113 protein-coding genes, 3 tRNA genes, 2 pseudogenes and 1 other annotated feature (1 of these 119 running past the window's edge) are annotated in these 115343 nt (G+C 57.2%); of the genes and pseudogenes, 49 read left to right on the forward strand and 69 right to left on the reverse strand.

The annotated features are described in order from the left end of the window. The 3 genes from CWM57_RS22385 to CWM57_RS22395 all read left to right on the forward strand — a co-directional run. Positions 1-365, forward strand: a 365-nt coding sequence (locus CWM57_RS22385) for a sodium ion-translocating decarboxylase subunit beta (protein ID WP_072269019.1), incomplete at its 5' end; no start/stop codon positions are given. 171 nt (positions 366-536) lie between these two features. Continuing rightward, the gene (locus CWM57_RS22390; RefSeq protein ID WP_100676446.1) at positions 537-2165 is read left to right on the forward strand and encodes a sensor histidine kinase; all 1629 of its coding nucleotides are present in this window, start codon (positions 537-539) and stop codon (positions 2163-2165) included. Then, on the forward strand, positions 2158-2862 hold the full coding sequence (locus CWM57_RS22395) for a response regulator (protein ID WP_100676405.1): 705 nt from the start codon (positions 2158-2160) through the stop codon (positions 2860-2862). Before CWM57_RS22390 ends, CWM57_RS22395 begins: the two co-directional genes overlap by 8 nt. Before the next feature lie 5 nt (positions 2863-2867). On the opposite strand, the gene CWM57_RS22400 is transcribed toward CWM57_RS22395, so the two are convergent. Continuing rightward, positions 2868-3497, reverse strand: coding sequence for a hypothetical protein (locus tag CWM57_RS22400; protein ID WP_100676406.1), 630 nt, complete (start codon positions 3495-3497; stop codon positions 2868-2870). Between the two features lie 92 nt (positions 3498-3589). Between CWM57_RS22400 and CWM57_RS22405 the strand changes: the two genes are divergently transcribed. Beyond that, positions 3590-4519, forward strand: a complete 930-nt coding sequence (locus tag CWM57_RS22405) for a LysR family transcriptional regulator (protein WP_074387102.1) — start codon at positions 3590-3592, stop codon at positions 4517-4519. Here CWM57_RS22405 and CWM57_RS22410 read toward each other — a convergent pair. From CWM57_RS22410 to ribF, 7 genes are all read right to left on the reverse strand, one after another. After that, the gene (locus tag CWM57_RS22410) at positions 4467-4832 is read right to left on the reverse strand and encodes a DUF805 domain-containing protein (RefSeq protein WP_100676407.1); all 366 of its coding nucleotides are present in this window, start codon (positions 4830-4832) and stop codon (positions 4467-4469) included. The two genes, CWM57_RS22405 and CWM57_RS22410, sit on opposite strands and share 53 nt — an antisense overlap. 30 nt (positions 4833-4862) lie before the next feature. Further along, positions 4863-5777, reverse strand: coding sequence for a ribonucleoside hydrolase RihC (rihC, locus tag CWM57_RS22415; protein ID WP_100676408.1), 915 nt, complete (start codon positions 5775-5777; stop codon positions 4863-4865). Positions 5778-5844: 67 nt separating this feature from the next. Then, on the reverse strand, positions 5845-6795 hold the full coding sequence (gene ispH / locus CWM57_RS22420; protein ID WP_074387103.1) for a 4-hydroxy-3-methylbut-2-enyl diphosphate reductase: 951 nt from the start codon (positions 6793-6795) through the stop codon (positions 5845-5847). Between the two features lies 1 nt (position 6796). After that, complete coding sequence (gene fkpB, locus CWM57_RS22425; protein ID WP_100676409.1) at positions 6797-7246, reverse strand: FKBP-type peptidyl-prolyl cis-trans isomerase; 450 nt, start codon at positions 7244-7246, stop codon at positions 6797-6799. Positions 7247-7363: 117 nt separating this feature from the next. Next, complete coding sequence (gene lspA / locus CWM57_RS22430; RefSeq protein ID WP_061155820.1) at positions 7364-7864, reverse strand: signal peptidase II; 501 nt, start codon at positions 7862-7864, stop codon at positions 7364-7366. Beyond that, entirely contained in the window at positions 7864-10680 is a 2817-nt protein-coding gene (gene ileS / locus CWM57_RS22435; RefSeq protein ID WP_100676447.1) for an isoleucine--tRNA ligase, read from the reverse strand. Before ileS ends, lspA begins: the two co-directional genes overlap by 1 nt. A 43-nt stretch (positions 10681-10723) precedes the next feature. Beyond that, a complete protein-coding gene (gene ribF / locus CWM57_RS22440) occupies positions 10724-11662 on the reverse strand; it encodes a bifunctional riboflavin kinase/FAD synthetase (protein WP_100676410.1) in 939 nt (312 codons plus the stop codon). Positions 11663-11991: 329 nt separating this feature from the next. Here ribF and rpsT point away from each other — a divergent pair, with 329 nt between their 5' ends. After that, complete coding sequence (gene rpsT, locus CWM57_RS22455) at positions 11992-12255, forward strand: 30S ribosomal protein S20 (RefSeq protein ID WP_003018940.1); 264 nt, start codon at positions 11992-11994, stop codon at positions 12253-12255. Positions 12256-12373: 118 nt separating this feature from the next. Here the strand turns inward: rpsT and nhaR are convergent, their stop codons facing one another. The 4 genes from nhaR to dnaK all read right to left on the reverse strand — a co-directional run bounded on the left by nhaR (position 12374) and on the right by dnaK (position 17813). Continuing rightward, on the reverse strand, positions 12374-13270 hold the full coding sequence (nhaR, locus tag CWM57_RS22460; RefSeq protein WP_061155822.1) for a transcriptional activator NhaR: 897 nt from the start codon (positions 13268-13270) through the stop codon (positions 12374-12376). Positions 13271-13324: 54 nt separating this feature from the next. After that, complete coding sequence (gene nhaA, locus CWM57_RS22465) at positions 13325-14500, reverse strand: Na+/H+ antiporter NhaA (RefSeq protein ID WP_074387124.1); 1176 nt, start codon at positions 14498-14500, stop codon at positions 13325-13327. A gap of 175 nt (positions 14501-14675) precedes the next feature. Then, positions 14676-15809 (reverse strand): molecular chaperone DnaJ, encoded by a 1134-nt coding sequence (dnaJ, locus tag CWM57_RS22470; RefSeq protein ID WP_008807497.1) that lies wholly within the window; start codon positions 15807-15809, stop codon positions 14676-14678. 87 nt (positions 15810-15896) lie between these two features. After that, a complete protein-coding gene (dnaK, locus tag CWM57_RS22475; protein ID WP_100631972.1) occupies positions 15897-17813 on the reverse strand; it encodes a molecular chaperone DnaK in 1917 nt (638 codons plus the stop codon). 386 nt (positions 17814-18199) lie between these two features. Between dnaK and CWM57_RS22480 the strand changes: the two genes are divergently transcribed. The 3 genes from CWM57_RS22480 (at position 18200) to satP (ending at position 20036) form a co-directional block, all read left to right on the forward strand. Then, entirely contained in the window at positions 18200-18604 is a 405-nt protein-coding gene (locus tag CWM57_RS22480; protein WP_008807499.1) for a DUF2541 family protein, read from the forward strand. A 27-nt stretch (positions 18605-18631) separates the two neighbouring features. Further along, positions 18632-19381, forward strand: a complete 750-nt coding sequence (gene msyB / locus CWM57_RS22485; protein ID WP_008807500.1) for an acidic protein MsyB — start codon at positions 18632-18634, stop codon at positions 19379-19381. Positions 19382-19469: 88 nt separating this feature from the next. After that, positions 19470-20036, forward strand: a complete 567-nt coding sequence (gene satP / locus CWM57_RS22490) for an acetate uptake transporter (RefSeq protein WP_012542907.1) — start codon at positions 19470-19472, stop codon at positions 20034-20036. A gap of 56 nt (positions 20037-20092) precedes the next feature. On the opposite strand, the gene CWM57_RS22495 is transcribed toward satP, so the two are convergent. The 3 genes from CWM57_RS22495 to tal all read right to left on the reverse strand — a co-directional run bounded on the left by CWM57_RS22495 (position 20093) and on the right by tal (position 23157). Next, positions 20093-21397: an MFS transporter gene (locus CWM57_RS22495; protein ID WP_061155826.1), complete on the reverse strand. Its 1305-nt coding sequence runs from the start codon at positions 21395-21397 to the stop codon at positions 20093-20095. 119 nt (positions 21398-21516) lie between these two features. Further along, on the reverse strand, positions 21517-22104 hold the full coding sequence (gene mog / locus CWM57_RS22500) for a molybdopterin adenylyltransferase (RefSeq protein WP_008807503.1): 588 nt from the start codon (positions 22102-22104) through the stop codon (positions 21517-21519). Positions 22105-22203: 99 nt separating this feature from the next. Continuing rightward, a complete protein-coding gene (tal, locus tag CWM57_RS22505) occupies positions 22204-23157 on the reverse strand; it encodes a transaldolase (RefSeq protein ID WP_061155827.1) in 954 nt (317 codons plus the stop codon). Between the two features lie 202 nt (positions 23158-23359). Between tal and CWM57_RS22510 the strand changes: the two genes are divergently transcribed. Together CWM57_RS22510 and yaaA are read left to right on the forward strand one after the other, a co-directional pair. Beyond that, on the forward strand, positions 23360-24790 hold the full coding sequence (locus CWM57_RS22510; RefSeq protein ID WP_074387105.1) for an alanine/glycine:cation symporter family protein: 1431 nt from the start codon (positions 23360-23362) through the stop codon (positions 24788-24790). Between the two features lie 77 nt (positions 24791-24867). Next, the gene (yaaA, locus tag CWM57_RS22515) at positions 24868-25641 is read left to right on the forward strand and encodes a peroxide stress protein YaaA (protein WP_074387106.1); all 774 of its coding nucleotides are present in this window, start codon (positions 24868-24870) and stop codon (positions 25639-25641) included. A 39-nt stretch (positions 25642-25680) separates the two neighbouring features. On the opposite strand, the gene CWM57_RS22520 is transcribed toward yaaA, so the two are convergent. The 7 genes from CWM57_RS22520 to yjjY form a co-directional block, all read right to left on the reverse strand. Next, the gene (locus tag CWM57_RS22520) at positions 25681-25980 is read right to left on the reverse strand and encodes a DUF2502 domain-containing protein (protein WP_074387107.1); all 300 of its coding nucleotides are present in this window, start codon (positions 25978-25980) and stop codon (positions 25681-25683) included. 195 nt (positions 25981-26175) lie between these two features. Continuing rightward, on the reverse strand, positions 26176-27456 hold the full coding sequence (thrC, locus tag CWM57_RS22525; RefSeq protein ID WP_074387108.1) for a threonine synthase: 1281 nt from the start codon (positions 27454-27456) through the stop codon (positions 26176-26178). Between the two features lie 3 nt (positions 27457-27459). Beyond that, positions 27460-28389, reverse strand: coding sequence for a homoserine kinase (gene thrB, locus CWM57_RS22530; RefSeq protein WP_008807508.1), 930 nt, complete (start codon positions 28387-28389; stop codon positions 27460-27462). A 1-nt stretch (position 28390) separates the two neighbouring features. Beyond that, positions 28391-30853 (reverse strand): bifunctional aspartate kinase/homoserine dehydrogenase I, encoded by a 2463-nt coding sequence (gene thrA / locus CWM57_RS22535; protein WP_061155832.1) that lies wholly within the window; start codon positions 30851-30853, stop codon positions 28391-28393. A gap of 25 nt (positions 30854-30878) precedes the next feature. Beyond that, positions 30879-30996: a sequence feature (Thr leader region), on the reverse strand. After that, positions 30935-31003: a thr operon leader peptide gene (gene thrL / locus CWM57_RS22540; RefSeq protein ID WP_004222578.1), complete on the reverse strand. Its 69-nt coding sequence runs from the start codon at positions 31001-31003 to the stop codon at positions 30935-30937. (Overlaps the previous feature by 62 nt.) A 211-nt stretch (positions 31004-31214) precedes the next feature. Continuing rightward, positions 31215-31901: a tRNA/rRNA methyltransferase gene (locus CWM57_RS22545; RefSeq protein ID WP_061155833.1), complete on the reverse strand. Its 687-nt coding sequence runs from the start codon at positions 31899-31901 to the stop codon at positions 31215-31217. Between the two features lie 396 nt (positions 31902-32297). After that, positions 32298-32438, reverse strand: coding sequence for a protein YjjY (yjjY, locus tag CWM57_RS22555; protein ID WP_001541509.1), 141 nt, complete (start codon positions 32436-32438; stop codon positions 32298-32300). A 95-nt stretch (positions 32439-32533) separates the two neighbouring features. Between yjjY and arcA the strand changes: the two genes are divergently transcribed. After that, on the forward strand, positions 32534-33250 hold the full coding sequence (gene arcA, locus CWM57_RS22560; protein WP_002887843.1) for a two-component system response regulator ArcA: 717 nt from the start codon (positions 32534-32536) through the stop codon (positions 33248-33250). 62 nt (positions 33251-33312) lie between these two features. On the opposite strand, the gene creD is transcribed toward arcA, so the two are convergent. Genes creD through creA form a run of 4 tightly spaced genes read right to left on the reverse strand, consistent with a single transcriptional unit; the run spans position 33313 to position 37331 of the window. Continuing rightward, on the reverse strand, positions 33313-34671 hold the full coding sequence (gene creD / locus CWM57_RS22565; protein ID WP_165784244.1) for a cell envelope integrity protein CreD: 1359 nt from the start codon (positions 34669-34671) through the stop codon (positions 33313-33315). A 60-nt stretch (positions 34672-34731) separates the two neighbouring features. Next, entirely contained in the window at positions 34732-36156 is a 1425-nt protein-coding gene (creC, locus tag CWM57_RS22570) for a two-component system sensor histidine kinase CreC (RefSeq protein WP_100676411.1), read from the reverse strand. Continuing rightward, complete coding sequence (creB, locus tag CWM57_RS22575) at positions 36156-36845, reverse strand: two-component system response regulator CreB (protein ID WP_012542916.1); 690 nt, start codon at positions 36843-36845, stop codon at positions 36156-36158. Before creB ends, creC begins: the two co-directional genes overlap by 1 nt. Before the next feature lie 12 nt (positions 36846-36857). Further along, complete coding sequence (gene creA / locus CWM57_RS22580) at positions 36858-37331, reverse strand: protein CreA (protein ID WP_012542917.1); 474 nt, start codon at positions 37329-37331, stop codon at positions 36858-36860. Between the two features lie 209 nt (positions 37332-37540). Between creA and robA the strand changes: the two genes are divergently transcribed. Beyond that, positions 37541-38410, forward strand: a complete 870-nt coding sequence (gene robA, locus CWM57_RS22585) for an MDR efflux pump AcrAB transcriptional activator RobA (protein ID WP_008807515.1) — start codon at positions 37541-37543, stop codon at positions 38408-38410. On the opposite strand, the gene gpmB is transcribed toward robA, so the two are convergent. Next, the gene (gene gpmB, locus CWM57_RS22590; RefSeq protein WP_074387112.1) at positions 38407-39054 is read right to left on the reverse strand and encodes a 2,3-diphosphoglycerate-dependent phosphoglycerate mutase GpmB; all 648 of its coding nucleotides are present in this window, start codon (positions 39052-39054) and stop codon (positions 38407-38409) included. The two genes, robA and gpmB, sit on opposite strands and share 4 nt — an antisense overlap. Before the next feature lie 113 nt (positions 39055-39167). On the opposite strand from gpmB, the gene yjjX reads away from it, so the two are divergent. Continuing rightward, the gene (gene yjjX / locus CWM57_RS22595; protein WP_100631977.1) at positions 39168-39683 is read left to right on the forward strand and encodes an inosine/xanthosine triphosphatase; all 516 of its coding nucleotides are present in this window, start codon (positions 39168-39170) and stop codon (positions 39681-39683) included. Here yjjX and trpR read toward each other — a convergent pair. Together trpR and sltY are read right to left on the reverse strand one after the other, a co-directional pair. After that, a complete protein-coding gene (trpR, locus tag CWM57_RS22600) occupies positions 39670-39999 on the reverse strand; it encodes a trp operon repressor (protein ID WP_100676412.1) in 330 nt (109 codons plus the stop codon). The genes yjjX and trpR overlap by 14 nt on opposite strands. A gap of 88 nt (positions 40000-40087) precedes the next feature. Beyond that, the gene (sltY, locus tag CWM57_RS22605; protein WP_100676449.1) at positions 40088-42025 is read right to left on the reverse strand and encodes a murein transglycosylase; all 1938 of its coding nucleotides are present in this window, start codon (positions 42023-42025) and stop codon (positions 40088-40090) included. 228 nt (positions 42026-42253) lie between these two features. Here sltY and ettA point away from each other — a divergent pair, with 228 nt between their 5' ends. Then, the gene (gene ettA, locus CWM57_RS22615; protein ID WP_061155838.1) at positions 42254-43921 is read left to right on the forward strand and encodes an energy-dependent translational throttle protein EttA; all 1668 of its coding nucleotides are present in this window, start codon (positions 42254-42256) and stop codon (positions 43919-43921) included. A 175-nt stretch (positions 43922-44096) separates the two neighbouring features. Here ettA and nadR read toward each other — a convergent pair whose 3' ends face one another. The 3 genes from nadR to serB are packed head-to-tail and all read right to left on the reverse strand — an operon-like array spanning position 44097 to position 47714. Further along, a complete protein-coding gene (nadR, locus tag CWM57_RS22620; RefSeq protein ID WP_002887802.1) occupies positions 44097-45329 on the reverse strand; it encodes a multifunctional transcriptional regulator/nicotinamide-nucleotide adenylyltransferase/ribosylnicotinamide kinase NadR in 1233 nt (410 codons plus the stop codon). Between the two features lie 21 nt (positions 45330-45350). After that, positions 45351-46733: a DNA repair protein RadA gene (gene radA, locus CWM57_RS22625; RefSeq protein ID WP_002887800.1), complete on the reverse strand. Its 1383-nt coding sequence runs from the start codon at positions 46731-46733 to the stop codon at positions 45351-45353. A 9-nt stretch (positions 46734-46742) separates the two neighbouring features. After that, a complete protein-coding gene (serB, locus tag CWM57_RS22630; RefSeq protein ID WP_016160266.1) occupies positions 46743-47714 on the reverse strand; it encodes a phosphoserine phosphatase in 972 nt (323 codons plus the stop codon). A 104-nt stretch (positions 47715-47818) separates the two neighbouring features. On the opposite strand from serB, the gene CWM57_RS22640 reads away from it, so the two are divergent. Continuing rightward, positions 47819-48466, forward strand: a complete 648-nt coding sequence (locus tag CWM57_RS22640; protein ID WP_012542920.1) for a YtjB family periplasmic protein — start codon at positions 47819-47821, stop codon at positions 48464-48466. Then, entirely contained in the window at positions 48466-49482 is a 1017-nt protein-coding gene (gene lplA, locus CWM57_RS22645) for a lipoate--protein ligase LplA (protein WP_061155840.1), read from the forward strand. The genes CWM57_RS22640 and lplA overlap by 1 nt, the downstream gene beginning before the upstream one ends. Before the next feature lie 78 nt (positions 49483-49560). Here lplA and deoD read toward each other — a convergent pair whose 3' ends face one another. The 12 genes from deoD to CWM57_RS22705 form a co-directional block, all read right to left on the reverse strand. Beyond that, positions 49561-50280, reverse strand: a complete 720-nt coding sequence (gene deoD / locus CWM57_RS22650) for a purine-nucleoside phosphorylase (protein WP_002887789.1) — start codon at positions 50278-50280, stop codon at positions 49561-49563. 102 nt (positions 50281-50382) lie between these two features. After that, a complete protein-coding gene (deoB, locus tag CWM57_RS22655; RefSeq protein ID WP_012542922.1) occupies positions 50383-51606 on the reverse strand; it encodes a phosphopentomutase in 1224 nt (407 codons plus the stop codon). A gap of 52 nt (positions 51607-51658) precedes the next feature. Beyond that, a complete protein-coding gene (gene deoA / locus CWM57_RS22660; protein WP_074387116.1) occupies positions 51659-52981 on the reverse strand; it encodes a thymidine phosphorylase in 1323 nt (440 codons plus the stop codon). Between the two features lie 113 nt (positions 52982-53094). Further along, positions 53095-53874, reverse strand: coding sequence for a deoxyribose-phosphate aldolase (gene deoC, locus CWM57_RS22665; protein ID WP_015368381.1), 780 nt, complete (start codon positions 53872-53874; stop codon positions 53095-53097). A 415-nt stretch (positions 53875-54289) separates the two neighbouring features. Further along, complete coding sequence (locus tag CWM57_RS22670; protein WP_074387117.1) at positions 54290-55075, reverse strand: TatD family hydrolase; 786 nt, start codon at positions 55073-55075, stop codon at positions 54290-54292. Beyond that, positions 55072-56145 (reverse strand): patatin family protein, encoded by a 1074-nt coding sequence (locus CWM57_RS22675; protein ID WP_074387118.1) that lies wholly within the window; start codon positions 56143-56145, stop codon positions 55072-55074. The genes CWM57_RS22670 and CWM57_RS22675 overlap by 4 nt, the downstream gene beginning before the upstream one ends. Before the next feature lie 153 nt (positions 56146-56298). Then, the gene (locus tag CWM57_RS22680; RefSeq protein ID WP_002887716.1) at positions 56299-56460 is read right to left on the reverse strand and encodes a DUF1328 domain-containing protein; all 162 of its coding nucleotides are present in this window, start codon (positions 56458-56460) and stop codon (positions 56299-56301) included. Between the two features lie 129 nt (positions 56461-56589). Continuing rightward, positions 56590-57210 (reverse strand): molecular chaperone OsmY, encoded by a 621-nt coding sequence (gene osmY / locus CWM57_RS22685; protein ID WP_048267429.1) that lies wholly within the window; start codon positions 57208-57210, stop codon positions 56590-56592. Between the two features lie 219 nt (positions 57211-57429). Continuing rightward, positions 57430-59019, reverse strand: a complete 1590-nt coding sequence (gene prfC, locus CWM57_RS22690) for a peptide chain release factor 3 (protein ID WP_074387119.1) — start codon at positions 59017-59019, stop codon at positions 57430-57432. Between the two features lie 90 nt (positions 59020-59109). Further along, entirely contained in the window at positions 59110-59787 is a 678-nt protein-coding gene (gene yjjG, locus CWM57_RS22695) for a pyrimidine 5'-nucleotidase (RefSeq protein WP_061155848.1), read from the reverse strand. A 14-nt stretch (positions 59788-59801) separates the two neighbouring features. Continuing rightward, a complete protein-coding gene (gene rimI, locus CWM57_RS22700; RefSeq protein WP_100676413.1) occupies positions 59802-60248 on the reverse strand; it encodes a ribosomal protein S18-alanine N-acetyltransferase in 447 nt (148 codons plus the stop codon). Then, on the reverse strand, positions 60217-60630 hold the full coding sequence (locus CWM57_RS22705) for a DNA polymerase III subunit psi (protein ID WP_074387121.1): 414 nt from the start codon (positions 60628-60630) through the stop codon (positions 60217-60219). Before CWM57_RS22705 ends, rimI begins: the two co-directional genes overlap by 32 nt. Before the next feature lie 102 nt (positions 60631-60732). On the opposite strand from CWM57_RS22705, the gene rsmC reads away from it, so the two are divergent. The 4 genes from rsmC to CWM57_RS22725 all read left to right on the forward strand — a co-directional run bounded on the left by rsmC (position 60733) and on the right by CWM57_RS22725 (position 62251). Beyond that, positions 60733-61761 carry a 16S rRNA (guanine(1207)-N(2))-methyltransferase RsmC gene (gene rsmC, locus CWM57_RS22710; RefSeq protein WP_074387122.1) on the forward strand — a complete coding sequence of 343 codons (1029 nt, stop codon included), beginning with the start codon at positions 60733-60735 and terminating at the stop codon, positions 61759-61761. 170 nt (positions 61762-61931) lie between these two features. Beyond that, positions 61932-62018: transfer RNA gene (locus tag CWM57_RS22715), tRNA-Leu, on the forward strand. Between the two features lie 28 nt (positions 62019-62046). Then, a tRNA-Leu gene (locus tag CWM57_RS22720) sits at positions 62047-62133 on the forward strand. A 31-nt stretch (positions 62134-62164) separates the two neighbouring features. Next, positions 62165-62251 (forward strand) — tRNA-Leu (locus CWM57_RS22725). 21 nt (positions 62252-62272) lie between these two features. On the opposite strand, the gene CWM57_RS22730 is transcribed toward CWM57_RS22725, so the two are convergent. Further along, positions 62273-62512: a DUF1435 domain-containing protein gene (locus CWM57_RS22730; RefSeq protein ID WP_077268433.1), complete on the reverse strand. Its 240-nt coding sequence runs from the start codon at positions 62510-62512 to the stop codon at positions 62273-62275. A 102-nt stretch (positions 62513-62614) separates the two neighbouring features. On the opposite strand from CWM57_RS22730, the gene CWM57_RS27920 reads away from it, so the two are divergent. The 3 genes from CWM57_RS27920 (at position 62615) to fhuF (ending at position 64722) form a co-directional block, all read left to right on the forward strand. Continuing rightward, complete coding sequence (locus CWM57_RS27920) at positions 62615-62752, forward strand: hypothetical protein (protein WP_226682212.1); 138 nt, start codon at positions 62615-62617, stop codon at positions 62750-62752. A 23-nt stretch (positions 62753-62775) separates the two neighbouring features. Further along, a complete protein-coding gene (locus CWM57_RS22740) occupies positions 62776-63822 on the forward strand; it encodes a GGDEF domain-containing protein (RefSeq protein ID WP_061155851.1) in 1047 nt (348 codons plus the stop codon). A gap of 111 nt (positions 63823-63933) precedes the next feature. Further along, on the forward strand, positions 63934-64722 hold the full coding sequence (gene fhuF / locus CWM57_RS22745) for a siderophore-iron reductase FhuF (protein WP_100676414.1): 789 nt from the start codon (positions 63934-63936) through the stop codon (positions 64720-64722). A gap of 47 nt (positions 64723-64769) precedes the next feature. Here the strand turns inward: fhuF and CWM57_RS22750 are convergent, their stop codons facing one another. Then, positions 64770-66113: a PTS sugar transporter subunit IIC gene (locus CWM57_RS22750; RefSeq protein ID WP_074387129.1), complete on the reverse strand. Its 1344-nt coding sequence runs from the start codon at positions 66111-66113 to the stop codon at positions 64770-64772. A gap of 332 nt (positions 66114-66445) precedes the next feature. Between CWM57_RS22750 and CWM57_RS22755 the strand changes: the two genes are divergently transcribed. Further along, complete coding sequence (locus CWM57_RS22755; RefSeq protein ID WP_004151383.1) at positions 66446-66904, forward strand: YbaK/EbsC family protein; 459 nt, start codon at positions 66446-66448, stop codon at positions 66902-66904. A gap of 5 nt (positions 66905-66909) precedes the next feature. On the opposite strand, the gene bglJ is transcribed toward CWM57_RS22755, so the two are convergent. The 4 genes from bglJ to pobA form a co-directional block, all read right to left on the reverse strand. Then, entirely contained in the window at positions 66910-67584 is a 675-nt protein-coding gene (bglJ, locus tag CWM57_RS22760) for a DNA-binding transcriptional activator BglJ (protein WP_077268428.1), read from the reverse strand. Further along, on the reverse strand, positions 67545-68267 hold the full coding sequence (locus CWM57_RS22765) for a helix-turn-helix transcriptional regulator (protein ID WP_008807539.1): 723 nt from the start codon (positions 68265-68267) through the stop codon (positions 67545-67547). The genes bglJ and CWM57_RS22765 overlap by 40 nt, the downstream gene beginning before the upstream one ends. A gap of 264 nt (positions 68268-68531) precedes the next feature. Next, positions 68532-69413 (reverse strand): helix-turn-helix domain-containing protein, encoded by an 882-nt coding sequence (locus tag CWM57_RS22770; protein ID WP_100676415.1) that lies wholly within the window; start codon positions 69411-69413, stop codon positions 68532-68534. A 16-nt stretch (positions 69414-69429) separates the two neighbouring features. Further along, the gene (pobA, locus tag CWM57_RS22775) at positions 69430-70614 is read right to left on the reverse strand and encodes a 4-hydroxybenzoate 3-monooxygenase (RefSeq protein ID WP_061155856.1); all 1185 of its coding nucleotides are present in this window, start codon (positions 70612-70614) and stop codon (positions 69430-69432) included. Between the two features lie 281 nt (positions 70615-70895). On the opposite strand from pobA, the gene CWM57_RS22780 reads away from it, so the two are divergent. The 6 genes from CWM57_RS22780 (at position 70896) to opgB (ending at position 76626) form a co-directional block, all read left to right on the forward strand. Continuing rightward, positions 70896-71672 carry a threonine/serine ThrE exporter family protein gene (locus CWM57_RS22780; protein ID WP_008807542.1) on the forward strand — a complete coding sequence of 259 codons (777 nt, stop codon included), beginning with the start codon at positions 70896-70898 and terminating at the stop codon, positions 71670-71672. Further along, on the forward strand, positions 71663-72136 hold the full coding sequence (locus CWM57_RS22785) for a threonine/serine exporter (protein WP_074387133.1): 474 nt from the start codon (positions 71663-71665) through the stop codon (positions 72134-72136). Before CWM57_RS22780 ends, CWM57_RS22785 begins: the two co-directional genes overlap by 10 nt. A gap of 102 nt (positions 72137-72238) precedes the next feature. Continuing rightward, the gene (gene dnaT / locus CWM57_RS22790) at positions 72239-72778 is read left to right on the forward strand and encodes a primosomal protein DnaT (RefSeq protein ID WP_074387134.1); all 540 of its coding nucleotides are present in this window, start codon (positions 72239-72241) and stop codon (positions 72776-72778) included. Positions 72779-72780: 2 nt separating this feature from the next. Continuing rightward, positions 72781-73518, forward strand: a complete 738-nt coding sequence (gene dnaC, locus CWM57_RS22795) for a DNA replication protein DnaC (RefSeq protein WP_008807545.1) — start codon at positions 72781-72783, stop codon at positions 73516-73518. Positions 73519-73583: 65 nt separating this feature from the next. Further along, positions 73584-74078, forward strand: coding sequence for a DUF2501 domain-containing protein (locus CWM57_RS22800; protein ID WP_074387135.1), 495 nt, complete (start codon positions 73584-73586; stop codon positions 74076-74078). A 256-nt stretch (positions 74079-74334) separates the two neighbouring features. After that, the gene (gene opgB, locus CWM57_RS22805; protein ID WP_074387136.1) at positions 74335-76626 is read left to right on the forward strand and encodes a phosphatidylglycerol--membrane-oligosaccharide glycerophosphotransferase; all 2292 of its coding nucleotides are present in this window, start codon (positions 74335-74337) and stop codon (positions 76624-76626) included. 60 nt (positions 76627-76686) lie between these two features. Here the strand turns inward: opgB and CWM57_RS22810 are convergent, their stop codons facing one another. The 10 genes from CWM57_RS22810 to CWM57_RS22855 all read right to left on the reverse strand — a co-directional run bounded on the left by CWM57_RS22810 (position 76687) and on the right by CWM57_RS22855 (position 87884). After that, a complete protein-coding gene (locus CWM57_RS22810; RefSeq protein ID WP_165784245.1) occupies positions 76687-77637 on the reverse strand; it encodes an Rpn family recombination-promoting nuclease/putative transposase in 951 nt (316 codons plus the stop codon). Between the two features lie 133 nt (positions 77638-77770). Next, positions 77771-78781, reverse strand: coding sequence for an SIS domain-containing protein (locus tag CWM57_RS22815; RefSeq protein ID WP_074387137.1), 1011 nt, complete (start codon positions 78779-78781; stop codon positions 77771-77773). A gap of 17 nt (positions 78782-78798) precedes the next feature. Further along, entirely contained in the window at positions 78799-79860 is a 1062-nt protein-coding gene (locus CWM57_RS22820; RefSeq protein WP_100676416.1) for an SIS domain-containing protein, read from the reverse strand. Between the two features lie 12 nt (positions 79861-79872). Continuing rightward, complete coding sequence (locus tag CWM57_RS22825) at positions 79873-80724, reverse strand: PTS system mannose/fructose/sorbose family transporter subunit IID (protein ID WP_074387139.1); 852 nt, start codon at positions 80722-80724, stop codon at positions 79873-79875. Continuing rightward, positions 80702-81481: a PTS mannose/fructose/sorbose/N-acetylgalactosamine transporter subunit IIC gene (locus tag CWM57_RS22830; RefSeq protein ID WP_074387140.1), complete on the reverse strand. Its 780-nt coding sequence runs from the start codon at positions 81479-81481 to the stop codon at positions 80702-80704. The genes CWM57_RS22825 and CWM57_RS22830 overlap by 23 nt, the downstream gene beginning before the upstream one ends. 16 nt (positions 81482-81497) lie before the next feature. Next, positions 81498-81968 (reverse strand): PTS sugar transporter subunit IIB, encoded by a 471-nt coding sequence (locus CWM57_RS22835; protein ID WP_074387141.1) that lies wholly within the window; start codon positions 81966-81968, stop codon positions 81498-81500. A 14-nt stretch (positions 81969-81982) separates the two neighbouring features. Beyond that, a complete protein-coding gene (locus tag CWM57_RS22840; RefSeq protein ID WP_074387142.1) occupies positions 81983-82405 on the reverse strand; it encodes a PTS sugar transporter subunit IIA in 423 nt (140 codons plus the stop codon). A 99-nt stretch (positions 82406-82504) separates the two neighbouring features. Next, entirely contained in the window at positions 82505-85270 is a 2766-nt protein-coding gene (locus CWM57_RS22845; RefSeq protein WP_100631984.1) for a sigma 54-interacting transcriptional regulator, read from the reverse strand. 134 nt (positions 85271-85404) lie between these two features. After that, complete coding sequence (locus CWM57_RS22850; protein WP_074387144.1) at positions 85405-86850, reverse strand: tagaturonate reductase; 1446 nt, start codon at positions 86848-86850, stop codon at positions 85405-85407. A gap of 11 nt (positions 86851-86861) precedes the next feature. Then, complete coding sequence (locus tag CWM57_RS22855; protein WP_100631985.1) at positions 86862-87884, reverse strand: zinc-binding alcohol dehydrogenase family protein; 1023 nt, start codon at positions 87882-87884, stop codon at positions 86862-86864. Between the two features lie 136 nt (positions 87885-88020). Between CWM57_RS22855 and CWM57_RS22860 the strand changes: the two genes are divergently transcribed. Both CWM57_RS22860 and CWM57_RS22865 read left to right on the forward strand, forming a co-directional pair. After that, on the forward strand, positions 88021-88935 hold the full coding sequence (locus CWM57_RS22860; RefSeq protein ID WP_008807558.1) for a GntR family transcriptional regulator: 915 nt from the start codon (positions 88021-88023) through the stop codon (positions 88933-88935). Between the two features lie 179 nt (positions 88936-89114). Continuing rightward, positions 89115-90476: an MFS transporter gene (locus tag CWM57_RS22865; RefSeq protein WP_061155863.1), complete on the forward strand. Its 1362-nt coding sequence runs from the start codon at positions 89115-89117 to the stop codon at positions 90474-90476. A gap of 3 nt (positions 90477-90479) precedes the next feature. Here CWM57_RS22865 and CWM57_RS22870 read toward each other — a convergent pair whose 3' ends face one another. Then, the gene (locus CWM57_RS22870) at positions 90480-91316 is read right to left on the reverse strand and encodes a GNAT family N-acetyltransferase (RefSeq protein ID WP_100676417.1); all 837 of its coding nucleotides are present in this window, start codon (positions 91314-91316) and stop codon (positions 90480-90482) included. 32 nt (positions 91317-91348) lie between these two features. Between CWM57_RS22870 and CWM57_RS22875 the strand changes: the two genes are divergently transcribed. Then, positions 91349-91882, forward strand: a complete 534-nt coding sequence (locus tag CWM57_RS22875) for a GNAT family N-acetyltransferase (RefSeq protein WP_074387147.1) — start codon at positions 91349-91351, stop codon at positions 91880-91882. 28 nt (positions 91883-91910) lie between these two features. Here the strand turns inward: CWM57_RS22875 and CWM57_RS22880 are convergent, their stop codons facing one another. The 5 genes from CWM57_RS22880 to CWM57_RS22900 form a co-directional block, all read right to left on the reverse strand. Then, the gene (locus tag CWM57_RS22880; protein ID WP_100676418.1) at positions 91911-92921 is read right to left on the reverse strand and encodes an Ldh family oxidoreductase; all 1011 of its coding nucleotides are present in this window, start codon (positions 92919-92921) and stop codon (positions 91911-91913) included. Between the two features lie 10 nt (positions 92922-92931). After that, positions 92932-94533 (reverse strand): APC family permease, encoded by a 1602-nt coding sequence (locus CWM57_RS22885; RefSeq protein WP_100676419.1) that lies wholly within the window; start codon positions 94531-94533, stop codon positions 92932-92934. 15 nt (positions 94534-94548) lie between these two features. Next, entirely contained in the window at positions 94549-96153 is a 1605-nt protein-coding gene (locus CWM57_RS22890; RefSeq protein WP_100676420.1) for an aldehyde dehydrogenase (NADP(+)), read from the reverse strand. 14 nt (positions 96154-96167) lie between these two features. Then, positions 96168-97088: a dihydrodipicolinate synthase family protein gene (locus CWM57_RS22895; RefSeq protein WP_074387151.1), complete on the reverse strand. Its 921-nt coding sequence runs from the start codon at positions 97086-97088 to the stop codon at positions 96168-96170. 151 nt (positions 97089-97239) lie between these two features. Beyond that, entirely contained in the window at positions 97240-98064 is an 825-nt protein-coding gene (locus CWM57_RS22900; RefSeq protein ID WP_074387152.1) for an AraC family transcriptional regulator, read from the reverse strand. A 309-nt stretch (positions 98065-98373) separates the two neighbouring features. Here CWM57_RS22900 and CWM57_RS22905 point away from each other — a divergent pair, with 309 nt between their 5' ends. From CWM57_RS22905 to CWM57_RS22920, 4 genes are read left to right on the forward strand one after another with little or no spacing between them, the layout of a single operon-like run. Beyond that, entirely contained in the window at positions 98374-99321 is a 948-nt protein-coding gene (locus CWM57_RS22905) for a 4-hydroxyproline epimerase (protein ID WP_100631989.1), read from the forward strand. After that, a complete protein-coding gene (locus tag CWM57_RS22910) occupies positions 99318-100427 on the forward strand; it encodes an NAD(P)/FAD-dependent oxidoreductase (RefSeq protein WP_100676421.1) in 1110 nt (369 codons plus the stop codon). The genes CWM57_RS22905 and CWM57_RS22910 overlap by 4 nt, the downstream gene beginning before the upstream one ends. Further along, entirely contained in the window at positions 100424-100687 is a 264-nt protein-coding gene (locus CWM57_RS22915; protein WP_100676422.1) for a (2Fe-2S)-binding protein, read from the forward strand. The genes CWM57_RS22910 and CWM57_RS22915 overlap by 4 nt, the downstream gene beginning before the upstream one ends. Continuing rightward, the gene (locus CWM57_RS22920; protein ID WP_100676423.1) at positions 100668-101930 is read left to right on the forward strand and encodes an FAD-dependent oxidoreductase; all 1263 of its coding nucleotides are present in this window, start codon (positions 100668-100670) and stop codon (positions 101928-101930) included. Before CWM57_RS22915 ends, CWM57_RS22920 begins: the two co-directional genes overlap by 20 nt. A 3-nt stretch (positions 101931-101933) precedes the next feature. On the opposite strand, the gene hpaR is transcribed toward CWM57_RS22920, so the two are convergent. Then, entirely contained in the window at positions 101934-102374 is a 441-nt protein-coding gene (hpaR, locus tag CWM57_RS22925; protein WP_074387156.1) for a homoprotocatechuate degradation operon regulator HpaR, read from the reverse strand. A gap of 64 nt (positions 102375-102438) precedes the next feature. On the opposite strand from hpaR, the pseudogene CWM57_RS27925 reads away from it, so the two are divergent. The 12 genes and pseudogenes from CWM57_RS27925 (at position 102439) to CWM57_RS22980 (ending at position 113250) form a co-directional block, all read left to right on the forward strand. Further along, a pseudogene (locus tag CWM57_RS27925) lies at positions 102439-102603 on the forward strand (hypothetical protein). A gap of 58 nt (positions 102604-102661) precedes the next feature. Further along, a complete protein-coding gene (locus CWM57_RS22930) occupies positions 102662-103294 on the forward strand; it encodes a fumarylacetoacetate hydrolase family protein (protein ID WP_100676424.1) in 633 nt (210 codons plus the stop codon). Next, positions 103291-104055, forward strand: coding sequence for a fumarylacetoacetate hydrolase family protein (locus CWM57_RS22935; protein WP_074387157.1), 765 nt, complete (start codon positions 103291-103293; stop codon positions 104053-104055). Before CWM57_RS22930 ends, CWM57_RS22935 begins: the two co-directional genes overlap by 4 nt. Further along, the gene (hpaE, locus tag CWM57_RS22940) at positions 104052-105518 is read left to right on the forward strand and encodes a 5-carboxymethyl-2-hydroxymuconate semialdehyde dehydrogenase (RefSeq protein WP_061155877.1); all 1467 of its coding nucleotides are present in this window, start codon (positions 104052-104054) and stop codon (positions 105516-105518) included. The genes CWM57_RS22935 and hpaE overlap by 4 nt, the downstream gene beginning before the upstream one ends. A gap of 1 nt (position 105519) precedes the next feature. Then, entirely contained in the window at positions 105520-106377 is an 858-nt protein-coding gene (gene hpaD, locus CWM57_RS22945; protein WP_061155878.1) for a 3,4-dihydroxyphenylacetate 2,3-dioxygenase, read from the forward strand. A gap of 9 nt (positions 106378-106386) precedes the next feature. Further along, a complete protein-coding gene (locus CWM57_RS22950; protein ID WP_100631993.1) occupies positions 106387-106767 on the forward strand; it encodes a 5-carboxymethyl-2-hydroxymuconate Delta-isomerase in 381 nt (126 codons plus the stop codon). A 162-nt stretch (positions 106768-106929) separates the two neighbouring features. Further along, complete coding sequence (gene hpaH / locus CWM57_RS22955; RefSeq protein ID WP_002887487.1) at positions 106930-107733, forward strand: 2-oxo-hept-4-ene-1,7-dioate hydratase; 804 nt, start codon at positions 106930-106932, stop codon at positions 107731-107733. A 10-nt stretch (positions 107734-107743) separates the two neighbouring features. Then, a complete protein-coding gene (gene hpaI, locus CWM57_RS22960; RefSeq protein WP_074387158.1) occupies positions 107744-108535 on the forward strand; it encodes a 4-hydroxy-2-oxoheptanedioate aldolase in 792 nt (263 codons plus the stop codon). Between the two features lie 118 nt (positions 108536-108653). Then, positions 108654-110030: a 4-hydroxyphenylacetate permease gene (hpaX, locus tag CWM57_RS22965; RefSeq protein ID WP_012542960.1), complete on the forward strand. Its 1377-nt coding sequence runs from the start codon at positions 108654-108656 to the stop codon at positions 110028-110030. Between the two features lie 9 nt (positions 110031-110039). After that, complete coding sequence (gene hpaA / locus CWM57_RS22970; RefSeq protein ID WP_012542961.1) at positions 110040-110930, forward strand: 4-hydroxyphenylacetate catabolism regulatory protein HpaA; 891 nt, start codon at positions 110040-110042, stop codon at positions 110928-110930. Positions 110931-111155: 225 nt separating this feature from the next. Further along, a complete protein-coding gene (gene hpaB, locus CWM57_RS22975) occupies positions 111156-112718 on the forward strand; it encodes a 4-hydroxyphenylacetate 3-monooxygenase, oxygenase component (RefSeq protein ID WP_002887473.1) in 1563 nt (520 codons plus the stop codon). 19 nt (positions 112719-112737) lie between these two features. Next, positions 112738-113250, forward strand: a complete 513-nt coding sequence (locus tag CWM57_RS22980) for a 4-hydroxyphenylacetate 3-monooxygenase reductase subunit (protein ID WP_012542962.1) — start codon at positions 112738-112740, stop codon at positions 113248-113250. A 431-nt stretch (positions 113251-113681) separates the two neighbouring features. Here the strand turns inward: CWM57_RS22980 and CWM57_RS22990 are convergent, their stop codons facing one another. Together CWM57_RS22990 and CWM57_RS23000 are read right to left on the reverse strand one after the other, a co-directional pair. After that, positions 113682-114314 carry an adhesin gene (locus tag CWM57_RS22990; protein ID WP_077268429.1) on the reverse strand — a complete coding sequence of 211 codons (633 nt, stop codon included), beginning with the start codon at positions 114312-114314 and terminating at the stop codon, positions 113682-113684. Positions 114315-114587: 273 nt separating this feature from the next. Further along, positions 114588-115343 (reverse strand): annotated as a pseudogene (locus CWM57_RS23000) (VENN motif pre-toxin domain-containing protein) (its annotated part continues 663 nt past the right edge of the window); the annotation flags it as partial.

The raw sequence follows: 115343 nt of genomic DNA on the forward strand, positions 1-115343 counted from the left end.
TGATCAACATCGTGACCATCTTCCTCGGGCTGTCGGTGGGGGCCAAGCTGGTGGCGGACAAGTTCCTGCAGCCGCAGACGCTGGGCATTCTGCTGCTGGGGGTGATCGCCTTCTGCGTGGGGACCGCCGCCGGGGTGCTGATGGCGAAGCTGCTGAACAGGTTCAGTAAGAACCCGATCAACCCGCTGATCGGCTCGGCGGGGGTGTCGGCAGTGCCGATGGCGGCGCGGGTGTCGAACAAGGTGGGTCTGGAGGCAGACGGGCAGAACTTCCTGCTGATGCACGCCATGGGCCCGAACGTGGCCGGGGTGATCGGCTCGGCGATCGCCGCCGGGGTGATGCTCAAGTACGTGCTGGCGATGTAGGCCGGCATCCTTCCCGGAGGTGTGGCTGTCGCCCCGCCTCCGGGCTGATTTGATACCCACACCTGGCATGACGGGGCCGGGCACATGTCTGAAATTTTCTGTTCTGTGCTCCACCTGTCGGCGCCGGGGGCGCAAAACGGGGAGAATAACAATTTAATGTCTATCTACCCAATGTACACCCGAAAAATCACCCACTGGTTTGCCAGGCGATCGTTTCAGAATCGCATCTTCCTGCTGATCTTATTCACCTCGACGATCGTCATGCTGGCGATGTCATGGTATCTGACAGACATTACCGAGGAGCGTCTGCATTATCAGGTCGGGCAACGGGCGCTGATTCAGGCGATGCAGATTTCGGCGATGCCGGAGCTGGTGGAGGCGGTACAGAAACGCGATCTCGCCAGAATCAAAGCCCTTATCGACCCCATGCGTTCGTTCTCCGACGCCACCTACATCACCGTCGGTGATGCCAGCGGCCAGCGCCTCTATCACGTCAATCCTGATGAAATCGGCAAATCGATGGAAGGCGGCGATAGCGATGAGGCGTTGATAAACGCCAAAAGCTACGTGTCAGTGCGCAAAGGCTCGCTGGGATCCTCGTTGCGCGGTAAATCGCCGATTCAGGACGAGACCGGCAAGGTGATCGGCATTGTGTCGGTAGGCTATACCATCGAGCAACTGGAGAACTGGCTCAGCCTGCAGATAAGCTCGCTGCTGATCCCGATGGCCATCATGTTACTGCTCCTGCTCTATTGCGCCCGCCGCTTCTCACTGCATATCAAAAAGCAGATGCTCAATATGGAACCCCAACAGCTGTCACAGCTGTTGATCCAGCAAAGCGTGTTGTTTGAATCGGTATTCGAAGGGCTTATCGCCATCGACTCCGGTTATAAAATCACTGCAATTAATCAGACTGCCCGCCGCCTGCTCAATTTGAGCCAACCGGAAACCACGCTTATCGGCAAAGGGATCAACAGCGTTATCTCGCAGGAGGTCTTTTTCTACGATGCGCCACAGGCCAATAAAAAAGACGAAATCGTCACCTTCAATCAGATCAAAGTGATCGCCAGCCGGATGGCGGTGATCTTAAACAATGAGCCACAGGGTTGGGTGATCAGCTTTCGCAGCAAAGACGATATCAACACCCTTAGCCTGCAGCTCAGCCAGGTGCAACAGTACGCCGATAACCTGCGCGCCGTGCAGCATGAGCATCGCAATCTGATCTCCACTATCGCTGGCCTGCTGTTTCTTAAACGCTACGATCATGCGCTGGACCTGATCCAACAGCAGTCGGAAAGTCACCAGAAGGTGATCGATTTTATCGCGCGGAATTTCCAGGATAACCATCTGGCCGGACTGTTGATCGGCAAGTATTACCGGGCCAAAGAGCTCGGTCTGGAGCTGGTTTTCGATCCGGCCTGCTTCGTTGACAGATTACCCACCGCCCTTTCTCACAATGAATGGATCTCGATCGTGGGGAATCTGCTTGATAACGCCTACAATGCCAGCCTGCGTCAGCCGCAGGGGTCAAGGCAGATAGAATGCCTGATCAACAGCGACGGTCACGAAGTGATCATTGAGATCGCCGACCAGGGATGCGGCATTGACGAGGCGCTGCGCGACAGGATCTTCGAGCGCGGCGTTACCAGCAGTACCAGCAAAGACCATGGTATCGGACTCTGGCTGGTACGCAGCTATGTGGAACAGGCAGGCGGCAGCATTGTCGTCGAAAATAATATTCCTTTTGGCTCCATCTTTACGCTTTATATCCCCCTGACCCGAGATGAACATCATGGATAGCATCACTACTCTTATCGTTGAAGACGAACCTATGCTGGCGGAGATCCTGGTGGATAACATTAAACAGTTTCCCCAGTTCGACGTCATTGGCATTGCGGATAAGCTTGAGAGCGCCAGGAAACAGCTCAGGCTGTATCAACCGCAGCTGATCCTGCTGGATAATTTTTTACCCGACGGCAAAGGTATCGATCTGATCCGCCATGCTGTCAGTACGCATTACAAGGGACGGATTATCTTTATTACCGCAGATAATCACATGGATACCATCAGCGAAGCGCTGCGTCTTGGGGTGTTCGATTACCTGATTAAGCCGGTGCACTATCAGCGCCTGCAGCACACGCTGGAGCGCTTTGCCCGCTATCGTAGCTCGCTCCGCTCCAGCGAACAGGCCAGCCAGATCCATGTCGACGCGCTGTTTAATATTCAGGCCCGGGAACAAACGGAACCCGCCAGCGTACCGCTGCGCGGGATCGATGAAAGCACCTTTCAGCGCGTGCTCCAGCTGTTTGCCGATCCGTCGGTGGTACATACCGCCGACTCGCTGGCCCGTATCCTCGGCAGCAGCAAAACCACCGCCCGCCGTTATCTGGAGCAAGGCGTAAAGAACGACTTTCTGGAAGCGGAAATCAGCTACGGCAAGGTTGGCCGACCTGAGCGCATCTATCACGGTAAGCAGACCCATCCTGAGCAGAGATAAAACGCTTACGCCAGGGTATAGCTGACCACCAGTTGCCCCTTCTTCATTTTAATCTGGCTGACGACGACGTCGCCCAGCTCCGCCAGACGGGCGACGTGGGTGCCACCGCAGGGATAAGCGGGCATTTCGCCAAATCCCACCTGGCGTAGGCCATCAGCGAACGTCACCTGACGCGGTAAGTCCTGCGCCTGCCAGGCCTTCACCGGCGTCAACAGCGCGCTGGCGTCCGGCAGCGCGGCATTGTTCCTGCTGGTGAAGGTTATCCGCCCTTCGCCGGGCCAGTGGTGCGCTTTCACCGGTTGCCAGCCAAGCTGTTCGCCCGCCAGGCCAAGCAGGTGGCCGGCAGAATGCAGACGGGCATGCAGCTGTCTCGCGGAGGCATCAATTTTCATCTCCACGTCACCGAGGGGAAGCGGTTGCGACAGGATATGCAGCACGCTGTCGCCGCGCACAATAACCGTCTCAACCACCTGCCCGGCGATCCAGCCGCGGTCTGCCGGTTGACCGCCTCCTTGCGGGTGAAACAACGTCCGATCCAGTTCGATGGCGTAACGGCCATCCGCTTCTGCAGTGCAGGCGATGATCTGGGCGCGCCCGTCGGTAGCATCGCTGGTGTAATAAACTCGTTCAGTCATGGTGATTCTCCTCTCTGTCCGACCAGTATATTGATAATATCGACAGCGATAATCCCACCACCCGCCAATGCACTTTTGCTCCAGGAGCACAAATGAATCTGAACCTCCTGCCGGACCTCGCCCTCTTCGTCCAGATAGTCGACCAGGGCAGCTTTTCCGCCGTCGCCCGCCAGAGCGGCCTGACGCCCTCCGCCGTGAGCCGCAGCGTGTCGCGACTGGAGCGGGAGATGGGCAGCAAGCTGCTGCATCGAACCACCCGCAAACTGCGACTGAGCAATGCCGGGGAAACGGTGTATCAGCATGCCCAGCAGATGCTGGAAGCGGCGCGGCAGGCGATAGATTCCGCCAGCAGTCGCCAAACGGTCGCTCAGGGAAAGCTGACGCTCAGCGTACCGAAAGCCGTCGGCCGCTTTGTGATCCACCCGCTGATGATGGCGTTTTTCCACCGCTACCCGCAGGTTGACGTCTGCCTGCGGCTGGAAGATCGCCCTCTGGATTTTATCGATGACGGTATTGATTTGGCGCTGCGCATCACCGATACCCCTTCCCCTGGTCTGCATGGCAAACCGCTGATGCCAATCAGGCACGTTATCTGCGCCACTGAGGCGTATTTACAACGGCACGGTATGCCGCACACGCCGCAGGATCTGCGCGCGCATAGCTGCATCAGCCTTGGCGAAACGCCCGCCGATGCGCGCTGGAAGTTCCGCCGGGAAGGGAAAAGCGAAACAGTGCAAACCTACGGGCGGTACGCCGCCAACCATACCGCCGTACGCCTCGACGCGGTTAAGCAGCATCTGGGCATTGGCAGTCTGCCGCTGTTCACCGCCCGTGAGGCGCTGGCAAAGGGCGATATCGTGCAGGTGCTGCCCGAGTGGGAATTCATCAGCAGCTACTCCGGCGACCTGTGGCTGCTGTGGGCGGGAGATAAACATATGCCCGCCAGGATGCGGGCGATGATTGATTATCTCAGCGAGACGGTGCCGGCGCTGAACGCAGGCAGCACAGAGCCAGCGAAATAATTGCAAACCACGGAATGATAACCCCCAGCACAAACCAGATCCCGGAGCGGCCGATATCATGCATCCGCCGGCAGCCAACAGCCAGCAGGGGGATCGCCATCAACAGCAGCCAGAGCGCGGCAAAGGGAATGACAACAAAGCTGAGGATACCGTAGTGAGGGTCAACAAGGGTGGCCAGACTCCAGGCGGCCACTGGCGCGGTGGCGATCAGTACATTGATGAGAAAAAACGTCCAGAACTGCTGCCGGCTGGCGCGGCCGCTAAAATTAAAGGTCTCTTTCCAGCCGCTCAAATACGCCTGTCCACAGGTCATTGCTTCTTTCCTTGAAAATCGAGTGATTTATCACGGCGCCAGGGCAATCACCTCCGCTGCCCAGCGCTGAAACCCTTCCACGTCGATATCGAGCGCCACCTGGGCGTTCGCCGGCTGACCCAGTCGTCCTTCGATATCCACCACCGTGGTGCCCGCGGTCCAGGTCCCCTGCGTCTCCACCGCCACAAAGCACGGCTGGAGAGTGAACAGTTCCGGGCGGACCAGCCACGCAATAGCGCAGAGATCGTGCATTCGCAAACCACTGCTCATGCTGCCGCTGCGATAGTGGCTAAACAGAGCATGAAGCATTTTACCGGTCTGGTTCAGCGTCGGTAGCGTCGCCAGGTAATCTGCCGCCAGCAGCGCCCGGTTGGTGACGTCCAGCCCGCACATCACAATCTCCAGCCCGCTGTGGAATACTTTCGCAGCGGCTTCCGGGTCGATAGCGATATTGAATTCCGCATTCGGCGTGAAATTGCCCCGCCCCGCGGAACCGCCCATGATCACCAGTCGGCGAATATTGAACACACATTCCGGATACTGGGTCAGCAGCAGCGCAATATTAGTCAGCGGACCAATCGCCACCAGGGTGATCGGCTCGGCAGCGTGCATCAGCGCATCGCGGATCGCCTGGAAGGCCGGCTTCGCCAGCGGTTGACGTTGATGCTCAACAAAGTCATACCCCTCCATGCCGGATTCGCCGTGCACCGAGGCGGCGTCGCGTAACGGACGTACCAGCGGCATCGACGCTCCCTGCGCCAGCGGCACATCGGCATTCCAGAAGTGCAGCAGCTGCAGCGCGTTACGAGTCGTCTTCTCCACCGAGACATTGCCCGCCACGGTGGTCATCAGTTGCAGGTCCAGCTCGGGCGCGAACAGCGCCGCGGCAATGGCGGCAGCATCGTCGATGCCCGGGTCAGTATCAAGAATGATCGGTAAGCGCATGGTTTCTCCCTAAAAAAAATGCCAGACGTTAAGTCTGGCATCTTCTCATACTGCTGGAGGAAAGAACTTACTCTACTTCACGGACATCCACACGCAGCTCTTTCGGCACTTCAAAGACGATATTCTCTTCCCGGCCTTCCAGTGGCACGGCTTCGCCGCCGCCCAGCTCCTGCAGGCGGGTAATGACGTTCTGCACCAGAATATCCGGCGCCGATGCGCCCGCTGTCACGCCGACGCAGGCCGCATCCTTGACCCACGCTTCCTGAATATCAGAGGCGTCGTCAATCAGGTAAGCCGCTTTGCCCATTCGCTGCGCCAGCTCGGCGAGGCGGTTAGAGTTTGAGGAGTTTTTCGACCCGACCACCAGCACCACGTCAGCCTGCTCCGCCAGCGCGCGCACGGCTTCCTGGCGATTGGTGGTGGCATAGCAAATGTCATCTTTGCGCGGACCGACGATTTTCGGAAAACGCGCGCGCAGGGCGTCAATAACGTCAGACGTATCGTCGACGGAGAGCGTGGTCTGGGTCATAAACGACAGCCGGGCGTCATTTTTGACTTCCAGCGTCAACACGTCTTCCGGCGACTCGACCAGGTACATGCCCCCTTCCGGGTTATTATACTGCCCCATAGTGCCTTCGACTTCCGGGTGGCCGGCGTGGCCAATCAGAATCGACTCTTCGCCGCGGCGGCTGGCGCGGGCGACTTCCATATGGACTTTCGTCACCAGCGGACAGGTGGCATCGAACACCGTCAGGTCGCGGCTCTTCGCTTCGTTGCGTACCGCCTGCGAAACGCCATGGGCGGAGAAAATCAGGATCGCGCCGTCCGGCACTTCGCTGATCTGTTCGATAAAAATGGCGCCGCGCTTGCGCAGGCTATCCACGACATAGCGGTTGTGCACCACTTCATGGCGAACATAAATCGGTGCGCCATACAGCGTCAGCGCGTTTTCTACAATGCTGATAGCGCGGTCAACGCCAGCGCAAAAACCGCGCGGGTTAGCCAACAGGATCTGCATGTTACTCCTCCAGCGCCGGATCGATCTCCAGCACTTCAATATCAAAATGAACGGTGCGCCCGGCCAGCGGATGGTTGAAGTCGACGGTGATGGAATCGCCGTTGACTTCGCGGATCACGCCAGGCATTTCGCTGCCATCCATTGCGGTAAAGAGCATAATCGCGCCGATTTCCGGCTCGCCAGCGTCGATAAACTCACGGCGAGAGAAATACTGAATCAGGTCCGGGCTCGTTACGCCGAAGGCGGCGTCAGGCTCCAGCGAAAAGGCTTTTTTATCCCCCTCTTTCAGACCGAGAAGCTGTTGCTCCAGCCCTTCAGACAGAGAGGTGTCGCCGAGGCGAAACAACGCCGGTTTGCCGTTGCTGCGCGTGGACTCGGCGGTGGAGCCGTCGTCCAGTTTCAGTGTGAAGTGCACCAGTACCGCGCTGTTGCTCTGTACGGATTTAGACATGCAAATTGCTCGCTTGTTTTAGGTCACCGGTTGCCCGGTGGCGCTATGCTAACCGGGCCGACGGGCGGCCACAAATTCTGTAGGCCGGGTAAGCTTAGCGCCACCCGGCATTGACATTTACGCCTGCTCTTTCGCGGCCGGTTTCGGCAAGAAACCTTCCAGCACAATCAGCGCTGCGCCGATGCAGATCGCACTATCGGCGAGGTTGAAGGTGGCGAAATGCCAGTCGCCGACGTAGAAGTCGATCATATCGACCACGAAGCCGTGCCACAGGCGATCGAACAAGTTACCCAGCGCACCACCGATAATCAGGGCATAGGCAATATTGTTCAGCTTTTGCGTCGCCTTCGAACGGTACATCAGTACCGTCAGTACCACACAAATGCCGAGCGCGATCCCGGAAAAGAACCAGCGCTGCCAGCCGCCGCTGTCGGCGAGGAAACTAAACGCCGCGCCATAGTTGCGGGCATAATGCAGATTAAGCGACGGGAACAGCGGAACCGTCTCCCCCAGAGCGAAGTTCTGGAGGATCAGGAATTTGCTACCCAGATCGATAATCAGCACGGCTACGACGACCCACAGCCAGCGTAGCCCCGTTGAACAGATCGATTTACTCATCAGGCGAATTTACGTTGCTCGCCGTCACCGGCGACGTTACTGACACAGCGACCGCAGATTTCTGCGTGTTCCGCTACCTTGCCGACGTCGCTGGTGTAATGCCAGCAGCGTGGACACTTCTCGCCCTCGGCTTTGCTCAGGACCACTTTCAGCCCTTTCAGCAGATCGCTCTGCCAGGCATCAGCCGGCGCCTGGGCATAATCGGCAACGTTGGCGCCGGAGGTCAACAGGACAAATCGTAATTCATCGCCCAGCGCGTTGAGCTTGGCCGCCAGGTCGGCATCGGCATACAGCGTGACCGCTGCTTCCAGAGAGCCGCCGACTTTCTTATCCGCACGCGCCTGCTCGATCACCTTGTTGACTTCGCCGCGCACCTTCAGCAGCTCATCCCAGAAACCGTCGTTCATCGCTTCGTCGTCGGCCAGGCCGAACAGACCTTCATACCACTCGCCGGTGAAGACATATTTCTCACGATCGCCCGGCAGGTAGCCCCAGATTTCGTCCGCGGTGAAGGACATGATCGGCGCCATCCAGCGCACCAGCGCTTCCACGATGTGGAACAACGCGGTCTGGCAGCTGCGACGCGCCACGCTGTCCGCTTTCGCGGTGTACTGGCGGTCTTTGATGATGTCGAGGTAGAACGAGCCCATCTCGATGGAGCAGAAGCGCATCAGGCGCTGTACCACTTCATGGAAGTCGTAGGATTCGTAGGCTTTCAGGATATCTTCCTGTGCCGCCTGCGCGCAGCCGACCGCCCAGCGGTCCAGCACCACCATCTCTTCCGGTTTAACCATGTCTTTCGCTGGATCGAAACCGTTCAGGTTCGCCAGCAGGAAGCGGGCGGTGTTACGGATACGACGATAGCTGTCCGCGGCGCGTTTGAGGATCTCATCGGAGACCGCCATTTCGCCGGTGTAGTCGGTGGAGGCCACCCACAGACGCAGGATATCGGCGCCCAGCTTGTTCATCACGTCCTGCGGGCTAACGGTGTTACCGATAGACTTGGACATTTTGCGGCCCTGACCATCGACGGTGAAGCCGTGGGTCAGTACCTGGCGGTATGGCGCTTTGCCTTTCATCGCCGTGGAAATCATCAGCGAGGACATAAACCAGCCGCGATGCTGGTCGGAGCCTTCCAGATACATATCGGCGGCGTGACCAGCGAATTCCGGACGCACGTCAACCACGGAAGAGTGGGTCGACCCGGAGTCAAACCAGACGTCGAGGGTATCCGGCACTTTCTCGTAGCTGTCGGCGTCATCGCCAAGGATGTCGCGGGAATCGAGATCCCACCACGCCTGGATGCCGTCAACCTCAACGCGTTTTGCCACTTCTTCCATCAGTTCGAGGGTACGCGGGTGCAGTTCGTGGGTTTCTTTGTGCACGAACAGCGACATCGGCACGCCCCAGGTACGCTGACGGGAGATACACCAGTCAGGGCGGTTGGCCACCATCGATTCGATACGCGCCTGGCCCCAGTCCGGGATCCACTGCACGCCTTTGATCTCTTTCAGTGACTGCGCGCGCAGGCCTTTCTGATCCATGCTGACGAACCACTGCGGGGTGGCGCGGAAGATGATCGGCGATTTGTGTCGCCAGCAGCACGGATAGCTGTGCTGCATTTTCTCCACGTGCAGCAGCGCGCCGCTGTCACGCAGCATCTCAACGATGATGTCGTTGGCTTTGAAGACGTTGATGCCATCCAGAGACGGATAGGTACCAGGCAGGTAAGCACCGTCCGGGCCAACCGGGTTGGCGATTTCCAGACCGTATTTCTGGCTGATGGTGTAGTCGTCCGGACCGTGGCCGCCGGCGGTATGCACCGCACCGGTACCCGCGTCCAGCGTCACGTGGTCGCCAAGGATCGCCGGCACGTCGAAATCGAGGAACGGATGCTTAAAGCGCATCAGTTCAAGCTCGGCCCCTTGTACCGCCGCCAGGATGGTGTAATCCGCCACGCCAAGGCGCTTCATCACGCTCTCAACCAGGTCTTTCGCCAGGATCAGCGCCTGACCGTCAACCTGCACCAGCGCGTAGTCGAATTCCGGCGACAGAGAGATGGCGCGGTTAGCCGGCAGGGTCCACGGCGTGGTGGTCCAGATAACCAGGGAAACCGGGCCGTTGACGTCGGCTACGCCGAATTTCGCCAGTACCGCGGCTTTGTCTACCGCGTGGAACGCCACGTCGATAGACGGAGAGGTTTTGTCGTAATACTCCACTTCCGCTTCCGCCAGCGCGGAACGGCAGTCAACGCACCAGTGCACCGGCTTAGCGCCTTTATGCAGATGACCGTTGCCGATGATTTTACCCAGCGCACGGATGATGTTGGCTTCGGTTTTGAAGTCCATGGTCAGGTACGGACGCGACCAGTCGCCCAGCACGCCCAGGCGGATAAAGTCTTTACGCTGACCGTCGATCTGCTCAGCGGCGTATTCACGGCACTTGGCGCGGAATTCAGCGGCGGTGAATTTCTCACCCGGCTTACCGTATTGCTGCTCGACTTTCAGTTCGATCGGCAGACCGTGACAGTCCCAGCCCGGAACGTACGGCGAGTCATAGCCCGTCAGTCCTTTGGACTTAACGATAATGTCTTTCAGAATCTTGTTAACCGAGTGACCAATATGAATGCTGCCATTCGCATAAGGAGGGCCATCATGCAGAATGAAGGTTTTTTTGCCTTTTTTGGCTGCACGAATGATGCCGTACAGGTCATCATCGGTCCAACGCGCCAGCATTCCCGGTTCGCGTTTGGCGAGGTCGCCACGCATAGGGAACCCTGTTTCCGGCAAATTCAGGGTCGATTTATAGTCACTCATCAGATTCTCGGTTCCGTATTTCGGTTTGATAAACACCAGTGGCTCAGGCCAGCCTGGTGAGCCCAAATAATTCGCGGGCCGTTAACTCATCACGTGCGATTTGCGCCTTCAGCTCGTCCAGCGACGCAAACCGCTGCTCATTACGTATTTTTTTACGCAGTACTACATTGATATGGCGACCGTAGAGGTCCATTACAACGTCCAACAAATGTACTTCAAGCTGCTGACGCACCCCCGATACCGTTGGACGGGTGCCAATATTGGCGACGCCCACTATCGGTTTGTCGCCCAGCCCTGTTACTTCTACCGCATAGACCCCTTTAACCGGGGAAACCTGACGACGCAGCGGTAAGTTCGCCGTCGGAAAACCTATGGTACGGCCCAGTTCATCACCATGAACGACGCGTCCGGAGATGCTAAACGGATGGCCCAGCAGCGTCTCCGCCAGCAGGAGATCGTCATCGGCCAGCGCCTGGCGCACCGCCGTACTGCTGATACGCACCCCACCCTCGCAGAAGGTCTGGGTGCTGGTCACATCGAAGCCGTATTCCGCTCCGGCCTTTTGCAATAACAAGAAATCCCCCTGGCGACCAGCGCCAAAGCGGAAATCATCACCGACGGCAAGGAACTGCACACCCAGGCGGCGCACCAGCAGTTCACTGATAAAATCCTGCGCAGTCAGCGCGGCGAAACGGCGGTCAAACCGCACGCACAGCACATAGTCGACCCCGCTTTCTGCCAGATAGCTCAGCTTCTCACGCAGTCGGGTCAAGCGCGCCGGGGCTTTATCGGCGGCAAATAGCTCCAGCGGCTGGGGTTCGAAAATCATCACCACCACCGGTAGACCGCGCTGGCGGCCCTCTTCGCGCAACCGCTGCAACAGCGCCTGATGCCCACGATGCACGCCGTCAAAATTGCCAATGGTCAGCACGCACCCGTGCGGCGCCTGACTGAGATTATGTATGCCGCGTATCAGCTTCATGTCTGGCTCAAAACAGTGAAAATCGTCCGAGTATACCTTGTACAACTGTCAACGTTAACCAACGATTGCGCCTCGGCAAAGAAAGTTCTCAGGAATTCATTCACTCAGCGAGAGAAAGCCGGAAAACTGCCCCTGCCCGGCGATTTTTATGGTGGAAAAGCTGTATTCGCCTGCAACAAGCTGGTAGAATCTTGCGCCATCACTACGTAATGAAGCGCTGTGGTGTTAAACGGCGCTTATTTGCACAAATCCATTGACAAAAGAAGGCTAAACGGGCATATTCCTCGGCCTTTGAATTGTCCATATAGAACACATTTGGGAGTTGGACCTTGGCTAATATCAAATCAGCTAAGAAGCGCGCCGTTCAGTCTGAAAAGGCTCGCAAGCACAACGCAAGCCGTCGCTCTATGATGCGTACTTTCATCAAGAAAGTATACGCAGCGATCGAAGCTGGCGACAAAGCTACTGCACTGAAAGCATTTAACGAAATGCAACCAATCGTGGACCGTCAGGCTGCTAAAGGTCTGATCCACAAAAACAAAGCTGCGCGTCATAAAGCAAACCTGACTGCACAGATCAACAAACTGGCTTAATCGCCTGCTTGCTGAACTTTGTTAAAGAAACCCGCGAAAGCGGGTTTTTTTATGCCTGTCATCTTCCCCGGTAGCGCGCACTGGCGCGACCCGAGCCACGCCAGCCCACGCCTGCAGGCTATCGGGGTTCGGTAAACAGTGACGAATAATCGCGATTACAAATGCGCTGTACCGCCGGATGCTGAATCATTCGTTCGGCAAAGATGGCGTGATACTCCTCCATCACGCTATCCATGCGGCCAATCTCGATAATCGATTCATCGTGGTAGAAATCATGCGCGTAGAGCGTCGGCGCGACAAATATCGCATTATGTGCGGCACCGAAGGCTTTCATGAGCGCCGCATCGTCAAACTCACCGAGGATCTCCACCTTCAGGCCCTGTACGTTAATCCAGTTCAGCAGTTTACGTCCCAGCATCGAACGCCGACCAGGGATCAGCAGCCGTCGCTCTTCCAGACAGGCCGGAAACGGCTTCGTCGGCGCCGGATTCATGCACCAGAAGCTGACGCTGCACTCGCCAATCTTCACCGAAAATAGCCCTTCCTGCTGCGTCGAGTCGATCGGACAGTCAGAGATAATCATATCGAGCTTATGCTGGCTCAGTTGCTCCAGCAGCAGTTCATGGGTGGATTCAAAACAGCGCAGATGGATCTGCTCACTCTCGACGACGGCGGCATCCAGCACGCCGCTGACCAGCCGCTTGGATAAGGCATCAGCGACGCCAACATCAAACAGCAAATTCGACTCTTTGCGGTAGTTGACGATGTCGAGCATCTCCTGGCTGAGGGTAAACATGCGGTCGGCATAGCGGAAGACCAGTTCGCCCAGTTCGCTCGGCTCCAGTCCCCTTCCTTTTCGCTTAAACAACTTACCCTGCAGGCGCTCCTCCAGGGCTTTGATCTGCCCGGTAATCGTCTGCGGCGTCAGAAACAGCGCCTCCGCCGCGCCAACGACGGATCCTTCTTTATACACGTGCCAGAAGTAGTACAGATGGTTGTAGTTGATATGTGACATGCTTCTCTCCCTGATAATGTCCAGGAGAGCCACGCAGGCTCTCCTGCAGAAAGGTTATACCGCGAGGCGAGTATCCGTCACGCGCTGACGCAGTATGAGGTATCCGACGACCGCTGATAGCACTGAGCCGATCAGGATGCCAAGCTTGGCCCAGTTGATCAACGCGGGGTCGACGCTGCCAAAGGCCAGGGTGGCAATGAAAATCGACATCGTAAAGCCAATCCCACACAGAATACCCACCGCCATGATCTGCTTGCAGGTGGTCCCCTCCGGCAGCGATGCCCACTTCAGCTTCAGCGCCAGCCAGCAGAACAGGCTGATCCCCAGCGGCTTGCCGATAAACAGCCCAGCCATGATGCCCAGCGGCAGAAGTGACGTCAGTCCGGCAAGGGTGACCCCCTGCAGCGAAACCCCAGCGTTAGCGAAGGCGAACAGCGGCAGGATCATAAACGCGACCCACGGGTGCAGAACATGCTCAAGCGCTTTGGCTGGTGACTTGCCATGCTTTTCCTCGAGCGGGATCATAAAGCCGACGATCACCCCGGCAAGGGTCGCATGAACGCCAGACTTCAGCACCGCCGTCCACAGCACCGCGCCAACCAGAATATAGATCCCGGTACGCCGCACGCCACTGAGGTTCAGGGCCACCAGCACCGCGATCGCCGCCGCCGCCACGCCCAGCGAGAGCATGGACAGGTCGTGGGTATAAAACAGCGCGATAATCACGATAGCCCCGAGGTCATCAATAATCGCCAGCGCCATCAGGAAAATCTTCAGCGCCGTCGGTACCCGGCTCCCTAACAGCGCCAGCACACCGAGGGCAAAGGCAATATCCGTCGCCGCCGGGATCGCCCACCCCTCTCTGGCGACAGGATCCTGAGCGTTAAAAGCCAGATAGACCAGCGCTGGCACAACCATCCCGCCGAGGGCGGCAATCACCGGAAACACCGCCTGACGGCGGCTTGCCAGCGAGCCCTGAATCAGCTCACGTTTGACCTCCAGGCCAATCAGTAAAAAGAACACCGCCATCAGGGCATCATTGATCCATAACAGCATGTTCTTATTGATCTCCAGCGCCCCTACACGCAGCTGGACTGGCGTATCAAGGAAGGAGTGATACAGACCGCTGGTCACGCTGGTATTGGCCATCACCATCGCCAGCACGGCGGCAATGATTAAGACAATGCCGCCGGAAGCATCGCTACTAAAGAATCGTTGCAGATGTTTCACTTTTACTTTCATCCTGTTGGTGAATAACTCGATAAAAGCATAATACACACACTGATAATTCGAAAAAATCAGATTTAAATTGCTTTAACATTCGTTTTTTACGAATAAAAGAGGAGGCATAAGGCAAAAAAAACCCGGGCAGCAAGGCCCGGGCCGGATATCAGTAAAAGCGCAATTAGCGGGTCAGGTCGTCGAAGAATTTCTTCACACCGTCAAAGAAGCTTTTCGAACGCGGGCTGTTGTTTTCCCCGGTCGGACCGCCGAAGCTCTCCTGCAGCTCTTTCAGCAGCTGCTTCTGCTTCTCGTTCAGCCCTACCGGCGTCTCCACCACCACGCGGCACAGCAGATCGCCCTGGGCGCCGCCGCGAACGGATTTTACGCCTTTGCCACGCATGCGGAACAGCTTGCCGGTCTGGGTTTCACCCGGCACTTTCAGGCTAACGCGGCCATCGAGCGTCGGCACTTCAATCTCACCACCCAGCGCCGCCATCGTGAAGTTGATCGGGACTTCGCAGTACAGGTTATTGCCTTCACGCTCAAAGATAGCGTGCTGCTTCACCTGGACCTGAACGTACAGATCCCCTGCCGGGGCGCCATGCTCACCGGCTTCGCCTTCGCCCGCCAGACGGATCCGATCGCCGGTATCCACACCTGCCGGAATTTTAACCGACAGGGTTTTCGTTTTCTCTACGCGCCCGTGGCCATGGCATTTGTTGCATGGATCTTTAATCAGCGTACCGCGTCCCTGACAGTGCGGGCAGGTCTGCTGTACCGCAAAGAAGCCCTGACGCATCTGCACCTGGCCTGCGCCATGACAGGTCGGACAGGTCTGCGGCTTGCTGCCGGCCTTGGCGCCGCTGCCGTGACAGACGTCGCACTCTTCCAGCGTTGGAATACGGATCTCTTTGGTGACGCCACGCACCGCTTCTTCCAGCGTCAGCTCCATGTTGTAACGGAGATCGGCGCCGCGCGCCGCGCGCTGACGGCCACGTCCGCCGCCAAAGATATCGCCGAAGACATCACCAAAGATATCGCTGAAATCCGCACCGCCGCCAAAACCGCCGCCGCCGCCCATGCCGCCCTGCTCAAAGGCCGCATGGCCATACTGATCGTAGGCCGCACGCTTCTGGGCATCAGTCAGGATTTCATACGCTTCTTTGATTTCTTTAAACTTTGCTTCGGCCTCTTTATCACCCTGATTGCGGTCCGGGTGATACTTCATGGCCAGGCGCTTGTAAGCCTTTTTGATTTCACGCTCTTCCGCTGTTTTGGAGACGCCTAAAATCTCGTAGTAATCTTGCTTTGCCATCGGTGTTTTTCAGCCCCTTAACATGCGTGCACGGGCGGAGAGGAAACCTCTTCGCCCGTGCCAGTGTTTTACCCGTTCAAAGGGCGATTATTTTTTATCTTTCACTTCTTCGAACTCAGCGTCGACAACATCGTCGTCTTTCGCGTTGCTCGCCTGAGCGTCAGCGGAACCCGCCTGCTGCTGAGCGTGCTGCTGCTGAGCAATTTCCATCAGCTTCTGAGAAGCCTGCGCCAGCGCCTGCATTTTCGCTTCGATGTCCGCTTTGTCTTCGCCTTTCAGGGAAGTTTCCAGCGCAGTCAGCGCAGACTCGATAGCCGTTTTGTCATCAGCCGGCAGTTTGTCGCCTGCTTCTTCAACCTGCTTGCGAGTGCTGTGCAGCAGATGGTCGCCCTGGTTACGGGTCTGTACCAGCTCTTCGAACTTACGGTCAGATTCGGCGTTAGCTTCTGCTTCGCGAACCATTTTCTGAATTTCTTCTTCATTCAGACCGGAAGACGCCTTGATGGTGATCTTCTGCTCTTTACCGCTGTTTTTGTCTTTCGCGGAAACGTGCAGGATACCGTCAGCATCGATGTCGAAGGTGACTTCGATCTGCGGCATACCGCGCGGCGCCGGGTTAATACCATCCAGGTTGAACTGACCCAGTGATTTGTTATCAGACGCGCGTTTACGCTCACCCTGCAGCACATGGATGGTTACCGCAGACTGGTTGTCTTCTGCGGTAGAGAACACCTGGCTGTGCTTGGTCGGGATAGTGGTGTTTTTGTTGATAAGCGCTGTCATCACGCCGCCCATGGTTTCGATACCCAGCGACAGCGGGGTAACGTCCAGCAGCAGAACGTCTTTAACTTCACCCGTCAGTACACCACCCTGAACCGCTGCGCCGATCGCCACAGCTTCATCCGGGTTAACGTCTTTACGCGGCTCTTTACCGAAGAACTCAGCCACTTTCTTCTGCACCATCGGCATACGAGTCTGACCACCAACGAGGATAACGTCGTTGATATCGGAAACGGACAGACCGGCATCCTGCAGGGCCACTTTCAGCGGTTCGATGGAACGGTTAACCAGATCTTCTACCAGGCTTTCCAGTTTCGCGCGAGTCACTTTGATGTTCATGTGTTTCGGACCGGTCGCATCTGCAGTGATATACGGCAGGTTAACGTCGGTCTGCTGAGCAGAAGACAGTTCGATCTTCGCTTTCTCAGCGGCTTCTTTCAGGCGCTGCATGGCCAGCGGGTCGTTACGCAGGTCAATGCCCTGATCTTTCTTGAACTCATCAACGAGGTAGTTGATCAGACGCGTATCGAAGTCTTCACCGCCCAGGTGGGTATCACCATTGGTCGCCAGTACTTCGAAGGTTTTTTCGCCGTCAACTTCGTCGATTTCGATAATAGAGATATCGAAAGTACCACCGCCGAGGTCGTATACCGCGATAGTGCGGTTACCGACTTCTTTATCCAGACCGTAAGCCAGCGCAGCCGCGGTCGGTTCGTTGATGATACGTTTGACTTCCAGACCGGCGATACGGCCGGCATCTTTGGTTGCCTGACGCTGCGCATCGTTGAAGTAAGCCGGTACGGTGATAACCGCTTCAGTTACCGGTTCACCCAGGTAATCTTCAGCCGTTTTCTTCATTTTTTTCAGCACTTCAGCAGAGATCTGCGGCGGTGCAGTTTTGGTGCCTTTCACATCCAGCCATGCGTCGCCATTGTCTGCGGCAACAATTTTGTATGGCATGATAGAAACGTCACGCTGAACTTCTTCGTCCTGGAAGCGGCGGCCAATCAGGCGTTTAATCGCAAACAGGGTGTTTTGCGGGTTTGTCACTGCCTGACGTTTAGCCGGCTGACCAACCAGAGTTTCACCATCCTGGGTATAGGCAATGATAGAAGGCGTGGTGCGATCGCCTTCGGCGTTCTCCAGCACGCGTGCAGTAGTGCCATCCATAATCGCTACACAAGAGTTGGTAGTACCCAGGTCGATACCAATAATTTTACCCATCTAAACGTCTCCACTAAAAATTCGATCAACATGTGGTTGTGAACCTGTAATAAGGGCGAAACGTGCGGTTTCAACTGCCCAGACATCATTTTTTTTCAGGTTCTTCACTGCGGTTGACTACAAGATGGGGTCGCCCACCCCGGCATCAAGGGGCAAGCCTAAAAATTTTTTGCACCGGGCCCCGACTTGAGTCGTGAAAAGCGTCCCGATCGACATTGTCAGGCGCCAAAAGAGGCAGCGAAATGCATATATAAATGATGAATGTAAAAACAAAATATATTCATAATATCATTGACATAACCCGCAATACTTGCGCGCTAATGGCCCCACGCCCCTGGTGATAATATCCCTCGCCGTCGCACTTTACTTATTCAGGGGACATATTGATGAAACCACTATTCCGGATTTCCGCGGGGCTTATCCTCGGCTTATCGTTTATCACCTCGGCGGCCGCCAACGACCATAAAATCCTCGGTGTGGTAGCCATGCCGCGCAATGAAACCAACGACCTGACGCTGAAACTCCCGGTCTGTCGGGTCGTCAAACGCATTCAGCTCAGCGCCGAACGCGGCGATGTACAGCTCTCCGGGGCGACGGTCTACTTTAAGGCCAGCCGCGGCGCCAGCCATACGCTGAACGTCCCCGCCGGGATAAAAGAGGGCAGCACCTCCGGCTGGATCAACATCAATAGCGATAACGACAGCAAACGCTGTGTGAAGAAAATCGCCTTCTCCGGCCACACGGTCCACTCCTCAGATATGGCCTCATTAAAAATTATCGGCGACGACTAACCTCGTTATCCTGAGGAGGGATGATTTATGCATATTAACTATCTGGCAGATGACGATCTGGCCTTTCTTCCTGAGTGCAGCGAGGCGCATCTGGAAGCTTTTACCCGTATTCTGACCCACGGCGAAAACGGCAAACCCCGCCTCTCCAGCACGCTGCTGCGCAACGAGACCTTTTTAGCAATGGAGGGCCACCCTGAACGCTATCGCCGCAACTGGCAGCTGATTGCCGGAGAGCTACAGCATTTTGGCGGCGACAGCATCGCCAACACCCTACGCCGCCACGGCAAATTTTATCGCGCGATCCTGCTGGATGTGTGTAAACGGCTGAAGGCGAAGGTCGACAAACAGATGACGACGCCGCAGATCGAACAGCAGTTACTGGAACATTTCCTGCAGCACAGCTGGAATAAGCTGGATGCGGAGCAAAAGGCACAATTTCTTGCCGCGGTGGATTGCCGGAGCCATGAGCTGGAAAATCTGTTGCCCCATCTGCTGAGGCACCGCAAGCTAAGCGAAGGGGTCGCCCTGTTGCTGGACGAGCGCTTAACCGCCATTCTGCGCACCCATGCCGCCGTAAGCGTTATTGGTCATGGTCTGGTGCGCGGCGCCGGGCTGGGCGGGCCGCTCGGCGCCGCGCTGAACAGCGTCAAAGCGGTGAGCGGCAGCGCTTACCGGGTCACCATCCCTGCGGTCCTGCATATTGCCTGTTTACGGCAAATGATCCAGCCGCCGTCGGGCGCAACAGAAATTGGTGAAAAATACCCCGCCAGATCATAGACAGCCCTTCAGCGCCTCATTATTATGCCGCGCCCCGCCGCCAAGTCGCGGGGTAATGCTTCCCTTTTAATGATAATTTTGAGGAATTATGGGCAACACTAAGTTGGCTAATCCGGCACCGCTGGGCCTTATGGGCTTCGGCATGACCACTATTCTGCTTAACCTGGCGAATAGCGGCCTGTTCGCATTCGATGTAGCTATCCTGGCGATGGGCATTTTTTACGGCGGCATTGCGCAAATTTTTGCCGGCCTGCTTGAATACAAGAAAGGCAACACCTTTGGCTTAACCGCTTTTACCTCCTACGGCAGCTTCTGGCTGACGCTGGTGGCTATCCTCCTGATGCCGAAAATGGGTCTTGCGGAAGCGCCGAACGCGCACTTCCTCGGCATGTACCTCGGCCTGTGGGGGGTCTTTACCCTGTTTATGTTCTTTGGCACCCTGAAAGCAGCCCGCATGCTGCAGTTTGTCTTCCTGAGCCTGACCGTGTTGTTCGCGCTGCTGGCGATTGGTCATCTGGTGGATAACGAAGGCATTGTGAAAGTCGCTGGCTGGGTCGGCCTGGTTTGTGGCGCCAGCGCTATTTACCTGGCGATGGGTGAAGTGCTGAACGAGCAGTTCGGCCGCACCGTGCTGCCGATCGGCGAACCACGTTAATCGTCCGCCGCCGTCCTGTCACAGGGCGGCGGCAGGTCATCATCGGTAGACCAGACTCAACGCTGCAGTTCCCCTTCCGGCAATCCCGCCGACGCCGTCAGCCCCTGACGCAGCCAGATACCTAATCCTAACCCCATCAGCGAGAGGGCCAGCACATACCAGGCTGGCGCCATCGGCGACACGCCCATCAGCATGGTGACCGCAATCGGCGTCAGGCCGCCAAAGATCGCGTACGACAGGTTGTAGGAAAATGAGATGCCGGTGAAGCGCACTTCAGCCGGGAAGGCCCGCACCATGACATAAGGCACCGCCCCTACCACGCCGACGCAGAGCCCCACCGTGCCGTAGAGCAGAAACAGCCGCTGCGGGCTGGCGCCGGAAAGGTGGTAAAATGCCCAGCTGGCAACCGCCAGCAGCAGGCTGCCGACGATGAAAGTCCGGCTGGCGCCAAAGCGGTCCGCCGCCAGCCCGGCGAGCAGACAGCCGATGCACAACATAATCGTGGCGATGCTATTAGCCTGCAGGGTAATCGCCGGCGCAAAGCCATAGTGTTTCTGCAACCAGACCGGCGACATCAGGATCACCACCACCACGCCCGCCGACAGCAGCCAGGTCAGCAGCATAGAGACCACCACCGCCTTCTGGTGCTTGAGCGCCACCGCTTTTACCGGCAGCTCCTGCGCCAGCGCTTTACGCTGCTGCATCTCAAGAAAAATCGGCGTCTCCTGCAGCCAGCGACGCAGATACATCGCAATCAGACCAAATACACCGCCCAGCAGAAAGGGGATCCGCCAGCCGCCGTCGTGGATCCCCTGCGGCGTCAGGCTGGTGTTGATAAGCGTCGCCACCACCGACCCCAACAGAATGCCAACCGTCAGGCCGGCCGTCAGCGTACCGCAGGCGATACCAATGCGTTTTTCCGGGACATGCTCAGCGACAAACACCCAGGCGCCAGGAACCTCGCCGCCGATTGCCGCCCCCTGCAGAATACGCATCAGCAGCAACAGCAACGGCGCAGCAATGCCCACCGAGCTATAGGTCGGCAGCAGGCCAATCGCCAGGGTCGGCAACGCCATCAGCAGGATGCTGAGGGTGAACATTTTCTTGCGTCCCACCAGATCGCCAAAGTGGGCCATGATGATCCCTCCCAGCGGGCGCGCCAGATAACCAGCGGCGAAAATGCCAAAGGTCTGCACCTGGCGCAGCCATTCCGGAATATCAGCGGGGAAGAAGAGTTCGCCGACGACGGCGGCGAAGAAAACGAAGATGATAAAGTCATAAAACTCCAGCGCGCCGCCAAGGGCGGCCAGCGTCAGCGTTTTATAATCCTGGCGGTTGAGCGGTCGGTTTGCATATGACATAACGCGATTTCATCCTGAGGTGTGCAGCGTGTTTTATAGCGTGTAAAGTAAACAGCACTATATCGTAAATAAAACGGCACACCATCAGCGATGCAGGTTATGTCACAAATGCATCAAATTCAGGATAAAGTTTCGCGCCTGGCGCTCTTAGGACGAAATGCTTCTACCACACGGCCATCAGTTTCGACATAAGGGCCCTCGAGCAACTGTACACAATAAGGTACACTTGCAAAAATACCGTGCACCAGAACCTTGCCGTCAGCATCTTTTACCCCTTCGAGGGTTTCCTGAATCGCTTTCGGTTGTCCGGGAAGGTTAAGGATCAGCGCCTGCTTGCGGATCACCCCGACCTGCCGGGAAAGGATAGCCGTCGGCACAAAGTGTAGGCTAACCTGGCGCATTTGCTCGCCGAAGCCCGGCATCTCGCGATCGGCAATCGCCAGCGTTGCGTCAGGCGTCACATCGCGACGCGCAGGGCCGGTTCCGCCGGTGGTCAGCACCAGATGGCACCCCATCTCGTCAACCAGTTCGCACAGCGTTTGCTCAATGATCACCTGCTCATCCGGAATCAGGCGGGTTTGCAGTTCGAAAGGGGTGGTGAGGGCACGCGCCAGCCACTCTTCCAGTGCCGGGATGCCTTTATCCTGATAGACGCCGCTGGAGGCGCGATCGGAGATGGAAACTAAGCCGATTCGTAAGGTATTCATGGTTATTCCGTTCAAACTGTGGCGTTAAACGAAATGATACACTGCCGGAGACGGGACAGACAGTGTAATGTGGCCGACGGGCGTCGGCCACCTGCGGGATTACAGCAGTTCGCCGATCATTTTTTCCAGTTTTTCCTGGTCGATCGCAAACTTACGGATACCTTCCGCCAGTTTGTCTACCGCCATCGGATCCTGGTTATGCTGCCACAGGAATTCAGATTCGGTAATACGTTCCGGACGCGCTTTCACTTCACCGGTATAAACCAGTTTACGCTCAATCGCGCCTTCGCTTTCAGACAGCTCTTTCAGCAGCGCCGGAGCGATGGTCAGGCGGTCACAGCCGGCCAGTTCCAGGATTTCGCCAACGTTACGGAAGCTGGCGCCCATCACTACGGTTTCATAGCCGTGCTGCTTGTAGTATTCGTAGATTTCGCTAACGGAAACCACGCCCGGATCTTCTGCCGGCGCGTACTCTTTCTTGTCGGTGTTCGCTTTGTACCAGTCGAGGATACGGCCCACAAACGGCGAAATCAGGAAGACGCCCGCTTCGGCGCAAGCGCGAGCCTGAGCGAAGGAGAACAGCAGCGTCAGGTTACAGTTGATGCCTTCTTTTTCCAGCTGTTCAGCAGCGCGAATGCCCTGCCAGGTGGAAGCCAGCTTGATAAGAATACGATCGTTGCTGATGCCCGCGTCGTTATACAGCTTGATGATGCGCTTGGCTTTCGCGATAGACGCTTCAGTGTCATAGGAGAGGCGTGCATCCACTTCGGTAGAAATGCGGCCCGGGATCAGCTTCAGGATTTCGAGACCGATGTTCACCGCCAGCTTGTCGGAAGCATCGAGGATCTGCTGCGCGCGATCGCTGCTCTGGCTACGTGCCCAGGCCACAGCGTCGTCAATCAGCTTACGGTACTCAGGGATCTGAGCCGCGCCGAGAATCAGGGAAGGGTTAGTGGTGGCATCCTGAGGCTGATACAGCTTCATTGCCGCAATATCTCCGGTGTCAGCGACGACAGTGGTGTACTGACGCAGAGAAGTTAATTTATCCGTCATGATATATTTCTCTTAAACAGCAGTTAAGGGGATGTAACCGGTCTGCCCAGATGATAACACGCTGCCGGGTCAGCGCAACCGCCGACGAGAGAAGAGCGCAGAGTGTGATAAACTGCGCCGCTTAATTTGCTGAAAGCGAAAGGATTGTCACTTAATTGGTAACGCTTACACAAGCGTACCGGCATGGACAAGAGGATGTTTAATGCCTGATTTTCTCTCATTTATCAATGAAATACTCTGGGGCTCAGTGATGATTTATCTGTTACTGGGCGCGGGTATCTGGTTTAGCTGGCAAACCCGGGGTATTCAGTTCCGCTACGTGCGCAAATTCGGCCGCAGTCTGAAAAAAAGCCTGCACCCGCAGCCGGGTGGTTTAACGTCCTTCCAGGCGCTCTGTACCAGTCTTGCCGCCCGGGTCGGCAGCGGCAACCTTGCCGGGGTGACGCTGGCGATCGCCGCCGGCGGGCCTGGAGCCGTATTCTGGATGTGGGTTTCCGCCCTGCTCGGCATGGCCAGCAGCTTCGCTGAGTGTTCCCTTGCCCAGCTATACAAAGAGCGCGACAGCCAGGGGCAGTTTCGCGGTGGCCCGGCGTGGTATATGGCGCGCGGCCTCGGCATGCGCTGGATGGGCGTTCTGTTTTCGATCCTCCTGCTGCTGGCCTATGGATTTATCTTCAACACCGTGCAGGCTAACTCGGTGGCCCATGCCCTGCACTATGCGTTCGATCTGCCGGCGGCAGTCAGCGGCGGCGTGCTGGCCATTTTCGTTTTCCTGGCCATTCTCCGTGGCCTGCGCGGCGTGGCGCGCCTGATGCAGTGGCTGGTGCCCGTCATGGCGCTGCTGTGGATCGCCACCAGCTTGCTCATCGGCCTGTGGCACATCACCGCCCTGCCGACCATTTTTGCCACCATCTTTCGCTGCGCCTTCGGCTGGCAGGAAGCTGCCGCCGGCGCGGTGGGCTACTCCATCAGCCAGGCGCTGACCAGCGGCTTCCAGCGCGGCATGTTCTCCAATGAAGCAGGGATGGGTTCTTCGCCTAACGCCGCCGCGGCCGCCGCCTCCTGGCCGCCGCATCCGGCAGCGCAGGGGATCGTACAGATGATTGGCGTGTTTATCGATACCATCGTGATCTGTACTGCCAGCGCGATTATCGTCATGCTGGCGCCGCGCCCCGACAATGAATATACGCTCAATGGTATTCAGGACTTGCAACACGCAATGAGCGTGCTGATCGGCGGCTGGGGAGCGGATTTTATCGCCCTCATCGTGCTGCTGTTCGCCTTTAGCTCTATCGTGGCCAACTACGTGTATGCAGAAAATAATCTGGTCTTTCTGCGTCTGGACAAGCCGCGCTATATCTGGGCGCTGCGTATACTCACCGTCCTGATGGTGCTGCTGGGAACCCTGGTTAGCCTGCCCGTCGTCTGGCAGAGTGCGGATATCATCATGGCGATGATGGCGATGACCAACCTGACAGCCATCCTGCTGCTCTCCCCGACGGTGCGGATTATCGCCAGCGATTATCTGCGCCAGCGGCGGCTGGGCATCCAGCCCACTTTCGATGCGGCCCGCTACCCGGATATTCACCAGCAGCTGGCCCCGGGCGCCTGGAATGAACTGCCGCGCGAATAGCGCGGCAATCGCAGCTATCGATCCCACCATGCACTTTTTTTGTTAAAATTCGTCGAAATTACCTGCAAGGACTGGATATGCTGATTCTGATTTCACCTGCTAAAACGCTCGATTATCAAAGCCCGCTGGCAACGACTCGCTATACCCAGCCCGAACTCCTCGAGTATTCTCAACAGCTTATCGGCATCGCCCGTCATCTGACCGCGCCACAAATCGGTAAGCTGATGAGTATAAGCGACAAGCTAGCGGATCTTAACGCCACCCGCTTCCACGACTGGCATCCTGACTTTACGCCGCAAAATGCCCGTCAGGCGATCCTCGCGTTCAAGGGCGATGTCTACACCGGCCTACAGGCAGAAACGCTCACCGAGGACGACTTTGACTTCGCCCAGCGACACCTGCGCATGCTCTCCGGCCTGTATGGCGTGCTGCGCCCGCTGGACCTGATGCAGCCCTACCGCCTGGAGATGGGGATCCGTCTGGAAAACCCGCGCGGCAAAGATCTGTACCAGTTCTGGGGCGATACCATTACCGAGAAGCTGAATCAGGCACTGCAGGCCCAGGGTGACGATATCGTCATCAACCTGGCTTCCGATGAGTATTTTAAATCGGTGAAAACGCAAAAACTGCAGGGCCAGCTGATCAAGCCGGTGTTCCTCGATGAGAAAAACGGTAAATTCAAAGTGATCAGCTTCTATGCAAAAAAAGCGCGCGGTCTGATGAGTCGCTACATTATCGAAAATCGCTTAACCCAGCCGGAGCAGCTCAAGGCATTTAGTAGCGAAGGCTATTTCTTTGATGCGGACGCGTCGGAGAAAGGTGAAATGGTGTTTAAACGCCACGAGCAGTAAGCCTGAATGCCCCCAGCCTCGGGCCGGGGGCAAGAATAATCAGTCGTCGTGGTGATGCCGCTCGTGCCCATGGCCATGATGACCTTGATCGTCATCGTCGTCACGATCGTGGTGGCGATAATCATCATGCGGACGCCAGCGATCATCGCGCCAGTCGTAATGTTGAGCCCACCAGTCACGATCGCGCCAATGATCGCCATCCCAGTAATGCCCATAATCATCGCGATCGCCGATTTGCAGTTTCACCGCCGGGATCAGGGTGATTTCGTCAGCATGAACCAACGCAGGAGCGACCAGCAGCATAGAAAGTGCCAGCAAAACAGGTTTCAGCGTTGTCATAAGTTACCTCTTCTCTCCGTCCCCATTATGGGTCGATAACAAAATATTAACGCTACAAAACTATTCTGTTTATTCTCTGCAATCTGAATCTAGAGTCCGCCGCATTTATTGCTCGTCTGTACACAATATCTCCATTTTCGAGCGAAAAAAAAACCGGGCACGAGGCCCGGTTTAGCAGAGAGCTGAACGACAATACTAGCCCATCATCAGCTTACGCAGCGCGGCGAAATCCGCCGGCAGATTGTGGGACAGCAGCGGCAGATCGGCGCGGTCGGCCAGCTCTTTCGGCAGCGGCAGGGTCTCCTGCAGGATCTCTTCCACGCTCTCTTTGAATTTCGCCGGATGCGCGGTGCCGAGGAACAGGCCGTACTCTCCCGGCTGCAGCTGATCGCGCAGCGCGCGCCAGGCAATCGCCGCGTGCGGCTCAGAGATGTAGCCGATGGCCTTCAGCTCACGCATCGCTGCTTTGGTGGTCTCATCATCGACCGCAGCATACCCCAGCTCGCTCAGTTGCCAGATTTTACGGCGGAACAGCTCTTCGACGCGTGGCCAGTTGTTCGGCTGGCTGACATCCATGGCGTTGGACAGCGTCGCCTGGGTGGCTTTTGGCGCCCACTCACCGCCCTGCAGATAACGGGGAACGGTGTCGTTCGCGTTGGTAGCGGCAATAAAGCGCTTAATCGGCAGCCCCAGCGACTTGGCCAGCAGACCGGCGGTTAGATCGCCGAAGTTACCGCTTGGTACGGAAATTACCAGTTGATTGCGGGCTTCCTGCGGCAGCTGCGCCGCCGCTTCGAAGTAGTAGCAGATCTGCGCCAGCAGGCGGCTGATATTGATGGAGTTAGCCGAGTTGAGCCCCAGCGCGACCTTCAGCTCTTCATCGTCAAACGCCTGCTTCACCAGCGCCTGGCAGGCATCGAAGTCGCCGTCAATCGCCACGGTTTCAATGTTGCCGCCGAGAGTACAGAACAGTTTCTCCTGCAGCGGACTGATCTTACCGCGCGGATAGAGGATCACGACCTTAACGTTCGGCAGACCGTAGAAGGCATGCGCCACCGCCGCCCCGGTGTCGCCAGAGGTTGCAGTCAGTATGGTGACCGGCTTATCACCGGCTATATGGGTCAGCATTTGCGCCATAAAGCGGCCGCCGAAATCCTTGAACGCCAGCGTGGGGCCATGGAACAGCTCCAGACAGCCGACATCATCCTGAACCTTGCTTACCGGTGCCGGAAACGCAAACGCCGCGCCGACCCGTTGCTGCAGAACATCTTGTGGGATCTCATCGCCGATAAAGGCCGATAAAATTTTGGCGCTGCGGGTGACAAAATCCTGCGCCAGCATGTCGTCGATTTCTGTCAGGCTGAATTCCGGCAGATCGTGCGGAAAGAACAGGCCCTGATGTTTGCCAAGTCCCTGGGTGACGGCCTGCGCAAAGCTGACCTGCTCGTTATGATCTTTTAAGTTATACAGTTTCATTGGTTATCCCACTACGCGTGCGCCCGCCGTGTCCAGCCGGCAAATATGAACAAAGCCTTCCTGATTCTGCAGATAGTGCGCGCCAAGCCAGTCGGCGACGCGCTGTGCGGTGTCCGGTTTATCACACAACGCAAACAGCGTCGGGCCAGAGCCGGAGATGCCGCAAGCCTGCGCACCGATCTCCATTGTCGCCTGGCGCGCTTCGCTAAAGCCCGGCAACAGTTTGGTACGGTACGGTTCGGCAATGACATCTTTCATCAATTTTGCCGCCAGCTGCGGCTGGCGGGTGTAGCAGGCATGAATAAAGCCCGCGAGGTGGCGACCATGGGCGATACAATCCTGGCGGCGGTATTGTGCCGGCAGAATCGCCCGCGCTTCGGCGGTGGATACTTTAATCCCCGGATAGGCCAACACCCACAGCCACTCATCAAACCCCGGCACCTGCTGGCTGATAATCCCGTTCTCTTCGATCATCAACTGCATGCCGCCAAGATAGCACGGCGCCACGTTATCGTAGTGAATGCTGCCGGAGATACGCCCTTCCATCTCCCCCATCAGCGCCAGCATCCGCGTCTCGTTGAGCGGCTTACCGCAGAACTCGTTCATGGCCACCAGCGCGGCGACCACCGAGCAGGCGCTGGAGCCGAGCCCGGAGCCGATCGGCATGTTTTTTTCCAGGGTCATCGTCACCGGTACCGTCTTACCGATCTCCCGGCAAAAGCTTTCCCAGCACTGATAAACAATGTTTTCCTGCGGCGCCGTCGGCAGCTTACTGGCGAAGCGTCCCAGATTGTGCAGACTGAATTGCTCCGCCGCTTCAACTGTGACGTTATCGCCCAGCAGCGTGCCATCCACCGGCGTGACCGCCGCGCCCAACACATCAAACCCGACGCTCATATTGGCACTGGAAGCCGGGGCATATACTTTGACCATCTTAAACTCCTAACTTCCAGGACAAGGTGCGCAGCAGGTCGGCAAATACGCCGGCCGCCGTGACGTCGTTCCCGGCACCATAGCCGCGCAGCACCAGCGGCAGTGGCTGATAATAGTGGCTGTAAAAGGCCAGCGCGTTCTCACCATTTTTGACTTTGAATAACGGATCGTTGCCGTCAACGGCGGCAATTTTCACGCGGCAGGTACCATCCTCTTCGATGTTACCGACGTAGCGCAAGACTTTACCTTCATCACGTGCCTTAGCAACCCGCGAGGCAAACCCATCGTCCAGCGAGGGCAGACGGGCCATAAAGGTGTCGACGTCGCCGCTGGCGTCGAAGTCCGCCGGCAGCGCCGACTCCACGATAATGTCCGACAGCTCCAGTTCACGCCCGGTCTCACGGGCCAGAATCAACAGCTTACGCGCGACATCCACCCCGGATAAATCGTCGCGCGGATCCGGCTCGGTATACCCCATCTCACGGGCCAGCGCCGTCGCGGCTGAGAAACTCACCCCCTCGTCCAGCTTGCCGAAGATAAAGGACAGAGAGCCGGAAAGGATCCCGGAGAAGTGGCGCAGCTCATCGCCGGCGTTGAGCAGGTTCTGCAGGTTCTCAATCACCGGCAGGCCAGCGCCAACGTTAGTGTCATAGAGGAACTTGCGGCGCGAGCTGCTGGCCGCATGGCGCAACTGGTGATAGTAATCCAGCGAAGAGGTATTGGCCTTTTTGTTCGGCGTCACCACATGGAAACCTTCGCGCAGGAAGTCGGCGTACTGATCGGCGACCGCCTGGCTGGAGGTACAGTCGACGATCACCGGATTGAGCAGGTGGTACTCTTTCACCAGACGGATCAGGCGGCCAAGATTAAACGGCTCTTTCGCCTCCGCCAGCGCTTCACTCCAGTTCTCCAGATTCAGGCCATGAACGCTGGTCAGCAGCGCCTGAGAATTGGCTACACCGCAAACGCGCAGATCGATATGTTTGTTCTTCAGCCACCCCTGCTGGCGCTTGATCTGCTCCAGCAGCGCGCCGCCGACGCCGCCGACGCCGATGACGAATACTTCAATCACCTGGTCGGTGTTGAACAGCATCTGATGGGTCACGCGCACGCCGGTGGTGGCGTCGTCATTGCTGACTACCACCGAAATAGAGCGCTCGGAAGAGCCCTGGGCAATCGCCACGATATTGATATTGGCGCGGGCCAGCGCTGCAAAAAATTTCGCCGAGATACCGCGCAAGGTACGCATCCCGTCGCCCACCACGGAGATGATGGCCAGACGCTCCATAATGGCCAGCGGCTCCAGCAGCCCCTCTTTCAGCTCGAGATAAAACTCATCTTCCATCGCCCGTTTGGCACGAGCGCAATCGCTCTGCGGCACGCAGAAACTGATGCTGTACTCCGAAGAGGATTGGGTGATCAATACCACCGAGATGCCAGCGCGGGACATGGTGGCGAAGACGCGGGCCGCCATACCGACCATCCCTTTCATCCCCGGACCGGAGACGTTGAACATCGCCATATTGTTGAGGTTAGAGATGCCTTTCACCGGCAGATCGTCTTCATCGCGACTGGCGCCAATGAGCGTTCCCGGCGCCTGCGGGTTGCCGGTATTTTTGATCAGGCATGGGATCTGAAACTGAGCGATAGGGGCAATGGTGCGCGGATGCAGCACTTTCGCGCCAAAGTAGGAGAGCTCCATCGCCTCCTGATAAGACATTGATTTCAGCAGACGCGCATCTGGCACCTGGCGCGGATCGCAGGTATACACCCCGTCGACATCGGTCCAGATTTCGCAACAGTCCGCGCGCAGGCAGGCGGCCAGTACCGCAGCCGAATAGTCGGAGCCGTTACGCCCCAGCACCACCAGTTCGCCCTTCTCATTGCCAGCGGTAAATCCGGCCATCAGGATCATATGGTCTGCCGGGATCTGGCTGGCGGCAATGCGGCGGGTGGATTCGGCGATATCGACCGTGGATTCCAGATAGTGGCCCACCGCGAGCAGTTTTTCGACCGGGTTAATCACACTGACTTTATGACCACGGGCTTCCAGCAGACCCGCCATGATGGCGATGGAGAGCTTTTCGCCACGGCAGATCAGCGCGGCGTTCACTCCGTCCGGGCACTGGCCCAGCAGGCTGATGCCGTGCAGGACATGCTTAATCTGAGCAAATTCCTGCTCAACGAAGGCTTTCAGCTGGGCAAGCGGGAAAGCGGGCTGGGCATCGGCAAGGCCCTGAAGAAGTTCGGCAAAAATGCGTTCAGCGTCGGTAATATTCGGGAGGGCATCCTGGCCACCGATCGTTTTTTCAATCATCGCCACCAGATGGTTGGTGATCTTCGCCGGGGCAGACAGTACGGTCGCTACCTGCCCCTGCCTGGCATTACTCTCCAGAATATCGGCAACCCGCAGAAAACGTTCCGCATTTGCCACTGATGTACCGCCGAACTTCAACACTCGCATGGTTCTTACCCCTTGATCTCTTGTCAAAAAAAAAGCCCGCACTGTTCAGGTGCGGGCTTTTTTCTGTGTTTCCTGTACGCGTCAGCCCGCACCGTTACCTGTGGTAATGGTGGTGGTGATAATGGTGGTAATCATGCCGATGCGATTCATGGATGTTGTGTACTCTGTATTTTTATCTGTCTGTGTGTCCTGCCTATATTGGTTAAAGTATCTGCCTTCTTAAGTCAATGAATTTCTCAATTAACCCTATTTCAGCCAGCTTGCGTATTGCGCCGTCACGGCAAGAAAAAACATCCAGATCGGCGGAACCCGACCCTCAAAAACAGCACAGATAACCATAATTAAAAAATATTACAGAGCTTTATTCTGGGAGGTTTTTTTCAATATCATGCAGCAATCGATGCAACATTGCCGTGTCACGCTGCTGCAGCAGCCCCATTCGTTGCGCCAGCCAGTCGACCAGTTTGGCATCCTCCTCCACGCCTAAACGCGAAAGTAATGCCTCGGTGCGGACGCGTAACGCCTGCAGCTGATGATGGTCTGCGGCGGCGGCGGTGGGCGCCGTTTGTTGCATAAGCGATGCTAATTGATAACAGTAGACCATCACCGACTGTCCGAGATTCAGCGACGGATAATCCGCCACCATCGGCACGCCGGTGAGCACATCGGCCAGGGCCAGCTCCTCGTTGCTCAACCCGGAGTCTTCACGGCCAAATACCAGCGCCGCATGCGTCATCCACTGCGCCTTCTCCTCCAGCAGAGGTAACAGCTGCTGCGGCGTGGCGTAATAGTGAAACCGCGCGCGACTACGGGCGGTGGTGGCGACGGTAAAATCGACGTCGTGCAGCGCTTCGGCAAGGGTTGGATAGGTGGTGATGCCATCGAGGATGTCGCCTGAGCCATGCGCCACCCAGCGTGCCGCCGGCGCCAGGTGGGCTTCACTGTCCACGATCCGTAGATCGCGAAATCCCATGGTTTTCATCGCTCTGGCGGCGGCGCCGACGTTTTCTGCCCGGGCTGGGGCCACTAAAATGATCGTTAAACGCATTGCAGTTTCTTTCTCTCTCTCAGGCGTTGGCGAAGCGCTGGCCGCACCATTTTACGCGGTGAAAATTTACAAATTTGCAACAAAAATCACTAAAATTGCGTTTGCTTACCCATAAAAAAATCTAAACTGTTCTCAGGAGGCCATGACAAGAAGTATGTTAACAGAACCCATTTATCCATATGATGGGCAATGAAATTTCATCTGAGGCATCGTTCCACGCATTGGATTCACTGTATTTATTAATTTATCCACGCAACTAGTTGAGCTGTGTAAGGATTGTGACTATAAAGAGCATGACGATGCAATGATTTCACAAGACTGTTAACGTGCTACAATTGAACTTGATATATGTCAACGAAGCGTAGTTTTATTGGGTGTTCGGCCTCTCTTAGCCTGTTATGTTGCTGTTAAAATGGTTAGGATGACAGCCGTTTTTGACACCGTCGGGTCCAGAGGGAAAGTACCCACGACCAAGCTAATGATGTTGTTGACGTTGATGGAAAGTGCATCAAGAACGCAATTACGTACTTTAGTCATGTTACGCCGCGCATGTTAATTTGCGACATGCAGCAGGCAGGTCAGGGACTTTGGTACTTCCTGTTTCGATTTAGTTGGCAATTTAGGTAGCAAACATGCAGACCCCGCACATTCTTATCGTTGAAGACGAGTTGGTAACACGCAACACGTTAAAAAGTATTTTCGAAGCAGAAGGTTACGATGTATTCGAAGCGACCGATGGCGCGGAAATGCATCAGATCCTGTCTGAAAATGATATCAACCTGGTGATCATGGATATCAACCTGCCGGGTAAAAATGGTCTTCTGCTGGCGCGCGAGTTGCGTGAGCAGGCTGACGTCGCGCTGATGTTTTTAACCGGCCGCGACAACGAAGTGGATAAGATCCTTGGCCTCGAAATCGGCGCTGACGACTATATCACTAAACCGTTTAACCCGCGTGAACTGACTATACGCGCGCGCAACCTGCTCTCCCGTACCATGAATCTCGGTACCGTGAGCGAAGAGCGCCGCAGCGTGGAGAGCTACAAGTTCAATGGTTGGGAACTCGATATCAACAGCCGCTCACTGGTGAGCCCGAACGGCGAGCAGTACAAGCTGCCGCGCAGTGAATTCCGCGCGATGCTGCACTTCTGCGAAAACCCGGGCAAAATTCAGTCTCGCGCCGAGCTGCTGAAGAAAATGACCGGTCGTGAGCTGAAGCCGCATGACCGTACCGTTGATGTGACCATTCGTCGGATTCGTAAACACTTCGAGTCTACTCCGGATACCCCGGAAATCATCGCCACTATTCACGGTGAAGGCTACCGTTTCTGTGGCGATCTGCAGGAATAATGCGTTTTATTCCGCAGCCATGATGTGAAAACGGCGCCCCAAGGGCGCCGTTTTTTATGCCGTCACTCTTTCCAGAGGCGCAGCTTGTCATCATCGGCAGTCGGCGGCGGAGGCGCACTGCCTTTCGGTAACGATAACGCATACCAGTCCACCCGGCGGGTCAAAAACATCAGGACGCTCAGCGCCAGCGCCAGTACCCCGGTACCCAGCAGCAGCGCGCTGTCCTCGGAATGCAGCAGCAACCACATCACCCCATCCAGCAGTAGCAGCGCGGCGACAAACAGCAGGCTGTTACGCCATCCCCTGAGCACTGCCTGTAAATAGACCCCGTTCATCACCGCGCCGGACAGGCTGGCCGCCAGCCAGGCGGCGGTAAACCCAACGTGCTCCGAGAGCGCCAGCAGCACCAGGTAAAACAGCACCAGCGACAGGCCCACCAGCAGATACTGCATTGGATGCAGGGGACGATGAGTCAGGCTCTCGAACACGAAAAAGGCCATAAAGGTCAGCCCGATTAACAGGATGGCGTATTTTGTTGCCCGGTCGGTTAGCTGGTACTGGTCGGCAAGCGTCATCACATCGGCACTGAACGCTGGCAGCCGCGACCACGGGATCTCCATATCATCCTTAAAATAGCTCCCCATATCGTTAGCGAACCAGCTGCTTTGCCAGTGGGCGCGATAGCCGGCAGCACTCACTTCCCGTTGCGTTGGCAGGAAGCTGCCGAGAAAGCCGGGATGCGGCCAGTTACTGGTCAACTGCAGCTCGCTGTTACGCCCGATCGGCACCAGTGAAAATTCTCCCGTCCCGTTCAGATCGAGAGAAAAGGCTATCTCAAGCGGCTTGTTGTCCTCCGCCAGCGCAGGCATCGGCATATGAATACCTGCGCCATCGCCACTTATCCCCAGCCCCGGCTCCACGCTTAATACGTTACCATTGACCTCCGGGGCATGGATAGCGCCAATGCCGCGGGCATCGCCGACGCTCACCACCAGCCGCGGCTGGCCCAGGACAATATTCGATTTTCTCAACGCCGCCAGACGCAGTGGATCAAATGAGGCCTTAATCTGCAGGGCGTTATGCCAGACCTGGCCGCTGTAGATGCCTACTCTCCGCGACTCCACGGTCTGTTTGCCGTTGACCGCCAGCGACTCCGGTAGCCAGTAGTACTCCCAGCGCCGCTGATATTCGACCTCTTTTTGGTTCTCCATGCGGGTCAGGGTCTCGGTCACCGGAATGGCGATCAGCGGCCCGGCGAGTTTTTGCGAGCCACTGGTGCTCTGCTCAATGGCGTCCACCACCTCGCTGCGATAATCCGCCCGCTCATTAATAAGCTCCCTGACCATCATTAGCGGCAAAGATAACAGCACAACACAACCGATTAACGTGGTGATTTTCCAGAATAACGGTGATTTCAACATAGCCTTTCTCCCTATCGTGATGGCCTCACTGTAGGGCGGCTATGTGGGGGGAATTTGAAGCTATGTGAAGGGACGGTGAAGTCGCAGCGTGGCGACCGCACCGCCTTCGGGACGATTGTGCAGACGAATATCGCCCTGATGCAGGCGCGCTACTTCACGAACGAACGCCAGCCCAAGACCGCTGCTCTTATGGCCATCTTCGCGCGGCAGCGAGTAGAAGCGTTCAAAAATACGCGTCTGCGCATAGTCCGGAATACCACACCCGTTATCGATGACGCTCAGTTGCACCTCTTCATTCCGCTTCTCCACGGCCAGGACGATCTCGCCGCCCTGGGGGGTAAAATCAATCGCGTTGTCGAGCAGGTTACCCAGCGCCTGGGCCAGCAGTTCGCCATCACCATTGACCGTTATCCCGCACGTCTGCCAGCGCAGAGTGATGGCTTTCGTCGCCAGGGCGATGTCGCGCTCCTCCGTAAGGCGTTGGAATAGCGCGTCAACCGATACCGGCTGCCGCCTTATCTCCAGCTGGTTTTCCAGTCGCGCCTGCTGGAGCAATCGCTCTACCAACAGCTGCATCCGGGTGTTCTGCGCGAGGATATTGGCGGTAAACCGCGCCGCTACCTCAGGCGGAGGCCCTTCACGCAGGATCTCCGCCGCACCGCGGATGGCCGCCAGCGGGCTCTTCAGCTCGTGAGTCAGGTCATAGACATAGTTTTCGATGGCATTTTTGCCCTCGAGCTTCACCCGCATGCTCTCCAGGGCCTGCGCCAGCTTGCGCAGTTCGCTGCTGCCCACCTCAGGCAGCGGCAGCGGACGCTCCGCGGTCACCGAATCCGCATAGCGCACCAGCTTGCCGATAGAAAAATTGATCCACCAGACGACGCCGCAGCCAATCAACAGCGCAATGCCCAGCAGGGCGCCACCGGCCCAGAGGATCCGCCGCTCGCTGCGCTTAATGACCGGCGTCATCGCCAGGTTGGGTTTACCGACGCTCAGCACGCCGATAATCCGCCCCTCATCCATCACTGGCGCGGCGATATACATGACTGAGCTGGTTTCATCATGCGGATCGCTGCGTGTACTGCGCGCGCCGTACTGGCCGCGCAGGGTGAGCCAGACGTCATTCCAGCGCGAATAGTCCTGCCCTGTCGCCTGCCCGCTGGAGTCAAACACTACCTTGCCCCTGGCATCGGTCAGATAGACACGGTACTCATTACGCACCTTTTTAATTCCGCCAATATGGGCGTTGATCGGCTGCTGGTTGAGCTGTTGAAAGGCCTGAGCCAGCCTGCCCTGCTGCGGGTTTGCCGCCAGCAGGTCCTCACGCGCCAGCGCCGCCAGCAGGGTGGCGGTATCGTTGAGTGTCCCCTCCGTCGCCCGGCGCACGCCCGGCTTCACTTCCTGGACAAAGATCGACAGCACAAACCACGCGGCGATAGCGACGATAAGAAAATAGCCCAGCAGCAGGCGCATGCCAATGCGCATCAGCCACGCCCCAGGCTGTAGCCCATGCCGCGATGGGTATTGATCGGCGTAACCTCAGGATTCACTGCCCGCAGCTTGGCGCGCAGGGTTTTGATATGGGTATCGACGGTACGGTCGAGGCTTTCCCAGGCATCGCTCCACACCAACTCCATCAGTTGCTGACGGGAGAAGACGCGACCGGGCGCATGCAGCAGGGTTTTCAACAGCAGGAATTCGTAGCGCGTCAGGTTCAGCGGCTGGCCGAACCAGCTTATCGACGCCGCCTGCTCATCGAGCACAAACTCGCCGACGCGTACCACCGGTGAAGGCGCGGCAAATTTCTGCAGTCGCCGCAGTACGGTTCGCACCCGCGCGCAGACTTCGCGCGGCGAAAACGGCTTGGCGATATAATCGTCTGCGCCGATTTCCAGCCCAAGCAGCTTATCGACCTCGTCGCTCCGCGCCGTCAGAAACAACACCGGCAGCGCCGGATAACGCGTCAGCAGGCGCCGACAGAGCTCAAAGCCGCTGATATCCGGCAAGCCGACGTCGAGGATGGCGACATCGGGGGCCTGATGCGCCGCCGCCTCCAGCGCGGGCAATCCGCGGCCAAAGACGGTGACCTGGAAGCCCTCCTGCTGCAGCATATAAACCAGGGTATCAGCGATACTCTGTTCATCCTCAACTAACCAAATCCGTGGCTGCTGCATGCGCGCTCCCGTTTATTTATTCCATGGCATGATCGGCACGGCGCTGATGGCGTTCTTCGGCGAGCCATCAACCACTTTATCCGAGTAGGTCAGATAGACCAGCGCATTGCGCTTGGCATCATAGAAGCGAACGACCTGCAGTTTTTTAAACACCAGCGAGGTGCGCTTCTGGAACACCACGTCGCCCTGGCTTTTGCCGTTTTTGATTTTGTCCGTCAGCTCAATCGGCCCAACCTGCTGGCAGGAGATGGCCGCGTCGGAGGTATCTTCCGCCAGCCCCAACCCGCCCTTGATCCCGCCGGTTTTCGCCCGGCTGATATAGCAGGTCACGTTCTGCACATCCGGATCGTCAAAGGCTTCGACGACAATTTTGTGATCCGGCCCTAACCATTTGAAGACCGTATCCACGGAACCAATCTGCTCCGCCTGAGCCATCTGGCAGCCGGCCAGCAGCAGCAGGCCCATCGCAAACTTCTTGTATTTCATATTGTTACCATTATTAAAAAATATAGCTGAGTGATTATCACGCACTTAGCAGAAAAGGTTTATAGATCAAAGCTTTACAAAATTATCGTTCAGCTCCACTGACCTTCCGCATTTAAAAGCAAAAAAAACACTGAATGCTAAAACATCAAAAAATGCTATTATCCGCTACTTTAATATCAGGCACCTGTGTTTAAGGATGGGGACATTTTATGGATCAAGCAGGGATTATTCGCGATCTCCTTAGCTGGCTGGAAGGTCACCTGGATCAGCCGCTTTCTCTGGACAATGTGGCGGCGAAGGCAGGTTATTCCAAGTGGCATTTACAGCGAATGTTTAAGGATGTCACCGGCCATGCCATCGGTGCCTATATTCGCGCGCGCCGGTTATCGAAATCTGCTGTCGCATTACGTCTTACCGCCCGTCCAATCCTTGATATTGCGCTTCAGTACCGTTTCGACTCACAGCAGACCTTCACCCGGGCATTTAAAAAGCAGTTCTCGCTGACGCCGGCGCTCTACCGCCGCTCACCGGACTGGAGCTCGTTCGGTATGCGTCCGCCGCTGCGTCTTGGCGAATTCACGCTGCCAAAACATGAATTTGTCGCCCTGCCTACCACTCAGTTGCTCGGCGTCACCCAGAGCTATACCTGTAAGCTCGAGGAAATCTCCGATTTCCGCAATCAGATGCGCGTCCAGTTCTGGCGGGACTTCCTCGGTAATTCGCCGTCGATCCCTCCGGTGCTCTACGGGCTGCATGAGCCGCGTCCGAGCCTGGAGAAAGACGATGAGCAGGAAGTGTTCTATACCACCGCGCTGACGCCGGAGATGGCTAATGGCCATCTGCAGAACGCCCACCCGGTCACCCTGGAGGGCGGCGAGTATGTCATGTTTACGTATGAAGGGCTGGGCACCGGCCTGCAGGAATTCATCCTGACGGTCTACGGCACCTGCATGCCGATGCTAAACCTGACCCGTCGCAAGGGGCTGGATATTGAACGCTTCTACCCTGAGGATGAAAACCGGGATCAGGCTACGCCGATTCAGTTACGCTGCGAGTATCTGATCCCGATTCGTCGTTAACGCTGCAGCTCGTCCATCGCGGGGGCGTCAAGATGCGAGACGTCGCCCGCCGTTTCCACCACCCAGCCGGAAGCCAGCCACGGGCTTTGCTGATAGTCAACGCGCGAGATAGAGCAGTTGCGCAGTCGCAGACGACGCTCAGCGTATGCCGGCAGCCCTAAAATCGTGCTCACCAGGCAGCCCAGCGCCATACCATGACTCACCAGCAGCGGTCGGCTACCGGCCGGTAACTCCAGACAGGATGCCAGCGCCGCATGCATTCGCTCGCTGAGCTCCTGCATCGATTCGCCCTGCGGAATACGACCATCCGGCGTGCCGTTGACCAGCTGGCGACGCCAGCCCTCTTCCTCTTCGCTGAGCGAGTCGATATGGCGCTTCTCCAGCACCCCCATATCCAGCTCGCGCAGACGCGCATCGGCGATCACGCTGCAACCACAGGCTTCGGCGATAATCTCTGCTGTACGGCGGGTTCGCCCCAGATCGCTGGTAATGATATGGGTGATCCCCAGCGTTCTGGCGCGCTCGCCAACCTGCCAGGCCTGGCGCTCACCGTGTGCGGTCAGCGGGCTATCGGACTGACCCTGAATACGTCGCTCGGCGTTCCACTGCGTTTCACCGTGGCGAACAAGGTATACCTGTAACATGCTTTTATTCCGTTCTGAACTCGTCATCAACCAGCTTAGGGCATTACCGCCTGCCCTGAGGGTGATTTAGAGTATACTGCGATGACGTTAGTTTATTCTGAGTTGTTTTGATTATGCACCATGTTGTCTCAGCGACCACTAATCCCGCCAAAATTCAGGCAATTCTGCAGGCTTTTAACGAGATTTTCGGCGAAGGATCCTGCCATATTGAGTCCGTCTCCGTCGAGAGCGGCGTGCCGGAACAGCCCTTCGGCAGCGAGGAAACGCGCGCTGGCGCACGAAATCGTGTCGCCAATGCGCGCCTCGCCCAGCCCGATGCCGATTTCTGGGTGGCCATTGAGGCCGGTATCGACGATGGCAGCACCTTTAGCTGGGTGGTCATTGAAAGCGCTGATCGGCGCGGAGAAGCGCGCTCAGCCACGCTGCCGTTACCTGAGGTTATTCTTGAGCAGGTTCGCGCTGGTGAAGCCCTGGGACCGGTCATGTCGCAGTATACCGGCATCGACCAGATCGGTCGTAAAGAGGGAGCGATTGGGGTTTTCACCGGTGGCAAATTAACCCGCAGCAGCGTTTACCATCAGGCGGTCGTGCTGGCGTTGAGCCCGTTCCATAACGCTATTTATCGCTAGCCAGCAGCGTCTGCTCCAGCCACTGACGCAGTTCGGCCGGCGCTGATTTCAGGCTGTTCGACCCGCGGGTAATGGTCGCAATCCCGGCGCCGAGCTCATTTTTCAGCTCGCGCTGGCTCATCTCACCACGCAGCAGCTCTTCAATAATGCGCACCCGGGTGCCCAGCGCTTCGCGCTCGTCGGGTGTCAGCATCAGCTGCAGCAATGGCAGATGCAGATCCTCCGTATAGGCCTGCTGCAGCAGCGCCACGAAGCGCAGCCACTCCTGATGACGTTGTTCGGCAACGGCCGCGGAATAAGGAGATTGTTGGGTCATATCGCGCCACCATATTGAGACGGGCAGCTTACGCTGCCCGTCGAATGTACTCTTCAACGAGTACAAAGCATAACATACTTCCCGGCGATCAGTAACGCTGCCGCCACTCCGCATCGCTGAACAGCTTATCCTGCTGGCCCATAAAGTAGCGATAGTAGGCGTCATAGGAGAGGACATTCTTCACGTAGCCGCGGGTTTCCGAGAACGGAATACTCTCGATAAACGCCACCGCATCGATCCGTCCGGCGCTGTTCCCCTGCCAGGTACGAACCCGGCCCGGCCCGGCGTTATAGGCCGCCGAGGCATAGATACGATTATTGCCGAACTGCTGGTAGACATACTGCAGATAGCTGGTGCCGATATTGATATTGGTTTCCGGATCCAACAGCTGCGACGGGCCGCTGTAGCCGGGAATGCTGAACATGCTGACGGTATGCGTCGCGGTGCCCGGCATAATCTGCATCAGTCCACTGGCGCCAACCGGCGAGCGCACTTTCGGGTTCCAGGCACTCTCCTGGCGGGCAATCGCCATCGCATAGCTCTGCGGGATATCTTTGCCACTGATGTAACGCGCGAACAGATCGTTATACGCCAGCGGGAAGCGCTCCTCCAGCTGATCCCACAGTTTGCCGGCTATCGTCGCCTGCACGCTCAGATCCCACCAGTGCTGATCAAAAGCGTAACGCGCCAGCTGCGCCTGCTGGGATTTGGTACGGCTGGTGACCAGATTCGCCCATTCGGTGCGCGCGGTGTTATCCATATTCCAGTACATCAGTTCGCGTACCCGAGCCATCTCCGGACCGGAAGCCAGCGCTGGATCGATCGTTCCCGAGGCTTTATCGATGCGGAAGGTATACTCCTCGCCAAGTCGCTGCGCAGCGACCATCGGGTAGAAGCCTCGTTGTTGCATCAACGAGCGAAGGATCGCCTGCGCCTCCTCGTCCCTGCCGCGCTCCAGCAGCAGATCCGCTTGCCAGTAGCGCCATTCGTCTTTCTCTTTCGCCTCCATTGGCAGGCGCGCCAGCCAGGTGTTCAGGCCATGGCGATCGCCCGTTCCCAGCGCCATCCGCACGCGCCGCTCCACCAGCGGCGTGGACTGTGAGCGCATGATCGCGTCATCGCGCCAGATAGCCTGCTCTTCGGTCACATCGGTACCCATCAGGCGCCAGGCGACAATATCACGTAACTCCTGAGTCTGATCCTCATTGAGCTGCTGAGCCTGCACCAGCGAAGGGATCATCAGGCGGGCATTTTCCACATCCTGACGGGCGACGCTGGCGAAGGCAACGGCGGCCATCTGGCGGGTAAAGTCGGTCGCTCCGGTGGTGCGGGCGAAGGTCAGGACGCTGTTTGGATCGTTAGCCAGCGCGACGACGGCGGAAGCGATGCTCTGATAGTTGGCGGGCATCTGCTGAGCCAGCGATCTGACCAGCCCGATATTGCCGGCCTTCATCGCCAGGCGGATCCGTTCGAGATAGGCCAGCGGATCCTGCTGTCCGGAGTCGCGCCAGGCGCTGAACAGCGGCTCACAGGCGCCAGGCTGGTTCTTGCCCGTCAGCCACAGCTCTTTCGCCCCGCTCCAGGCTTCCTGCGACTGCCCTACGCTCAGCTTGGCGTAGTAATAGTTGCACTGCGCCTCGGTGCTGGTCGGCTTATCGGGACTAAACGCCAGTAGGCCGCGCCAGTCGCTGCGCCGGGCCAGTTCATTCACAAAGCGCGAACGTAATGAACGCGCCGGGGGCAGCGTCGGATTGGCGTCAATAAAGTTTTTCACTACCAGCGCCGGCTGGTTCATCAGATCGTCGGTGATCTGCCGGTACTGCAAATAGGGATACAGGGGATAAGTGCTTAACGTGGGCATCAGCTGATCGACCACATCCATCTGCCGGCTATCCCACGCCTGCTTAATTTGTGCGTAGCGACTGCGTTGTTCATCCAGTGAATCCGCATGCGCCAGCTGACTCAACGTCAACAGACCAACGCTGGCAGCCAAAAGATGCCACGCTATTTTTTTGGCTTTTTCCACAAGCTCTTCCTCTTTCCGGTGCATTTTCGCAGCATCGTGCCGCTTAAAAGCCCCTGCCGGTTCGGCAGGCAGCTTTACTTATGCTAATCAGACAACGCTAAACGCGCCATGTCCTGGACATTTTTTTACGCTTCTGTGAATCCTGTCGCCTCGCTGGGATTAGCGCGCGAAAAAGGCTACACTTCGGCTTTGAACTATCTATCAAAATAGAAAGAGGCGAAGTCCAACGTGGCTCAATTCGTTTATACCATGCATCGTGTCGGCAAAGTGGTTCCGCCGAAACGTCATATTTTGAAAAATATCTCCCTCAGCTTCTTCCCTGGCGCGAAAATCGGTGTGCTCGGTCTGAACGGCGCCGGTAAGTCTACCCTGCTGCGCATCATGGCCGGTATCGACACCGAGATCGAAGGTGAAGCGCGTCCGCAACCTGGCCTCAAAATCGGCTACCTGCCGCAGGAGCCGCAGCTCAACCCGGAGCACACTGTGCGCGAGTCCGTTGAAGAAGCGGTCGCCGAAGTGGTTAACGCGCTGAAGGGTCTGGACGAAGTCTATGCCAAATACGCCGAGCCGGATGCGGATTTCGATAAGCTTGCCGCTCAGCAAGGCAAGTTCGAAGAGATTATCCAGGCGCACGACGGTCACAACCTGAACGTGCAGCTTGAGCGCGCGGCCGATGCCCTGCGCCTGCCGGACTGGGATGCGAAAATCGCTAATCTTTCCGGTGGTGAACGCCGCCGCGTCGCGCTGTGCCGCCTGCTGCTGGAAAAACCAGACATGCTGCTGCTCGACGAGCCGACTAACCACCTGGATGCCGAGTCCGTCGCCTGGCTGGAACGCTTCCTGCACGACTTTGAAGGTACCGTCGTAGCGATTACCCACGACCGTTACTTCCTCGACAACGTCGCCGGCTGGATCCTCGAGCTTGACCGCGGCGAAGGTATTCCGTGGGAAGGTAACTACTCCTCCTGGCTGGAGCAGAAAGATCAGCGCCTGGCACAGGAAGCGTCTCAGGAAGCGGCGCGTCGCAAATCTATCGAGAAAGAACTCGAGTGGGTTCGCCAGGGTGCCAAAGGCCGTCAGTCCAAGGGCAAAGCCCGTCTGGCACGCTTTGAAGAGCTTAACAACGTCGAATACCAGAAACGTAACGAAACCAACGAACTGTTCATTCCGCCAGGCGCGCGTCTGGGCGATAAAGTTCTGGAAGTCAGCAACCTGCGTAAATCCTACGGCGACCGTCTGCTGATCGACGATCTGAGCTTCTCGGTACCGAAAGGCGCTATCGTCGGTATCATCGGTCCGAACGGCGCGGGTAAATCCACCCTGTTCCGCATGATGTCCGGCCAGGAACAACCAGATTCCGGCACCATCACCCTGGGTGAAACCGTTAAGCTGGCCTCCGTCGATCAGTTCCGCGACGCGATGGATAACAGCAAGACCGTGTGGGAAGAAGTGTCCGGCGGCCTGGATATCATGAAGATCGGCAACACCGAGATGCCGAGCCGCGCCTACGTGGGCCGCTTTAACTTCAAAGGCGTCGACCAGGGTAAACGCGTTGGCGAACTGTCCGGCGGTGAACGCGGTCGTCTGCACCTGGCGAAGCTGCTGCAGGTGGGCGGTAACGTCCTGCTGCTCGATGAACCAACCAACGACCTGGATATCGAAACCCTGCGCGCGCTGGAAAACGCCCTGCTGGAGTTCCCGGGCTGCGCGATGGTTATCTCGCACGACCGCTGGTTCCTTGACCGTATCGCCACCCACATTCTGGATTACCAGGATGAAGGTAAAGTTGAGTTCTTCGAAGGTAACTTTACTGAATACGAAGAGTACAAGAAACGCACCCTCGGCGCCGACGCGCTGGAGCCGAAGCGAATCAAGTACAAGCGTATCGCGAAATAAAACGCAAAAAGGCAACTTCGGTTGCCTTTTTTAATGTTTGCTCCCTCTCCCACCGGGAGAGGGTTGGGGTGAGGGCAAGGTAAATGCAAAAAGGCAACGCAAGTTGCCTTTTTTAGGGTTTGCTCCCTCTCCCACCGGGAGAGGGTTGGGGTGAGGGCAACAGCCCGCAGAGGACCTACCCCTGCTCCCCCATCAGCTGCTTCACCAGCTCGACGCAGCGCAGGAAGCGCGCATCGTAGTCCGACTCCTTAACATGGACAAACTCGATCTCGTTCTCTTTCAGCAGCGACACCAGCAGCGACTGAAACTCCTTGCGATCCACTGAGCTCCCAAGACTGCGCAGTCCATCGGCCACCCACGGGGTATTGTTCTCCAGCAGGATCACCAGGTCGAAACGGTATTCATCAATCAGCGCCTGCACGAACGGGTGCTCACGCCCTTCGTACTTCAGGCAGAAGGCCTGAGTGCTGACGAAATCGGTATCGATAAATGCCACTTTGTTGGCGTATTTCACTGCAAAATCAATATACTGCGCATGTCCGAGGGCAATTTTATCGTAATCCGAATACTGGAGGGCCATCTCATCGCCGCCGAGATGCGAAAAGACATAATCCCGGCCATACTCCCAGGCGCTGGTGGTATTGAAGATATTGGCGAGCTTATTGACCAGCGTCGATTTACCGCTCGACTCGCCGCCGAGGATCGCCACCGTCCGCACAAAGAACGGTTTCACTTCCGTCGGAATATATTCCCAGTAGCGGAACGGGTTCTCACGGATCTGCCCGCCGCTAATATTCATAAAGGTCCGCTTAGGATCGATAAGCACCGTCTCGATCCCCAGATGCTCAAGGTACTGCGGCGCATCGGCCTCTTCCGAGGTATAGATCCGGTTCGGCTCGATCCCTTTTTCGCTCATAAAAGCGCGGATCCCATGACTCCAGACGTCCCAGCCGTGCGGATAGGGCTCCATTCCCTCTTCATTGAAGGCGTGGATGCGAATATTCTTCTGATATTTAAAGGTCTGCAGCAGCCAGCGCAGGCGGTCAGGCACCGTCGGCTGTTGCGACATGGCGCTCTCTTCAAACAGCTCGCGGTCGCGGGTGTCATCATAGCCCATGATGATATGCAGCTCATCGACCTGACTACAGGCGCGCTGTATCAGGTAAATATGCCCGGTATGCAGCGGGTAAAACTTACCAAACACCACACCGACGCTTTTCTGTCGGCGGGGAAACTCCAGCCCGAGAAAACGATGCAGTGCTTCAAGCTTCTGCGCGCTCGGGCTTTTGATTTTGGCGTTCAACAGCTGGCTGAGATACCCTTTGGTCATTCCGCTGGCTTCCGCCACCTGCTGCAGCGTACAGCCTTTCTGCTTAATGGCGCTTTTTAAATAGTCAAATGACGACATCGCTAATCTCCTTTTAACTTATTATAAGTCGTCAAAAACGCTTAGCGCGTCTGAAAGCTTTTTCACACCAAAGATTTGCATGCCTTCCGGCACTTTTTTCGGCACATTGGCCGCCGGGACGATGGCGCGGCGGAAACCATGCTTCGCCGCTTCGGAGATACGCTCCTGACCGCTCGGCACCGGGCGGATCTCGCCGGCTAGCCCGACTTCGCCAAAGACGACCAGATCCTGCGGCAGCGGGCGGTCACGCAGGCTGGAAACCATCGCCAGCAGCAGCGCCAGGTCGGCGCTGGTTTCTGTGACTTTGACCCCGCCAACCACGTTGACGAAGACGTCCTGATCGGCCATCTGCAGGCCGCCGTGGCGGTGCAGCACCGCCAGCAGGATCGCCAGACGGTTCTGTTCCAGCCCCACCGCCACGCGGCGCGGGTTGGACATCATCGAGTGATCCACCAGCGCCTGGATCTCCACCAGCAGCGGACGAGTCCCTTCCCAGACCACCATCACCGAACTGCCGGAGGTGATTTCATCTCCCCGGCTGAGGAAGATAGCGGATGGGTTGCTGACTTCGCGCAGGCCCTGCTCGGTCATGGCGAAAACGCCGAGTTCATTGACCGCGCCAAAACGGTTTTTGTGGCTGCGCAGGGTGCGGAAACGAGAATCGGCATCGCCGTCCAGCAGTACCGAGCAGTCGATACAGTGTTCCAGCACCTTCGGACCGGCCAGCGAGCCGTCTTTGGTAACGTGGCCGACCATCACAATCGCCACGCCGCGAGTTTTGGCAAAGCGCGTCAAATAGGCCGCGGTTTCACGTACCTGGGCGACACTGCCCGGCGACGACTGCACGTCAGCCATATGCATCACCTGAATGGAGTCGATCACCATCAGTTGCGGCTTTTCTTCATCGGCAATCTGACAGATCTGCTCAATGCTGGTTTCCGAGAGCATGTTCAGGTTCGCCGTTGGCAATCCGAGACGATGCGCGCGCATCGCCACCTGCTGTAGGGACTCCTCCCCGGTGACGTACAGGGTTTTCATCCCCTCCGCCAGTTTGCAGAGGGTTTGCAGCAGCAGCGTCGATTTCCCAGCTCCTGGGTTGCCGCCAATCAGGATAGCGCTTCCCGGCACTACGCCGCCGCCCAGCACGCGGTCAAATTCTTTAAAGCCGGTGGAGAAACGCGGCAGCGCTTCCAGGCTGATGTCCGACAGCTTCTGTACCTTCGACACGCCGGCGTTACCGGCATAGCCTGACAGACGCTCGTTTCTCGCCACCTGCGGCGACGCGGCGATGCGCATCTCGGTGATGGTATTCCAGGCATGGCAGGCGCTGCACTGCCCCTGCCAGCGCGGATAATCCGCACCACATTCATTACAGACAAATGCGCGTTTTGGAGCTTTCGCCACGTTTACCTCTTACTTTTGGTTCATGCTGCCCGAGAGAATACAGAATACCCCCATCAGGTCAGCGTGGCGGATAGTCACTTCCGCCTGTTCATTCACTTTAGGCTTCGCGTGATAGGCGATGCCGAGGCCTGCCGCCTTAATCATCGGCAGGTCGTTGGCGCCATCACCGATAGCCACAGTTTGCGCCGTTGGGATCTCATACTTTTCCGCCAGCTTGCGCAGCGTATTGGCTTTATATTTCGCATCGACGATATCGCCAAGCACGTTGCCGGTGAGCTTGCCGTCGCGGATCTCCAGTTCATTGGCGAACACCGCGTCGAGATGTAGCTTGTCGCGCAGGTACTCCGCAAAGAAGGTGAAGCCGCCGGAGGCGATCGCCACTTTCCAGCCCAGCGTTTCCAGCTTGAGCACCAGCTGTGCCAGGCCCGGCATCAGCGGCAGCGCGTCGCGAACCTGCAGCAAAATACTGGCATCCGCATCTTTCAGCGTCGCCACGCGCTGGCGCAGGCTGGCGGTGAAGTCCAGTTCCCCGCGCATCGCCCGCTCGGTCACTTCCGAGACCAGCTCGCCGGTACCGGCCAGTTTCGCAATCTCATCAATGCATTCGATCTGGATCGCCGTGGAGTCCATATCCATCACCAGTAGCCCAGGGGTGCGCAGATGGGGGATTTTACCCAATGGCGCGACGTCCAGCCCCGCCTCATGCGCCAGTCGCGTCGCACGGGGAGTCAGCGAACCGGCCAGGCGGATCACCTGGTAATCCTCGACCACCCAGGAGGCAACGATCACTAACGCGGCGCCCAGCTCGCGCTGCCAGTCCGTCAGACGGCGCTTATTCAGCCCACGCCCGTACAGCAGCCAGCCGCTGCGCCCGGCGTGATAATCCAGCGGCATGACCTCATCGCCGCTCAGGGAAAGCGGCAACCCAGGCCACAGGGAAACGTCTTCAGGCAGGTCGCACCAGGTCAAACTGTTAGGCATTACGGCTCCACATCTCTTCATTCAGGCGAGGAAAATAACGCATGAGGCTACCTTGTAACCAGCGCTTCTGGCAACATTAAGCTGCAAATTTTCAAAGGTGGAATATGGTTCGCGCAAAACTGAAATTCCGGCTGCATCGTGCGGTCATTGTCCTTATCTGTCTCGCCCTGCTCGTCGCATTGATGCAGGGCGCTTCGTGGTTCAGTCAGAACAGTCAGAAACAACGCAATCCGCAGCTGGAAGAGCTGGCCCGCACGCTGGCGCAGCAGGTGGTACTGAATCTCGTACCGCTGATGCGCAGCGAAACACCGGACGAGAAGCGCATTAATCAACTGTTGACGCAGCTGACCCATAACAGCCGCGTACTGGACGCCGGCGTGTATGACGAACAGGGCGACCTGGTGGCACGCTCTGGCGAAAGCGTCGAGGTTCGCGACCGGCTGGCGCTGGATGGCAAAAAAGCCGGCGGCTACTTCAACCAGCAGATTGTCGAGCCGGTTCCGGGAAAAAACGGTCCGCTGGGCTACCTGCGTCTGACCCTCGATACCCATACCCTGGCAACCGAGGCGAAGCAGGTGGATAATACCACCAATATATTACGCCTGATGCTGTTGCTGTCATTGGCTATCGGCGTGGTGCTGACCCGCACGCTGCTACAGGGCAAACGCACCCGCTGGCAGCAATCGCCCTTCCTGCTCACCGCCAACAAGCCGGTTGAGGATGAAGACGATGAAAAGAAAGGAAATCTATAATGTCCACATTGCGCCTCCTGCTCTCTGACTCTTACGACCCGTGGTTCAACCTGGCGGTCGAGGAGTGTATTTTCCGCCAGATGCCCGCCACCCAGCGGGTGCTGTTCCTGTGGCGCAATGCCGATACCGTGGTCATCGGCCGCGCCCAGAACCCGTGGAAGGAGTGTAATACCCGACGCATGGAAGAGGACCACGTGCGGCTGGCCCGTCGCAGCAGCGGCGGCGGCGCGGTGTTCCACGACCTCGGCAATACCTGCTTTACCTTTATGGCAGGCAAACCGGAGTACGACAAAACCGTCTCCACCGCTATCGTGCTGGCGGCGCTGAATTCGCTCGGCGTAACCGCCGAAGCCTCCGGGCGCAACGATCTGGTTGTCAAAACTGACAACGGCGACCGCAAAGTCTCGGGCTCCGCCTATCGCGAAACCATGGACCGCGGTTTTCATCACGGTACCCTGCTGCTGAATGCCGATTTAAGTCGCCTCGCTAACTACCTTAACCCGGACCAGAAAAAGTTACAGGCTAAAGGCATTACCTCGGTGCGCGGTCGCGTGGCGAACCTGGTTGATCTGCTGCCGGGCATTACCCATCAGCAAGTTTGCGAGGCGATTCAGGAGGCGTTCTTCAGCCATTACGGCGAAAGGGTGGACGCCGAGGTGATCTCCCCGGACAACACGCCGGACCTGCCGAATTTTGCCGAGACCTTCGCCCGCCAGAGCAGCTGGGAGTGGAACTTCGGTCAGGCGCCGGCCTTCTCTCATCTGTTGGACGAGCGCTTTCGCTGGGGCGGCGTTGAGCTGCATTTTGATGTCGAGAAAGGTCATATCACCCGCGCGCAAGCCTTTACCGATAGCCTGAACCCGGCACCGCTGGAGGCCCTGGCGGCACGCTTAGTCGGCTGTCAGTATCGGGCGGAAGTCTTGCAGCAACAGTGTGAGGCGCTGGTCGGCGATTTCCCGGAGCAGGAAGCGGAACTGAAAGAACTGTCGGCGTGGATAGCCGGCGCGGTGCGCTAATAAAAAGCCCGCTGCGCTTAGCGGGCCTGGAAAACCGTAGGCCGGGTCAGGCGAAGCTGCCACCCGGCACAACAGGTCTTACTCTTTATCGCCCAGCAGTACCGATTCCAGCGCGATTTTGATCATATCGTTGAAGGTCGTCTGACGCTCAGCGGCAGTGGTCTGCTCGTGGGTACGGATGTGGTCGGAAACGGTGCAGATGGTCAGCGCTTTCGCGCCGAATTCTGCCGCCACGCCGTAGATCCCGGCCGCTTCCATTTCCACGCCCAGGATGCCGTATTTTTCCATCACGTCGAACATGGACGGGTCTGGCGTGTAGAACAGGTCAGCGGAGAAGATGTTGCCCACGCGCGCGTCAACGCCCAGCGCTTTCGCCGCGTCTACCGCGTTACGCACCATACCGAAATCGGCAATCGCCGCGAAATCATGGTCTTTGAAACGCAGACGGTTCACTTTAGAGTCGGTGCACGCGCCCATGCCGATCACCACGTCACGCAGTTTGACATCTTCACGCACCGCGCCGCAGGAGCCCACGCGGATGATTTTCTTCACGCCGAAATCGGTGATCAGCTCTTTGGTGTAGATTGAGCAGGACGGGATACCCATCCCGTGGCCCATCACGGAGATTTTGCGGCCTTTATAAGTACCGGTGAAGCCCAGCATGCCGCGCACGTTGTTCACTTCACGAACGTCTTCAAGGAAGGTTTCTGCAATGTGCTTCGCGCGCAGCGGGTCGCCCGGCATCAAAACGACGTCAGCGAAATCGCCCATTTCTGCGTTAATGTGAGGAGTTGCCATCTTCAGTTCCTTTTACATTGTTGTTTTTGCCGGGTGGCGGCTACGCCTTACCCGGCCTACAAATCGTAGGCCCGGATCGCTGTGCGCCACCGGGCAATGACCTCAGAACATGGCTTTGCCATATTCCATGTCAGACGTACCAAAGTATTTCGCAATAGTCTGGCCGATGTCCGCGAAGGTTTCACGGTGACCGAGCGAACCCGGTTTCACTTTCGGGCCGTACACCAGCACCGGAATATGCTCGCGGGTATGGTCGGTACCGGTCCAGGTCGGGTCGCAGCCGTGGTCGGCGGTGAGGATCAGAATGTCGTCCTCGCCAACCAGCTCCATCAGCTCCGGCAGACGGCGGTCGAACAGCTCCAGACCCGCTGCGTAGCCGGCGACATCGCGACGGTGGCCCCAGGAGGAGTCAAAGTCGACGAAGTTAGTGAAGACGATGGTCTCGTCGCCGGCTTCCTTCATCTCTTTGATGGTCGCGTCGAACAGCGCGTCCAGCCCGGTGGCTTTCACTTTCTTAGTGATGCCGCAGTTGGCGTAGATGTCGGCGATTTTACCGACGGACACCACGTGGCCGTTTTTCTCGTCAACCAGCTTCTGCAGCACGGTCGGCGCCGGCGGCTCGACCGCCAGGTCGTGACGGTTGCCGGTACGCTGGAAGTTACCGGCTTTATCGCCGATAAACGGACGGGCGATGACGCGGCCAATGTTGTAGCCGCCTTCGGTCAGCTCTTCGCGGGCGATTTCGCACAGCTCATACAGCTTGTCGAGGCCAAAGGTCTCTTCGTGACAGGCGATCTGGAACACCGAGTCAGCAGAGGTATAGAAAATCGGTTTCCCGGTTTTCATGTGCTCTTCGCCCAGTTGATCGAGGATCACCGTCCCGGAAGAGTGGCAGTTGCCGAGGTAGCCCGGCAGGTTCGCACGCTTCACCAGCTTATCCAGCAGCTCCTGCGGGAAGCTGTTTTCATGATCGCTGAAGTAGCCCCAGTCAAACAGCACCGGCACACCGGCGATTTCCCAGTGACCGGACGGCGTATCTTTACCAGAAGAGAGTTCATGCGCCCAGGCATAGGCACCAATCACTTCGGCATTGCCATCCATTCCGGCGGCAATTTTACCGGTAGAACCTTCATGCGCTTTCACCAGACCCAGACGGGTCAGATTCGGTAAATTCAGCGGGCCTTTGCGGCCATTGTCAGCCTCGCCTTTGGCGCAGGCTTCCGCAATGTGGCCCATCGTATCGGCGCCGACGTCGCCAAAGCGGTCAGCGTCTTCCGTTGCACCAATCCCAAAGGAGTCCAGCACCATGATAAATGCACGTTTCATCTTGTTCTCCATACATCTTGCGCTGCAAAAAAGCGATCAGATCAGTATATCGCTATTCAGTGATGCGGCGATAGACTGTCGGTGTAATTTCCGGGGCTTTATCGTCCAGTTTAATGGCCGCGTTGACCGCTTTCGCGGCCTCCTGCCAGCTGTTCTCGTCTTTGGCATGGATCACCGCCAGCGGACGCTGTCCGTCGACGCGGTCACCCAGACGCGCCATATCGGTAAAGCCAACGCTATAGTCAATGGTGTCTGATGCCTGGCGGCGGCCGCCACCCATAGAAACCACTGCCATTCCCAGCGCGCGAGTATCCATCGCGCTAATAAAACCTTCGGTATCAGCATAGACCGCTTTGCTCAGCATCGCCGTCGGTAGATAATGATCATAATTCTCGACAAAGTCGGTCGGCCCTTTCTGCGCCGCGACCATGCGGCCAAAGACTTCCGCCGCTTTACCGTTATCCAGCACCGCCTGCAGCTTCGCGCGCGCCTCGGCGTCATCCGCCGCCAGCTTGCCGGAGATCAGCATTTCCACACACAGCGCCATCGTCACGTCGAACAGGCGTGGGTTGCGATATTCGCCGGTCAGGAACTGCACCGCTTCGCGAACTTCAACGGCGTTGCCGGCGCTGGATGCCAGCACCTGATTCATATCGGTCAGCAGCGCTGTGGTACGCACGCCAGCGCCGTTGGCAACACCCACGATCGCTTCGGCCAGCGCGGCAGAGAGTTCATAAGTCGGCATAAAGGCACCACTGCCGACTTTGACGTCCATCACCAGCGCGTCCAGCCCTTCCGCCAGTTTCTTGGCCAGAATCGAGGCGGTAATCAACGGGATGGAGTCCACCGTCGCGGTAATATCGCGGGTGGCGTAGAAACGTTTGTCGGCCGGAGCAAGCGAGCTGGTCTGCCCGATAATCGCCACGCCGACATCTTTAATAATCTCGCGGAAGCGGTTGTCGTCCGGGAAGATATCGAAGCCCGGGATCGCTTCCAGTTTATCCAGCGTACCGCCGGTATGGCCGAGACCACGCCCGGAGATCATCGGTACATAACCGCCGCAGGCGGCCACCATTGGTCCCAGCATCAGCGAGGTCACGTCACCCACGCCGCCGGTGGAATGTTTATCGACGATCGGGCCGTTGAGGTTAAGGCTTTTCCAGTTGAGAACGGTGCCGGAATCCCGCATCGCCATGGTCAGCGAAACACGCTCCGGCATAGACATATCGTGGAAGAAAATGGTCATCGCCAGCGCGGCGATCTGTCCTTCTGAGATAGTATTGTCGCGGATGCCGTTGATGAAAAAGCGGATCTCTTCATCGCTTAATGCATGACCATCACGTTTTTTACGAATAATTTCTTGTGCGAGAAACACGGTAACCTCCCAAAGAGAATAAATTGCCGGATGATGGCTCGAACGCCTTATCCGGCCTACAGGCATCCATTCGTAGGCCGGATAAGCGCAGCGCCATCCGGCAAATCAAGGGATTAGTAGCTGCTGGCGCTCTTGCCGTCGCCGTGGCCGAGCGCTTTCAGCAGGCTAGCCAGCAGGCTGGATGCGCCAAAACGATAGTGACGAGAATCGGCCCAGTCGGCACCGAACAGTTCATCTGCGATCGCCAGGAACTGCTGCGCATCTTCCGCGCTGCGTACGCCGCCGGCAGGCTTGAAGCCAACGGTTTTCTCAACGCCCATATCGCGGATCACTTCCATCATGATGCGCGCACTTTCCGGCGTCGCATTCACCGGCACTTTACCGGTCGAAGTTTTGATAAAGTCAGCGCCTGCCTTGATAGAGATTTCAGACGCTTTGCGGATCAGCGCTTCTTCTTTCAGCTCACCGGTTTCGATGATCACTTTCAGCAGCACGTTGGCCGCCGCACAAGCCTCTTTACAGGCTTTCACCAGGTCGAAACCAACCTGCTCGTTGCCGGCGATCAGCGCGCGGTACGGGAAGACCACGTCCACTTCATCGGCACCGTAAGCGATCGCTGCGCGGGTTTCCGCCAGCGCAATGTCGATATCGTCATTACCGTGTGGGAAGTTGGTGACCGTAGCGATGCGAATATCCGGCGTCCCTTGCTCATTCAGCGTTTTACGGGCAATCGGGATGAAGCGCGGGTAGATGCACACCGCCGCAGTGTTACCCACCGGGGTTTTCGCCTGATGACACAGGGCAATGACTTTCTCATTGGTGTCGTCGTCATTCAGAGTGGTCAGATCCATCAGTTTTAACGCGCGCAGGCTGCTTGCTTTTAAATCAGTCATTTCATACTCCGCCGGCGTCAGGCCGGATCAATAGTTTGTTCACCTTGCGAGTCTGTTACTATTGTAACATCCACTCGCCACCACACTTCGACATTCATCACAGTTAATGAAAACCACTTACTAATTTGCATTACTGTAATGTGATATAAGTCACAATTAATCATCAGTTATCGCGACGCTTACCTTTACGTCCTGTTTAAGCATAACCGGCAAAGCGCAGTGAGTGATGATGTTATTATTCTAACATATTCCACTGAAGTTTCTCGACGCCACGGCGCACAATTTGTGCATGCCGTCGCCATAAACAACACTTTATTGTTGAGATATAAAGAATTTTAGATGGATAAAAAATGATGGAATTATCACAACAGGCGCAACCCGAAGCCTGCTTCGCCTCGGACGGAAAAGGAGGAACTTAGGCCGTCAGCGCGGAAAAGAGGCTTTTTGTATTCGCCATCATCGCGGCTTCAATCGTCGGTGCGGGTTCCGCGCGCAGTTCACATAGCGCGTCAAATACGCGCGCCACCTGTTCAGGGCGGTTCGGCTGGCCCTGAAAACCATTCAGCGGCATATCCGGCGCATCGGTCTCCAGCAGCAGCGCGGAAAGTGGCAGACGCGCCATCACTTCACGGGTTTTGCTGGCGCGCGGATAGGTAATGGTGCCGCCAACGCCAATCTTATAGCCGAGCTGAACGAAGCGCTCGGCCTGCTGCAGGCTGCCGGCGAAGCCATGTACCACGCCGGTGCGCGGCAGGGCATGTTTTTTCAGCAGCATCGCCAGCTTATCGTGGGTGCGTCGGGAGTGGAGGATAACCGGCAGATCGTAACGCTTCGCCAGCCTCAGTTGCTCCTCCAGCAGCGCTTGCTGACGGTCAAACTGCGGATCGTCGCGATAGAGATCGAGGCCAATCTCCCCCACCGCCACCAGTTTTGGCGGGCGCAGGGACAGACACTTCTCCAGCTGCGCCAGCCCCTCATCGGCATGCTGCTCAATGACGATCGGATGCATGCCCAGCGCGGCGTACAGCGCCTCATGCTGCGCCGCCAGCGCCAGCACCCGGTTAAAACGCGCAGCGGAGATAGCCGGGACAATGATCTGCCCGACACCAGCCTGCGCCGCTCGCGCCAGGCTGGCGGTTTCATCCTCGGCGAAGGGAGGAAAATCAAAGTGGCAGTGGGTATCGATAAAACGGTGGCTCATGCCAGATCCTCATGATCAAAGCTGGCGTCATTCGCCTGCGGTGCAGGAATGATGGTCGCCTGAGGCGCTTCATTGGCCACCGGTACGGGCGGCACCACCACCGGCGCAGGCCGGGCAATACGCGGCGCATGGCGCAGCAGCGGCGGCCGATCAGCCAGCAGTTTACCTACCGTCGCCAGGAAATAGCGGCCACACTGACGGCCGGTTTTGTAGTCCTCCAGCAGCGCCGGCAGCCGACTGCCAAGTGCCATACTGCGCAATGGCCGCTGCGGGTAGATTTCGAAGATCCGCAGCTTACCGGGCGGCTTCTCGATGAACTGCTGGATAGCGCGGTAAGTGTTTTCGTGGTGGTGCACCAGATTGACCAGCGGCTGTAGGCTGCTCTCCCCCAGCCAGCGCTCCATCCGCTTAAACCACTGCGGGGTATAAAACATCTGCGAGGGGACGGTACGGATCACCACGATGGTCTGCGCACCACGGCGGGCCGCCTCCTGCACCGGGACGGCATCGCTAATACCGCCGTCAAGGTAGCTGACGCCGTCAAGCAACACGCCGCTGCGATAAAAGCCGGGGATGGCGCTGGAGGCGCGGATCAGGTCCAGCCATGTTTGCGGCGTCGGCGAAAAATAGCTGGCAGAGTAATCGTCACCGCGGCAGGCACACATCCACAGCTCTTTCCCCAACGCGAACTGCGCTTCGGCGTAGTTCATGGCCAGCGGCATTTGCTGTGAGGTGGCCTCCACCAGCCAGTCGAGGTCGATAAGGTTGCCGCCGCGGACAAAGCGCATCGGATCGAAAAACTGGCGTGAGGTGGTGTAGCGGGTAATGACTTTACGGGCATACCCTTGTTGATTACACATATAGGCAGAGAGATTTTGCGCGCCGGCGGAGGTGCCCAGCATTATGTCGAAGGGGTTAAATCCGGCGCGCATGAATTCGTCCAGCACCCCGGCGGTGAAAATCCCTCGTTGACCACCCCCTTCGCACACCAGCGCCAGCTTGCCCGGTCGAAAGGGTTTAACCGCCAGCGGGGCGATATTGCCCAGCGTGACGGGAATGCGTTGCCCCACCCTGCTTTCCTGTTCGATTGGTCTTCTCCTGACAAAGTAACGCAATTTGTCTGTCGCTTAAACCGCGAAAGCCAGTCCGGAGGACTGGCTTTGTGTAAGATGACGTGTCAGTAAAAACGCTCAGGCTTCAGCATCGCCCGGATTGTGGGCCGCCTAAGGACGTCTGCGTCCTGTAAACAGGCTCACCAGGAACAGGATAATCCCGACGACAAAGACGATTTTCGCGGCGCCAGCGGCAGTACCCGCCAGACCACCAAAGCCCAGGGCCGCAGCAATTAATGCAATGACCAGAAAAATAATTCCCCATCGAAACATACTTTTCTCCTTACCATAATGGACGGTGAACAGCGGTTTTCGCACCCTTTCTGTATAGCTCATCGCTCAGTGGATGCTGCTATTCGTTCGGCAACCTTGGCCAGACAACACTTTTGTTAATAACTCGATTTACTTAACGCTAAGATCGTTGCGGACACTTTTCACGCCGGAGACCGCTTTCGCAATCTCTGCCGCACGCTCCGCCTGCGCCGCGGAAGCCACCGTACCGGTCAGATGCACCGCGCCGGCGTTGGTTTCAACTTTCACATTGCGTGAAGGAACAATATCATCCGCCAGCAGCTTGGCTTTCACTTCACTGGTAATGGCGGTATCCCCGGCATACCCTTTCAGCGTCGCTGTCTCACTCGATGAGGTGTGATGGACCTTCAGCTTATCGTCGACGCGAGAGACGCCTTCGACCCCTTTCGCTACGCTCAGTGCCTGGCTTTTCTGCTCAGCGCTGTTGACGTTGCCACTGAGGGTGACCACTTTGTTTTCCGTTTTCACCGAGATATCGCCGGAGTTAATATCTTTATGGTCGATCAGCGCCGCTTTTACCCGCGCGGTAATGGTGCTGTCATCCATAAAATCGCCGACTTTGTTAATCGAATTGTCTACCGCCTCTCCCGCATTGCTGGCAGCCGACTTCGCACTGTCTACCGTTGTTTTTTCCGTCTCTGCCGAGGCGTTCAACGCGGCTAAGCCTAAGAAGAGCGCCAGCAACATATTGGCATTCTTTAGTCTGGTCATCGTGATGTCCTCGTTTTTTCACCAGCGCTGGCGTTTGAAAGCAGTGAATTACGCCAGCATTTTTAAAATCACGAATTAAATATAGTAGACAGACGAAGGGGTTGCGGATGATATGGACAAAAAACAGACGAATTAGCGGTGTTTTAAGAACTTTCCAGAAGGAGGGAAACGCGGGCCTGGGAAGAAAAAAGCGCGGGCTATGCCGCGCTTCATCAGGGATTAGTGTTCGCGCGTTTTGCGGAACACCACGTCAGGATAACGCTCCTGCGTCAGGTTCAGGTTGACCATCGTCGGGGCGATATAGGTCAGGTTATCGCCGCCATCCAGCGCCAGCTGAACTTCGTTTTTACGTTTAAACTCTTCGAATTTCTTCACATCCGTGGATTCAACCCAGCGCGCGGTGGCCACGTTGACCGATTCGTAAATCGCTTCCACGTTGTATTCGCTTTTCAGACGCGCTACCACCACGTCAAACTGCAGCACACCAACGGCGCCGACGATCAGATCGTTATTGGCGATCGGACGGAAGACCTGTACCGCACCCTCTTCAGAGAGCTGAACCAGCCCTTTCAGCAGCTGTTTCTGCTTCAGCGGATCCTTCAGGCGAATACGACGGAACAGTTCCGGTGCGAAGTTCGGAATACCGGTGAACTTCATCATCTCGCCCTGGGTGAAGGTATCGCCAATCTGAATGGTGCCGTGGTTATGCAGGCCGATGATATCGCCCGGATACGCTTCTTCAACGTGAGAACGGTCGCCAGCCATAAAGGTCAGTGCGTCGGAAATCACCACATCCTTGCCAATACGCACCTGACGCAGCTTCATGCCTTTCTCATATTTGCCGGACACCACACGCATAAAGGCCACGCGGTCGCGGTGTTTCGGGTCCATGTTGGCCTGAATTTTAAACACGAAACCGGTGAATTTCTCTTCTGCGGCCGTCACTTCACGCGTATCGGTGTTACGCGGCATCGGCGCCGGCGCCCACTCCACCAGGCCATCCAGCATATGGTCAACGCCGAAGTTACCTAACGCGGTCCCGAAGAACACCGGGGTGATTTCGCCCGCCAGGAACAGATCTTTATCGAACTCGTTTGACGCGCCCTGCACCAGTTCCAGCTCGTCGCGCAACTGCTGCGCCAGGTCTTCCCCCACCGCCGCGTCGAGTTCCGGGTTGTTGAGCCCTTTCACGATGCGCACTTCCTGAATGGTGTGGCCTTTACCGGTCTGATACAGGTAGGTTTCGTCTTTGTAGAGATGATAAACGCCTTTGAACAGCTTGCCGCAGCCGATAGGCCAGGTAATCGGCGCGCAGCCGATTTTCAGCTCATTCTCAACTTCATCCAGCAACTCCATCGGATCGCGGATATCACGGTCGAGTTTGTTCATAAAGGTGAGGATCGGCGTGTCGCGCAGACGGGTAACTTCCATCAGCTTACGGGTCCGGTCTTCAACGCCTTTCGCCGCGTCGATCACCATCAGACAGCAGTCAACCGCCGTCAGAGTACGGTAGGTATCTTCGGAGAAGTCTTCGTGCCCCGGCGTATCCAGCAGGTTCACCAGGCAGTCGTGATACGGGAACTGCATCACCGAGGTGGTGATTGAGATCCCACGCTGCTTTTCCATCTCCATCCAGTCGGACTTTGCATGCTGGCTGGAGCCACGGCCTTTTACGGTACCGGCGGTCTGAATCGCCTGTCCGAACAGCAGCACCTTTTCGGTGATGGTGGTCTTACCGGCATCCGGGTGAGAAATAATGGCAAAAGTGCGGCGTTTGGCCACCTCTTGCAGATAAGGAGACAACGTCATAATTAATCTTCTAAGTAAACGCAGCAACGGGCTGCGCATGTGGAATACGAAAAATTGCGGCTATTTTACCCATCAATGGGGGGGAGGCAATCAGTGTTTACACAGGAGCTGCTCCAGTTCGCTTAACGAGGTCACCGTCCAGTCGGGCCGCAGGTCTGCCGGCAGCGTTTGCTGATGCGCATTCAACCAGCAGGTGGCCAGTCCGGCATTGACGCCGCCGCGGATATCCGACTCGGCGGTATCGCCGACCATCAATACCCTGTCGCGCGACGGGTTACCCGCCTGCGCCAGCGCGTAATCGAAGATGCGCGCATCCGGCTTGGCGACGCCGACTTCTTCAGAAATAATCAGTAAATCAAAGTGATCGCGTAAACCTGTGCGTTCCAGACGAGTCTGCTGCAGCGAGGTAAAACCGTTGGTGATGATGCCCATCCTGACCTTGCCCTGCAGCGCGTTGAGCAGCGAGACCGCCCCCGGCAGCGGGGCACAGATTTCCGCCATCGCATTCATAAACGCGTCGTTGAGCTCACCCGGCTTAACGTTCAAACGTTCCGCCCAGCTGTCAAAGCGCTGGTGCTGCAGCTGCAGCGAGGTGATGACGCCGTTTTGATAATCCACCCACAGCGGCTTATTCACGGCCTGATAGTCCTGAAAATCTTCGGCGGTAAATGTCACGCTGTAGTCGAGAAACATCCGCTGTAAGCCGCTGAAAGAATCAAACGAAAACAACGTTTCATCGGCATCAAAGAAAATCCAGTCCCATTTCATCGTATCACCTTGTCTTACATACTGATTGGCAGAGCCATAATAATGGCGTCTTCGCGCCCGTCGACCGTCGGATAGTAGTTGCGGCGGATGGTCGCTTCGTTAAAGCCCACGCTTTCATAGAGCGCAATGGCGGCAGCGTTGGAAGCGCGCACCTCCAGCCACAGCGTGACGACGCCGCGTTTTTCAACTTCATCAATAACATGTTCCAGCAGTTCCCGTCCCAGGCCACGGCGCTGGTATGGCGGGTCGACCGCGATGTTAAACAGCGTCGCTTCATCGAGGACTATCTGAGTAATGGCGAACGCCGCCATTTCCCCATCCACTGCCAGTTGGTAATTCAGATAACGTTCACCCTGATTGCTGGCAAAGGTCTGTTCGCTCCACGGGAAAGCGTGGGCGCGTTTTTCGATTTGCCAGGCGTGGGATAAATCAGCCGTGCTGAGGGTAGAAATCGTGTTCATGTGCGCAGATTTGTTGCCAGAGCGCCCTGCGAGCGGGCGCGCTGGTCTGAAGTTCATCAAAAGCGGGGGTGGACACCTGGGCGCCCGCCAGCGGCAGCGACGCCTCTGTGCCCAACCGCCAGCTGTTGCAACGGCTGTCTTGCGGCAGCATCGCCACCCGCTCGGGGGTAAGCTGCAGGACCTGATCTGGCGTCACGGCCAGCGCGCGTAATATGTCGCCAATCAGCGGCTCTGTCAGCGACGGCGGGGTTTCTGCCACCATCACCAGACGAATATGTTCAGGAAGCGAGATAGCGATTTCGCCCTGCAACGCCCCCGGTCGGCGCAGCGCCCACTGGGTAATGCCCAGCTGCTGTAATTGCCAGTCTCGTCGGGATGTCATAGCGAAACACTCCTGGTAAACAAGCGCGCAATATAGCAAATCCGTCGTATCTGCGCCAACAAACTACTATAATCGGCGCCAGTCTTAATGAAGGAGTGTTTCATGTCCGCTTTTACCCCGGCAAGTGAAGTCTTGCTGCGCCACAGTGATGATTTCGAGTCCGCCCGCGTTCTGTTTGCCGGTGACCTGCAGGATGACCTGCCTGCGCGTCTGGATACCGCGGCCAGCCGCGCTCATACCCAACAGTTCCACCACTGGCAGGTCCTGAACCGTCAGATGGGTGACAACGTCCGTTTTAGCTTAGTGGCCGAGGCCACCGACGTCGCCGATTGCGACACCCTGATCTACTACTGGCCGAAGAACAAACCCGAGGCGCAGTTCCAGCTGATGAACCTGCTCTCTCTGCTGCCAGTGGGAATCGATATTTTCGTCGTTGGGGAAAACCGTAGCGGCGTTCGCAGCGCAGAGCAAATGCTGGCCGAGTATGCCCCGCTGAATAAAATCGACAGCGCCCGTCGCTGTGGTCTCTATCATGGCCGTCTGGAAAAGCAGCCAACCTTCGACGCCGAAGCATTCTGGGGCGAGTATGCGCTGGATAATCTGACAATTAAAACGCTGCCTGGCGTGTTTAGTCGCGACGGTCTGGACGTCGGCAGTCAGCTGCTGCTGTCCACTCTCGAGCCGCATACCAAAGGGAAAGTGCTGGACGTCGGCTGCGGCGCTGGCGTACTGGCCGCGGTGTTGGCCAGCCATTCGCCGAAGGTGCGTCTGACCCTGTGCGACGTCAGCGCCCCGGCAGTTGAAGCCAGCCGCGCGACACTTGCCGCTAATGGTTTTGCAGGCGATGTGTTTGCCAGCAACGTCTTCTCCGAGGTCAATGGCCGGTTCGATATGATTATCTCCAACCCGCCATTCCATGACGGACTGCAGACCAGCCTCGAAGCGGCCCAGGCGCTGATCCGCGGCGCAGTTCGCCATCTGAACAGCGGCGGCGAACTGCGCATTGTCGCTAACGCCTTCCTGCCATATCCCCAGGTGCTGGATGAGATGTTCGGCTTCCATGAGGTGATCGCCCAGACAGGACGCTTTAAGGTCTATCGCACCATCATGACCCGCCAGGCGAAAAAATAATCGCCTTCTCGCGCCAGCGACCCATTCGGGTACCGCTGGCGCTTCCTCCAGGCAAACCCGCCCATTTTTGCAGCAATCGATACAACCTGCATAATTAACTATTGACGTGCCGCCGAAAACCACTAGAATGCGCCTCCGTGGTAACGATACTTTCATAGTGTCGATGGTATGCGAAGGTGGCGGAATTGGTAGACGCGCTAGCTTCAGGTGTTAGTGTCCTTACGGACGTGGGGGTTCAAGTCCCCCCCCTCGCACCATAATCCACGAAGATATTGCTCGCACTGGGCGAAGGTGGCGGAATTGGTAGACGCGCTAGCTTCAGGTGTTAGTGTCCTTACGGACGTGGGGGTTCAAGTCCCCCCCCTCGCACCAACGAGGCAATATCCTAAAGAAAGAATACTGTGCGAAGGTGGCGGAATTGGTAGACGCGCTAGCTTCAGGTGTTAGTGTCCTTACGGACGTGGGGGTTCAAGTCCCCCCCCTCGCACCAATATTCTTCTCTCTTCTGGCATTATCCCCTCAGTTTGACATCCAGAATCATCAGCATTATTCCACCAATCAATGCAACGCAAGATGGCAACAGGATAAAATGGCGCAGTTGGCGATGCCATATCATCGCCGCGGACATCAGCATGCCCACCGCGACCAGCGCTCGCCACACATCGGCCGATACCCCGGCATACCCGAGAGCGGCAATCAGCCCGCCGGGAACCACCACCCCCCAACCACTCCCTAATGCTCGCTGCAACATGGCTTCACCTCTCATATCGATAATGATAACCAATATCATATGATAATTTTTATCATTTGTCATTTACCCTGCGCCCGCAGCTTATTCTTTACGTTCGCGGTAATGACATACATTCATGAAGGTGATAAATTAAGCGGATTACCGATATATATTAAATATTTTGCTTATTTTGCAAATAACCTTTTTTTGCACATTGTTATCAGACTCTTCATTTTTGGCTTTCATCATTTTGAAATTTAACGACTAATAATGATTCTTCCGATATGACTGCACAAACCTGGCGAGCACACTACGCACAAAAATATCAATATTCTTTACGGCTTTTTTTACTGCTTAATTTCATTTCCTCCACTCTGTCGCTGGTCAGCCCACTATTTACGGTAGTTCGTTTTACGCTGCCCTGTGCCCTGATCGTGGCCTGCAGCGGGCTGTTGCTGCTCTGGCACTGGAAATGGCCGCAAGCGAAAATAAATATTCCGGCTATCTCATTGTTATTTGGTATGCTCTGGGCATGGCACGTGGTGGCAAAAGCGATGCTATTGACACCGCCACATTTTAACTATCTGGTGATCGCCCTATTAAGCATTCTGTTTATCGGCACCATCGCTTTTTCCAATAATATCACTGCCTTTACCCTTCACTCTTTACCGACTTTCCTTGTCTGCCTGATAATGTCAGAGGGGGAACAATGGTTGCGCATGACCTACTGTTTTGTGCTGCCTATTGCCGGTATTACCCTGCAAAATATTATCCAGAAGCGCAACGATGCCTTCACACAAGGATTAATGGATAAACTGATGCAGGAACGCAACACGCTCAACGATCTCAGTATGCTGGACCCCCTGACCGGTTTATATAATCGCCGCGGGCTGCAGAACCGCCTCGACACCCTGCTGGCGCTGGACGGCGACAACCACTTTGTGCTGCTCCTCGATATCGATCACTTTAAAGCTTATAACGACCACTATGGCCATATGATGGGCGACCAGGCGCTGATTCGCGTCTCTGCCGCGATCCGCAACGCCGTGCGCTCGCGCGATATTGTCGCTCGCTTTGGTGGGGAAGAGTTTATGGTGCTGCTGACCAACAGCAGCGAGGAAACCGCCTGGCAGGCTGCCGAACGCATTCGTCAGCGGGTCTATGATCTGAAGATCCCGCATATGTTTAATGAAAGTGTCGCCACCAACGTCACCATCAGCATTGGTCTGACGCCGTTAATTGATGACAACATTGAGCAAGCGCTGGAACGAGCTGACGGCGCACTGTATGAGGCCAAAAATAAAGGACGCAATATTATTCTTGCCAGTTAGCTTTACCTTCGCGCGCCGCGGTATCGCGGCGCCGACAAACTCCTTGCCATGCCGCCTGCAAACAACTAATATCGGGAATCATTATCATTTAGATTTGTATCTGGAAATCAAATGGCCTGGCGCTCCCTTTCTCTTAGCGATGAACTTATCTGGCGGGCTCCCTTCCCGACGGCTGAGCATGCGCTGGCGGAGAGTATTCGGGAAAAAATCACTGCCCTGCGCCCTCATCTGCTGGATTTCCTGCGTCTGGATGAACCTGCCCCGCCGCATGCGTTAACGCTCGCCGAGTGGTCGCAACCCACCGCGTTACGCTCCCTGCTGGCCACCTGGTCCGATCACATCTACCGTCATCAACCCACGCAGCCGCGTGAACAGAAGCCCCTGCTCTCACTCTGGGCCCAGTGGTATATTGGTCTGCTGGTGCCGCCGCTGATGCTGGCGCTGCTTAATGAACCGCAGGGACTCAGCCTGGCGCCAGAACATTTCCATGTCGAATTTCACGAGAGCGGCCGGGCTGCCTGCTTCTGGATTGACGTGCATAGCGATGCCAGGATAGCAGCGCTTTCATCGCCGGCGCGGATGGAAGCCCTTGTGATTCGTACCCTGCAGCCGGTGGTTGAGACGCTGGAAGCGACGGGCGAGATCAATGGCAAACTTATCTGGAGTAATACCGGCTATCTGATCAACTGGTATTTAGGTGAAATGCGCACGCTGCTAGGCGATGAGCAGGTCGCCGCTCTGCGTCAGCACTGCTTCTTTGAAAAACAGCTCGCCGATGGTCAGGATAACCCGCTGTGGCGAACGGTGGTGCTGCGTGAAGGGCAGTTAGTCCGACGCACCTGCTGCCAGCGCTATCGCCTGCCGGATGTCCAACAGTGCGGCGACTGCACGCTGAAATAACCCCCTGCCCGTCATAAAACGGGCGGCCGCCGCCGCCCGCTCACGAGTTATGCGATTTGCTGACTCTCCTGCTCCGCCCGTTCGGCCTCTTCCGCTTCCTGAGCAAGCAGTTGTTTCTCATACACCTTAAAGAACGGGAAGTAGATAATCGCCGACACGCAGGCCAGAACAATCACCAGAACCGCCGCCCGGAAATCCCAGCCCAGCGCCCAGGCGCCGCCAATCGGTGCTGGCGCCGTCCACGGTACCACCGAGATAACGCGGCCAATCAGATCCAGCTTCATTGCTGCCCAGGCCAGCACCGCGTTCACCATTGGCGCCAGCAGGAACGGAATAAAGAACACCGGATTCATGACGATAGGCGTCCCAAAGATAACCGGCTCGTTAATGTTAAACAGGCTTGGCACCACGCTCAGACGGCCAATGGAGCGCAAATGTGCTGAGCGGCTACGCAGATAACAGAACACCAGCCCCATGGTCGCCCCGGACCCACCAACCACAATGAAGAATGTCCAGAACGCCTCCATGAAGATATGCGGCAGAGGCGCCCCCTGGGCCAGCGCCTGCTGGTTCATACCAAGGTTGGTCAGCCAGAACATCTGCAGCATCCCGGAGACAATCGCGGCGCCGTGGATCCCGGCAAACCACAGCAGGTGGCCAATAAGCACCGCCAGCAGAATTGCCGGTAGAGAGTCGGCTGCCGAAACCAGCGGTTTGAAGATGGCCATAATGGCCTGCGGGATCAGCATGTCAAAATGGTGCTGGATAAACAGACTCAGCGGATAGAGCGTCAGCACGACCACCAGCACCGGGATCAACAGATCAAACGAGTTTTTGATCATCGGCGGAACCTGATCCGGCAAGCGAATGCCGATATTATGCGCCTTAAGAAAACGCATCATCTCCACGCAGTAGATCGCCACCAGAATGGCGGTAAAGATCCCCGTCCCGCCGAGGCTATCCACTGGTAGCGTACCCTGCGTCTTCGGCGCGGCAACCAACAAAAAGGCCATGATCGACAACATTGCGCACATAAAGGGATCAAGCTGATTGGATTTCTCGTAGTGTTTACCGAGGTTATAAGAGATCGCCGCGCAGATGTAGATCGACATGATCCCCATCGTCATGTCAAAGGGGGTCAGAATTCGTCCCTCAAACTCTTTTGCCAGATCCAGCCAGGCGCGGGCAAAACCCCAGGTGGTATCCGGTGAGAAAGGTGGATAAGCAAACACCAGCAGGAACGATCCGACGATCATAAATGGCATCGCTGAGATAAAACCGTCACGGATAGCCATGACGTGACGCTGCGATGAGATCCGCCCTGCTATGGGGCTTATGTAATTTTCTACAAAGCGAAATATCAAATTAAACGCAGCATGGTTAGCAGACATAGTAGCCCTCCTGACAGGCTATTGATACTGGCCCAACAACGATTACCCTGCCGTTACGATGACCGTTTTTGATGCAGCAGGCCGTTGATGGATTACCGGCTATACTGCTCATGACGCAACGATTCATACACGGCTCTTATGTTATAAATAAAGTGAGAAGTGACTGTTCCAGTATTCATCTCTACGCGCCCAACCGCAACCGGTTACAGTAACCGGTTACGGTGAATGTGAAGGAGATCGACAAAATAGAAAGAATCTGGATTGTCCGCGCTGTTATTTACACTCCGCCAGGCTTGTGACAGATTTAACCAGGCTTAAATCAGGAGAATCCAATGAGTCTGCAGTCTGTACGGCAGTTTTTTGCCGAACACGCCCCCGATATCGAAATTATTGAGTTAAATCAGAGTACCGCTACCGTCGCGCTCGCCGCTGCCGCGCACAATGTTGAGCCGGGACAAATCGCCAAAACGCTGTCGCTCAAGATCAAGGATAAGATTGTACTGATCGTCGCCAGGGGCGATGCGCGGCTCGATAACAAAAAGCTGAAAGAGACCTTTGGTGCGAAAGCCAGAATGTTAAGCAGCGATGAGGTAGTGACCTGGACCGGTCATCCGGTAGGCGGCGTGTGCCCTTTTGGTCTGGAAAACCCGCTGGCCGTCTATTGCGACGTCTCGCTCAGGCACTATCAGGAGGTGCTACCCGCAGCGGGAGCCATTCACAGCGCCGTTCGTATTGAACCAGAACGAATGGCGCAGCTCACCGATGCGACATGGGTAGATGTGTGTTTATAGCCGCGTTACGCCACCTGTTTAACGGCGTTGTTCGCGCCGTTCACCGGTAAATGCAGCAAGATATCCGCCGCGTTTAATAAACCAATGTCTGAGCGAACGCCGAGCTTGGTCATGGCGTTAAATTTATGCGCGCGGATAGTTTTAATGTTCCGGTTCAGCTGTATCGCAATTTCAGAAAGTGAATATCCCCAGGACATATAGCGAAGAATGGCGTGCTCCGTTGGGCTTAACGGATCGTTGCACGCCTCTCTGTCGCAAAATTGCTCGCTGCCGCTGAGATGATGATTGTCCAGCAGTTGTAACAAACTCTCCTGTAATCCGCGTCGCGGTGCGGATTTATTCAATATGCCATGCAGACAGGCCGGCATAAGATGGCCGATCAGGTGCATTTCACTTTCATTATTAGCGAGAATAATCGTTTGTACTTCCGGTCGGCCTCGCGCCATTTCATGAACAAAAAGCAGGCTCTCAGCTCGTGAAGACCGGCTTCCCGAAAGGGAAAAGATAATTGCTGACCAGGGAAATGATGTTTCCACTGCCCTGAGCGTACTGACATTTTTAAAAAAATGAATATGGTATCGGCTATTATCTTCACGACTAAAGATATAGCGCCAGGCCATTTCCGTCATCACACATTTTTCTACGATGGCGACATGGCGGGTTGTGCTATTTTTTTCCATTCCATTTGCTCCCCGTAAGCTGAATTGATATTCAGCTCTTGCATTCCCTGCACGCTGTTGATCCAGGCATACATTTCAGCATTACTTCGCAGTGATAAGCGTCGCATTGCGCTATTTTTCTGCGCACTGATGGTTTTATTACTCTTTTTCAACAGCGCGGCGATCTGATTAATTCCCCATCCCTTTGCCAGAAGACGCAAGACCTTGCGTTCCGAAAGGGTCAGCATCGCCGCAGAGTGGTAGCTTGCGAAATCACTATCCTCGTCTCCGGTGAACAACGTCCGGCTAATTTGCTCGGCAGCACGACTGCCGGCGCAAATCACCTCAATCAGCCGGTTAACCGGCTCGCTCTCGGAGATCAGCGAGCTTTCAGGACGAATTAATAGCTCAACGGCCAATGGATAGAGGCTGTCGCTGACCATAAAAACCCAGTGAATATCGCGATACTGAGTCATCAGGGAGTAATAACGCTCGCAAACGGCCCGGGGATGCGCAATCTCGCCGGAGATATCCGCGACGACCAGCACCGCCCGCCGCAGTTGCAAAAGGGTGAGCTCATCATGAGAACGACAAAAGCTGAGTTCGTAGTCAGGGAGATTCTCATTGAAGATAACCTTTAACCCTGACTGCATGACGGGAATTTTACTAATAACGACACCAAACTTACCTTGTCCTGGTAACATAACACCTCCGCTTCCTGTCGAAGTTCCTTCGCCTGCCGAAAAACAATTGACGCTTAACATCACCGCCATATCATTCTTTGAATGAATATAAAAACTATATTCATGGCCTGCGTACACGGTATACGTAACGACCGAACCGTGGTCATACCGTGTAAATATTATTACTGTGTATACTTGCGATTAATATTAGCACAGACGCTCCTGTGCTAATAAATTAGAAAAGATAAAACTATCATTTAGCAAAAGTAATTTCAGGCACCAACGTTATAAAGCATTATCTTTGATTGTTTCCCTAAATGCTTTAGGCGACATGCCGCTATAGCGGCGGAAAAAGCGAGAAAAATAGGCGGCATCACTAAAACCCAAGTAATCAGAGAGTTGCGTTACCGTCATGCGGGTGTACTGCAGATTACGTCGCGCTTCAAGCATCAGGCGTTGATGCAATACCCCCAGAGCGCTACAGCCATAAAACTCGCGGCATAAATAATTTAAATGCGTGACCGACAACCCAATCAGCTTCGCATACTCCGCCAGCGGGAGATGCTGTCGGTAGTGACTCTCAATAAGCCGGGAAAAGTGACGCATCATACTGCGCTTCCGCTCCGCTTTATCTTCCGCGGGCGGTGCGGGGTGGCACTGCCGGTTCAGCCAGACCAGCAGCGTCCCCAGCAGCGAGTACAGCATCATCTCCCGCGCATCATGCTCTTCGCAATACTCCTCGCGAAGCGCGGAAAATAGTGTATGCATACGCCCCCGGGAACGGCCTACCGGCACGCACTGCGGTACGCTAAGCACATCCAGCGGCCGACCGAACTGATTTTCAAACCGGCTCAGCAGGGGCAGCGCCAGAGAGAGCACATGCCCCTGCGTCCCGGGCGAAAAATGAAACCCATGAATACAGAGGGCGGGAACCACCTGGATACAGGACGCCGTCATCACCGCGGTGGCGCCTTCAATTTCGATCTCCGCCCGGCCCTGATGCAGGTAGAGGAGCTGGACCATTTCCGCATGCTGATGAACGCGAATATGCCACTCGTACAGACTGCTACGCTGCAAAATCGACTCGCAGTGCAGCAGGTCCGGCGTTGGCCAGCCGCGCTCTTCGCCATACAGCTTAAATACGGGGACGGCTTGCATGGGCGGCATAATCACTCCTCTTTAGTCAGGTAACGCGTTCCATGGGCAAGCCCACGTAGTTTTCCGCGATGGTGGTCAGCCCGGCACGGGAGCCAAGATAGTAGCGGCGGTCGGCGGCCTGCATTTTGGCGTCGAACGCGTTCTGGTCCGGGAAATCGTGCAGCAGGCGGGTCATAAACCAGCTAAAACGTTCCCCTTTCCACACCCGATCCAGCGCCAGTTGTGAGTAGGTCGCCAGCAGATCGCTGCGGCCACGATGGTAGTATTCGCGCAGGATCCGCCACAGGTAGTTAACGTCCGATGCCGCCAGGTTTAACCCTTTGGCGCCGGTTGGCGGAACGATATGCGCGGCATCTCCCACCAGAAACAGCCGCCCATACTGCATCGGCTCCACCACGAAACTACGCAGAGGGGCAATGCTCTTCTCAAGTGAGTGACCAGTCACTAACCTGGAGGCCAGGTCCTCCGGCAAGCGGCATTTCAGCTCCTGCCAGAAGCGCTCGTCCGACCAGGCTTCAACCTTATCGCTCAGCGGAACCTGTAGATAATAGCGGCTGCGCGTAAGTGAGCGCTGACTACACAATACAAACCCCCGCTGATGGTGTGCATAAATCAGCTCCGGATTGACCGGTGGCGTATCCGCCAGCAGGCCTAACCAACCAAACGGCCACACGCTCTCGTAGGTTTTGAGAATGTCAGCGGGAATGCTTTGCCGTGACACCCCGTGAAAACCGTCGCAACCGGCGATAAAGTCGCACTCCAGGCGGCAGGTTTCACCTTCGCTGAGGTAGGTGACCGTCGGTCGGTCGCTTTTCGCGTCATGAATAGCCACCTCGCTCACGCCATAGACGATCGGCGCGCCGCTGGCGGCCCGGGCCGCCATCAAATCGCGTGTCACTTCCGTCTGGCCATAAACCATCACGCTCTTGCCGTCAGTCAGCTCGCTCAGTGCGACAGGTACCCGCTGGCCGTCAAACAGAAACTCCACCCCATGATGCACCAGGCCTTCGGCATCCATCCGCTGCGCCACGCCCGCTTCGCGTAGCAGATCGACGGTGCCGCTTTCCAGAATTCCCGCACGGATGCGCCCCAGCACATACTGTGGCGTTTGACGCTCGAGGATCACGGTATGGATCCCAGCATTGTGCAGCAACTGCCCCAGCAGCAGCCCAGAGGGGCCTGCGCCAATAATCGCGACCTGTGTTTTCATAGGGTTGTCTCACTCTTGCAGGGTTAATTATTTGTATAATTTTTGTTTAATAAAAGTTCTTTCCTGCATTTTTGATAAGTCAGACGGGAAAAAGAAGGGATGAATGGCGACAAAAATTGCACTTTTCACCAAACTGGCAAAAGTGTGGGACGCTTCAAATTCTGCCGCCCCGCCAGCCGGGACATTTTTGCATATTATTTGATCCCGCCCCCCTCAGCCGCTACGGCGCTTCAGGTTAAAGTATCGACAGATAACCAGACGTCGCGGACAGCAGAGGAATTATGCAGGTTGATCGGTCACAGCAGCGGGCAATCACACGATTGTGCATCCAGTGTGGTCTTTTTTTGTTACAGCACGGCGCCGAAAGTGCGCTGGTGGAAGAGCTTTCCACCCGCCTCGGACGGGCGCTGGGAATGGACAGCGTCGAAAGCGCCATCTCGTCTAATGCCATTGTGCTGACCACCATTAAAGATGGCGAATGTCTCACCTCAACGCGGAAAAATGTCGACCGCGGCATCAATATGCATGTGGTGACGGAAGTGCAGCATATTGTGATCCTCGCCGAACATAAGCTGCTGGACTATCGCGACGTCGAGAAGCGCTTTGCGCAGATCGTTCCCTTGCGCTATCCGCGCTGGCTGCTGGTCATCATGGTGGGGCTCTCCTGCGCCTGTTTCTGCAAACTGAATAACGGCGGCTGGGACGGCGCGCTGGTCAGCTTCTGCGCCAGTACGGTAGCCATGTACATTCGTCAGGTGCTGACCCACCGGTCCATGCATCCGCAGATCAACTTCTGCATCACCGCCTTTGTCGCCACCACCATCTCCGGGCTGCTGCTGCGCCTCCCGGCCTTTGCCAGCACGCCAACCATTGCCATGGCCGCCAGCGTTCTGTTGCTGGTTCCGGGTTTTCCTTTGATCAACGCCGTCGCCGATATGTTTAAAGGGCATATTAATACGGGGCTCGCCCGCTGGGCGATCGCCAGCCTGTTAACCCTTGCCACCTGCATTGGCGTGGTGATGGCGATGACCGTATGGGGGCTGCGCGGATGGGCATAATCTCGTTTATTTTCACACTGGCGGAAGACATGCTGCTGGCGGCTATCCCCGCCGTCGGTTTTGCCATGGTCTTTAATGTCCCCCAGCGCGCCTTGCGCTGGTGCGCGCTGCTGGGGGCGATCGGCCACGGCTCGCGCATGGTCATGATGAGCGCCGGTTTTAACATTGAATGGGCCACCTTTCTCGCCGCGCTGCTGGTGGGCAGCATCGGCATTCAGTGGTCACGCTGGTATCTGGCGCATCCGAAGATTTTTACCGTCGCCGCCGTGATCCCGATGTTTCCCGGTATCTCGGCCTATACCGCGATGATCTCCGCGGTAAAGATCAGCCATTTTGGCTATTCTGAAGAGATGATGATTTTGCTGCTGAGCAATTTTTTAAAGGCGTCGTCTATTGTGGGCGCCCTTTCTATTGGCCTGTCGATACCCGGTCTGTGGCTGTATCGTAAGCGCCCTCGCGTCTGACCCCGGCGTCGCGGTACAGCCGCGACGCTCCTTCCGCGATGGGCTCTGTGCTACTATGTGCAGATCACCCCACTCTTTGCAGTTCAGAGTTGAGATAGAGTTATGTCTTCGCGAATTTTAACCTCCCATTTTAGCGGCCTGGAAGAGTTCCTCCAGCAGCACGCGACGCTGCTGGCGAAATCGACTGACGGCACCGTTGCCGTTTTTGCCAATAACGCGCCGGCATTCTATGCGCTGACGCCAGCGCGGCTGGCGCAGTTGCTGGAGCTGGAAGCCAGGCTGGCGCGCCCCGGCAGCGACATCGCGCTTGACCCGCAGTTTTTCGAGGAGCCCGCCGCGGCGCCGGTTGCGGTGCCTATGGGCAAATTTGCCATGTACGCGGACTGGCAGCCGGACGCCGATTTTCAGCGCCTGGCCGCGCTGTGGGGCATTGCCCTGAGCCAGCCAGTCACGCCGGAAGAGCTGGCCGCCTTCGTCGCTTACTGGCAGGCGGAAGGTAAAGTGTTTCACCACGTGCAGTGGCAGCAGAAGCTGGCGCGCAGCGTGCAAATCAGCCGCGCCAGCAACGGCGGACAGCCGAAGCGCGATGTGAACAGCGTGAGCGAACCCGACAGTCATATTCCGCGAGGTTTCCGAGGATGAGCATGAAAAACGTGGGCGACCTGATGAAGCGTCTGCAGAAAATGATGCCGGCCCATATCGAACCGGCGTTTAAAACCGGCGAAGAGCTGTTGGCCTGGCAAAAAGAGCAAGGCCGGCTGCGTTCCGAAGCGCTGGAGCGGGAGAACCGCGCGATGAAAATGCAGCGTACCTTCAACCGCTCAGGGATCCGCCCGCTGCATCAGAACTGTTCCTTTGATAACTACCGCGTCGAGTGCGAAGGACAGATGAACGCCCTCGCCCGCGCACGTCAGTATGTGGAAGAGTTCGATGGCAATATCGCCAGCTTTATCTTCTCCGGTAAACCGGGGACCGGCAAAAATCACCTGGCGGCAGCCATCTGCAACGAGCTGCTGCTGCGCGGGAAGTCGGTCTTAATCATCACCGTGGCCGATATTATGTCGGCGATGAAAGATACCTTTGGCAACCGGGAAACGAGCGAAGAACAGTTACTGAGCGACCTCAGCAAAGTCGACCTGTTAGTGATTGATGAAATTGGTATGCAGACGGAGTCTCGCTATGAGAAGGTCATTATCAATCAGATAGTTGACCGTCGTTCTTCATCCAAACGGCCTACCGGGATGCTCACCAACAGCAATATGGAAGAGATGAACAAGCTGCTCGGCGAGCGGGTAATGGACCGTATGCGACTGGGGAACAGCCTGTGGGTTATCTTCAACTGGGAAAGTTACCGGCACCGCGTCACTGGCAAGGAGTATTAAGAGATTTCCGGACGACGACGGCGTTATACTAAAGCGATTATTCAGTCACGCTTATGAGTCCGTCTATGAAATCGTTTAAAAATGGCTTACTTGCCGCGCTTGCCATCAGTGCATTCACCCTCGCCGGCGCCCATGCTGCCTCCTGGCAGGATTCTCTTAACAGCGCCGCCAGCCAGCTTAGCGGCAGCAGCACCCAGGCCGGCGGCGGCGGCATGTCCGTCTCCTCGCTAACCAGCCTGCTCAGCGGCAGCAACCAGTCTCTGACCGCCAGCAGCATGAATAATGCGGCCGGGATCCTGTCATATTGCGCGCAACAGAAACTGGCCTCCGTGACCAGCGCCGATAACGTCAAAAACCAGGTGCTGGATAAACTGGGACTCAGCACGCCGGAAAAACAGAAACAAGACACCAACTATCTCGATGGCCTGCAGGGCTTGCTCAACAGTAATAACGGCCAGCAGCTGGACCTGAATACGCTTGGCAACAGCTCGCTGGCGAAGCAGGTGAAAACCAAAGCCTGCGATCTGGTCTTAAAACAGGGCGTTAACTTCCTCTCCTGATACGTACTGCTAATGCCGCGTTTGTCGCCTTCGCGACGGCAGCGCGGCCTGAAACGGTTTTTTTACCCTTTTCCCTCTCCGCTTCCCCGCCATACCCGATGCGACACCGATCAAAAAAGGCAACATCTAAACCAATTCTGAATAACTGCACAGTTTCATGACGCTAGAATTGCAGCAAGATGGCGCTGCAATTACAGTGTGGCGTGAAAAGTAATCTGTTCTGCCAGCCGACAACTGGCGCTAATGAGGATGAGCTGTGTCAGAGTTGTTATCCATCGCCTTATTTTTAGCTTCGGTGGTGCTTTATGCCTGGAAAGCGGGTCGTAACACCTGGTGGTTTGCCGCCACGCTCACGGTGTTAGGTCTGTTCGTGGTGCTGAACATCACCCTCTACGCCAGCGACTATTTTACCGGCGACGGCATCAACGACGCGGTGCTCTATACCCTGACCAACAGCCTGACCGGCGCAGGGATCGGCAAATACATTCTGCCGGGCGTCGGGGTGGGCGTCGCGCTGGTTGCCGTCTTTGGCGCGCTGGGCTGGGTGCTGCGCCGCCGTCGGCATCATCCTCATCACGTCGGTTACAGCCTGGCGGCGCTGCTGCTGGCGCTGGCCTCCGTTGATGCCAGCCCGGCCTTCCATCAGATCAGCGAGCTGGTGAAATCGCAGTCACGGGAAGGTGACCCGGACTTTGCCGCATACTACAAAGAGCCGTCGAAGCGTATCGACAATCCACAGCTGAACCTGGTCTATATCTATGGCGAAAGCCTCGAGCGTACCTATTTTGATAACGACGCCTTTCCTAACCTCACCCCTGAGCTCGGCAAAATAAAAGATCAGGGCCTCGATTTCAGCAATACCATGCAGCTCCCGGGGACGGATTACACCATCGCCGGTATGGTCGCCTCGCAGTGCGGCATTCCGCTGTTCGCGCCGTTTGAAGGCAACGCCTCGGCATCGGTCTCCAGCTTCTTTCCGCAGAATATCTGCCTTGGCGATATCCTGAAAAACTCCGGCTATGAAAACTACTTTGTGCAGGGAGCCAACCTGCGCTTTGCCGGCAAAGACGTGTTTCTCAAATCCCACGGCTTCGATCACCTGTTCGGGGCGGAAGAGCTCAAAACCACGGTAGCGGATCCCGCCTATCGCAACGACTGGGGCTTCTATGACGACACCGTGCTCGACGAGACGTGGAAAAAATTTGAAGAGCTGTCCCGGTCCGGTAAACGCTTCTCGCTGTTCGCCCTGACGGTGGATACTCACCACCCGGATGGCTTTATCTCGCGCACCTGCGAGCGTAAACGCTATGACGTGGACGGTAAGAAAAACCTCTCCTTCAGCGCCGTTAGCTGCAGCCAGGAACATATCGCCGCGCTGATCGAGAAGATCAAAGCCTCACCCTATTTCAAAAACACGGTCATCGTGGTCTCTTCCGATCACCTGGCCATGAAAAACAGCGCCTGGGATTATCTCAACAAGCACGATCGCAGCAATCTGTTCTTCGTGTTGCGCGGTGATCAACCGCAACAGGAGACGCTGGCGGTGAAACGCAACACCATGGATAACGGCGCGACGGTGCTGGATATTCTCGGCGGCGATAACTTTATCGGCCTCGGGCGCAGCAGCCTCTCCGGCCAGTCGCTCTCCGGTATTTTCTTGAATATGAAAGAGAAAGTGCTGGCCTGGAAACCGGACGTGATCCGCCTGTGGAACTTCCCGAAAGAGATGAAAAACTTCACCATCGACTCGCAGAAGAACATGATCGCTTTCTCCGGCAGCCATTTCCGTTTGCCGCTGCTGCTGCGGGTATCGGACCAGCGCGTTGAACCGCTGCCGGAGAGCGAATACTCCGCGCCGTTGCGCTTCCAGCTGGCCGATTTCGCGCCGCGGGACAATTTCGTGTGGGTCGATCGCTGCTATAAAATGGGGCAACTGTGGTCGCCTGAGCTGGCGCTCTCCACCGACTGGTGCGTCTCGCAGGGGCAGTTGGGCGGTGAGCAGAAGGTCCAGCACGTCGATAAACCGCAGTGGCAAGGCAAAACCGCTTTCAGGGACACCCTTATCGATATGGAGCGCTATAAGGGCAACGTCGATACGCTAAAAGTCGTCGACAACGATATTCGCTACAAGGCCGACAGCTTCGTGTTTAACGTCGCCGGCGCCCCGGAAGAGGTCAAGCAGTTCAGCGGCATTTCGCGTCCCGAGTCCTGGGGTCGGTGGTCCAACGCCCAGCTGGGCAGCGACGTGAAGATTGAATATAAAGAGCCGCTACCGGAAAAATTTGATCTGGTGATCACCGCCAAAGCCTACGGCCCAAACGCCAATAAGCCGATCCCGGTGCGGGTGGGAGACAGTGAGCAAGTGCTTACGCTGGCCAATGACGTAACCACTACGACGCTGCATTTCGACAACCCGTCGCACAGCAACACCCTGACCATCACTCCGCCGGACCCGCAGTCCACCAACGAGGGGAATATCCTTGGTCACTCCCCACGTCAGTTGGGGATCGGCATGGTGGAGATCAAAGTGGTGAAAAGCGAAGGCTAAAACCATCCTGCCCGGCGGGTTTACACGCCGGGCAACGGTTGCCGTGGCAGGGCGTTAACCCTACAGCGGCTGTAGTTCATCAGCCGACAGTCCGGTGATTTTCTGTACCATCTCTTTGTCGAGGCCATTTTGTAACATACTGCCGGCAATGCGCAGCGCCTCACGCCGGCTTCCTTCCTGTAAGCCCTCCTGGTGCCCTTCTTCCCGGCCTTCTAGTCGACCTTCTTGACGACCTTCTTGACGACCTTCCTGCTTAAGCTTTTGCGCGATAGACATCAGTGTCTCCTCATACTGTGGCAGACGGCGGGCCAGCCGGCGGAGAAACACGCACGGCTCGGCCGTATTACCGTACTGCAGCATATAGTGAAACAGCATTCTCAACTGCCGACGGTTAGTGTATCCCAGCATCACAACGGCCGCCAACGACTCCGTTAAGCCGCTGAGATCGCGCTGGCGAATATGTTTTTGCATCAGCTCCAGCAAGGCGACTCGCCGATGTTGCACGATGTCATCATCTGGCATCACCGTAACGTCGATCAACGGAAACGGACAGCCATACAGCGTCTTCGCCAGCTGCGGGTCGGCAAACTCATCCAGCCAGTTGAGGGAAAAGGGGTATGGACTGGTCACACCGTGATAAAAAAGCATCGGCACCACCAACGGCAGCGTTTTGTGCCCGGCATCCAGGTGGCGCTGCATCGCGGCAATCGCATAGCGCATCAGGCGAAACGCCATATGGTTATCCGGCGAGCTCTGATGCTCTATCACCACGTAAACATACCCCGCACCGCAGGTGGTTTGTACCGACCAGAGGACGTCCGAATACCAGGCGCGCAGATCCTCATCGATAAAGCTCGCCGATTGCAGTCTCAGGGTCGCGAAATCGCACCGCTGGCGGATCGCTTCTGGAAGGTAGAGGGTGAGGAAATCATTCGCCGTCTCCGGGTGGCGAAGAAATCGTTTAAAGACCGCATCGTGCGGCGTCGAGGTCATCCGTTTTTTCATGGCCATCCGCTTGCCTGAAAGAGAAGGAAAGCCGGACTCTACCACCGGTTTTTACCCGAATGGATTTGACGATAATTTTCTGGGAAGCGCCTCGGAGAATAGCGTAGCGGCCAGCCCGGCTGGCCGCCATCAACACGGCTTAGTAATCAAACTGACGGTAGTAACGACGGATATTGAGGTCGTGGCCGGTATGGTGTTCAAAGTGAGCCGCCAGCCGGTCCACCAGCAGGGTTGACACCACGCACGGCGCCATAATCCAGCGGAAAGCGTCATCAATGCCGTTCAGCGGATAGTCGCGCGGGTCGATCACCACCAGATGGTCAGTTATCTTTTCGGCAAAGCGTTCGACGCGCTCGTCCAGCGCCCGGCATTTCCCCTCACCTTTCACCAGAAACAGCGGGACCTCTTTTTCCAGCAGCTCCAGGGTGCCGTGGAAAAATTCAGCCGAGCTAACGGATTTCGTCCGCTTCCACTGCATTTCTTCGAGAATACACATTGAGAACAGGTAGACCTCGCCCCACATTTCCGCGCCGCCAATCCACATCATATAGTCGCTGCCATGGTATTGCGCGGCAATGCTATCCGCCTGGAGATCGAACTGGCGTTTGGCCTGCAAGAGATTTTCCGGCAGTAACTCGAGCTGGCTGGCAAATCGCGCGTAATTTTCAAACTCGCCGTGACGATAAATGATGCGGAAGAATAACCAGTACAGCAGCATATATTCATATTCCACGCCGTTCTTGTGGCACATCGGAATATGCCAGGTGGCGGCGGCGGCCAATGGCGAGTCGGCATGACGGGTAATAGCCACCACGCGGATCCCCTGCGCCTTGCACCACTCGGCAATAGCCACCGACTCTTTGGTATCGCCAGATTTAGATAGGGTAACGACTACCGCATCTTTATTTAATTTTTTATGCCCGCGATGAATTAATTCTGCCGCCTGCTCAAGATAAACCGGCACGCTGGTTAATTCTTTGGCAAACTCATTAATGGCCATCATCGGCGCCAGAGAACCGCCTACCGAGGCAAAAAATAATGCGCTGCAGCCGCAGTCATAAATATCGTCGGCCACGGTTTCAGCCTGTTTACGCGCAGCGATGATCTCGCGAGCACTGGTCAGGTACTCGTCCTGATTAAAACCCAACATAGTTTTCTCCTGAATATTCAGATTTTACTTTTTAATACGCGGTCAAAATCGTCAAAAATACGTTTAGCCAGATCGATACCTTTCAGGCCGGCGGTATGCCAGGCCAGCATCTGGACGGGAACGATCAGCAGCAGCGGCGCCAGGTGATGTTCACACGGGCAGCTTAGCGCCAGCGTCTGCGCATCCTCTTCGTCGCTCAGCGTCAGTGTAAAGGCGCGGGCAATGGAAGGCGCCATATAGTCCCGCAGCGCCCGGGTTCGCGCATCCGGCGCATCTTCAATAAACAGCATCACATGGCGGGCGTTGGCTTCCAGATAGGGACCGTGCATATAGGCTTCCAGCTCAAAGCCGCTGGAAGGCACGCGTACCGTTTCGGTAAATTTGGTTTCAAATTCCTTCGCCACGCCAACCAGCGCGCCATAGCCGGTGGCGACAAAGCGCTCGCCGCCCCGCAGCGCTTCGCCATGCCTGTCGATAAACCGCGAGGTGCGGTCAATGACATCCGGGATCGCCGCCGCCAGCCGCTGCAGTTCGGCAAGATAGCGCTGCTCCTCGGCCTCGCTGGCTTTCCCCTGGGCACGGGCAATCATCAGCGCCATCAGCAGCAAATTCAGCACCGTCGCGCTAAACCCGCGGGTGACAAACCCCACGCTCTCGATACCGGTATTGATATCCAGTATCCCATCGCAGGCCCGGGCGATCGGGCTTTGCGGGTCGGAGGTCAGGGCAAAAACCGGCAGATTCGCCGCCTGAACCTTGCGCATCGCCTCCAGCGTCGAGGCGCTTTTTCCGCTCTGCGAAATCGCCATCACCAGATCGGTATGCGGATCGACAGCCTCGTAATGCGTAAAGTTGTACGGCTCTTTAATGTCAACCAGCACGCCGAAGCGCTGTTCAAAGAAATAACGCGCGCACAGCGCGGCATTTAGCGACGATCCGGTTGCCAGCAGCAAAATACGGCGTACCGGATGCTGGCGGGCGAAATCCTCAATCGATGCCAGCTTTTGCCGATAGTCGCGCAGGATCTGCGCCAGACAGGCTGACTCTTCGCTGATATACGTCATCATCGTTGGTACCATTTTCGACTCCCGTTAAAACAAGCCAATCCACGAACCCAGAATGCCCACCAGCGCCATCCCGCCAATAATAGAAAGCGGTTTAACTTTCCGCCCCAGCAGCCAGTAGACGATGCCAAAACTCACCAGCGGCAGCATGCAGGGCAGAATGTCATTGATAATGTCCTGCACCTGAGTTTTGGCTTCCCCGGCACCAAAGGAGAGAGGGATGGTGATATCGATCATTGAGGCGGTCATCGCCCCGACCACCATCAGGCCGATAATCGACGCCCCGTAGGTCAGGCTCTCCATCATTCCGCTCTTCTGGATCCGCTGCAGCACCCCGGTGCCCAGCACATAGCCCCAACGGGTAAAAAACCAGCGCACCAGGATATGCGGCACGTTAAACACCAGCAGAAACAGAATGGGTCCGAGAACGTTGCCCTTGAGCGCCAGGCTGGTGCCGATGCCGGTGGCGATCAGCCGCAGCGTACCCCAGAAAAAGGAGTCCCCCAGCCCGGCCAGCGGCCCCATCAGAGACGCTTTAACGTTATCGATCGCGTTGGCGTCCATATTTTTCTGCTGGCTGTTTTTTTCCTCCATCGCCGTGGTGATCCCCAGCAGCAATGTGACGATATGCGGCGTGGTATTGAAGAACACCAGATGCCGTTTCAACGCACCGGCCAACTCCTCTTTGCGCGGATAGAGCTTCTTCAGCACCGGGATCAACGCGTAAACAAAGGCGAGATTCATCTGCCGCTCATAGTTCCACGAGAACTCCATCTGGAAGGATCGCCAGAACACCCGGCGTAAATCTCGTGGCGTAATACGAGTCTCTTCTTGCTCCTGCGGGCGCAGGGTCTCTTCAGAAATCATCTTCGTCGTCATCGCTGACTCCTTGTTCTGTCGTCGTACGAGGTGAATTCAACGCGGTGACGTTAACCATGACCACCGCCACGATAGCGCCGAGAATGGCGATGCCGGTCACCGGGATTTTCAGGTAGGCCATCAGCACGAAGCCAAGGAAAAAGTACGGCGCGACTTTCTTGTTAATCAGCAACCTGGCGAGCATCGCGAAGCCGAGGGCCGGAATGATGCCGGTAGCGACGCTGAGCCCGTGTTTGATAAATTCCGGGATGGTATCGAGCAGGGATTTCACCGCGTTGCTGCCCACCAGGAATGAAACGGTCACCACCGTGGCCAGCATCAGCGACAGCCCGAAGCCGGCAATCAGATGCATCCGCTCAATGCCCCGCGTATCCGCCCGTTCCGCGTAGCCGTCAGCCTTCTGGCTGAGCATCGGGATAAACATCCCCAGATAAACGTTTTTCAGGATCAGGGTCAGGGTGGCGATAGGCAGGCCAAGCAGCAACGCCGTTTCTGTGCCCGCGCCAGAGGTAATGGCGAACGCCACGCCGAGAATACCGCCGGTCACCACGTCGGGCGGGATCGAGGCGCCAACGGAGAACGAGCCGATAAACGCCAGCTCCAGCGTCGCGCCCATGATGACGCCGGTCTGCACATCCCCCAGCACCAAACCGGTCAGTAGCCCGGTGACGATAGGCCGGGAAATCAGCGACGTCCCTAAGGCATATTCCGATTGCGCGATAAACGCCACCAGACCCAGTAAGAGAGCCTCTACCATAATCTGTCCTCCGGAATTACACGCATTCCGTAAAAAGCTGTTTGCGATCGTTCGGGACCTGGCGAATCTCCACCTCGACGCCCTTCCCCACCAGTTGTTGTAGCTGCTCTATTTCTTTTGGCAGTAAATTAATTGCCTTAGAGATATTCTGGCTGCCCTCTTTCGCTTTAATCCCGCCAAGATTAATGCTCTTGATATTTCCCACCGCATTGGCTATACGCCAGGCATCGTCCACCGATTCAACAACAATAAATAAATTATATTTATCGGTAACGCCGCTTTTAATTGCCTCAATGGAGTCATCAATATTTTTAATTACCAGTTTTACCGACGGCGGCTTAGCGAGCTTAATCGTCGTTTTACGCAGTTCATCGTTAGGGACATTATCGTTAGCGATCAAAATACAATCAGCACCGACATATTGCGTCCAGGAAAAGGCTACCTGTCCGTGAAGTAATCGATGGTCTACCCTTAAAAGCGTAATCATAGTGTTCCCTCATTTCAGAAGTCTTTATCAGTGGTCATCGCACTGGCAATCGTTTGATTGCAGTACTGAATGCTCTCTTTGGCGCTGGTTAATGCTTCAGTAATTAATTTCTCGGTATTTTCTTCCGTTGCAGAAATAAGCAAATCAATAATCAGCGGCAGATTTAAACCTGATAATAAATGGAAGTGTGGGCGTGATAAAAAACGAACAAACTCGTTATTCACGCTACCGGCAAAAATATCCGTAATCACTATCAGTTCATCCTGCGCCGGGAAACGCGCCAGTAGCGCCTCCACCTGCTGCGTGAGATCGGACTCCTCCTCGACGTAGGCACACAGGGTATGAATATCCGGCTGTTTACCGAGGATTAGCTCCACGGAGTTCAGCAAACCGTTAGCAAAGGTGCCATGGCTGGCAAAAATATAGTGTCGTTTCATCCTTACCTCGAAAGCGCATTCCACTGCTTTCTTAATAGCAACCGGCGTGCCAGAAACAGTGGCGCGCTGGTTAGCGCAAGGACGAACAGACTGAGGGAACTAAAACTCCTGATCTTCCTGAATAAATTCCGTTTCCCGCGTCAGGATATCGTGAATGTAGCAGAGCTCTATGGCGGGGATTTTGACACTATATCCGCTCTCAATGACACTAAAAGCCTCGCGAAGCGTCGCCAGCTCGCTCTGCGGACACTGCCTTCCGGAATAATGGGATGGCGACGCGTTGCGGATCAGGCGCTCAATCAGACAGCTGATATGCACGTACAGCGCCACCTTGCGATCGTTGGGCACGTCGTAGCCGGCCAGATGCTCATAGCGCAGTAAAAACTGCTCGACCTGATTGATGACCTTTGCGGTATCGAGGATCGTCACCGACTCGATCACCCGGCGCAGCGAGAAATTTTTCAGGATCAGGTTATTGATCTCGCTGACTTGTTCAGAGGAGGCCAGCTCGCCGAAGATACGCATCAGCGGGCGGCTGCCCTGGCCGGAAATCAGCGAATCCAGCGAGATCCACGGCAGATCGGCAAGCTGCGGGTCCAGAGTTCCAACGATCGCCAGCACCTCATAGCGGCTGAGCATCGGTTGCCGCCGCGCGGGATCGGCGAGCGTTTCCACATCACAGGCCACAATATCAATGCCGAGCGTCTCAGGAATGCTGGCTTTTAACAGCGCCGACAGATTCGCCGCCGCGCCCAGACCGGTGGCGCAGGTCGTAAGAATCGCCCGCGGTTTATCGGTTTGCGGGTAATAGAGCTGATGCTCGACCGCGAGATCGCCGCGGATCTCGCGGACGATATCTTCCAGCATAACGCCCTGCAAAATGCGCTCCCCGACGTACATCGCCATACCGGTGGAGACATTGTTGATAATCGCCATCGGCGTACTCAGGCGACGATTAAAATGGCGATGAATGGCGTTCAGCGATCCCATATCGACCAGAATGATCAATCCTGACGCCAGGGCGTGGCTCTCAATATAGGCCATCACCTGGTTAGCAATAGCCTCCGGCGTCACGTCGAGCGGCATATCGAATGACTCAAACAGCTGGCTTTTCAGCAACCGGTTCGCCACGTTGGCGATGCTGCTGGCGGTGGCGTAACCGTGGGCGAGGATAATTGCCCGGGTCACCTGCTGCTGGCTGATGGCGCCATTTTTCTGTAACCACAGCACCAGCAGCAGCAGGTCAATGCGCCGGGGTTCAATGTCCAGCTTCAGCGCCAGCGCAGCGAGGATCTCTTCGCAAAAGCGATACAGCAGCGGATATTTCTGCGCCAGAAAATCCTCCAGCAGGCGGCTTTTCTCGTTGCTCATCGTGGACGGCCCCTGCCGGGAACGATGAATTAGGTAGTGACTTAAAGCGTAAATACAGTTGCCGTTAAACTGGATATTGAAGCGCTTTTCAAGGCGATAAAACTCCTCCCGCACCTGATGCGTTATCAGCAGCAACATATGCGAACTATTGGCATCGTGATTATCGAAAATCAGCCGATCAAAGAGGGTTTCAATCTCCTCGCCCATGCTTTTTTGCGCCTCTTCCCAGAGCGTTTTTTTACTCTGCACCGCCTCATACAGCGCGAGAACGCGGCACTGAGTATCATAAATCAGCCCCTGAATCGGGTCGCGCGCGCGTAGCAGCCAGACCAGGCTGGTCTGCGGCTCGATAAGCAGCGGCTCCTGCTGGCCCATCGCTTCACTGAGGGCCGGCGTCGCAGCCATGATATTTTCCGGCAGATCATGCAGCGTCACGGTAAGCATCTCGCTGCCCGGACACCTGGCCCAGGCCGACGCCACGGCGTATTTCACCACATTCTTCAGCTCACCGACGTTACCGCGATAAACATAGTGCGTCAGCACCTGTAGCAGCCGTGGCGTCAGCTGCAGCCGGGCAGCCAACGTGCGCGCCTCCTGCCAGAAAAACTGCAGCGTTAACGCTTCTTTTTCGTGGCGGCTGCGGGTCTGTAAATCAGGCAGGCTAACGAGGATCGGAATACGGCGAATAAAGGTGGTCAGAAAAGTGCTGTGAATATCTTCGGTGGTGGCAAACACCAGCCGCAGCGAAATCGGCATCCCCTGCGCCGTTTCCCCCACCCGATAGATCTCCTTGCGGTCCAGCCAGGTGAAGAGCTTTTCCTGCCCCTGCGCATCCAGACGATGGACTTCATCAAGAAACAGCACGCCGCCATTTGCCGCCTCAAACGCCCCGGCTTTATCGCTCTGCGCGCCGGTAAACGCGCCTTTAACGTAGCCAAACAGGTTGGCGGCCAACAGCTCCGGGTTGCTGGCATACTGGGCGCAGTTAAAGCTGACAAAAGGCGCATCGGGCGGCAGCAGCCCCTGGGCGATAGCAAACTCATGCATCAGCTCCGCCATATAGCTCTTGCCAGTTCCGCTGTCGCCAACGATCAGCAGCGGAAGCCCACCGTTGGGATAAAACAGCGCGGTTTTCATCTGTTCGATAGGCTTGCGCAGGCTACCGTCATGGCCGGTCAGCAATGAGAAATGATCCGCCTGCTCCGGCTGCCGGTCGCTCTCTGCGAGCAGTTCCGCCATGCTGGCGTACTCGCTGCGGGAAAGAGGGAAAAACTGCTGGCAGAAGGCGGCTTTATGCAGGAAATAGACTGGTCGAGTATTGATCTTCACCAGCACATCCTGGGCCACCAACTGATTCAGATAGTGGCTGGCGGTATTTCTTTGCATCGCAAAACGCCGGGCCAGGTAGCCAGCGGTGAAGACCTCGCTCAGGTTATCCGGATCGAAAAAATCGGTCTGATTTTGCAGAAAAGCCAACAGTTCCGTTTTACGCATTACATCCCCCTCTTCACCTTACAGAGGCTTATGATGCGGGAAATCCACCAGGCGTTGGCGCTAAATTCACTTTTTGCTGTTCGGAGCACAAAAAAAACGGCGCCCAAATCCGCGGACGCCGCATAACAAAACCGTTACAGCCGCGCCAGGGCCTCCCGCATTCCTGAGCGCAAAATCATTTCCAGATAGCGCGTGACCTGGTCGGAAAGGCCGGGAATAGCCGTCAGATCCTCGCCCCAGTGCGCGTTATCCTGCAGGACGTCCGTGACCAGTCCATGCAGCGGGCTCCCGTTCGCCACCTGCTTCCATCCTTGCGAGAAGCGGGTTAACCAGACGTCATCATCTTGCAGCGGATACACCTGTCCGTCGCGCTGGCCGCGATAGAAGGCGATAAGCGCCGCCAGGGCAAACGTTAGCCGCGGGGGGATCGCGCCGTGCTGGCGGATTGTCGTCAGCAGCTGCGGCAGGATCCGGGTGCGGAACTTAGTCATGCCGTTCAGGGCGATGGCGAGCAATTGATGGCGAATATAGGGATTAAGAAAGCGCCCGGTGACCGCATCGGCAAACTGACGAAGCTCCTCGGCCGGTAAATCGAGCGCCGGGATAATCTCTTCATCAATCGTCTGCTGTACATAATGGCGAATGGCTTCGTCCTGCATCGCTTCGCCAACGGTATCCACCCCGCACAGCCATGCTACCGGCACCAGCGCGGTATGCGCACCGTTAAGAATGGCAACCTTGCGCGCTTTATAGGGCCGGATATCCTCTACGATGCGGATATTAAGCGGGTAGCGATCCAGCCGCAGCGTTTCCGCCAGCGCCTGCGGACCCTGAATGACGAATAACCAAAAGTATTCGGCGGTATCAAGGAAAGCATCATGGTAGCCCAGCTCCGTTTCCAGCTTTTCTGCTTCATCACGCGGGTAGCCGGTGACGATGCGGTCAACCAGCGTTGAACAAAACGTATTGGCGGTCTCAACCCAGTCGCGAAAAGCCGCGGGTAATTGCCACTCTTCGGCATAGCGCAGCACCAGCGCCTTCAGCGCCTCGCCGTTATAGTCAATTAGCTCGCAGGGGATGATCGTCCAACCCTTATCCACTGCGCCGTTGAAATGGCGGAACCGTTCGAGCAGCAGCTGGGCCAGTTTCGCCGGGAAGCTAACCGGCGGCTTATCGTCAGGCCGGTCTCCGGCGTGATAGCTGATGCCCGCTTCGGTGGTGTTTGAAAATACGAACGCGATCGCCGGATTTCGAGCCAGCGCCAGATAGCCGGCAAAATCCTGCCAGGGATTGATCTCGTTATTCACCGATCGAATAATCCGCGCCTCGCTCACCGCCTCGCCGCGTTCGTCCAGTCCGCGGATCACCGTGGTGTAAAGCCCGTCCTGGGTATTGAGCGACGGCGGAAACGCGGTGTTGATCGGGCGAATAATGGTCACGCCCGCCGCCAGATCGGTTTGCTCATTCAGCAGATCCAGCTGCCAGTCAATAAATGCCCGCAGGAAGTTGCCCTCGCCAAACTGAATCGCGCGCGTCGGGTACTGCGGCCCGGGAAAATCTTGTCGGTTTAACGATTTCATAAGCTTACCTGCTAAAAATGAATAACGCCTTTGATCAGCTGACGATTGTTAATCACGTCGCTTTCGTAAATTTCCGCCAGCGATTTGAAGTCGTAACGGTGGGTTAGCATCATCCTGGCGGTGATTTTCCCCTCGGCCATCAGCCGCCCGACCTTGGCAAAATCCTCTTCCGTCGCATTACGACTGCCCATCATCGTCGTCTCTTTCTTATGAAATTCCGGATCAGAGAACTGCAGTTCCCCCTTAAACAGACCAACAAAAATGATGCTGCCGCCGTGACGGATTAAATTAACGGTGTTATTCATCGCCTGCTGATTTCCCGTCGCGTCAATCACTTTCTGCGCCAGAGAACCGCCAAACGTGGCAGACAGTTGCTCGATAAACAGCGGATCGGAGGGATCGAGGGTGGTCAGGCCGAGATGCTGTGCCACATGATCGCGCCGCGCTGGGCTGGTATCCGCCACTACTACCTGCGCACCGTCAGCCTTAGCGATCGCCGCGGCTCCGAGCCCAATGGGGCCCGCGCCAACCACCAGCACCTGATCTCCCGGCTGGATCGCTGCGCGACGCACCGCGTGGGCGCTAATGGCGAATGGCTCAATCAACGCCACGGCTTCAGGATCGACGTCATCCACCACCAGCAGATTGTTTACCGGCACGCAGAGATACTCGCTAAACCCGCCGTCCCGATGCACGCCGATCACCGAAATCTTCTCGCAGCAGTTTGTCCGGCCGTTCAGGCAGGCCGGACACTGGCGGCAGGCGACATAGGGAATCACAGCAACCTGTTGGCCGCTCTTCAAATTAAGAATATTTTTACCCAGCCCAATTATCTCACCGCATATTTCATGTCCAAGAACACGCGGATAACTAAAAAAAGGCTGATTGCCGCCCCATGCATGAATGTCTGTCCCACAAATCCCCACTGCCTTTATTTTAATGAGAACTTCATCATCGCCGGGAATGGGAATTTGGCGTTTTTCCCAGTGTAGTTTTTTAGGTTCCTGACACACTAAAGTATTCATCGACGTCATAATAATTGCCTCCGTATTTGTTGGCTTAGATATCGATGAAAAATAGAAATAGAGTGAAACTCATTGCAAAATCTGTGAAATGTCACGCACAAAACTGTTTTAAATCCGGCTTTAATGGATAAAAAAGGAAAACGTTATGAGTCGCTCACAAAACCTACGTCACAATGTTATTAACCAGGTCATCAACGATATGGCGCGCGGCTTTATCCCCTCGCCGCTACCCTCGCAAAGCGCACTGGCGGAGATGTATAACATCAGCCGCACCACGGTGCGCCATATCCTTTGCCACTTATGCGAGCGCGGCGTCTTGAGCCAGGTCAATCACGACTACCAGATCCTTCGTCAGCCGGAAGTACAGGACGGCTTCGATGGTTCCAGCGCCTCGCTGACCGAACAAAACCGTCTCTTTGAACAAGCGTTTTTCACCATGATTAACCAGCGTCAGCTACGCGCCGGGGAGCGGTTCTCCGAACTGCAACTGGCGCGTGCCGCGGGCGTCAGCCCGGTCGTGGTCAGAGAATTTTTACTGAAATTCAGCCGCTACAACCTGATTGAAAGCGAAAAGCGCGGCCAGTGGAACATGAAAAAATTTGAGCAATCCTGGGCCGAGCAACTGTTCGAATTGCGGGAGATGCTGGAAACCCACGCACTTCAACACTTTCTTAATCTGCCGGACAGCGATGCCCGCTGGCTGCAGGCCAAAACCCTGCTTGAGCGCCACCGCACCCTGCGGGACAGCATCGGCAACAGCTTTCGTATGTTCTCCCAGCTCGATCGTGATTTTCATTCGCTGCTGCTTTCCGCTGCAGATAATATATTTTTTAATCAATCACTTGAGATTATCTCCGTGATCTTTCACTTCCACTATCAGTGGGATGAAAGTGACCTTAAACAGCGCAATATCATCGCCATTGATGAACATATGACGATCCTGAGCGCACTCATCTGTCGCAGCGATCTGGATGCCAACCTGGCGCTACGTAACCACCTGAACTCTGCGAAGCAATCCATGATTAACTCTCTCAAGCAAAGTGAATCGCTGGCACATTAAGTACCGATTAAAAACAGAAAATGATTAGCAACAGCACAAATCCAAAAACGTAATCCGGCGCCCTCAAAAAGGTTATTTATGCTGAAAACAAGTCGACTTACTTTACTGTGAAACAGGTGGGTGATGTTTACCCCCTTCGTTGTCACTTGGTATTCAAACATAATAATCAGGAGTCAGGCGTGGAATCACAAAATATAACCATAGACCCGCAGACCGACTTTAAAAAGGGGGAAGCGGAAACCCTTTCAGCTCCCCTAGAAAATACACTACAACGTAGTTCTCGTATTAAAAAGATTCAAACAACGGCAATGATTCTGTTATTTCTGGCGGCGGTGATTAACTACCTCGACCGAAGTTCATTGTCCGTTGCGAACTTAACGATTCGCGAGGAGTTAGGGCTTACCGCCACTGAAATCGGGGCGCTGTTATCGGTTTTCTCTCTGGCCTATGGCATTGCGCAACTGCCCTGCGGACCGCTGCTGGATCGCAAAGGTCCACGCATCATGCTGGGGCTGGGCATGTTTTTCTGGTCGCTATTTCAGGCGGTCTCCGGGATGGTGCACAGCTTTACCCAGTTTGTCCTGGTGCGTATCGGCATGGGGATCGGCGAAGCGCCGATGAACCCGTGCGGCGTCAAGGTGATCAACGACTGGTTTAATATTAAAGAGCGCGGTCGCCCAATGGGCTTCTTTAACGCCGCCTCGACGATTGGCGTGGCGATCAGCCCGCCGATCCTTGCCGCGATGATGCTGATGATGGGTTGGCGCTGGATGTTTATTACCATCGGCGTACTGGGGATCTTTGTCGCTATCGGCTGGTATATGCTTTATCGCAACCGGGAGGATATCCCCCTCACCGCCGATGAGCAGGCCTACCTTAATGCCGGAAGCGTCAACGTGCGCCGTGACCCGCTGAGCTTTGCCGAATGGCGCAGTCTGTTTAAAAACAAAACCATGTGGGGAATGATGTTCGGCTTCAGCGGCATCAACTATACCGCGTGGCTATATCTGGCCTGGCTGCCGGGCTACCTGCAAACGGCGTATAACCTCGATCTGAAAAGTACCGGGTTTATGGCCGCCATTCCTTTCCTGTTTGGTGCCGCCGGTATGCTGATCAATGGCTACGTCACCGACTGGCTGGTCAAAGGCGGCATGGCCCCGATCAAAAGCCGCAAGATCTGCATTATTGCCGGGATGTTCTGCTCCGCGGCGTTTACGCTGATCGTGCCGCATGCCACCACCTCAATCGCGGCGGTGCTGTTAATCGGTATGGCGTTGTTCTGTATTCATTTTGCCGGAACGTCCTGCTGGGGGTTGATCCACGTCGCTGTAGCATCAAGAATGACGGCTTCCGTCGGCAGTATTCAGAATTTCGCCAGCTTTATCTGCGCTTCATTCGCACCGGTGGTGACCGGATTTATTGTCGATACCACCCATTCCTTCCAGCTGGCACTGGTTATATGCGGCTGTGTGACCGCTCTCGGCGCACTGGCCTACATTTTCCTGGTTCGCCAGCCGATTAGTGACCCGCGTAACGACTGAATCTTAACGCCCTGCTGACCGCAGGGCATTCATCGTTGCGCTCATTTCATACTGCTGCAGCGATAGCGGCGCATATCCCGCCGCGGCAAACAGCGGCGTAAACGTTTCCGGGACCGTCACCGAAGTACCAATGCCCGGGAACTGCTGCGCCAGCGTCACCAGCAGCTCACGCGCCAGCCCCTGACGGCGGGCGGCGGGCTCCACCCACAGAAACTGCAGTACAGGCCGCGAGCCCGCCGTCGTTAGAACCGCGAAAGCGCGCTGTTCCAGCGTCACGACCTGACAGGGCAGGGTGGCGAAGGTGAGTGGATCCAGCAGCCAGGGGAGCTGACTATTACTCTCGTCAATGGCGCGCCGTAGCAGGGCCAGGGTGGGATAAAGCTGTAATACACCCGATACCGGAGCCAGAGGTTCATTGCTCAGATAGCCGCAGAGCCCATAGCGTCGCGTAAAGCCCAGCGCCTGATATAGCGCGACGGCCGCGTGGTTATCGCGGATCACCTCCAGGGATACCGTCTCGATCCCCTGCTGTTGCAGGAGCATTAGCAGCTCTTGCATCAATTCCCGGCCCAGGCCTTTGCCGCGCCAGGCCGGGCGCAGGGCAAAGGCGGCCAGGCGAGCGGCACTTCCCCGGCGAGCGACAATCGCGATCGCCGCCGGTTCATCTCCGGCCAGCCAGACGCGGGAATCGATCAGGCTCATCCCCTCGGCGCTAAAACGCTGAACAAATCCCGCCACCGACTGGGTAACAGGCACCAGATAGGCTTCAAAACAGGCGTTGAGAATATCCGTTAACTGCACGCTGCTGAACTGCGTGGCGGGAACGGCGGTCAGCTCCATACTTTTCTCCCGAGGGCTGCTATGCTGAGGTGATGAAAACTAACACTATAACTGCCGGTGCCGTATTACGCCTGACTCAGGAGAGCGATATCGCCCTTCTGCCCGCCATTGAACGTTCTGCAGCCCAGGCATTTCGCCAGATCCCCTCTCTCGCCTGGCTGGCGGACAGCGAGGTGATTAGCGTTGCGCGTCATCATGATTATCTGGAAACAGAGCATAGCCTGCTGGCGGTAGCCGCCGGGCAGCCGATTGGCTTTATTCTGACCGAACCGCTCGACGACGCCTTATTTATCGTCGAAATCGCCGTCCACGAGGACTGGCAGCATCAGGGCATCGGCCGGATGCTGCTGGAGCAGGTTATCGAGGGCGCACGGCAGATGGGCTACCCAGCGGTAACCCTCACCACCTTCCGCGAGGTACCGTGGAATGCGCCGTTTTATACCCGTCTGGGATTCACCATGCTCGATGAGCTGACCCTGCCTGCCGGACTGGCGGCAAAAAGGGAACAGGAGACCCGGCACGGCCTACCGCCCGAGTCGCGCTGCGCCATGCGCTTGTCGCTCTGATGGTCGGCCCGCCGCGCTCCGCGCTTTACTATGGCCGCAAGGCGCAAATCTCATCATGCAATGAACGACTGATGGTAACCCCCTGCCGCTCACTCTGCTGACGGCAGGCGAAACGTCGCTCGCCCGGCAGCCGCGCCCCCTGCTCCTGCATCCCCTTGAACAGCGTTTCGGCGCGCGCCAGCTGCTCTGGTGCCTGCGCGCCGAGAAAGCGCTGCGGATCCAGCGCCAGGATCAGCTCGCCGCCGTAGGGGAGCCCACCCGCGCCGTTATCCCACGCCAGCGATTCGGCGCTGGTCATATCGCCGATAAGCGGCCCGGCCAGCAGCTCAACCATAGCCGCCAGCGCCGAGCCCTTATGCCCGCCAAAGGTTAACATCGCGCCGTTCAGCACCTCCGCGGCATCGGTCGTTGGCTGGCCATGACTGTCGATTCCCCAGCCTTCCGGTAGCGCTTTGCCGGCACGCTGATGCAGCTGGATCTCACCGCGCGCCGCGGCGCTGGTCGCCATATCAACAATAAACGGCGGTTTGTCCCGCCGCGGCCAGCCAAAAGCGATAGGATTGGTGCCGAACAGCGGACGCGTGCCGCCCGCCGGCGCGACCCAGGCGTGGCTTGGCGTACAGGCCAGCCCCACCAGCCCTGCCTCGGTCAACGGCTCAATATCGGTAAACAGCGCGGAAAAATGGACGCAGCGGTTAATTGCCAGCGCCGCAATACCGCTGTGCCGCGCTTTCTCCAGCAGCAGCGGCAGCGCTCGTTCGTAGGCCAGCAGCGAAAAAGCACCCCCAGCATCCGCCCGCACAATCGCCGGCGCCTGGTCGTGGATATGCGGCTCGGCATCGGGCGATACCTTACCTTTGCGCAGGGTATCGACAATGCCCAACAGCCGCCACAGGCCGTGGGAAGCGCAGCCGTCGCGTTCCCCGGCGGTTACATTGCGGGCGATAGCCGCCGCGTGGTCGGCGCTAAATCCATTGGCGCTGAGCATTTCCAGCGCCAGGTCATAAGCTTCAGGTAACGAAAGGGTTACCGACTCCATCGTGCTCTCCTTACTCTTCTTCATCTCCGCTAAAATTAGCCTGCGGCAGGCAGCTGCGCGCGCCCCAGTAGTAAATCCCCAACGACATCGCCGCCACCAGCACCGTATCCCAGGGGTGACCTATCACATTAAGCCCGCCGAAGCTGCCCAGCCAGGAAAAGAGGATAATCAACGCATAAAAAACGATAAGCCACAGCGAAGACTTCACCTGCTGCGCCAGGCTCACGGTATGTTCCGGCACCTTACCCTTGCACATCACGTAGACCACAAACATCACGATTTGCAGCCCCAGCAGCCACGAGAGCGTATTCCAGCCGGACCAGTAGACAATCAGCGCCGAGATCATAAACGATACCGGGCCGATGATGCCGAAGGCGCGCACGCGGAACGGCCGCGGCAGATCCGGCGCGTTGCGGCGCAGCCCGGCGGCGGTCACCGGGGCGATGGCGTAGCTCAGCACGAGGGCAGCCGACACCACGCTAATGAGCTGTTCCCAGGAGGGGAACGGCAGCGTCCAGAAGATTGAAAGCCCGAAGGTCAGCCACAGCGCCGGGCGCGGAATACCGGACGCTTTATCAATATGGGTAAAGGCTTTAAAGAAAGTACCCGCCTTCGCCCAGCCGTAGATCACCCGCGGCGTCGCGTTCATATAGATATTGCCGGTGCCGCTCGGGGAGATGATCGCATCGCTTATCACCATAAAGGCCAGCCAGCCCATCCCGAGGGTAATGGCGATATCGCGATACGGCAGCGAGAACTGTTTGCTCACCTCGGCCCAACCGCCGTTCAGCATTTCGGTGGGGATACTGCCAAGGAACGCCAGCTGCAGCAGCACGTAGATAATCGTCGACAGCACCACTGATAAAATCAACGCAATCGGGATAGTCCGCTGCGGCTTTTGCACTTCGCTGGCTACCGAGATAATCGGCGTCAATCCCAGATAAGCGAAGATAATTCCCCCCGCGCTGATCGCCGCTTCTACCCCAGACATGCCAAACGGCGCAACCCCCTGCGCGTGCAGGTTCTCCGGTTTAAAGAAGGTGAATAGCGTCACCACCACCAGCAGCGGCACCAGAAACTTGAGCACGCTGATGAAGTTGTTCGATCGGGCGAAGGTCTTGACGCTGTAGTAGTTAAGCGCAAAGAAGAAACACAGCAGCAGGAACTGCACCACCCACCCCAGCAGCGTCGGCGAGCTGGAGCCCGGCTGGGTCAGCGCCGGAAACCAGGCCGCGGCATATTGCCGGGCGGCGACGATTTCAATCGAGATCAGGCTGGAGAACGCAATCAGGGTGATGAACCCCAGCAGATAGCCCATCAGCTCACCGTGGGAAAAGACCGGGTAGCGAATAATGCCGCCGGCGCGCGGCAGCGCCGCCCCCAGCTCGCAGTAGACAATCCCCAGCAGCAATACCGCAAAGCCGCCGATCACCCACGAGGCGATCCCGGCCGGACCGGCAATGGAGGCCACGTGGCTGGCGGCGAATAACCATCCGGAGCCGAAAATCGCTCCCAGGCCGATAAAGGTGAGATCGGTCAGGGTCAGCTGTTTTTTAAACTTACCCGACTCAGCAACGCGGGTTTGACTGTTATGCGTAGAGTGAATGGTCATGGTGATGCCCTTGCGTCAATGAGAGGAGGAAATCGCTTCCCGGGTCCACTGGCCGTTGACCAGGCGCAGCAGGTTCAAAGGGTTCGCATCCTGCAGCGCCGGCGGTAACAGGGCGGAGGGCGCGTTCTGCAGACAGACCGGGCGCAGAAAGCGCTCAATCGCCCGGCTGCCGACCGAGGTCCCGCGCGCGTCGGTGGTCGCTGGCCACGGGCCGCCGTGGACCATCGCATCGCACACTTCCACGCCGGTGGGATAACCGTTAAACAGCACCCGTCCGGCCTTCTCGCACAGCAGCGGTAGCAGGCTCGTCGCCAGCGGGCCATCATCCGCCTCGGCGTGTAGCGTCGCGGTGAGCTGCCCCTGCAGCGCTTTCACTACCGCCTGCAGTTGGGCCTCATCGTCCACTTCCACCAGCAGCGACAGCGGGCCGAAAACTTCGGTCTGCAACAGCGTATCCTGCGCCAGCAGATCCTCGGCCTGAGCCTGCCACAGCAGGGTCTGCGCCTGCCCGGCGCCGGCGGCGAGGCCGCTCGCCAGCTTCTCGATACGCGGGTGCGCCGCCAGTGCCGCCCCCCCCTGGCGGTAGTGCTGAAGGGTCGGCGCATTGAGCAACACCTGCGGCGGGGAGCCCGCTACCGCCGCGCACAGCGCCGACTTAAAGCGTTCCAGCCCGGCGCCGCGCAGCGCCAGAATCAGCCCCGGACGGGTACAGAACTGGCCACCGCCGAGGGTGAATGACGCCACCAGCTCGTTTGCCAGCGCCTCGGCCCGCGTCTTCAGCGCCTGCGGCAGAATAATCAATGGGTTAATCGCAGACATTTCAGCAAACAGCGGGATTGGCTGCGGGCGCTGCTGCGCCAGCTGATACAGCGCCTTACCACCGGCCAGCGAACCGGTAAAGCCAACGGCCTGAATCGCCGGATGGCCGACCAATTCGGCGCCAATATCGGTCCCGAAAATCATATTGAATACGCCGCCGGGTAAACCGCACCGCACTACCGCCCGGACGATCGCTTCAGCGGTCAGCTCGGCGGTGGCCATATGGCCCGGATGGGCCTTCACCACCACCGGGCAGCCAGCCGCCAGCGCCGAGGCGGTATCGCCGCCGGCGGTGGAAAAGGCCAACGGAAAGTTGCTGGCGCCAAACACCGCCACCGGCCCTAACGCCTGCTGATACTGGCGCAGATCCGGGCGCGGCAGCGGCTGACGGTCGGCTAAGGCGGTATCAATACGGGCGGCGAAGGTATCGCCGCGCTGGATCACGCCAGCAAACATCCGCAGCTGGCCGCTGGTACGCGCCCGTTCACCCTGCAGCCGCGCCAGCGGCAGCGCGGTCTCCTGACCGGCGAGTGCAAAAAACGCCTCGCCCAGCGCATCCAGTTCATCGGCAATCGCGCAGAGAAAGCGCGCCCGCTGCTGCGGCGTGGTTTGTGAATAAACAGCAAAGGCCTGCTGCGCGGCTTCTGCGGCCTGTGCGGCTTCCTCGCGTGAAGCCGGATAAAAGCGGTGACCGGTGGCTTCGCCGTCCACCGCCCGCAGGCTCAATAGCGTCGCCTCACCGCTGGCAATGCGGCGTCCGGCGATAAACTGCCGTCCCGCCGTGGTCTGAGATGTATTCATATTGACTCCTGTGATCAGAGGCCGACGTCCGGCAGCGTCGGACGAGTCGCCAGCGCCTGTTCAACGATCGCCACCACCTGCTGGCGCGTTTCGCCTTCCAGCGCCAGACGCGGCGGACGGGTAATGGCGCTACCGCGACCCAGCAACTCTTCACACAGCTTGATGCACTGCACCAGATCCGGACGCGCATCGAGATGCAGCAGCGGCATGAACCAGCGGTACAGCGCCATCGCCTCTTCGTAACGCTGCTGGCGGGCGAGACGGAATAACGTTTCCCCTTCGCGCGGGAAGGCATTGGACATCCCGGAGATCCAGCCTTCCGCGCCGACGGCGATGCTTTCCACCACCACGTCATCCAGCCCGGCAAACAGCACGAAGCGGTCGCCAACGGTGTTACGCAGGTCGATAAAGCGGCGGGTATCACCGGAGGAGTCTTTAAAACAGACGATGTTGTCGCAGTCGGTCAGGGTGGCGAGAATGTCCGGCGTCACGTCGTTTTTGTAAATCGGCGGGTTGTTGTAGACCATAATCGGCAGGTCGGTAGCGCTCGCCACGCTGCGGAAGTGGGCCGCGGTTTCATGCGGTTTCGAGGAATAGACCAGCGCCGGCATCACCATGATCCCGTCGACGCCGACGCGCTCCGCCTCTTTTGCCATTTTCCGGGCGAAGGCGGTGGTGAACTCGGCCACCCCGGCGATGACCGGAATTTTGCCGCCGGCGGCATCCTTCGCCACCTCGATAATCTGCAGTTTTTCATCGGTGCTCAGCGAGGTGTTTTCCCCTACGCTGCCGCACACCACCAGCCCGGAAACGCCATCTTTGACCAGGTTTTTCATCACCGCGTGAGTGGCGTCTAAATCGAGGGAGTAATCGCTACGAAACTGCGTGCTGACCGCCGGGAATACGCCGCTCCAGTGAATCGCTTTTTTGCTCATGCTCGGTTCCTTGTCGTCATTTTGTTAAGTCGAAGTGAATGAATGGTGAATATTCACTGACAGATTGACGTGTCGCGGAACCGGCGGCTTGTCGGTTTTCCCTCAATACGATGACGAAATTAGCACAGTCGACAAAAGTGTGAGCCCGCGTTTATCCGAGCAGCGTGAGGCGAAAATCGCGCGGCGTCGAGCCGGTCATGGCCTTGAACTGGCGGCTGAAGGCGCTGTGATCGGTATACCCGCACTGCAGGGCGATATCGGTAATCGGCGTATCGCCAGCCAGCAGTTCGGTGGCTTTTTCCAGGCGAACTTTGTGGATCATTTGCCGCGGGGTGAGATGAAAGATCCGCTTGCAGTAGCGTTCGATCTGCGCAATCGACATCCCGCTTAAGGCGGTTAACTCTTCCATGGCGATCGGCCGGTGATAGTGCCGGCGGATATGATCGTCGACGATCGCCAGCCGCTGCCACGCCGGATGGCGGGCGTGGGCCTCCTGCAGATCGTGCGAGATCCCGGCCATGCCGATCACCTGGCCGCTGATATCGCGCAGCGCCAGTTTCTGCGTCAGACACCAGCCGCGCTCGCGGCCATTGTAGAGATGCATTTCCAGCTGATCGCGCAGGGTCACGCCTTCCCGTAGTACCCGAAGATCCTGTTCGGTATAACCCTGACCCAGCGCGGAAGGAAAGACATCGGCGGAGGTTTTGCCCAGCAGCGAGGAGACGGTTTTAAAACCGCAGCGGCGGGCCAGCGTCAGGTTCGCCAACAAATAACGCGCCTGCCGATCTTTGATAAAAAAGACCACATTAGGAATGGCATTGAGCAGGGGCGCAATCAGCGCCAGGGCATTCAGCAGCGCGGGCATATTTTCCGGCCGCTGGCGCGCCAGCCCTTCGCAGATCTGGCTCAGCTCATCGACGGCCAGCTCAGGTTGGTTAACCGCCCGGGGCGGCGGCGCATCAGAAACACCGATCATAAGGCCTCCTCATGTAAGTGACCGAAGGATATTTATTCACTTTCCGTTAACACCTCAAGCAGCATCCCTCGGTTTTGCGATCCTGGATCCGCTTTACGCCTTCCCCTGATTTATCCACTGGCGCAATGGTCACTTTCGGTTTACCACAGCATTAAGCAGATGATTAATAAGAAATAACTATGTGAAATAGAAATATACCGTGCTGATGACTATGCAGATTTCGTCATTTTCTCTGACGAAAGCGCTCAAGCAGGCCGGGAAAGGTTGCGCCAGCATGATGAAACATGTTGTTAACTTCCGGAGAGTCTGATGACCGCGCCACGCCCCCCTGTTACGCTGAGAGCTATTGATTCACATACCGGCGGCGAACCGACCCGCCTGATCATTGACGGCTTCCCCGACCTCGGCGGCGGCAACATGGCGGAGCGCCGCGACCGCTTTGCCCGCGACTTCGACCTGTGGCGTCAGGCGGCCATTCTCGAACCGCGCGGTAATGACGTACTGGTCGGCGCGCTGCTGTGCAAACCTGTCTCGGCAGCGGCTACCGCTGGCGTGATTTTCTTCAACAACGCCGGTTTTCTGAATATGTGCGGTCACGGCACCATCGGGCTTATCGCCTCGCTGGCCTGGCTTGGGCGTATCCAGCCCGGCGTGCATCTGATTGAAACGCCGGTCGGCGACGTAAGCGCCACGTTGCACGACGATGGCAGCGTATCGGTGCAAAACGTCCCGGCCCGCCGCTGGAAAAAACAGATCCGCGTTGAGACCGCGCTGGGTCCCGTCATCGGCGATATTGCCTGGGGCGGTAACTGGTTTTTTCTGATTAACGACCACCCGTTCGCCATTACCCCCGAACAGATTCCACAGCTCACCGACTACGCCTGGGCGGTGCGCGAGGGGCTGGAAGCCGCGGGGATCCGCGGCGATGACGGCGGCGTTATCGACCATATCGAACTCTTCGCCGCTGACGATACCGCCGACAGCCGCAGCTTCGTACTCTGTCCGGGAAAGGCCTGGGATCGCTCGCCGTGCGGTACCGGCACCAGCGCCAAGCTGGCTTGCCTGGCGCAGGAGGGCAAGCTGCAGCCAGGAGAAATCTGGCGTCAGGCCAGCATCATCGGCAGCCAGTTTACCGCCAGCTACCAGCGCACCGCGGAAGGCATCATCCCAACGATCCGTGGCGAAGCCTGGGTGTGCGGCGATAACCAGTTGATCCTCAACCCTGACGATCCCTTCTGCTGGGGGATCGCGCCGTGAAGCAGTGCGATGTCATCGTGATCGGCGCCGGGATCATCGGCGCCGCCTGCGCGTGGCAGCTGGCGAAGCGGGGGCAGAGCGTGACGCTTATCGATGACGGTCAGCCCGGCGCGACGGCGGCCGGTATGGGCCATCTGGTGTGCATGGATGACGACCCCGCCGAGCTTGCCTTGTCGGCATGGTCGCTGGAACGCTGGCGCGCTATCACGCCACGGATGCCCGACCATTGCGCCTGGCGCGGCTGCGGCACGCTGTGGCTGGCGGAAAGCGAAGAAGAGATGGCCGTGGCTGGCGACAAACAGCGGCGGCTGGCCAGCTATCAGGTGCCCAGCGAACGCCAGACCCCGCAGCAGATCGCCGGACGCGAGCCGCTGCTGCGCGGCGGGCTGGCGGGCGGCCTGTGGGTGCCAGGCGATGGTATCGTCTACGCGCCAAACGTCGCCCGCTGGCTGATGGCCGATGCCGGAGACCATCTCACCTGCCTGCACGACAGCGCGCAGGCGATTACCGAACCGCAGGTGCTGCTCGCCAGCGGCAAACGGCTACAGGCGCGGGCCATCGTGGTGGCCTGCGGACTTGAAGCCAACGCGCTGTTAGCGGAAAACTGGCTGCGACCGAAAAAAGGCCAACTGGCGATTACCGATCGCTACCGGCCGCGGGTGCATCACCAGCTGGTTGAGCTGGGTTACGGCGCCAGCGCCCATGGCGGCGGCACCTCGGTGGCGTTTAACCTTCAGCCGCGGCCAACCGGCCAGCTGCTGATTGGCTCTTCGCGTCAGTTTGATAACCGTGAGCGCGAGTTGGATCTGCCCTTGCTGGCGCAGATGCTCGATCGCGCCCGCCATTTCGTGCCGGCGCTGGCGACGTTGAATATCATCCGTTGCTGGAGCGGCCTGCGCGCCGCCTCGCCGGATGGCAACCCGCTGATCGGCCCGCACCCCGCCCGCCGTGGCGTATGGTTAGCGCTGGGCCATGAAGGGCTGGGCGTCACCACCGCCCCGGCCACGGCTGAACTGCTGGCGGCGCAGATCCTCGATGAACGCTGCCCATTGGCGCCCGACGCCTGGCTCCCGGCCCGTTTGTGTCATCAGGAGGCGATGGCATGAAGGCCACTCTCACTATCACCATTGATGGCGAAGCGCTGATGGTGCCGGAAGGCATTAGCGTGGCGGTGGCGCTGGCGTTGACCGGCGATCCCACCACCCGCCAGGCGGTCAACGGCGACTCACGCGCGCCATTTTGCGGCATGGGCGTCTGCCAGGAGTGCCGGATCACCGTCGACGGCCGGCGGGTGCTGGCCTGCCAGACCTTGTGCCGGGCCGGTATGCAAATAGAAAGGAGCCGCTATGCAAACGCTGCGTTGTGACATTTTAATCCTCGGCGCCGGCCCCGCCGGCATGGCGGCCGCGCTCTCCGCCGCCGCCTGCGATAAACAGGTGATTATTCTCGACGATAACCCCGCCCCTGGCGGGCAAATCTGGCGGGCCGGTCCGCAGGCGACGCTGCCCGTCCTGGCCCGGCGCTACCGCGACGCCATCGCCGCGTCTGCCGCCATCCGTGTAGTGAACGGCGCGCGGCTGATTGCCCGCCCCTCCGCGCACAGCGTGCTGTTTGAAACCGCCGACGGCGCTGGCGTGGTTTACTGGCAGAAACTGATCCTCTGCTGCGGCGCGCGCGAGCTGTCGCTGCCCTTTCCCGGCTGGACCTTACCCGGCGTGACCGGCGCGGGCGGCCTGCAGGCGCAAATCAAACAGGGCCTGTCGCTGAAAGGAGAAAAGGTGGTGATTGCCGGCAGCGGTCCGCTACTGCTGGCGGTGGCGGATACGGTGAACAAGGCCGGAGGCGACGTGACGAATATCATTGAGCAAGCGCCGCTCCCGGCGCTACTGCGCTTCGCCAGCGGGCTGTGGCGCTGGCCGCAGAAGCTGCGCCAGTTAGCGACGCTGGCCCCGAAAGGCTATCTGAGCGGCGCGCAGGCGATCCGCGCTCACGGCGCAACGCGGCTGGAAGCCGTTACGCTTCGCCAGCGCGGCGTCGAGCGAACTATCGCCTGCGATCGGCTGGCTATCGGCTACGGGCTGATACCCAATATCGAGACGGGGCTGCTGTTTGGCTGCGCCACGGCACAGGAGGCGCTCCAGGTTAACCGCTGGCAGCAGACCAGCATCGCGGATATCTATGCCGCCGGCGAGTGCACCGGTTTCGGCGGTAGCGAGCTGGCGCTGGCGGAGGGCGAAATCGCCGGGTATGCCGCCGCCGGGGCCAGCCAGCAAGCGCAGGCGTTATTTACCCGCCGCGCCCGCTGGCAGCGTTTCGCCGAAGCAATCAACCGTACCTTCCGGCTGACGGAATCCTTGAAAGACGCCGCAACGCCGGAGAGCCTGCTGTGCCGCTGCGAAGATGTACGCTGCGGCGATGTGGCGGCCGCCGGAGGCTGGGCGCAGGCCAAACTGACCCAGCGCTGCGGAATGGGCGCCTGTCAAGGGCGCACCTGCGCCGCCAGCGCCCGCTGGCTGTATGGCTGGCCGCTGCCGCAGCCGAGAGAGCCGCTGTCCCCCGCCCGCGCGGAAACGCTTATTGCCCTCGCCAGGCTGAGCGCCGAGCCGTAACCGCTACTCTTCTTCTGCACCGCGCCCGGCAGGGACGCCAAGCGCAATAAACTCCTCCAGCAGCGAGGTCAGTTGCTGCAGCTTTTCCGTGGTGAACTGGGCCTCCAGCAGGCGATAGGTTTCTTCCACCTCGGCCTGGGCGCTTTCATACAGCGCGGTTCCGGCAGGCGTCAGCGAGACGTACAGCTTGCGCTGATCGTTAACCGGCTTTAAGCGCAACACCAGCCCATCCCGCTCCATGCGCGTCAAAATCCCGGTCAGGCTGGGGCGCAGGATACAGGCGCGAAAGGCCAGATCGTGAAAGTCCATCGACGGACGTTCGGCGAGAATTCGCACGATCCGCCACTGCTGTTCGGTGAGATTGTGCCGTTTGACGATCGGCCGAAAGTAGGCCATCGCCGCCTCACGCGCCTGCAACAAGGCAATGGTTAATGAATCATGCATAGTATCCCCTCTACAGCCTCATCCAAAACTTATTAACAACTTAACAATTAGCTTTAATCCTGCCATGTACAACCGGTTTCTGCACCTGAAAAGTACCAGCCTTTTCCTGAAAAATAGTCAACCCATTGATTAAAAACAAATAAGTTATTGATGTGTAAATATTGTGTTAATCAGATCACAAAACATTCACTTCCAGTTGCTAAACCTGGCCGCAAAGCATAAAAGATGATCATTAACATATTAATGAAATGCATTTAAATCCGAAATCAGTACCAGAGGAGTGGTGAATGAAAGGTACCATCTTCGCCGTTGCGCTCAATCATCGCAGCCAGCTCGACGCCTGGCGCGAAGCGTTTCAACAGGCCCCCTACAAGACGCCGCCGAAAACCGCGGTCTGGTTTATCAAGCCGCGCAATACCGTGATTGGCGATGGCGAGTCGATCCCCTATCCGCAGGGCGAGACCGTACAAAGCGGCGCCACCGTGGCGCTGATTGTCGGCAAAACCGCACGTAAAGTGGCAGCGGAACAGGCGGCGAACTATATCGCCGGCTACGCGCTGGCTAACGATGTGAGCCTGCCGGAAGAGAGTTTTTATCGCCCGGCGATCAAGGCGAAGTGCCGCGACGGCTTCTGCCCCGTCGGCGCGCTGTCGGCGGTGCGTAACGTCGATAATCTGACCATTATCACCGAAATCAATGGCCGCGAAGCGGATAGCTGGCATACCGGCGATCTGCAGCGTAACGCCGCGCAGCTGCTGAGCGCCTTGAGCGAGTTCGCCACCCTCAATCCCGGCGACGCGATTCTTATCGGCACGCCCCACTCCCGCGTCACGCTGCGCCCCGGCGACCGGGTACGTATCCTCGCCGACGGTTTCCCGGCGCTCGAAAACCCGGTTGTCGCAGAAGGAGAGCTGGCATGAAACAGGCACGCATTGAATGGCAGGGACGAGTACGCGACGTGCTGGTCGATGAACGCGATCAGGTTCACCTGGACGATGGCACGGTGTTAAACGAGGGTGAATTCCGCTGGTTGCCGCCCGCTGACGGCACGCTGTTCGCGCTGGGGCTGAACTACGCCGACCACGCCAGCGAGCTGGAGTTTAAGCCGCCAACCGAGCCGTTGGTGTTCATCAAAGCGCCGAACACCTTTATTGGCCACCAGCAGCAGTCGGTACGCCCGGATAACGTCGAATACATGCACTACGAAGCCGAACTGGTGGTGGTGATCGGGAAAACCGCCCGCCGCGTCAGCGAAGCCGAGGCCATGGACTATGTGGCCGGCTATACCGTGTGCAACGACTATGCGATCCGCGACTATCTGGAAAACTACTACCGCCCGAACCTGCGGGTAAAAAGCCGCGACACCCTGACGCCGATCGGCCCGTGGATCGTCGCCAAAGAGGCGATCCCGGATCCGCATAATCTGGCCCTGCGCACCTGGGTCAACGGCGAACTGCGCCAGCAGGGCACCACCGCCGACCTGATCTTCAGCATCCCGTTCCTCATCGCTTATTTAAGCGAATTTATGACCCTGCAACCAGGCGACATGATCGCCACCGGCACGCCGAAAGGTCTGTCCGATGTGGTGCCGGGCGACGAAGTGATCGTCGAAGTCGAGGGCGTGGGCCGCCTGGTCAACCATATCATCAGCCAGCAAGCGTATGAGGAGACACTGTCATGAAAAAGATTAACCATTGGATCAACGGTAAAAACGTTGCCGGCGCAGACTATTTTCATACCACCAACCCGGCCACCGGCGAGGTACTGGCTGAAGTCGCCTCCGGCGGTGAAGCCGAGGTCCACCAGGCAGTCGCGGCGGCAAAAGAGGCCTTTCCGAAGTGGGCTAACCTGCCGATGAAAGAGCGCGCGCGCCTGATGCGCCGCTTGGGCGATCTGATCGATCAGAACGTCCCGGAGATCGCGGCGATGGAAACCGCCGATACCGGCCTGCCTATCCACCAGACCAAAAACGTGCTGATCCCGCGGGCGTCGCATAACTTCGAATTTTTCGCCGAAGTGTGTCAGCAGATGAACGGCAAGACCTATCCGGTCGATGACAAGATGCTCAATTACACCCTCGTGCAGCCGGTCGGCGTGTGCGCGCTGGTGTCGCCGTGGAACGTGCCGTTTATGACCGCCACCTGGAAGGTCGCGCCGTGTCTTGCACTGGGGAATACCGCGGTGCTGAAAATGTCCGAACTGTCGCCGCTGACCGCCGATCGCCTGGGCGAGCTGGCGCTGGAAGCGGGGATCCCGGCAGGTGTGCTCAACGTGGTGCAAGGCTATGGTGCTACCGCGGGCGACGCGCTGGTGCGCCATCATGATATTCGCGCCGTTTCCTTTACCGGCGGCACCGCCACCGGACGCAACATCATGAAAAACGCCGGCCTGAAAAAGTACTCCATGGAGCTTGGCGGAAAGTCGCCGGTGCTGATTTTTGAAGACGCCGATATTGAGCGCGCCCTCGACGCCGCGCTGTTCACCATTTTCTCGATCAACGGTGAACGCTGCACCGCCGGTTCGCGTATTTTCATTCAGCAGAGTATTTATCCGGAGTTCGTCAAGCGCTTCGCCGAGCGCGCCAACCGCCTGCGCGTGGGCGATCCGACCGACCCGAATACCCAGGTCGGCGCGCTGATTAGCAAGCCACACTGGGAGAAAGTGTCCGGCTACATTCGCCTCGGTATCGAAGAGGGCGCCACCCTGCTGGCCGGTGGCCCGGATAAACCGTCCGACCTGCCGGCGCATCTGAAATCCGGCAACTTCCTGCGCCCGACGGTGCTGGCGGATGTCGATAACCGCATGCGCGTCGCTCAGGAAGAAATATTTGGCCCGGTCGCCTGCCTGCTGCCGTTCAAAGACGAAGCGGAAGGATTGCGTCTGGCCAACGATGTGGAATACGGCCTGGCGTCGTATATCTGGACCCAGGACGTCAGCAAAGTGCTGCGTCTGGCCCGCGGTATTGAAGCCGGGATGGTGTTCGTCAACACCCAGAACGTGCGCGACCTGCGTCAGCCGTTCGGCGGCGTGAAGGCCTCCGGCACCGGCCGCGAAGGCGGCGAGTACAGCTTTGAAGTGTTCGCCGAAATGAAAAACGTCTGCATCTCGATGGGCGACCATCCGATCCCGAAATGGGGAGTCTGATATGGGTAAGTTAGCGTTAGCAGCAAAAATCACTCACGTGCCGTCGATGTATCTGTCTGAGCTGCCGGGGAAAAACCACGGCTGCCGTCAGGGCGCGATCGATGGGCATAAAGAAATTGGCAAGCGCTGTCGTGAAATGGGCGTTGATACCATTATCGTGTTCGACACCCACTGGCTGGTCAACAGCGCCTATCACATCAACTGCGCTGACCATTTCCAGGGCGTCTACACCAGTAACGAACTGCCGCATTTTATTCGCGACATGACCTACGACTACGACGGCAATCCGGAGCTGGGCCAGCTTATCGCCGACGAGGCGGTGAAGCTTGGCGTACGCGCCAAAGCGCACAATATTCCGAGCCTGAAGCTGGAGTACGGCACCCTGGTGCCGATGCGCTACATGAACAGCGATAAGCATTTCAAAGTGGTATCTATCTCCGCTTTCTGTACCGTTCACGATTTTGCCGACAGCCGCAGGCTGGGCGAAGCCATTCTCACCGCTATCGAGAAATATGATGGCACCGTGGCGGTGCTGGCCAGCGGTTCGCTGTCGCACCGCTTTATCGACGACCAGCGTGCCGAAGAAGGCATGAACAGCTATACCCGCGAGTTTGACCATCAAATGGATGAGCGGGTGGTGAAGCTGTGGCGGGAGGGCAAATTCAAAGAGTTCTGCACCATGCTGCCGGAGTACGCCGACTACTGCTATGGCGAAGGCAACATGCACGACACGGTGATGCTGCTTGGCCTGCTGGGCTGGGATAAATACGACGGCAAGGTGGAGTTTATCACCGAGCTATTCGCCAGCTCCGGCACCGGCCAGGTTAACGCCGTGTTCCCGCTGCCGGCGCAGGCGTAAGGAGGCCCCATGCCGCATTTTATCGCCGAGTGTACCGACAACATCCGCGAGCAGGCCGATCTGCCTGGGCTGTTTGCCAAAGTCAACGAGGCGCTGGCCGCCACCGGTATCTTCCCGATCGGCGGGATCCGCAGCCGCGCCCACTGGCTGAATACCTGGCAGATGGCCGACGGCAAGCAGGATTACGCCTTCGTGCATATGACCCTGAAAATCGGCGCCGGGCGCAGTCTGGAGAGCCGTCAGGACGTGGGAGATATGCTGTTCGCGCTGATCAAAGCCCATTTTGCCGCGCTGATGGAGAGCCGCTATCTGGCGCTGTCGTTCGCCATGGAAGAGCTCGACCCGACGCTGAACTACAAACAGAACAACGTGCACGCGTTATTTAAATAACGTGCAAATTGCCCGGTGGCGCTGCGCTTACCGGGCCTACAGCAGGTAGCCCGGCCGAGCAACGCGACGCCGGGGTTTGCTCCGGGCCGCCCCGGGGTCGGCGTAAACGCCTCGCCGGGCTACTCGATTGTGCACATTTCCGGTAATGCCACAGGAATCACTATGCTCGATAAACAGACCCGAACCCTGATCGCCCAGCGGCTGAACCAGGCCGAAAAACAGCGTGAACAGATCCGTGCGATCTCGCTGGATTATCCGTCGATCACCATTGAGGACGCCTACGCCGTCCAGCGCGAGTGGGTCGAAATGAAGATCGCCGAAGGCCGCGTGCTCAAAGGCCACAAGATCGGCCTGACCTCTAAAGCGATGCAGGCCAGCTCGCAGATCAGCGAGCCGGACTACGGCGCGCTGCTCGACGATATGTTCTTCCACGACGGCAGCGATATTCCCACCGACCGCTTTATCGTTCCGCGTATCGAAGTCGAGCTGGCCTTCGTGCTGGCCAAACCGCTGCGCGGCCCGAACTGTACGCTGTTTGATGTCTACAACGCCACCGACTACGTTATCCCGGCGCTGGAGCTTATCGACGCGCGCTGCCACAACATCGACCCGGAAACCCAGCGTCCGCGCAAAGTGTTCGACACCATCTCCGACAACGCCGCCAACGCCGGGGTGATCCTCGGCGGCCGGCCGATTAAACCGGACGAGCTCGACCTGCGTTGGATCTCCGCCCTGCTGTATCGCAACGGCGTGATTGAAGAGACCGGCGTCGCCGCGGGCGTACTCAATCATCCGGCCAACGGCGTGGCCTGGCTGGCCAACAAACTGGCGCCGTACGATGTCCAGCTCGAAGCCGGGCAAATCATCCTCGGCGGCTCCTTCACCCGCCCGGTTCCGGCGCGCAAGGGCGATACCTTCCACGTCGACTACGGCAACATGGGCGCCATCAGCTGCCGCTTTGTTTGAGGAGAGCAAGATGAACAACGCTTTTAAAGCGGCAATCAAGGCCGGGCATCCGCAAATCGGCCTGTGGCTTGGGCTGTGCAGCAGCTACAGCGCCGAACTGCTGGCCGGCGCGGGCTTCGACTGGCTGCTGATCGACGGCGAACACGCGCCCAACAATGTACAAACGGTGCTGACCCAGCTCCAGGCCATTGCGCCCTACCCCAGCCAGCCGGTGGTGCGTCCGTCGTGGAACGATCCGGTGCAAATTAAACAGCTGCTGGATGTCGGCGCGCAAACCCTGCTGGTGCCGATGGTGCAGAATGCCGAAGAAGCGCGGCTGGCGGTAAGCGCCACCCGCTACCCACCAGCCGGCATCCGCGGCGTCGGCAGCGCGTTGGCCCGCGCCTCGCGCTGGAATCGCGTCCCGGATTATATCCACCAGGCCAATGACGCCATGTGCGTGCTGGTACAGATTGAGACCCGCGAAGCGCTGAAAAATCTGCCGCAGATCCTTGATGTCGACGGGGTGGATGGCGTGTTCATCGGCCCGGCGGATCTCAGCGCCGATATGGGTCACGGCGGCAATCCACAGCACCCGGAAGTACAGGCCGCCATTGAAGATGCCATCCAGCAAATCCGTCAGGCCGGTAAAGCGCCGGGGATCCTGATGGCCAATGAACAGCTGGCGAAACGCTATCTGGAGCTTGGCGCGCTGTTCGTCGCCGTCGGCGTCGATACCACGCTGCTGGCTCGCGGCGCAGAAGCCCTGGCGGCGCGGTTTGGCGCGGAAAAAACCGCCCTGGGTTCGTCAGGCGTCTACTAACACCGGGTGACGCTACGCTCATCCGGCCCGGAGCAGCAGCGAATCGCAGGCCCGGTAAGCGCAGCACTACCGGGCAACCCGCAGTACCCTACAAAATTCCCATTAGAGGAAAATAATAATGAGCGATACATCACCTGCCATCCCGGAAAAGTTCGATCCGGCGAATCAGCACAAACAGCTGACGGCGCAGCAGCAGTCGGTTATCAACAAGCTCTTCCGCCGTCTGATCGTGTTTTTATTCGTCCTGTTTATCTTTTCGTTTTTAGACAGGATCAACATTGGCTTTGCCGGATTAACCATGGGGCAGGATCTGGGCCTCAACGCCACCATGTTTGGCCTGGCCACCACCCTGTTTTACGCCACTTACGTCATTTTTGGCATTCCCAGCAACGTGATGCTCAGCATCGTCGGCGCGCGACGCTGGATCGCTACCATCATGGTGCTGTGGGGCATCGCCTCTACCGCCACCATGTTCGCCACCGGACCAAAAAGTCTCTATGTTCTGCGCATGCTGGTGGGGATCACCGAGGCCGGTTTCCTGCCGGGTATCCTGCTGTACCTGACCTACTGGTTCCCGGCATTTTTCCGCGCCCGCGCTAACGCGTTGTTTATGATTGCGATGCCGGTGACCACCGCGCTGGGGTCGATCGTCTCCGGCTATATCTTGTCCCTCGACGGTCTGCTGAACCTGCACGGCTGGCAGTGGCTGTTCCTGCTGGAAGGCTTCCCGTCGGTGCTGCTCGGCATTATGGTCTGGTTCTGGCTGGATGATTCTCCGTCGAAGGCCAGGTGGCTGACGGCGGAGGACAAAAAATGTCTGCAGGAGATGATGGATAACGATCGCCTGACTCTGGTGCAGCCGGAAGGGGCCATCAGCCATCACGCCATGCAGCAGCGCAGCCTGTGGCGGGAAGTGTTCACCCCGATCGTGCTGATGTACACCCTCGCCTACTTCTGCCTGACCAATACGCTCAGCGCGATCAGCATCTGGACGCCGCAGATCCTCAAAAGCTTTAACGAAAGCAGCAGCAATATCACCATCGGTCTGCTGGCGGCGATCCCGCAAATTTGTACCATTCTCGGGATGATCTACTGGAGCCGCCACTCCGATAAATACCAGGAGCGGAAGCATCACACTGCCCTGCCGTTCCTGTTCGCCGCTGCGGGCTGGCTGCTGGCGTCGGCCACCGATCACAACCTGATCCAGTTGCTCGGGATCGTAATGGCCTCCACCGGATCGTTTAGCGCCATGGCCATTTTCTGGACCACGCCGGATCAGTCCATCAGCCTGCGTGCCCGCGCGATCGGCATCGCGGTGATCAACGCCACCGGCAATATCGGATCGGCGCTCAGTCCCTTTATGATCGGCTGGCTGAAGGATATTACCGGCAGCTTCAGCAGCGGGCTGTGGTTCGTCGCCGCGCTGCTGGTGATTGGCGCGGTGATCATCTGGGCGATTCCGATGAAGGGCTCGCGCCCTCGCGCGACACCGTAAGGAGCCGCTATGTGCCAAAGCCCAATCGCCAACATCGATATCAATAAAGAGTACGACGAGAGCCTGGGCACCGAAGAGGTGCACTATCAGTCGTTTTCCCGCATGGCGGCCTTTTTTGGCCGCGACATGCAGGCGCATCGTCACGACCGTTATTTCCAGATGCACTACCTTGATACCGGGCAGATTGAGCTGCAGCTTGATGACCATCGCTATTCGGTGCAGGCGCCGCTGTTTGTGTTAACGCCGCCCTCGGTGCCGCACGCGTTTATTACCGAGTCCGATAGCGATGGTCACGTGTTGACGGTGCACGAAGAACTCATCTGGCCGCTGCTGGAGGTGCTTTATCCCGGCACGCGGGAGACCTTCGGCCTGCCGGGGATCTGTCTGTCGCTGGCAGATAAACCCGACGAGCTGGCGGCGCTGGCCCACTACTGGCAGCTGATTCGTCGGGAATCTACCGCCCAGTTGCCCGGGCGGGAACACACCCTGGCGCTGCTGGCGCAGGCGGTATTTACCCTGCTGCTGCGCAACGCCAGGCTCGACGATCATGCCGCCAGCGGGATGCGCGGCGAGCTGAAGCTATTCCAGCGCTTTAACCAGATGATCGACAGCCACTACCATCAGCACTGGACGGTACCGGATTACGCCAGGGAGCTGCATCTGACCGAATCGCGGCTGACCGATATCTGCCGCCGCTTCGCCAACCGTTCGCCGAAGCGGCTGATATTCGACCGCCAGCTGCGCGAGGCGAAGCGGCTGCTGCTGTTTTCCGATAGCGCGGTCAATGAGATTGCCTGGCAGCTGGGGTTTAAAGACCCTGCCTATTTTGCGCGCTTTTTTAGCCGCCAGGTCGGCTGCTCGCCCAGCAGCTACCGGGCGCAAAAAGTACCTGTGTCGTAATACCCCGGCGGCGCTGCGCTTGCCTGGGCTACAGACCACAGGGCGGGTCAGCGCCGCGCCACCCGCCAAAAGCTGCCGAGATCACAAAATTTAATCCCGCCTGAAAAGTACCCGCCGTTGTCGCAAACGTCCCTTCACGGCAAGCGCAATAACCGCTTCAATTAAACAACAAAAACAAAACATATATTTAACATTATTTTTCCGATAAATACTGAAGAGGCCCCTATGAAACCTGAAGATTTCCGCGCCGACGCGAAACGCCCGTTAACTGGCGAAGAGTATTTAAAAAGCCTGCAGGATGGCCGCGAAATTTATATCTACGGCGAGCGCGTGAAGGATGTCACCACCCACCCGGCCTTCCGTAACGCCGCGGCTTCTGTCGCTCAGCTGTACGATGCGCTGCACAAACCGGAGATGCAGGATTCCCTGTGCTGGGGCACCGATACCGGCAGCGGCGGCTACACCCATAAATTCTTCCGCGTGGCGAAAAGCGCCGACGACCTGCGCCAGCAGCGCGACGCCATCGCCGAGTGGTCGCGCTTAAGCTACGGCTGGATGGGCCGCACCCCGGACTACAAAGCCGCCTTCGGCTGCGCGCTGGGCGCCAACCCGGCGTTTTACGGCCAGTTCGAGCAGAACGCCCGCAACTGGTACACCCGCATTCAGGAAACCGGCCTGTACTTTAACCACGCGATCGTCAACCCGCCGATCGACCGCCACAAGCCGGCTGATGAAGTGAAGGATGTCTACATCAAGCTGGAAAAAGAGACCGATGCCGGGATCATCGTCAGCGGCGCGAAAGTGGTCGCCACCAACTCAGCGCTGACCCACTACAACATGATCGGCTTCGGCTCCGCACAGGTGATGGGCGAGAACCCGGACTTCGCGCTGATGTTCGTCGCGCCGATGGATGCCGAAGGCGTCAAGCTTATCTCCCGCGCCTCCTATGAGATGGTCGCCGGTGCGACCGGCTCCCCGTACGACTATCCGCTTTCCAGCCGTTTCGACGAGAACGACGCGATTCTGGTAATGGATAAGGTGCTGATCCCATGGGAGAACGTACTGATTTATCGCGACTTTGACCGCTGCCGCCGCTGGACCATGGAAGGTGGTTTCGCCCGCATGTATCCCCTGCAGGCCTGCGTACGCCTGGCGGTAAAACTGGACTTTATCACCGCCCTGCTGAAACGCTCTCTGGAATGTACCGGCACCCTCGAGTTCCGCGGCGTACAGGCCGACCTCGGCGAAGTAGTCGCTTGGCGCAACATGTTCTGGGCGCTTAGCGATTCCATGTGCTCGGAAGCGACGCCGTGGGTCAATGGCGCATGGCTGCCGGATCACGCCGCGCTGCAGACCTATCGCGTGATGGCCCCGATGGCCTACGCCAAGATCAAGAACATCATCGAGCGCAACGTCACCAGCGGCCTGATTTATCTGCCGTCCAGCGCCCGCGATCTGAACAACCCGCAGATCGACCAGTATCTGGCGAAGTACGTGCGCGGCTCCAACGGTATGGATCACGTTGAACGTATCAAGATCCTCAAACTGATGTGGGACGCCATCGGCAGCGAATTCGGCGGTCGCCATGAACTGTATGAGATCAACTACTCCGGTAGCCAGGATGAAATTCGCCTGCAGTGTCTGCGCCAGGCGCAGAGCTCCGGCAATATGGACAAAATGATGGCGATGGTCGACCGCTGCCTGTCCGAGTACGACCAGAACGGCTGGACGGTGCCGCATCTGCACAATAACGCTGATATCAACATGTTGGATAAGCTGCTGAAGTAATTCACAGCGGGAGGTCATAATGCAATTAGATGAACAACGCCTGCGTTTTCGCGATGCCATGGCCAGCCTGTCGGCGGCGGTTAACGTTGTCACCACCGAAGGCGAAGCCGGTCGCTGCGGCATTACCGCCACGGCGGTGTGCTCGGTGACGGATACGCCGCCATCGGTGATGGTTTGTATCAACGCCAACAGCGCGATGAACCCGGTGTTTCAGGGTAACGGCAAGTTGTGCATCAACGTGCTGAACCACGAACAGGAAATCATGGCCCGTCATTTCGCCGGGATGACCGGGGTGACGATGGAAGAGCGATTTGCCCTCAGCGGCTGGCAGCAGGGCGCGCTCGGGCAGCCGGTGCTGAAAGGTTCACTGGCCAGTCTCGAAGGCGAGATTAGCCAGGTACAAACCATTGGTACCCACCTGGTGTATCTGGTGGAGATCAGGAATATTACCTTGAGCCCGCAAGGGCACGGTCTGATTTACTTTAAACGCCGTTTCCACCCGGTGATGATGGAAATGGAAGTCGCGGTGTAATGGCCTCGCCTGCCTCTCCCCGGATAACGGGGAGGGGCTACATAGATTCGCGTTAGCGTTCCTGCTGGGCAAACTGTGTCAGCGCCGCCTTCTGGTACTTTCCGCCCGTATCGTAGTCCGTCGTCGCCGTCCGGCTCACCTGCGCGCTGATTTGCTCCTCGCTCGGATGGGGATTCCCTCCCGCTACCTATTACGATTTTTCTTGTAGCCCTGGTAATAAATCCACCAACAACCAGTAGCTATCAACGCCCCTGTGAAACATGCAGCTTTTGTATACTTCCATGTATCACTCCAAATCAGCTCAAATGGGATGTGGTAAACCAATAAGAGGTAACCTCTAATGAGCACGTATATAATTAAAAACAATACGATCATTGCTACATTGCAAGCAAAAAATAGATAGAAAAAAATAAAGAACCAAGATTTTCTATTCATTTTTGGTTCCCTTTTTGGAATTTCACACCTGTTTTACCCGCTTGATCATTGAGGATCTCTGTCACCGCACTACCCGAGGCATTACCAGCAATACCAGGTACTGGATTAATCGGCAGCGGTTTGGATATTCCCATCCCGACATCTGTCCAGATCCAGTCTTTCCATGGCTTCATCGGGTTGTAAATTTTATCCATAGGCAGCTCAATGAGTTTTCCTGCACCATAACCCGCCCCAGAGGCCAAACCATTACTTAAGCCACCTGTAAAAGGATTATCCCCTTTCAGATAGCTGGATATTGCACCACCTGCCGCATTCCAGCTCATTATTCCCTTTAATCCTGTATTTCTGGTAAAAGCTCCAACATACGTCGCAATGAGCACATCCGTTGGATTAACTTCTCCATTAATAAGATACTGGATACCAGCATTTGCCGTTCCGCCTATCGCGCCAGTAACCTGCACTTCCCCCGGCAGGTAGATTAGCCCCGCTGAAGCCAAGGCACTTGCATAAGCTTTATTCTCAGCAATTCCTCGCTGGCAGGCTGTACCAGACGGGTTATCTGCGCATGAGAGAACATCTGCGCCATGCTCTCTGGCTTTCTCACCCTGGCTCCATTCGTTCCCACCCATCAGGTTATTCTCCACAACAACTCGTACATATTGTGGTTATTTTCTACGTTGAGAAGAAAAATAATTCATCAGCCAGATACCAACCCCGCCAATAACACCACCTGTGATGCCTACCTTAAAACTAACATACAACAGCTCCTTATACGGTATATTCTCATTTCCTGATTTCATTTCGTTTACTAAAAAAAATAGCCAACTGTCCCAAAAAAGAAACAGTAGAAACAATAATAGTGCCCATTATAACTACATATGCAAGGATGAATAATTCTCGCTTCATTTTATTAAACCTTTTTTTGTGATAGCGTCTTCAACCTTTGGTCCACCCTGAGAGGTTGCTTCCGAAGCAGCAGAGCCAGATATTGCCCCCCAAGTACTGGGACGAGCGTCAAACTGTAAAGGCTTACTTATCCCCATTCCAACATCAACCCACTCATAGTTTTTCCATGTAGGATTGAGTACTTTATTTAGCGGCATTTCAATAAGATACTTACCCATCCCGTAACCCAGTGCTGAACCAGCAGCCCCCCAACCAGCACCATTCAGCGGGTCATCACCTTTCAAATAATTTGACGTTGCACCACCCGCCGCATTCCATCCAATCGTTCCCAATAATCCTGTATTAGCAGTAGCTGCACCTATATAGCTGGCTATTAAAACATCTGTCGGTTTAATTTCACCAGTTAATGCATATTGTATTCCTGCATTTGCTGCACCGCCTATCCCAGCAGTTACTTGCATCCCGCCTGGTAAATAAATTAACCCAGCGGAAGCCAATGCTCCGGCATAAGCTTTATTAACTGCTTCGCCTCGCTTGCAGGCTTCACCACCTGGAGCATCATTACAGGAAAGTACATCAGCACCATGTTCCCTGGCTTTTTCCGTCTGAAGCCATTCACTACCGCCAAGTAAATTATTCTCCACCGCGTTCTTCCCGGCCTGCGCACCCGCCACCGCATCCGCGCTGCTGCCTCCGCTAAGCCCACCCATCAGTCCCGCCGCCAGCGTGCTCAGCGCGCTTATCGTCGACTT

Origin of the sequence: Klebsiella sp. G-Nf4 (genome assembly GCF_002810615.1) — a bacterium.
Lineage (GTDB): Bacteria > Pseudomonadota > Gammaproteobacteria > Enterobacterales > Enterobacteriaceae > Klebsiella > Klebsiella variicola.

Coding starts and splice junctions, on each gene's coding strand:
- CWM57_RS22480 (WP_008807499.1), top strand. CDS start 18,200: ATGAAACCACTATTCCGGATTTCCGCGGGGCTTATCCTCGGCTTATCG.
- CWM57_RS22950 (WP_100631993.1), top strand. CDS start 106,387: ATGCCGCATTTTATCGCCGAGTGTACCGACAACATCCGCGAGCAGGCC.
- CWM57_RS22810 (WP_165784245.1), bottom strand. CDS start 77,637: ATGGCCATGAAAAAACGGATGACCTCGACGCCGCACGATGCGGTCTTT.
- CWM57_RS22395 (WP_100676405.1), top strand. CDS start 2,158: ATGGATAGCATCACTACTCTTATCGTTGAAGACGAACCTATGCTGGCG.
- CWM57_RS22820 (WP_100676416.1), bottom strand. CDS start 79,860: ATGGTACCAACGATGATGACGTATATCAGCGAAGAGTCAGCCTGTCTG.
- rihC (WP_100676408.1), bottom strand. CDS start 5,777: ATGCGCTTACCGATCATTCTTGATACTGACCCGGGCATCGACGATGCT.
- CWM57_RS22680 (WP_002887716.1), bottom strand. CDS start 56,460: ATGTTTCGATGGGGAATTATTTTTCTGGTCATTGCATTAATTGCTGCG.
- CWM57_RS22390 (WP_100676446.1), top strand. CDS start 537: ATGTACACCCGAAAAATCACCCACTGGTTTGCCAGGCGATCGTTTCAG.
- CWM57_RS22410 (WP_100676407.1), bottom strand. CDS start 4,832: ATGACCTGTGGACAGGCGTATTTGAGCGGCTGGAAAGAGACCTTTAAT.
- gpmB (WP_074387112.1), bottom strand. CDS start 39,054: ATGTTACAGGTATACCTTGTTCGCCACGGTGAAACGCAGTGGAACGCC.
- lplA (WP_061155840.1), top strand. CDS start 48,466: ATGTCCACATTGCGCCTCCTGCTCTCTGACTCTTACGACCCGTGGTTC.
- satP (WP_012542907.1), top strand. CDS start 19,470: ATGGGCAACACTAAGTTGGCTAATCCGGCACCGCTGGGCCTTATGGGC.
- hpaI (WP_074387158.1), top strand. CDS start 107,744: ATGAACAACGCTTTTAAAGCGGCAATCAAGGCCGGGCATCCGCAAATC.
- prfC (WP_074387119.1), bottom strand. CDS start 59,019: ATGACGTTGTCTCCTTATCTGCAAGAGGTGGCCAAACGCCGCACTTTT.
- CWM57_RS22545 (WP_061155833.1), bottom strand. CDS start 31,901: ATGCGTTTAACGATCATTTTAGTGGCCCCAGCCCGGGCAGAAAACGTC.
- dnaT (WP_074387134.1), top strand. CDS start 72,239: ATGTCTTCGCGAATTTTAACCTCCCATTTTAGCGGCCTGGAAGAGTTC.
- creA (WP_012542917.1), bottom strand. CDS start 37,331: ATGAAATACAAGAAGTTTGCGATGGGCCTGCTGCTGCTGGCCGGCTGC.
- CWM57_RS22875 (WP_074387147.1), top strand. CDS start 91,349: ATGAAAACTAACACTATAACTGCCGGTGCCGTATTACGCCTGACTCAG.
- thrB (WP_008807508.1), bottom strand. CDS start 28,389: ATGGTCAAAGTATATGCCCCGGCTTCCAGTGCCAATATGAGCGTCGGG.
- nadR (WP_002887802.1), bottom strand. CDS start 45,329: ATGTCGTCATTTGACTATTTAAAAAGCGCCATTAAGCAGAAAGGCTGT.
- fhuF (WP_100676414.1), top strand. CDS start 63,934: ATGGCCTGGCGCTCCCTTTCTCTTAGCGATGAACTTATCTGGCGGGCT.
- CWM57_RS22990 (WP_077268429.1), bottom strand. CDS start 114,314: ATGGGTGGGAACGAATGGAGCCAGGGTGAGAAAGCCAGAGAGCATGGC.
- osmY (WP_048267429.1), bottom strand. CDS start 57,210: ATGACCAGACTAAAGAATGCCAATATGTTGCTGGCGCTCTTCTTAGGC.
- CWM57_RS22835 (WP_074387141.1), bottom strand. CDS start 81,968: ATGATTACGCTTTTAAGGGTAGACCATCGATTACTTCACGGACAGGTA.
- hpaD (WP_061155878.1), top strand. CDS start 105,520: ATGGGTAAGTTAGCGTTAGCAGCAAAAATCACTCACGTGCCGTCGATG.
- hpaE (WP_061155877.1), top strand. CDS start 104,052: ATGAAAAAGATTAACCATTGGATCAACGGTAAAAACGTTGCCGGCGCA.
- hpaA (WP_012542961.1), top strand. CDS start 110,040: ATGTGCCAAAGCCCAATCGCCAACATCGATATCAATAAAGAGTACGAC.
- CWM57_RS22980 (WP_012542962.1), top strand. CDS start 112,738: ATGCAATTAGATGAACAACGCCTGCGTTTTCGCGATGCCATGGCCAGC.
- hpaH (WP_002887487.1), top strand. CDS start 106,930: ATGCTCGATAAACAGACCCGAACCCTGATCGCCCAGCGGCTGAACCAG.
- lspA (WP_061155820.1), bottom strand. CDS start 7,864: ATGAGTAAATCGATCTGTTCAACGGGGCTACGCTGGCTGTGGGTCGTC.
- CWM57_RS22740 (WP_061155851.1), top strand. CDS start 62,776: ATGACTGCACAAACCTGGCGAGCACACTACGCACAAAAATATCAATAT.
- pobA (WP_061155856.1), bottom strand. CDS start 70,614: ATGAAAACACAGGTCGCGATTATTGGCGCAGGCCCCTCTGGGCTGCTG.
- arcA (WP_002887843.1), top strand. CDS start 32,534: ATGCAGACCCCGCACATTCTTATCGTTGAAGACGAGTTGGTAACACGC.
- yjjX (WP_100631977.1), top strand. CDS start 39,168: ATGCACCATGTTGTCTCAGCGACCACTAATCCCGCCAAAATTCAGGCA.
- thrC (WP_074387108.1), bottom strand. CDS start 27,456: ATGAAACTGTATAACTTAAAAGATCATAACGAGCAGGTCAGCTTTGCG.
- serB (WP_016160266.1), bottom strand. CDS start 47,714: ATGCCTAACAGTTTGACCTGGTGCGACCTGCCTGAAGACGTTTCCCTG.
- CWM57_RS27920 (WP_226682212.1), top strand. CDS start 62,615: ATGACATACATTCATGAAGGTGATAAATTAAGCGGATTACCGATATAT.
- fkpB (WP_100676409.1), bottom strand. CDS start 7,246: ATGTCTAAATCCGTACAGAGCAACAGCGCGGTACTGGTGCACTTCACA.
- CWM57_RS22405 (WP_074387102.1), top strand. CDS start 3,590: ATGAATCTGAACCTCCTGCCGGACCTCGCCCTCTTCGTCCAGATAGTC.
- tal (WP_061155827.1), bottom strand. CDS start 23,157: ATGACGGATAAATTAACTTCTCTGCGTCAGTACACCACTGTCGTCGCT.
- CWM57_RS22800 (WP_074387135.1), top strand. CDS start 73,584: ATGAAATCGTTTAAAAATGGCTTACTTGCCGCGCTTGCCATCAGTGCA.
- dnaK (WP_100631972.1), bottom strand. CDS start 17,813: ATGGGTAAAATTATTGGTATCGACCTGGGTACTACCAACTCTTGTGTA.
- deoC (WP_015368381.1), bottom strand. CDS start 53,874: ATGACTGATTTAAAAGCAAGCAGCCTGCGCGCGTTAAAACTGATGGAT.
- CWM57_RS22705 (WP_074387121.1), bottom strand. CDS start 60,630: ATGACATCCCGACGAGACTGGCAATTACAGCAGCTGGGCATTACCCAG.
- CWM57_RS22400 (WP_100676406.1), bottom strand. CDS start 3,497: ATGACTGAACGAGTTTATTACACCAGCGATGCTACCGACGGGCGCGCC.
- ileS (WP_100676447.1), bottom strand. CDS start 10,680: ATGAGTGACTATAAATCGACCCTGAATTTGCCGGAAACAGGGTTCCCT.
- bglJ (WP_077268428.1), bottom strand. CDS start 67,584: ATGGAAAAAAATAGCACAACCCGCCATGTCGCCATCGTAGAAAAATGT.
- CWM57_RS22765 (WP_008807539.1), bottom strand. CDS start 68,267: ATGTTACCAGGACAAGGTAAGTTTGGTGTCGTTATTAGTAAAATTCCC.
- CWM57_RS22780 (WP_008807542.1), top strand. CDS start 70,896: ATGCAGGTTGATCGGTCACAGCAGCGGGCAATCACACGATTGTGCATC.
- CWM57_RS22855 (WP_100631985.1), bottom strand. CDS start 87,884: ATGACGTCGATGAATACTTTAGTGTGTCAGGAACCTAAAAAACTACAC.
- yjjY (WP_001541509.1), bottom strand. CDS start 32,438: ATGACTAAAGTACGTAATTGCGTTCTTGATGCACTTTCCATCAACGTC.
- CWM57_RS22755 (WP_004151383.1), top strand. CDS start 66,446: ATGAGTCTGCAGTCTGTACGGCAGTTTTTTGCCGAACACGCCCCCGAT.
- yjjG (WP_061155848.1), bottom strand. CDS start 59,787: ATGAAATGGGACTGGATTTTCTTTGATGCCGATGAAACGTTGTTTTCG.
- msyB (WP_008807500.1), top strand. CDS start 18,632: ATGCATATTAACTATCTGGCAGATGACGATCTGGCCTTTCTTCCTGAG.
- nhaR (WP_061155822.1), bottom strand. CDS start 13,270: ATGTCACATATCAACTACAACCATCTGTACTACTTCTGGCACGTGTAT.
- CWM57_RS22845 (WP_100631984.1), bottom strand. CDS start 85,270: ATGCGTAAAACGGAACTGTTGGCTTTTCTGCAAAATCAGACCGATTTT.
- CWM57_RS22730 (WP_077268433.1), bottom strand. CDS start 62,512: ATGTTGCAGCGAGCATTAGGGAGTGGTTGGGGGGTGGTGGTTCCCGGC.
- CWM57_RS22520 (WP_074387107.1), bottom strand. CDS start 25,980: ATGACAACGCTGAAACCTGTTTTGCTGGCACTTTCTATGCTGCTGGTC.
- yaaA (WP_074387106.1), top strand. CDS start 24,868: ATGCTGATTCTGATTTCACCTGCTAAAACGCTCGATTATCAAAGCCCG.
- hpaX (WP_012542960.1), top strand. CDS start 108,654: ATGAGCGATACATCACCTGCCATCCCGGAAAAGTTCGATCCGGCGAAT.
- deoB (WP_012542922.1), bottom strand. CDS start 51,606: ATGAAACGTGCATTTATCATGGTGCTGGACTCCTTTGGGATTGGTGCA.
- CWM57_RS22770 (WP_100676415.1), bottom strand. CDS start 69,413: ATGCCGCCCATGCAAGCCGTCCCCGTATTTAAGCTGTATGGCGAAGAG.
- creD (WP_165784244.1), bottom strand. CDS start 34,671: ATGTTGAAATCACCGTTATTCTGGAAAATCACCACGTTAATCGGTTGT.
- trpR (WP_100676412.1), bottom strand. CDS start 39,999: ATGACCCAACAATCTCCTTATTCCGCGGCCGTTGCCGAACAACGTCAT.
- CWM57_RS22905 (WP_100631989.1), top strand. CDS start 98,374: ATGACCGCGCCACGCCCCCCTGTTACGCTGAGAGCTATTGATTCACAT.
- creB (WP_012542916.1), bottom strand. CDS start 36,845: ATGCAGCAGCCACGGATTTGGTTAGTTGAGGATGAACAGAGTATCGCT.
- robA (WP_008807515.1), top strand. CDS start 37,541: ATGGATCAAGCAGGGATTATTCGCGATCTCCTTAGCTGGCTGGAAGGT.
- mog (WP_008807503.1), bottom strand. CDS start 22,104: ATGAATACCTTACGAATCGGCTTAGTTTCCATCTCCGATCGCGCCTCC.
- CWM57_RS22920 (WP_100676423.1), top strand. CDS start 100,668: ATGCAAACGCTGCGTTGTGACATTTTAATCCTCGGCGCCGGCCCCGCC.
- CWM57_RS22785 (WP_074387133.1), top strand. CDS start 71,663: ATGGGCATAATCTCGTTTATTTTCACACTGGCGGAAGACATGCTGCTG.
- dnaJ (WP_008807497.1), bottom strand. CDS start 15,809: ATGGCAAAGCAAGATTACTACGAGATTTTAGGCGTCTCCAAAACAGCG.
- CWM57_RS22895 (WP_074387151.1), bottom strand. CDS start 97,088: ATGAGCAAAAAAGCGATTCACTGGAGCGGCGTATTCCCGGCGGTCAGC.
- CWM57_RS22495 (WP_061155826.1), bottom strand. CDS start 21,397: ATGTCATATGCAAACCGACCGCTCAACCGCCAGGATTATAAAACGCTG.
- ribF (WP_100676410.1), bottom strand. CDS start 11,662: ATGAAGCTGATACGCGGCATACATAATCTCAGTCAGGCGCCGCACGGG.
- CWM57_RS22830 (WP_074387140.1), bottom strand. CDS start 81,481: ATGGTAGAGGCTCTCTTACTGGGTCTGGTGGCGTTTATCGCGCAATCG.
- CWM57_RS22885 (WP_100676419.1), bottom strand. CDS start 94,533: ATGACCATTCACTCTACGCATAACAGTCAAACCCGCGTTGCTGAGTCG.
- CWM57_RS22850 (WP_074387144.1), bottom strand. CDS start 86,850: ATGAAATCGTTAAACCGACAAGATTTTCCCGGGCCGCAGTACCCGACG.
- CWM57_RS22880 (WP_100676418.1), bottom strand. CDS start 92,921: ATGGAGTCGGTAACCCTTTCGTTACCTGAAGCTTATGACCTGGCGCTG.
- CWM57_RS22870 (WP_100676417.1), bottom strand. CDS start 91,316: ATGGAGCTGACCGCCGTTCCCGCCACGCAGTTCAGCAGCGTGCAGTTA.
- CWM57_RS22860 (WP_008807558.1), top strand. CDS start 88,021: ATGAGTCGCTCACAAAACCTACGTCACAATGTTATTAACCAGGTCATC.
- CWM57_RS22640 (WP_012542920.1), top strand. CDS start 47,819: ATGGTTCGCGCAAAACTGAAATTCCGGCTGCATCGTGCGGTCATTGTC.
- CWM57_RS22750 (WP_074387129.1), bottom strand. CDS start 66,113: ATGTCTGCTAACCATGCTGCGTTTAATTTGATATTTCGCTTTGTAGAA.
- hpaB (WP_002887473.1), top strand. CDS start 111,156: ATGAAACCTGAAGATTTCCGCGCCGACGCGAAACGCCCGTTAACTGGC.
- CWM57_RS22670 (WP_074387117.1), bottom strand. CDS start 55,075: ATGAGCCACCGTTTTATCGATACCCACTGCCACTTTGATTTTCCTCCC.
- CWM57_RS22915 (WP_100676422.1), top strand. CDS start 100,424: ATGAAGGCCACTCTCACTATCACCATTGATGGCGAAGCGCTGATGGTG.
- rimI (WP_100676413.1), bottom strand. CDS start 60,248: ATGAACACGATTTCTACCCTCAGCACGGCTGATTTATCCCACGCCTGG.
- CWM57_RS22935 (WP_074387157.1), top strand. CDS start 103,291: ATGAAACAGGCACGCATTGAATGGCAGGGACGAGTACGCGACGTGCTG.
- CWM57_RS22900 (WP_074387152.1), bottom strand. CDS start 98,064: ATGATCGGTGTTTCTGATGCGCCGCCGCCCCGGGCGGTTAACCAACCT.
- hpaR (WP_074387156.1), bottom strand. CDS start 102,374: ATGCATGATTCATTAACCATTGCCTTGTTGCAGGCGCGTGAGGCGGCG.
- CWM57_RS22890 (WP_100676420.1), bottom strand. CDS start 96,153: ATGAATACATCTCAGACCACGGCGGGACGGCAGTTTATCGCCGGACGC.
- deoD (WP_002887789.1), bottom strand. CDS start 50,280: ATGGCAACTCCTCACATTAACGCAGAAATGGGCGATTTCGCTGACGTC.
- creC (WP_100676411.1), bottom strand. CDS start 36,156: ATGCGCATTGGCATGCGCCTGCTGCTGGGCTATTTTCTTATCGTCGCT.
- CWM57_RS22930 (WP_100676424.1), top strand. CDS start 102,662: ATGAAAGGTACCATCTTCGCCGTTGCGCTCAATCATCGCAGCCAGCTC.
- thrA (WP_061155832.1), bottom strand. CDS start 30,853: ATGCGAGTGTTGAAGTTCGGCGGTACATCAGTGGCAAATGCGGAACGT.
- ispH (WP_074387103.1), bottom strand. CDS start 6,795: ATGCAGATCCTGTTGGCTAACCCGCGCGGTTTTTGCGCTGGCGTTGAC.
- CWM57_RS22815 (WP_074387137.1), bottom strand. CDS start 78,781: ATGTTGGGTTTTAATCAGGACGAGTACCTGACCAGTGCTCGCGAGATC.
- CWM57_RS22510 (WP_074387105.1), top strand. CDS start 23,360: ATGCCTGATTTTCTCTCATTTATCAATGAAATACTCTGGGGCTCAGTG.
- CWM57_RS22825 (WP_074387139.1), bottom strand. CDS start 80,724: ATGACGACGAAGATGATTTCTGAAGAGACCCTGCGCCCGCAGGAGCAA.
- rsmC (WP_074387122.1), top strand. CDS start 60,733: ATGTCCGCTTTTACCCCGGCAAGTGAAGTCTTGCTGCGCCACAGTGAT.
- dnaC (WP_008807545.1), top strand. CDS start 72,781: ATGAAAAACGTGGGCGACCTGATGAAGCGTCTGCAGAAAATGATGCCG.
- CWM57_RS22840 (WP_074387142.1), bottom strand. CDS start 82,405: ATGAAACGACACTATATTTTTGCCAGCCATGGCACCTTTGCTAACGGT.